Raw genomic sequence first — 115,343 nt, 5'->3', positions numbered from 1 at the left:
GCGGCAATTTCGCATCGAAAAAATTTTGCCTGCGAAAAAAGCGGACCACCCGGTTTGCGAACCCCTTCTTGTTGAGAGCAGTGACTGGTTTGGGCATACGTTATCATTCTTGAAAACATGGGGAGGTTGTATGGCGGAAGAAAAGAAAGCGGCGAGCCCGGGAGGGACCGGTCCTCAAGCGGCGCAGAAAAAAGGCGGTCAGAACCTGAAGTTGAACTGGGACGATTCAAAAATGCAGACCACCTATGCCAATGTGGTCAACGCATCCAGCACGCGCGAGGAAGTGTCCATCTTCTTCGGCACCAACCAGACCTGGAATGTGCCGCAGGACAATGAAGTGACGATTCAACTCAGCGACCGCATGGTGCTCAACCCGTTTGCCGCCAAACGTCTCCTGGTTCTGTTGAACAAAATCATCGCGGAATACGAAGAGCGGTTCGGCCGCCTGCCCCTGGACGGTGAAACCCGCTGAAGCACGGTTTTTGTTTCAATCAAGGGGAACACCTAAGGGTGCCGGATCGAAGACCCAACCAAAAAACCCCCGCTTTAAAAAGCGGGGGTTTTGTTTTTTTGATAGCGGCTGACGGTCCGGGGGGCTCAATCCGGTCTCACCTGCCTCGCGACAGGCTTTGAAGGAAACCTAACGGTGAGCCATCACCCAGGGGGGACTCTTCTCTGCCATGACATTGGTGCGTGCCTCAATGCGTGCCAGGTAATGCACTTGCAGGTCGCCTGCAGTGTTGTCCACGACCAGGTAGTAATCGCCGCTCTTCGGGGTGATCACCGAAAACTTGATTTCATGGGATGCCACCGACTGGAACAGTGCCCGGTCGATTTGCGGGTATTTCTGGAACCCTTCCTTGTCGAGCAACAGCACCCGGATTTCTTCATCGCTGGTCAGTTCAAAATTCAGGGTCGATCCCTGGTAAACATTCTGGAGACGGGTGGAGTTCCATTCGTGGGCCGGAATGGAGGCGGTCAACTCAACGGATTTCTTCCCGGCCCAGGCCGGTGTGCAGACCAGCATTCCCAGTAATATGGTGGCAAGCAAACGCATCATAAGTTCCCCCTTTTGGGTTGGGATTACCACGAAACAGGGCGTAATTGCGAATTTCTCCTATTTATTATCAGAAAATTCCTACAAGAATTCAACGGGAATCCTGATTATTTCTGCATCGGGGTGGTGTCCGGTAAAGGGGAAAGGTTGTTTGTTGCTTTTGTTTCAATATGTTCAATATAATATCCGTCCTTCTAAGTTCGTAACTCCTTAATTTATAATGTTTCCAACGCCCTTTTTCAAATTCATGAGGGAACGGGTTTCGGTTGACTTTAAAGGAAAATGGGAGTTTAATTCGCATACTCACGAAGACTTGTTCCCACGATTTTTCGTCTGTGAATGGGAACAGGCTGGCAGGGTGGGGGGTGGTGAAGGCCACCTGACGCAATGCCGGGGACGAGTCGGGCGGAGTTTTCAGAGGAGCAAAGCCTAAGGGGGACAGGGGCAGCAAATCACTCCCACACGGCCTGCGCCAGAGTATCAATCTAAGGTTCGCTTTGGAGTTTTGTGGGAGGGACTCATGGCTTATCCGTTTGGGCCGGTGACGTGTGACCCGTCGTCTGTAGAAGAATACAACCCATCCTCAAGGCTTGGTCGCAAGCGCTGGGGCCGGCGCCACACCCGGGTGCCGACGTCGCTTCGCCGTTCCAGTCGTGAACGCCCCGTTTTTGAAACTCTGGAACCCCGCCTGCTGCTTTCTGCCGATCTCACCTACGGCGCATTCAACGATCTCACTCTTAAATTCGATGCCGGCCTGAACCAGTATCAACTGGTTGACGACACGGATACGGTTGTGTCCTTCGACACGGCCGATCCCACCAACACCATCAATATCACGGGTACCGCCGGTGCGGATTCGTTGGGTCTCGACCTGGGTACGCTGGGCAGCGGCAAGACCATCAACTTCCTGGGGACCGGCGACGACACGCTGAAGTCCACCAAGAATTCCAACCAGACCCTCACCAACACCAGCCTCGATGCAGGCGGGCAAACGTTCACCCTGTCCGGGTTCGAAAAAGCCGAATTGACCGGCGGCGCAGGCGAGAACACGCTGGATGCGTCCGCGTTCACCGGCGACGTCACGCTGAGTGGTTTGGGCGGTGCTGATCGTCTGATCGGCGGCACCGGCAACGACACGCTCATCGGCGGCCTCGGCGACGATGTCTATGAATTCGCAGACAACTGGGGCGTAGATTCCCTGAATGAAGCGGCGGGCGAGGGCACGGACCGCCTCGACTTCACCGCCACCACCGGCACCCTTCAGGTCAACGAGGCCCTGAACAAACGAATTTCCAGCGGCGCGCACACCCTGACGAATCTCGACACCGCCGCCGAAGAACTCGACATCGCCATCACCAGCGACATCCAGGATTCACTGGAAATCGGCATCAACGCCGCCAAGGACCTGGTCACGCGACTCACCTCATCGGTTTCGGAGTTGAGTTCCGCCCTGCCCATGCTGAATCCGGATACGGGGTCGTTCTCGGCCCTGTTCGGTCTGGCCGACATGTTCCAGGAATTGCGCGAACAGATCGACGGGCTGGGCGCGGGCGTCAACCTGTCGGATGTCACCGACGCCATCACCAACCTGCCGGGTGTGGGCAGCGCCGTGGACCTGTCTCCGGGATACCAGGGCGATGCGTCCAACAATCTCGAGATCGTGGTGGACGCGGGCATTTCCAAATCCATCCTGAACCAGTTGATCGACATCGACCTCGGCACCGAAGGCGCGTTCCTGAATTTCAACATCGACGCCCAGCTGTCCGTCGACGCCACGTTCGCCGGCAGTGTCGGCATCGGCGTCACCACCGTCGGCACGCCCACGGCATTCCTGGCCGGGGCCGAACTCGACTTCACGGTCGACGTGGACGGCAACCTCGACAGCGCCGCCCTCGACCTGGGTTTCCTCGATGTCACCGTCGATGGAGGGGCGGGGAATGAAATTTCCTATTCCGGCGGCCTGCTGGTTACGGTCAGCGACCCGGTGGACAACAAGATCGCGCTCTCGGAGGTCACCGATCTCGGCTTCGACCTGGCGTCCCTGGTTTCGGTCACGCCCACAGGCACCGGCTTCACCACCGGGGATTTGAACGTCACCGTCCAGTCCGGCATCAATCTGCCGGGAGACATCCCGCTGACCAGCGGCATTTTGAACATTGTGTTCCCGACGTTCACCGATTTTTACAACGGTGTCCTGCCGAGCATCAGCCTGACCAGCGGCTCCATCGACCTGTTCGATTTCAGCAACATCACCCCGTCGGATGTGGCGGGCATGCTGAGCGACCTGGTGGACACGCTGTCGGCGTTGTCCAACAGCGACCTGCTGGACATCACGATACCCCTGACCGGCGTCAAGGTGGGGGATCTCCTGGATTTCGGCGAAGCGTTCAAGCAGGACATTCTCGATCCCCTGTTTGTCAGCGGCGACGCCACCATTCCGGATTTCGACGACGACGGCATCCCGGATTTCGATTTCGACAGCATCCAGGACCTGGTCGATCAACTGGCCCCGGTGCTGGGTCTGCCCGTGGGTGCGCTTTTGGCGCGGTTCAATCCGACCAGCCGTGAGTTGTCGTTCAACCTGAATTTCAGCTCCCTGCTGAACATCGGCACCTCCCCCATTTCCTTCGGGGCGAGCCTCGGGGACCTTGCGGGCATCAGCACCACCAGCCAATTCGACCTCAGCACCAGTTTCGATTTCAACCTGGACTTCGGCATCGGGCTGGCGCCGAGTGAAGACATCGAACTCCTGCCCTCGCCGTTCTCTCCGGACAACGTGGCGGAACTCAGTATTTCTCCGCAGGACGGGGCGTCGGCGTCGGACTTCTCGGTGCAGGTGGTGCGCGTGGACAACGCGACCCTGGGCAGTTACAAGCTGGCCGACCCGACAGGCGCGTTTGAGACCGGGACTATTCAGTACAACGACTCTGACACTTTGGTGGCCTCGGCACTCAACAGTATGGCTATCGCCAACGCGCTTGACTGGCGGGTTGAAGTGACCAGGACGGTCGAGGGCAACGACAGCGTGTACACGGTGGTGTTCAAGGATGCCACCAACACCGACAAGTCGTTCAATCCCAGCGGACTCCTTCTGCCACCTCTGGACGATGGGGACAACACGCTGAAAGGCGCCGCCGACGGTGTGCTGTCTTCTACCGCCACGTTCGACATCACCCTGTTCAGCAAGGCCGTCACCCTGCTTGCGGGCACGCCTTCGGAATTCACGGTGCCGGAGACGGAGCTGGGCTCCATCACCGTCACCGTCAACCGCGACACGGCCAACGCCAGCATCGACGATCTCAAGGTCGATGTGCAGACGGAGGTCAACACCCAGCTGGTCAACCAGGGGCTGACTCTTGGTTTCCTGAGCGGTGGCGAACTGTCGACGGGAGCTTTGGGCAACGGCGGTATGGTCACCGCCTCGGGCACGCCCTTCCAGACCCTGCACGAGGATGTCGAGTTCACGGTCATCATCAACGGCACCGACGAGTACAGCGGCAGTCTGCGCGCCGTCGATGTGCTCGACGGACTCAACGGCGGCGCCAACGACGACGTGCTGGAGTTGGACGAATTGAACGCCACGCTGACTAACAGCCATCTGGACACGCCTCTGGAAGCGGCCATCTTCGATGTATTGGACTCCGCGGGTCTCAGTGGTTCTTACAACGTGGCGGTCACCACCGCTCCCGGCAACAAACTGAAAGTGGATGTCACCGCTCCGGGCGGGGACACGGTGGAGGTGGTCTTCAAATCGCCGATCACGGTGGACGCCGGCGGCGGACGCATTGCCCTGTCCACGCTCACCGGCAACCTGTCGGCGGAGGTGTTCAACCCGAGTGTCGGCACCACCAGCCGCATCGAAGTCAATGCCGATTACAACGACCCGGCGTTCCAGGAAATGGGACTCCTCAGTTCGCCGACGCCCTTTGACGGGGTGCTCGACGACGATATCGAATTTTCACTGGATGTGGACGGCACCACGGTGGATGTTTTCCTGTCCGCCGCCAGCACCGCAGGCAACACCAGCATCGACGACCTGCTCACCCAACTCAACACCGCGGTCGATACCGGTTTGACCAATGCCGGCCTGGGTACGGGACTGGTCGATGCGTTCCGCGTCGATCCGGAGGGCAACCGGCTGGGTATCACCGGCGATCACACGAATGTGGACCGTCTGTCGATCGACGTGCCGGATTCGTTGACCACCGGGCCCAATGCGGGCAATGCCAACGGCGCTATCACCGAACTGGGATTCGAGTCGGGTGAAGGCGATCCGTTCGCGGGCGCGTCCGCCGAGTTTTTCATCGACAATGTCTCTCTGGACGCAATGGCCAGCATCGACGCCACCACGCTCAACCTCGTGGCCAACGTCGGGTTCCTGGAAGTGGAAGCGGACGGCAGCGGCAGCATTAGCGCCAACGCCAACCTGAGTGTCATCAATCCGCTCGACGGCGGCACGCGGGTCAACGGCGAGACGCTCATCGCCGCTGTTTCGCAGGGCAAGTTTTTGTATGTGGATCCGCCCGCTTTCGGCGGCACGCTGGACAACCTGAACACCGGATTCCTGGACGTTGCCATCGGCGGCGGCCTCACGTTCAGCCTCGACATCGACCCGACCGCGGGGCTGTTCGACGGCGCCAACAACCCGATCAGCAATTTCGACGCGACGTTGTCCATCGACGGCACCAGCCCGAACTGGCTCACCAGCCTGCCGGAAGTGAACCTCAGTTTCACCGGGCCGGACTTCGACGCCATCATCAGCGAGTTCAAGGACCTCAGTTTTCAGGACATCATCGACGGCCTGAGTTTCTTCGTCGAGTTCCTGCAGGGCCTGGACGGCACCAGCCCCGGCGGTTCCGCCATCGCCGATGCCCTGGACTACGACCTGCCGCTCGTCAACCGCAGTGTGGCGGACCTCGTGCAGATCGCCGACGAACTGGCCGACCGGCTGGATGCGCTCTCCGCCGATCCTTCCGGTTCCGTGCAGGCGTTGAACGATCTTTTGGTGGATATTTTCGATCTGCCCGCCGCGGCGAGCAACATCCTTTCGTTCAACCCGACCACGTCCGTGCTCGGTATCAACCTGGGATTCGATGCGGCGGCTTCGTTGACGCGGCCGTTCTCGCTGAACCTGGCGGACGTGCTGGCCTCGGCCGGCGCGCCAGAGTTTCTGACCGACCTTGTCAGCCTGGAAGCGGGCGGCAACCTGGGTGTGAGTGCGGGCGTCGATGTGGAACTGGCTCTCGGTCTCGATCTCACGGGCGCGGACAAGGGCCTCTTCCTGTTTACAGGAGCCAACGGGACGCGGTTGGCCGCCAACGCTTCGGCCACCGGCAACAACCTGTCGTTCCGCGCGGGACTCGGTCCCTTCCAGGTACTGGTGGATGGCGGAAGCGGCAGTCTGGGTGCGGGCATCGACGTCACGCTCAATGACGATGGCGACGGGCGCCTCGACCTGATCACGCTGGGAAGTGGCGGCGGCATCAGCCTGCCTTCTCTGGGCGACCTCAATATCGATATCACCGGTACGGCCGACGCCACCCTGCCTTTGTTCGTGGGCAGTGTGGACAACCCGATTCCCATCGGGACCGACAATGAAATCATACTGAGCGCCGATCTGGACGACCTCATCGGCGGCGTGCCGGGGGCGTTCAACGTCACCCTGCCTAACCTCGACCTGTTCTCCAACCCGCCCGGCATTTTTGAACTGCTCGCCGACCCGTCGGTGGTGGTCGATGGTCTGGATGCCGTCCTGCTTCAGATTCAGGAAGCGCTGGAAGGTCAGATCTTCGGTTTCGAACTGCCGTTTGTCGCCGACGCGCTCAAGGACAACCCGGTTTCCAATTTCATCGAGGACTTCCGCGACGATTTTCTCAACCCACTGGCCAACACGCTGCGCGCCAACAACGTCAATCTTGACGGACTCATCAGTCTCATCCAGGACTCGATCTTCAACACGTTCAACGGTCTGGGTATTTTGAAGGACAGCGACGGCGTCGGCGGCCTCAGTGCGGACGACATCGTGCATTCCGGCGCCAGCCTGTCGAACCTGAGCGAGGACTTCATCCAGTTCGATTTCAAGCTCGGCGACTCCTTCACCCAGGCTCTGGACATCGCGTTTGATTTCGGCATTCCCGGGCTGGGACTGGAAGCGGACTTCACGCCGACCATCACTCTCGACTGGAACCTGGATTTCGGGTTCGGCCTGGATGAAACCAAGGGATTCTATTTCGTCAGCAGCGATCCGGATGAACTGACCCTCAGCATCGACCTGGATCTGGGCTCCACGCAGGGCATGCCCGCGTTTGCCCGCGGCCAGTTGTTGTTCCTGGCGCTGGGCATCACCGACGGCATCGACCTCGATGACGACGGCGACCTGGAGTTCTCCGGCCTGAACCTGACTGGCGCGATCAATGTGGCCGACCCCAACGACGACGGGCGGTTGACCATCGGCGAATTGATCTCCGGAAGCATCGGCGACATCTTTCAGCCGTCGCTCACCGGCTCAGCCGATATCCTGATGCAGGCGGAAGTGGACTTCACCACGCTGGGAAGCGCCGACCTGGCGCGCGTTCTCCCGTCGATCAGCACCGGGATCATCGTTCACTGGGGCCTGTCGGCCACTCCCAACACGGGTCTCGTGGTGGACGATCCGTCCATCGTGCTGGCGGACGTCAGCCTCGACCTCGGTTCGTTCATATCGGATTTCGCAGGACCCGTCCTCGGCAACATCGCGGATATCATCGAGCCTCTCGATTTCCTGATCGGTCCAGACGGGTTCCTGAACAAACGCATTCCGCTATTGTCGGATCTGGCGGGCAAGACCATCACCGGCCGCGACCTGATCGAGACGTTCGACCCCACGGCGAAGATCGGTCCGTTCCTCGATGCCATCGCGGAGCTGTTCTTCCTGGTCGACCTGATCGGCGATGCCGAGGCGGCGTTGGCCACCACGGGATCGCTCAATTTCAATTTCGGCGACCTGGTGCTCACCGATCCGACCAGTTTCTTCGATGTCGGTGCGGTGAGTGGATACCTCACCGGCGACCGCATCGACCTGAGTCTGCCGAACCTCAACAAGAATTCGTTCAAAAACGTCAACTTCAAGAACATGTCGCTCAACTCGCCGAGCCAGGAGGGAAGCGGTGGTGGCCAGGCGGTCACGCGCTTCCAGTCGGGTGTCACGAGCGGCGGTTCGTTCCAGTTCAACCTGTTCGATCCGGCAACCATCTTCTCCCTCATCATGGGGCAGGATGACGTCACCCTGTTCACCGCGGAGTTGCCGGAATTCGGGTTCAATTTCTTCTACAAGCAGAAGTTTCCGATCTTCGGTCCTCTGGTGGCCAGTCTGGGTGGCGGTATCGGCGGCACCATCGACCTTGGCTTCGGTTACGACACCCGTGGCCTGCAGCAGTTCATCGGTTCGTTCAACCCGGCGACGCTCATCAACGGGTTCTTCCTGAACGACCTGGATCCGATCACCGGCGAGGACCGGCCGGAAGCGACGCTCACCGCGACCATCGTCGCCAGCGCGCAGTTGGATTTCCTCATCGCCTCGGCGGGCGTCGAGGGCGGCGTCGACATCAATATTTTCTTCAACCTGGCCGACCTCGACCACGACGGCAAGATCCGCTTCGACGAGATGGCCGCGAACCTCGCCGCCAACAGCTTCAATCCGCTGTCGGTGTTCGACACCAGCGGCGTGGCGGAATTCTTCATGCGCGCCTTCATCGAAATCAACCTGCTGGTCACGAAGATCCGCAAAACCTTCGAGTTCGTGCGCGTCGAGCTGTTTTCGTTCGACATCCCGTTCAACCGGCCGGGTATTCTGGCCACGCAGGACGGCGACGTGCTGACCCTGTCCATCGGCTCCAACTCCGAGAACCGGCTGAACGGAAACGTCAGCGACATTTCCGAGAAGATTCATGTGAAATCCGACGGCGGTGACGTGCTGGTGTGGTCGGATCAGTTCTTCGTCGGCGAAGGCCTGGCGCAGAGGTTCTCCGGCGTCAACACCATCATCGCCGACGGCGGTCAGGGGAATGACGAAATCGACCTGAGCGGGCTCAACTCCGGTTACGAGGTCATCGTTCACGGCGGCGTCGGCAACGACGTGATCGTCGGCAGCAAGGGCGACGACGATTTGTACGGCGATGAGGGCAACGACACGATCCTCGGCATGGGCGGAAAGGACCTCGTCGATGGCGGCGCGGGCAATGACAATCTCTACGGCGATTTCCAGGCGATCGGCCTCACCATCGAAGGCCGTTCCATCAATTCCATCTTCGGCGGTACGGAAGATGAGGACACGCTGAAAGGCGGCGCGGGCAACGACAACCTGTTCGGCAACGGCGGCAACGACACGCTGGACGCGGGCACGGGTACGGACAGCCTGGACGGCGGTGCCGACGACGATGTGTACCTGGGTCTGCTGGTGGGCGGCGCGAACACCATCGCCACCGGCACTGGATTCAACACTCTCGACTTCAGCGACGTGCGCGACCGGGTCAACTTCACCCTTCGCAACGGTCAGGTGGTGGCCTCGTGGGAAGGCAACACCATGACCGCCAGCCTGGATGAAATCTCCACCATCCTCGGCGGCCGCAGTGACGACACGTTCCATGTTTACGAAACCCGCGATGACGGAGTCACCACACTCCTGGATGGTCAGCAGAAAAACGACAAGTACATTTTTTACGCCGAGGACGGGGATCCCATCGACGCGCTGGTCAACGACCAGGGCAATGCGTGGGACAACGGCAACATCATCGAGGCGCGCGGCACCACCGGCGACGACACGATTTCGCTGACAAACGCTACCATCTCGCTCGGGGTCGACCAGCTTATCACCTACGTTGCGCCTCCAGCCACCGAAAACATTTTGCAGATCAAGCTGAAGAGCCGCGCCGGACGCGACAGCATCAACGTCAAGAGTACCGCAGACACGGTGCCCGTCACTGTGTTCTCCGGCGAAGGCGACGACACCGTCACCGTCGGCGACAGCGGCACGCTGGACAACATCGGCGCGCTCCTGCGGCCGGGTCTCAACGTGCCCTTCGGACTGGGGCCGCTCACGCTGGTGGGTGAGGGCGGACACGATACGGTGGTGTTCGACGACTCCAATGACGCCGACAACGAATTCGGCAACCTGACATCCTTCATCGAAAACCGCGCCGGCAACCAGCAGGTGGAAGTGGGCGTGCTCTCCGGGCTTGGCATGACGCTGGATTCGGATGCGGGCGGCCTGACCGGACGCGTCGAGTTCGAGGGATTCGAGGCGGTGGATGTGCAGTTGGGCGGCGGTGCGGACGATTTCCGCGTCGGCGGCGACGAGGTGTTAGACGAGTTGACACTCATTCGCCAGGGCAACGTGGGCGAGTTCACGAATCTGATCGACGGCATCGTCAGCATCTCCGGCAACTCCGGCGGCGACAAGTTCCGTATCGAGGCGACCAACGACATCGACCGCGATGCGTTGAACGCGGCGCTCGGCATCATCAGCGCCACGACCACCACCCCGGGCGGTGCGTCCAACGAGGTTCAGCGGATCAACGTCGGTGCCAGTATCGGTTACTTCACCCTGAAGTTCCGCTTCATGGAAACCGCGCCGATCGCCCTCAATGCCACGGCGGCGGAAGTGCAGGAAGCGCTGGAGGACCTGTTCATCATCGGCACCGGAAACGTCGATGTGACCAAGGATGGAAGCGATTTCGTCGTTGAGTTTGTCAACGACCTGGCCAACACCGACGTGGACCAGTTGGAAGCGAAGGTGATTCCCTTCACCGTGTTCGGCAACGGCAACGGCGACCAGTTGTTCGTGCAGTCGCTCACCGAGCGCATGTACTTTCAGGGCGGCACCGGCGACGACCTGGTGAAGCTGAACGTGGACGCCACCACGCTGGCTCCGCTTGCTTCCAATGGGGTCCAGTCCGAGATCACGCTGGACGGCGGCGAGAACAGCGATACGTATCAGCTCGGACTCATTGGCGGCGCGACCGATTCGTTGATCCACGTGTTCGATTCCGGTCTCGCGGGTACCGACGTGCTCGAGGTGACGGGCACGGAGAACCCGGACCGGTTCCTGCTCCGTGCGGCGGCGGCGGAAAGCGGTCTGGCCTTCATCGCACTGATGAACACCGATCCGAATGTCGAGCGTATCAATTACAACACCAACCTGGAAGTCATTACCATCGACAGCCTCGCGGGCGAGGACGAGTTTTACATCGACGACACCCGCGCCGCCATCACCATCAATTCCGGCGCGGACAACGACTTCTTCCAGGTGGGACAGCTTTACAAGTCCCGACGCACGCCGGAACTCGCGGGTGTGGCGCAGGAGGACGTGTTCGCCACCATCGAGACGACGCGCGGTTTCCTCAGCAACGGTATCAGCAATGACATGACGATCAACGCCGGGGACAACGAGGACGAGATCATCGTGTTCCACAACCTGGCGGTGCTCACCGTCAACGGCGATGCGGGCGACGACACCATCCTCGTGCAGGCCTTTGCGCTGGTGGGTTCGCAGGAAGACAAGCGCGAGCGCACCGATGTCAGCGGCGGCGCGGATGCCGACTTCATTGCCTACGCGGTGAACGCGCCGGTCAATATCGACGGCGGCGACGGCTTCGACACGGTCATCGTGGTGGGTACGGAGTTCGGCGACGATTTCGTCATCACCGAAAACGGTGTGTTTGGCGCGGGTCTCAACGTCAACTTCACCAACGTGGAAAAACTGGAAGTCAACGGCGCCGAAGGCGACGACCGTTTCTTCGTGCAGAGCACGGGCGAAAACTTCACCACCAGCATCGTCGGCGACCGCGGCAGCGACACGTTTTTTATCAACGGCGAGACCCCGGCCAACGGCGTCATCAGCAACGATCTCAAGGGGCACAGCGGCATCATCACCCACAGCGTGGAAAGCACCCTGCCTGGCTCGGATTACGACGGCGCCAAGGTGGTGGGCGTGTCCTCGAATGTGGCCGACAACGACGAACCCGCGATCATCATCAACCAGTCGGACGGTCAGTCGCAGGTGGTGGAAGGCGGTGGAGCCGATACCTATACCGTCATCCTGTCACGGCCGCCGCGTCCGGCAACCAAGATCAAGGTTACGGCCCTGCCGCCGGAAGGCCTGGTGTTCGTGGACGAGTTTGGCACCGAACTGCGCAACGAGACCACCGGTGCGCCCATCGGCGCGGAGTTGATCTTCGACGAGACCAACTGGAACGTCGAGCAGGAAGTGCGCTTCAAGGCCATCGCCGACGGTAATGCAGAAGGCAATCACACCGCCGCCATCCAGCACAAGGTTTCCACCATTGGGGTCAGTACCGGTCCGGTGTTCGAGGAACAGGAAATTTTCGTGCCGGTGCCGGTGTTCGTTGATGTGCCCATCTTCAAGCAAATCCACCTGCCGTTCATCGGCACGATTAATTTCTTCGTTGGATTCGAGACCCAGTTCTCTCATTTTAACAACGTCTCCGTCGGCACCGAGCTGGTGCAGGTGGGTACGGAGAACGTCGAGACGGCAGAGAGCGACGCCTTCACCGGCGTCATCGAAGGGGCGACCGGACTCAAGTCCGATCCGGTTCCGGCGACGCCGACTTTGACCGATCTCGAAGGCGGGTTCCCGACGGCGGCCGATCCCACGCGGCCGGACGGCCTGCGCGGCGCATTTGTGACCATCATCGACGATCCGGCCAACCCGGATGCGGTCGGCCAGACGCGGCTCATTCTGTCCAACACCACCACCGAGCTGACCCTCGACCAGGCGTGGGATTCCCTGCCGTCCAACCAGGCGCGGTATGAAATCGGCCAGTTCAGCGGGCTCGTCATCCCGACGGTGGAAGTGGCCATATCGGATTCGGATGTGGCGAGCCTCGTGATCACGGAAACGCAACGCGAGACGATCGTCTCCGAAGGCGCATCCAGCGGATGGGACATCATTCAGGTGGCGCTCAGCCAGTCGTTGGCGGTAGGCGAAATCGTCACGGTCAGCCTCGACGGCCACGGTCAGTTGGAGTTCCGCGACGCGGTGACCGATGCGGTCATCACCTCGCTCACGTTCAACAGCGGCGGGCCGGCAACGGTGAAGGAGTTCAAGGTACTGGCGGTCGATGACGGTGTGACGGAAGGCTTCCACCGCTCCGACCTCACGCTGACGGCGGCCAGCAATCAGGCCGGCTCCGATTTCAACGGCATTGAACACACGCTGGTGGCCGACATCGGCGACAACGAATTCGCAGGCGTGCTGGTCAAGCAGACCAACGGTTCCACCGATGTGGTGGAAGGCGGCGACGACGCGGCGTTCGACGGCCGGGGCACCGACAGCTACACTGTCGTACTGACCAAGGAATTGGCCGTAGGCGAGGTGGTCACGGTGGCGGTCACGGCCCAGCCCACGCGCACCTCGCGCACCGGCACCACACCCCACCCGGACAGCGTCCGCGCGTTTGAAGTCGAGGTCGAAGTGTCGCTCGACGGCATCACCTGGGCGGAAAGCGTGGACGTGGTATTCGACGACGACAATCCCTGGGATGTGGAACAAACCGTATTCGTCCGTGCGGTGGACGACAGCCGCGTGGATGGCGGCGACTCCAAGGTGTTCGCACCGATCCTCGATCTCGCCAACAACATCAAGGGACCGCTGTTCATTGTCGGCGGATTCGGGGAAGACCGCTCCGGCCTGTTCGAGCGCGAGCCGATCATGCTCCCGGGCGAGACCAACTTCAAGGAATCGATGGGCGATGTCCTCGCCGCGACGGAAGCCGACGAGTTCAACCCGGCGACGCTGACGATCGACCCGACCGATCCGGAGGTGCTCGATTTCCTCGGCCGCACGGCGGAAACGGTGACGGCGGATGATTTCCTCGAACTGACGGTGGAGATCACGCGCGGCGAAGGCAAGAACAAGATCCGCATTATCGAGGCCGCGGAGTTCGACCTCGACGGAAATGTGGTGCTCACGCTCAACAAGGCTTGGGACATTCCGTTCTCGGAGCCGGGTGTGCCGACCCCGGCCAGTGAGTTCACCATCTCCGACACCAACCCGAATTTCCTGGTGGACGAAGCGACGCAGACCGACCTGTTGTTCTTCAAGGACACCGACAACCCGACGAACTTCCAGGAATCGGCGTTCGCCAGTGGCCAGTTGTTCTTCGACGACAGCTTCGATTTCGTCGGCCACCGCATCACCGGCCTCGGCATGGGCGGCGACCGCAACATCGGTGGCGCCCTGCAGCCGGGCGGCGTCACCTTCCAGCAGCTGGAAGAAGTGGAGATCGTCCTTGGTTCCGGCAACAACCAGTTCACCATCGAGGACACGCACGCAGGCGCGACGACGCTCAAGACCGGCGACGGAGCGGACGTGGTGAATGTCAAGAGCATCAACGGCCACACCTTCGTCAACACCGGCGAGGACAGCGACACGGTCAACGTCACCAACGACGGCCAGACTCTGGAAGACCTCCTGGGTCTGCTCACCCTGAGCGGCGACATCCCGCAGGCGGAAACGGTGCACTTCGCCAACGGTTCTCCGGCTCAGGGATCGGTCCCGGCAGTGGATGCAATTCAGCATCTGAACATCGACGCCACGGGCGGCACCTTCACGCTGTCCCTGGGCGGTGAGACAACCGTGGCCCTGGCGCACGACGCCAGCGAGGTGGATGTGCAGACCGCACTGGAAAGCCTGTCCACCATCGGCGCGGGCAACGTGGCGGTCACGAAAGCGGGCAGCTTCTACCGCATCGCCTTCCAGAATGCGATGGGCGGCCAGGCGGTGGACCTGCTGGCGGTCAACGATTTCAACCTGACCAACGGCCTCGGCACGCACGACATCCTGAACATCGACGACAGCGGTTACGCCGATCCGAGCGTGGCGGTCCTCACGCAGACCACGTTGACGGGTCTCAGCATCGCGCAGACCAACGAAATCCAGACGCTGGTGGTCGATGCGACGGCGGGTACCTTCCGCCTGAGTTATGAAGGAGCCGAAACGGAGGACCTCGCGCACACGATCAGTGCTGCTGATCTGGAACAGGCTCTGGAGGACCTGGCGGGCATCGGCGACGGCAACGTTGCCGTCACGCAGAACGACGATGTGTACGTCATCCGTTTCCAGGGCGACCTGACCAACACGAATGTTTCCGATATCATTGTCAGTCTGAACAATCTGGAGATCACCACCGAAACCTATCCGGACACGTTCGAAACCGTTGCGGGCGACGCCTCGGTGCACACGCGGGTGGACGGCGACGCGGCGAACGCGGTCAACGACATGCAGCAACTCACGGTCAACGCCACCGGCGGCACCTACACGCTGTCGCTCCTCGGCCGCACAACCGATCCCATTGCCTACGACGCCAGCGCGGAAGTGGTGCGCAAGGCACTGCAGGTTCTGGTCGCCGATGACGATACTGAAGAATTCAAAACCGACGTCACTGTGGACAAGTTCGGTCGTACCTACCTCATCGGGTTCCAGGGCAAGCTGAACGAATTGAACGGTCGGCCGGGCGTGGAACTGCTGGTTGTGAACGGTTCCGGCCTGACCGGCGGCGAGGCCGATGTGGCCACGCGCATGGACGGTATCAATTATTACGGTTTCGAGACGCTGAATCTCAGCCTCGGTTCCAACAACGACATCCTGAACGTGCAAGGCACCAGCCCCGGCAGCAACGGCTTCGCCGCGGCGGGCGGCATCGCGGTGACCAACATCGATCTCGGTCAAGGCAACGAGCAGATCTTCGTTGCCTCCAACGCCGACCTCGATTTCGGTTCCGCCGATGCCTTCCAGTTCCTCACGGGTGACCTGGATGACATCGAAGGCGCGCTCAATCTTGACACCGGTGACGGCCGCCACCGCCTGATGGTCTCCGACGAGGGCGCGACCGTGGGCGACGGCGATGTGAGCATCACCGACACGTTGCCTGCGGTGTTGAATGGTCTGGCTGCCACCGCGGACATCTGGATTCAGGGCCTGGCCCCGGCGGGCATCGCTTACGGCACCGACGGCAGCTTCTACGATGGGATCACTTACTGGACCGGGTCCGGCGCGGACACCATCTCCATCGACGGCTCGCACTTCGTCAATGGCGAACGCACCACGACCACGCTCAACACGGGTCTCGGCAACGACAATGTCACCGTGGACCTGGACGACGGCGAGGACGGGTTCTTCGTGCTCAACACCATGGGCGGTGCGGAGTCGGCCAACCCCGATCTGCTGGATGGAACGGAAACGGATGACGACGAGGTCGATGCCTCCAACTCGACCCTGCCGCTGACCATCTTCGGCGGTATCGGCAACGACACGATATTAAGCGGCAGTGCCGACGACATCATCTTCGGCGACTTCGGTCGCGTCATCTACACCAACGCCCTGGGCGGCGTGGTGGCGGTTCACGGCTTCGGCGGGCGCGGCGACCGCGTCTCCAGCGACATCCTGCCGCCCAGCCTGATGTTCAGCCTGCACCGGGATCTCGGCGGATCGGACACCATATCCGGACGCGCGGGCGGCGATGAAATCTTCGGCGGCAACAGCGGCGACACGCTGTACGGCGACGACGCGACAGAATCCTCCGGCACCGATGACACGATCGATGTCATCTTCGGCGACAACGGCGTCATCGAACTTGAAGACGGCATGTACGCCAAAATCAAAACCACGGACACGACCGACGCCACCGGCGGCGCGGATACTATTTTCGGCAACGCGGACGACGACATCGTTCTCGCCGGCGTCAACGGCAGTGTCGATGTGATCCACGGTAACGACAGCAAGGACGTGATCCTGGGCGACAACGGTGAACTGGACTTCACCGTGGACGGCGACCTGACCACGCTCGACACTGTCAGGACCACCGACACCCATCTGGGCGGCGAGGACCACATCTTCGGTTTTGGCGACGACGACCTGATCTTCGGCGGCACCGGCGACGACCAGATCCACGGCGGCACCGAGAACGACATTATTTTCGGCGACTTCGGTTACGCGGAGTTGATCAATAACATCGTGCGCTACGTGGTCACCATCGACCGCACCGAAGGCGGCGCGGACACGATCTGGGGCGACGAGCACGAGGACGTGGTGGTCGGCGGTGCCAACTCCGACCGGCTGGACGGCGGCGAAGGCCGCGACCTGCTGTTCGGCGACAACGTCGAACTCGACCGGCTGGGCGTGCTGTTCACCGATTACACCAACCCGCGCTTCCGCACTCTGACCGGCGACCGCATGTACGGCGAGACGCCTGGCGTGGACGACGGCGAGGTGCTGGTGGCTTCCACGCATTATGTGGACCCGACGGGTTCGGCGGTGTGGGCGGACTTCGACATCACCCTGCTCGACCATTCGGCCACGGATGAAGCGCTGGCTCTCAACAACTTCGGCGACGATTACATGGCGGGCGGCGCGGACGACGACCAGATGTTCGGCATGCTGGGCGACGACACCATGCAGGGCGACGGAAGCATCGATCTTGCCACCGACGTCACCGCTTACCGCACGACCCTCAACATGCTGATGGGCAACCCGTCGGTCGAAAACGCGCTCACCGACGGCGACGACTACATCGAAGGCAACGGCGGCACCGACGTCATCTTCGGAAACCTGGGCCAGGACGACATCATCGGCGGCAGTTCCAACCTGTTCAGCTTGATCACGCCGGAACAGCGGCCGGACGGCATGGACCTCCTGTTCGGCGGCGCGGGCACGGACCTGGCGCGCAACGACATGGGCGACGATACTCTCGCGGAAGGTCATGCGCTGGATTCGGACGCCATCGCCGGTGACAACGCGAACATCTTCCGGCTGTTGCAGTCGGCCGATCCGACGCAGTTCGAATCGTTCAACTACGACATTTATTCGGCGACCCTGCGCATCGTCCCGCGGCCGGTTGAGTTCCTCGATTACACGCAGGGCGGCCCGGACATCATGGGCGTGGACGCGGCGACCCTGGGCGATATCGGCGACAACGATGAGATCCACGGCGAGTCCGGCGACGACTTCATCTACGGCATGGTCGGCAACGATGTGCTGTACGGCGAAGGCCAGGACGATGACATCGTCGGCGGCTGGGGCCACGACTGGATTTCCGGCGGCACGGGCAGTGACGGCGTGCTGGGCGACGACGGCCGCATCTACACCAGCCGGAACACCTCCACCACCGAAGGCCAGTATGCGGAACCGCTGTACGGCATCGAGACGGTGGAAACGGACCAGCAAATCTCTTCCAGCAGCCCATGGTTCAACGCGACCATTCATGCTGAAGGCGAGCTCAAGAAAACGGTCAACCTGACGCCGTTCAACGTGGACCCGAACACCGCTGCACAGAGCCCGCATTACCGGGCTCTTTATGCCGACGACATCATCTACGGCGGTTTGGGCGACGACTTCCTGCACGGCGGTTCCGGCGACGATGCCATCTCCGGCGCGGAAGCGCTGGCCACCTCGGCCGCGACGGTGTACCCGGACACCGGGACCACCGACCCGAACCGCACCGACGGCGTCAGCATCGTCACCGGTTACTTCACCCCGTTCAATCCGGGCAACGTGTTGAGTTTTGAGGCGCTGGTGGCGGAGGAATTCGCGTCTTACGATGAAAACGATCCGCGACGCAAGATCATGATCAACGGCTGGGAGTTCTTCCTCAACTTCGACGAGACGGAAGGCCCGATCGCGGAAGGCAGCACCCTGCCGACGGATGGCAACGACCGCATCTTCGGCGACCTGGGCAACGACTGGATCGTCGGTGGCACCGGCCGCGACCACACTTACGGCGGGTACGGCAACGACCTGCTGAACAACGACGACAACCACAACTCGACCGCGGGCACCGCCGATCCGGAAGCCAACGACGAAGTCGATGGTCCGGAGTACAGTTATGAAGACATTTCCCTGGGTGGCGCGGGACGCGATGTGCTGATCGCCAACACGGCGGGAGACCGGCAGGTTGATTCCACCGGCGAGTTCAACAGCTTTATCGTCCCTCAATCGCCGTTTGGCCCGGGTTCCGCCACGCGCGGTATGGAGCCGGGAATGATCCAGTTCTTTTACGATCTGTCGGAAGCCGATGGTGCCGACCCGACCCGTGCGGCGGATACGGGAAGCGATCCGGAACGGAACGGGGAGCCGCATGGGGAACTGGGCCTCGTCACTCAACAGGATCCGGATTGGGGCGACCAGCATGGTGCGCCGGATGACCCACAGGCAGGTAACGGCAAGAAAAAAACGGATCACAACGGACCGCGCACGGCGGAGCCGAACAACACGACGGCTTCCAGCAATGAAATGCAGAATGGCAAGAAAAACGGTCAGGACAATAATGTCGAAACCACCGCCTCTACGGAACCCGAACCGGCGACTACCGAAAGCCAGACGCTGGTGTTCGACGACGGATCCGGATCCTTCCAGGAGATGGCCACCACGGATGAGGGCTGGGTTCTGGATGGCTCGACCATCACCAACCCGGAGGGGGCCACCTATAATGTGTTCGACATGACCGAGGAGGAATACCTGCTGTTCATTTCGACCGTCGGCGCAATCGATGACGATGGCGACCACACCCAGGTGTTGATCGACTGGAACGCTCTTTAATTCCCGACCCGGTATCGGAACAATCGAGATGACCGGGTGCCGTTTTTACGTTACACTGTTTCAGACCACAACCGACAAGGAATCAATGGGATTGCCCTGTTTCCCTTGAGCGCACGAAGCTTGAGGTGCGTGCAGGTGTGTTTGGAAAACCTTGTCTTCCTGTGTAAGGATTTCTGCAATGCGTCCAGAAACCGGGTCTGAAACCAGAGGCGATCCGCGCCGCGCTTTCGTCGATCCCGCTCAATGGAAGCGGTTGATCGACGCCGCCACTCCCCAGGAATTTGCGGATGCCTGGCTCTCCCTGCAATGCGGTCATATTCCCGGAATCACCCGCGGAGTGATGGTTCTGGGCGATCCCAAGACACGCGAATACGCTCCTGCCGCATTCTGGCCTGAAAAAAAAGGCATCAATCTCCATCTGACCGGCGCTGTAGAAATGGCAATGCAACAGCGCAAGGGAGTGATGCGCAATCCCGGGCAGACCAACGGAAAAAAGGATTCATCCCAATTATCTTACCTGGCCCATCCGTTTCTTATAGGTGACGATCTGTATGGAACGGTTGCGGTGGAAGTCGCGACCAGCAACCCAAACACACTGCGAACCCTCATGCGGCAGTTGCAATGGGGCGGTGCGTGGGTGGAGCGGTTTTACCGCCGAGACAAAGACAAAACCCCTTCCGGTAACAAACACCTCGCCACCATTCTGGAATTGGTGGCGAGCGGCCTGGAAAAGGAACGATTTCACGACGCAGCCAACGCAGTGGTGACAGACATGGCGGTGAAGCTGGGGTGCGAACGGGTGAGCCTCGGATTCGTTAAAGGTACTGGTATGAAGGTGGTGGCGTTGTCCCACAGCGCCAAGTTCAACAAGAAGACCAATCTCATCCGCAATATTTGCCGGGCCATGGAGGAATGCCTGGATCAGGCCGCGACCATTCTTTACCCTTCGCCTGATGTTTCTTATCCTTTCATCAACCGGGTGCATGGCGAGTTTTCCAAACAACACGGTAAATGCGGGATCTGTACGGTTCCTTTGGTCATGCATGACCGTATTATTGGTGCGTTGATGTATGAGTTGTCCGGTGGCAAACAGTTCACCCCGGAACAGACAGAAGTATGCGAGGCTATCGGCCAGATGGTCGGGCCCATTCTGTACACCAAACGACGCGATGACCGTAATATTGTCGCCAAGGTCGCAATTTCTTTCTGGAGTGGGTTGACGGGCCTGTTTGGTCCGCGAAATCTGGGATGGAAGCTGTTTTCAATCCTGCTTGCTGGCGCGATTCTGTTTTTCACTTTCGCTACCACGCAGTTCCGCGTTTCGGCCGATGCGACCCTGCAGGGAGCGGTTCAGCGGGTCATGGTATCCCCCCTGGATGGGTATGTTTCGGAAGCGTTTGTCCGTCCGGGGGACATTGTGGAAGAAGGGCAGTTGCTGTTCACGCTGGACGACAAGGACCTGGTCTTGGAACGTCTTAAATGGAAAAGTGAGCTTGAAAAATACCGGCGTCAGTACCGTGATGTTCTGGCGAAGTTCGACCGCAGTAAAATCCGCATCCTCAAAGCCCAGATCGAGCAGGCCCAGGCCAAGCTGGATCTGGCTGAAAAACAATTGGCCCGGACAAAAGTCAAGTCTCCCTTTCATGGCGTGGTGGTGTCCGGCGATCTGAGCCAGTCGCTGGGTGCTCCGGTGGAGCGCGGCGAGGTGATGTTCGAACTGGCGCCTCTGGATGCCTACCGCGTTCTGCTGCATGTGGATGAACGCAACATCAACCACATCAAGCTTGGGCAGAAGGGCAGGATCGTGTTGTCAGGCGCCGTGGAACAGCAGCTTCCGTTTGAAGTGAATAAAATCACGCCTGTAACAGAAACGAAAGAAGGTGGTAATTTTTTCCGTGTCGAGGCGAGTTTGGGTGCCACTCCGGCATTTTTACGTCCCGGAATGGAGGGTGTGGGTAAAATCGAAATTGGAGAACGCAAACTCATCTGGGTGCTCACGCGTGAGATGATGGACTGGATGCGTCTTCAAATCTGGACGTGGTGGCCTTAAGCCCTTTCCCTGAATCAGGAAACCTTTATGTCCCTGGATTCGATGTACAGCCCGGTGTGGTACCGTGTGGCGCACCTGAAACCACGCCTGCGGAACCATGCGGAAGTCCACCGGCATCATTATCGCGGACGCCTCTGGTACGTTTTGCAGGACCATTCTTCAGGGCGCTACCACCGCCTGAGTCCTTCCGCGTATTACCTCGTCGCACAAATGGACGGCAAGCGCACGTTTCAGGAAATCTGGGATCGAGCGGTGGATTTCCTCGGTGATGATGCGCCGACCCAGGATGAAATGATCCGTCTGGCGGGGCAGCTTCACACCAGCGACACCCTGCTGTGCGATGTTCCCCCGGATACATTGGAACTGTTCGGTCGTCACCGGCTCCACGAGAAAATGAAAATAAAGCAATGGTTCTGGAGTCCCCTTTCCATTCGCTTCCCCCTCCTCAATCCAGAACGGTTTCTCGCCCGCTGGCAATCAACTGTGCGTTATGTTTTCAACTGGTTTGGTTTCACCCTGTGGCTTGCGGTCGTGGGCTATGCGGTATTCCTTGCGGGGGTGCATTGGGGCGGATTGACACAAAACATGGCTGACCGTGTGATGACCCCGGAAAACCTGTTTGTGCTGTGGCTGGTTTACCCTCTGGTGAAGTTGGTCCATGAGTTCGGCCATGCGTTTGCAACGAAAGTATGGGGTGGCGAGGTGCATGAAATGGGAATCATGCTTCTTGTGTTCATTCCCGTGCCTTATGTAGAGGCGTCCAGTGCGTCGGCTTTCAGTGAGAAGTCCAAGCGAATGATCGTAGATGCGGCGGGAATCATGGTGGAACTGTTTCTTGCCGCGCTGGCCATGTTCGTTTGGGTCAACGTGGAACACGGTCTGGTCCACACCATCGCTTACAACGTGATTCTGATCGGCAGTGTGTCCACCCTTTTGTTTAATGGAAATCCCCTGTTGCGGTTTGACGGTTATTATTTTCTTTCCGACGCAATTGAAATTCCAAATCTGGGGACACGGTCCACGCAATATTTGGGTTACCTGTTCCAGCGCTACCTGTTTGGGGCAAAACATGTGAAGTCACCCGCAAACAGTTGGGGCGAACGGTCCTGGCTATTGTTTTACGGTATTGCGTCGTTTTTTTACCGGCTGTTTATCATGGGCGTGATCGTGCTGTTCGTGGCCGGAAAGTTTTTCATCGTTGGTGTGGTCCTGGCCATGTGGGCCCTCATGACCATGCTCGTTATTCCAATTTACAAAAAACTGGATTTTCTCACCCGGAGTCCGGTGATCTCCGGAAAACGCGTACGAGCCGTGGTCATGAGTGCGGTGCTGGTTGTGTCGCTTGGCTGGTTTATATTTAAAGTTCCCTTTCCTTATGCAACCCGGGCGGAGGGTGTGATTTGGCCTCCGGAAAAATCGATCCTGCGGGCACAAACACATGGTTTTATCCAGGAGGTTAAGATCAATTCAAACCAGTTTGTCAATCGGGACGATGCGATCATGATCAGTGAAGATCCCCTGCTGATCGCGGAGAAAAAGGTCCTGCAAAAGGAATTGAAGGAACTGGAAGTACGGTATATGGCACTGCGTTTTGAGAACAGGACGCAGGCGGAAATCAAGAAGGAGGAAATGCTCGCCGTGCGGGCCCAGTTGGAACGCATGGAGGAGAAAGAATCCCATCTGGTGATTCGCAGTCCGCTGGATGGTACCCTCATACTTCCGAATTCAGATGACTTGAAAGATCGTTTTGTAAAGAAAGGCCAGCTTTTAGGTTATGTTGTTGACTACCCGTTGAGAACCGTGAGGGTGGTTGTACCTCAAGATCGCATAGGGTTGGTGAAAGAACAAACCCGTGCCGTCCAGGTTCGCATGGCCGAACGTATCTCTGAAGTGTATACGGCCATGGTGAAACGCGAGGTTCCTGCGGCGACTGAAAAATTGCCCAGCATGGCCCTGGGTTTGCCGGGAGGGGGTGAGGTGGCGGTGGATCCCAGCGACGAGGCGGGCACGAAAGCATTCAAATCGGTTTTTCAACTCGATCTGGAATTGCCGCCTCAGGCGGGATTGAAAAGTATAGGAGAGAGGGTCTTCGTCCGGTTTGACCACGGGAAGGTCCCGTTGGCGGAGCAGTGGTACCGCATGGTTCGTCAGCTTTTGCTAAAGAGGTTCGGTGTTTAAATGTTTATTGGAAACTGGGCCAGACCCGGCGTTGCCTCGGGCCTCTATCCGGAAAAACAAAAGGAACAACCGGGGTGGCTGGATACAGCATGGCGCCGCCTAACGCAGTTACGTGGTCCGGAGGCCATTGCTCCCCCGCCGGAAGCACACAATTTTCTGGTTCAGGTGAACCGCCTTGCAAATGAATTCCGGGAGCTTTCAGATAAAGAAATACGAAATGAAGCCCTGGCGATCCGGTCCTCCCTGCATCGTCAAGGATTCCAGCCTTATTTCGTAGCCAGAAGTTTTGCACTGGTGACGGAGTGGTTCGTGCGCAATGAAAATGTGCGCCCGGGTTCGGGTGAAATTTTAGCGGGTTGGGGCATCCTTCACCAGCGGGCTGTTGAGTCCTGTGAAACTGATGACAACGCCGTTTCAGTTGCACTGTCCTCCCTCACCGCGGCGCTTGCAGGCTTTCCGGTACATGTCATCACCGCAACGGACCATCTGGTTCGGCGCTTATCCTCACGTCTTTCCCGGATCTGCAAAGAATTGGGCGTTTCAACTGGTGAAGTGGTGGCGGGAATGGACATTCCCTCCCGTCAGGAGCAGTACCGTGCGGACATCGCATTCACAACCCACAAGCAGGTTGCATTCGATTACCTGCGGGATCACCTGGCTTCTGAGGGGCGGCGAGGCCGGCTGCAGTTGCACCTCGATCGTCTGAGTGAAAAAGAGGGACGCGGGCAAACACTGGTTCTCCGCGGATTGTGTTTTGCCATTATTGATGAACTGGACACAGTGTTGATTGATGATGCCCGGGCTCCGTTGCTGATTTCCAGAAATACGGATCTACCTGGAGTAGGAAAGGTTTACGAAAAGGCCCTGGAGCTCTCAGCATTGCTTCACATCGGGATGGATTTCGACATTGACGAAGTCCAGCCTCGTGTGCACCTGAACGCAAATGGACGCATTCGTATCGCGCAAGTCACGGAGCATCTTGGAGGAATGTGGTCGGGGATAGAGCGAAGCCAGGATTTAATAACACAGGCCCTCACTGCAACTCACCTGCTTATTCGGGACCGACATTACCGAGTGGATAATGAAAAGATTCATATGGAAGAACGTGTATTGCGTGCATTGCGTATGGAGACTTCCTGGCAGAGAGGCCTTTTGCAGTTGCTGGAATTGAAGGAAGGTCTTCCCAGTACCGGAGACCGGGAAACGCTGGCCAAAATTTCTTACCAGGAATTATTCCAGCGCTACCTGCATTTGGGCGGGGTCTCCCACACTCTGATGGAATCCCGAAGGGAACTCGAATCATTGTATCCATTTAAAGTAATGCGGGTTCCGATGGGAAACGGTTTTAAAAGAAAAGCGGCATCTTTTCACTTTTACCCCGACGCCGAAAGGAAATGGGAAGCTGTTGCGGAGCGTGCCGAAGCATTGCACCGCTCTGGAAAGTCTGTTTTCATTGCAGTACGATCCCTTCCCATGGGTGAGTTGCTGGCATCCATACTTGCCAAACGCGGTCTTTCCTGCCATGTTCTCACGGACAATCACAATGAAAATGAGGCATTTCGATTGAATGAGAAGGCGCGTCCGGGTTCCATCACCATTTTGTTGTATTCGGTGGCCAAGGGAATGGGCGGGACGGCCTTTGGTCAACAAGGAACTTTTGCCGGGCCACATGGCATTCTTGCCGAATGTAGCGAATCCCGCCGGCATGACCGGCAACTGATCCAGCGTTGTGGAGCGGGGAATGAACAAGGCGGACCCGATTACTTTATTTCCCTGGAGGACGATTTGGTTCAGGTGTTTGCACCTAAATGGGTTGTCCATGTTGCAAGGCGACTAGGTTTTTTGGGGAATTGGATTGCCCGTTCATTATGGATTTTGACGCAATGGGGGGTAGGCCGGCATCATGCGGCGGCGCGCGCAAAATTGAAGGATATGGATAAACAAACCAGCAAAATGCTGGCTTTTTCAGGTCGTTCGGAATAAATGAAAAAATTTTTATCTGTTTTTGTTTGGGCAGCATTATGGTTCTGGATCCTTCCTGGAGGCACTGGGTTGGCTCAAAAGGGAATGAGTGACTTCGACTGTGTCATCGAACCTTTCATGACCGTGGAGTTGAGCACCTCCATTCGTGGAACTTTGGAAGATGTGTCGGTCAAACGTGGAGACTTGGTGAAAAAAGGCCAGGTTGTTGCGCGTTTGCGATCCGGAGTCGAAAAAGCGGGAGTGGAACTGGCAAAGGCACAGGCGCAATCGAAAACGCAAATACAGATCAGCAAAGAGCGTTTTGCATTGAGCCAGAGGAAACTCAAGCGGGTTAATGAGCTTTATGAGAAAAACATGGTTCCCAAGAATGAACAGGATGAGGCGGAAACGGAAAAAATCCTCGCGGAATTGGAAGTCCTGCGTGCAGAGGAGGGACACAAGATTGCAGGGCTGGAGTTGGAACGCGCGGAGGAGGTGCTGGATCTGCGTAGCATCTTGAGCCCCATCAACGGTGTCGTTGTGGAACGTTTGAAATCGCCGGGTGAGTTTGTGGAAGAACAACCCGTGGTGAAATTGGCGCAGATCGATCCGTTGAACGTAGAGGTTATCGCGCCGATTGCCTACCTTGGAAAAATCAAAACAGGGATGAAGGCGACGGTGTTTCCGGAAAAGCCTGTAGGAGGAAAATACAAGGCGGAGGTGAAGATCGTGGATTCGGTGGTCGATGCCGCCAGCGGCACGTTCGGCATCCGTCTAGAGTTACCCAACCCCAAGCATAAGGTTGTTGCAGGTCTCAAATGCGGCGTTAAATTTCCTTTAAAGTGATCGGCGGTGTTTGCTTGCCGGATTCAGATGCCCATCAAAAAAGCAACGAAAAACCATTTCTCCAATGGTTTGAAAACCTGACAAAATCAAAAAAAGGATGTCTGAATAGTAAAGGAAAGTCTGGTGCGTTCCAAATTTCAGAAAATTCCCTTTCGAATATTGTCAGTAAGTTCAAAAAAAACAATTTAATAGGGATGTTCTTTTGGGTGGGGGAAATAAATAGCTTCTCAATTGGGATGGGTGTGACATTAACGACTATAATGAAGGGGTGGTTACAATGTAAATAGCCATTTAAAGGTTTAACCAAAAAATTTCAATTTCAAGGGGTCGTGCTTTGAAGTGATTAACTTTGAATCATAACAATAACCAGTCCCCCAATTAGCATTTTAAGTTAATTATAGGTCGCATGCGTTCAAAACCATAAACTTATAATTTGACTATGGCCTCCCTTCCAAATGATCCCGCAGCCAACCCCCCTCCAAATGAAATAACGGAAGAATACCGAATCCTCCATAGAGTCGCCCAGGTTTTAGAAGAAAACAGGGACCTAAAAAGCCTGTTGAATCAAGTTCTCCAGGAAATCACGGGGTTCAAAAAACTAAAAGTAAAGCCAAAGTCTGGAATTTTTCTGGCGGATGAAGCTAAAAAGGTATTGCGGTTATTCACAACACAGGGCGATTTTTCGGAGGAATTTCTGCAGAAGGAAAAGGAAGTTCCATTTGGAAAATGTTTATGCGGTCGGGCTGCAGAATCAAAAGAACTTTTGATGAGCGAAAGTTGTTTCACAGATCCGCGTCACGAACGGACTTACACCGATATGACAGCCCACGGTCATTACATAATTCCTTTAAAAACCAGCGAAGGCCGGCTTGTGGGTATTATGTTTCTTTATACTGAAATACAACCCCGATGGTATCAACACAGTCAGGCCGTTTTATTATCCATAGGTGGTTTGGTTGCACATACTATTGAGAGAAAGAAAATTGAAAATGAATTAATTACACTTAAAGAAAAATTGGAAGTCCAAATTGAAGAACGAACGCATGACCTGATGGAAAGTCGTCGGATCTTAAATACATTAATTTCTAACCTGCCAGGAATGGTTTACCGGTCCCTGAACGATAGTCAGCGTACAATGTTATTTATAAGTGATGGATGCTCGGCTATTACAGGTGAAAATGCTTCAGAATTTTTGGGAAAAAAAATAAAATTTCAGGAACTGATACATCCAGTTGACCAGTTAAGGGTTAATCAAACTATCAAAAAGGCTATAAAAGATAAAGAGCCTTATACTTTAATTTATAGAATCAATACTTTGTCAGGAAATGAAAAAATTGTGCGGGATCAGGGAAGAGGAATTTATTCCGAAGCGGGGGAGTTAACAGCTTTGGAAGGGTTTATTACAGATGAAACCAAGCGTTATATGATGGAAGAAGAATTGAATTTATCCCATCAGAGATTACGAAATTTGGGTAATAAATTACAGTCCATAAGGGAAGAAGAGAAAACCCGTATATCAAGAGAAGTCCATGATGAATTGGGGCAATCGCTGACCGCCCTAAAAATGAACGTCTTATATCTTAAAGAGAATAACCCATTAGATAGAATGGAGATATTGGAACGTTATGAAGCGATGACAAATATGATCGATTCTACCATCAGATCCGTACAAAAAATTGCAACAGAACTGCGGCCTCCTATATTGGACGCGTTTGGACTATCTGAAGCTATAGCATGGCAGGCAGATGAATATAGTAGTAAATTTGGACTGCATTTTGACCTAAAGGGCATGGATAGAGAAATAAAAATAGAAGAAAGTCTTCAAACTACATTGTTTCGTATATTTCAAGAGACTTTAACAAATATTGTCCGTCATGCGAATGCAAGTCGTGTTCAAGTTGCCCTGAAGAGGGAAGGAAATAATCTTGTTTTGGAGGTAGCTGATAACGGGAAGGGAATTAAGAAGGAAAATTTGGAAAACATAAATTCACTTGGATTGGTGGGTATCCAGGAGCGGGTTCATTTGTGGAACGGAAACGTGATATTTAAAGGAAAACCCGGAAAAGGCACAAAGGTAAGAGTGGAGATTCCAATAAATAATTAGGGAAATGTCCAATGAATGGTTTAATAAAGGTTCTGGTTGCCGATGACCATGAAGTGGTCCGTCAGGGAATAAAAACCATTCTCGCAACAACTCCAGACCTCCGTGTGGTAGGAGAGGCCAGAGACGGGGTGGAGGTATTAAAAAAAATCAAGGAAATGGAAATTGATGTTGTGCTTCTTGATTTCGATATGCCAAGAAAAAGTGGTTTGGAAATTTTAATTGAAATTAAAGCCATTAAACCCCAAATACCCATCCTGATCCTGAGTATTTTTCCGGAAAAACATTATGGCCTCAGATTTTTAAAGGCAGGAGCTTCAGGTTACCTTGGGAAAGCCAGCGTATCGGTACAACTGGTTGAAGCCGTAAGAAAAGTAGCACAAGGTGGTAAATTTGTGTCACCGGAAATGACGGATAGATTGATTGGCGAACTCAATAAAAGCAATAAAGAAGCCCCTCATGAAAAACTGACTGACCGGGAATTCCAGGTTTTTCATTTGATAGCTTTGGGCAGGAAAATAAAGGAAATAGCCGATGAATTGAACCTAAGTATTAATACAATAAGTACATATCGAGCCCGAATCCTTGAAAAAATGGGAATGGATAGCAATTCGGAAATTGTGAGGTATGCAATTGATAATTCATTGATTAAATAAGCTCAATTTCATTGGTTTCTTTATCCCCCCTCCTGGGCTCCCGCCCAATTGTAGTGATAACACTACAGCCCTTTTCGGAAACAACCTCAACAAAAACACAAGTCCTGCGCTTTAATTAAAAACACCCCAGAGTTACTTTGATAAATGAGGGGAAAAATAATCGCTGAAAAACGGTGAAAAAATTGCGATTTGTTTTTTCAAAATTAACGGCAGGGCAAAATCCGGGTTGGAAAAACACAAGAGCAGAACAAAAATTAAGAAAAAAGGAGAACTGTTATGCCTAAAGGAAAAGTCTTGATTGTAGATGATGAAAAAGATGTCCGGGATGTTTTGAAGTTTCACCTGAGTGAAGGACATTACCAGGTTATTGAAGCGGAAAATGGCCAGGAGGGAATTGACCTGCTTAATTCCGAGGACAACATGAGCAATGTGGGTGTGATCTTGTGCGATATACGGATGCCTAAGGTTAACGGAATTGAATGCATTCACTATATTCGTGAAAATGCACCGGGAATTCCCATTGTTGTCATAACAGGATTTCCTGATACAAAAATGGCCGTGGATTTGCTGAAAGAAGGAGTTAAGGATTATCTGGTAAAACCGGTGGAACAGGAAAAGTTGGTAGCTACGGTGGATAAATGGGTATCAGTTGGTAAAGAGATTGAACTTTAATTTAAAAACCCGGGAGGTGTTCTTAAAACCTCCCGGGTTTTTAAATTAAAAGAATAAATTAAGCCACTCGAAAACGAATGCAATGGAATGGTCCAAACCCATATGCTGGAAAATACGGAAAAAGACATTTTATGGAAAATTCCAGATCCAATTCTGGGGATTGATTCTGAATATAATGTGGCATACATGAATCAAGCATGTGAAACGATGTTGGACGTTTCATTTGAAAAAATAAAAGGTATGAAAATTCAAGAAAAACATTTTGAAATTAAACAGGAAGCAACTGTCCTTATGTCGATTTTCAAGATGCAAGCAAGTCCAATAATAAAGGACAGAAATAAAGAGAAGGTAAAAGAAGAAATTAGGGAGAGAATTAGGGATCCTTTAATACCGAAAAAGCCACTTGGAGTTATCCGCAATTCACGAACAATTACAATTAAAAGACGGAATTATATTTATGACCGGTTTGAAGTTAATGGAAAAGAAAATAAAAAGAATATTTCATTAGTGCGGTTTTGTGAAGTCAGTCCGGAATCTGTATTTAATGAGCAATTCATTCTGGCCGAGAGAATGTCAGGGCTGGGAACGTTGGGTGCGGGAATAGCTCATGAATTCAACAATCCTCTTTACAGCATGATAGGGTTTTCGGAAATGATTTTGAAAGAAAATGAAAAAGAAGCAATTGATATTCATGCAAAGAGGATAAAAGAAAAGGCACAGGCTCTGGTTAAAATAATTGAAAAGCTGAACAGTTATATATCATCCCCCACTTCGGAAGGACATCCAGTAATTAATTTAAACGAACGAATGGATGCTGCATTGGAAGTTGCCCTTTTAACCCATGAAAGCGAATACGTACAAGTCGAAAAGGACTATTGTTCCCTTCCCTTAATAAAGTCAAGGGGTGATGATATACAACAAATATTTTTTAATATTATCTCCAATTCCTTAGAAGCTATGAGAGGCGGAGGTAAGCTTAAAATAAAATCAGAGTGTAGGGACAAAACAATTTTGGTATCAATTCAAGATACAGGCGAAGGTATGCCAGAAGAATTTATTAATAGGGTATTTGACCCCTTTTTTACTACAAAGGCGCCAGGGAAAGGGACGGGGTTGGGTTTGACAGCGGTTTATCAATTAGTAAAAAAAACAGAAGGAAATATCAGTATCGCTTCCCAGAAAAACAAAGGGACCACGGTACAAATTATTTGGCCCATTGAAAAGGGTGAAGAGTCTTTTGATTAGACAAATAGTTTTAAAAATGACCTTAAGGGTATATTGAAAAAGTGAATGAAACCCCGAACAATAAAGTAAAACATTAATAAATGAGGCCCTAATATGGAGACGGGCAAAAGGAATCTAGAAAATAAAAATCAGAACTCTGCAGAAAATGAAATTAGACAAAGGACCCAGGAGTACCGGGTCCTCCATGAAGTGGCTAAAACTCTTCATTCCTCAACGGATATGAAGAGCATGCTTATTGATACAATTACAGTTCTAACGCGTTTTGAAGAGTTGGAGGTTGAGAATAAGGCGGGAATCTTTCTTGTAAATGAAGAAGAACAAAAAATGGAGTTATATTGCACTATAGGAACCTTTTCTGAGGAATTTTTAAACAAGGAAAAAGAGATTCCCCTTGGTCAATGTCTGTGTGGCAGGGTTGCCGAGTCAGGTGAGATGATCGTTAGTGATAGTTGTTTTACGGATTCAAGGCATGAAAACAAATTTCAGGATATGACCGATCATGGGCACTACATTGTTCCGTTGAAAAATAAGGGGCGGATCATAGGTGTACTTTTTTTATACACAGATCCCAATCCGCCCTGGTACGTTCGGAGCAAAGAGATTCTTATGTCAATCGGCGGGCTTATAGCCGATGCCATTGTTTCCTGCAGGAGGGAAGAAGAAATTGTTGAAAGTAATCAAAAACTAAAAAGGCTAAATGAACTGAAAAATCAATTCCTCGGCATTGCCTCCCATGATCTTAGGAATCCGATTTACGTAATTCAAACCTTTAGTGAGGTTTTAAAAAACGGTACGGTTGGAACCATTAACCCCAAGCAAAAGGAGCTTTTGGAGAAAATTTATAAATCAAGCAATTTCATGCGAGGTCTTCTGGATAATTTGTTGGACATTTCAAAAATTGAAAGCGGGCAGATTAAATTGAATAAGAAGAGCCATGATTTAAATTTAGTTGTTAAGCAACAAGTAGAAATGGCTCAAATGCTGGCAGATAAGAAAAATATTGCGATCATTAGTAACTTAGAAAGTAATGATCCCTTCCTGTTTGATGAAAATGCAATTACCCAAGCCATAATGAATTTTATTGGCAATGCGATTAAATTCTCCCCTGTCAATTCCATAATTACGGTTTCCACAAAGAGCAAAGACCAAAATATTGAGTTTTCCGTTAAGGATGAAGGGCCTGGTCTATCTGAGGAAGATCAAAAATTATTATTTAAGGAATTCCAAACCCTGAGCGCCAAGCCTACTGGAGGTGAAAAAACCACCGGGTTGGGCCTGGCCATAACAAAAAAACTGGTAAGTCTTCATTCAGGGAAAGTCGGCGTTAATAGTGAGTTAGGTAAGGGGGCATGCTTTTTCTTCGTTATACCCTTTTTAAAAAATGAATAAAATAATCTTAGGGTTTATCTTAAAAAAGGAAAAAACCATGAAAATATACCAAAAAGTCTTAAAAATCCCAATTTTGACAATATTGTTTTTATTTGGCCTCAATACGGGTGTTTCTTATTCTGCTGACATGATTGCTGAAGCGGAAATTAGTGGTTGCGCAGACAATGAGATTTCGGGAACGGGTGTTCTTATTGAAAGAGAATCCGAAGAGGGTATCAAGTCAGTTGATGTGTCCCTGATTATCAAGGGGTTGAAAGATGGGAAGCACGCGGTGCATATTCATGAATCCGGTTCCTGCAAGCCCTGTAGCGCCGCTAAGGGCCATCATGATCCTGGTCCTAACAGCAATACGAAACCGGACGCACCTGATTTCAATCATCCCTTTCATATGGGGGATCTCGTTAATATGGAGGTAAAGGATGGCGTCGGGGTTATGCAGACAACCACAAATCGGGTCACTCTTTCTGAAGGGCGCCTGAGTATTTTCGATTCAGATGGCGCTGCCTTTATTATTCATACGTACGAAGATAAATATTGTGATGATGAATCAGAGATGAGTAAAGGATGTGCGGGTGGATCACGTGATGCTTGTGGGATTATTAAAATGCGATAGGAAAACTATGGAAATGTGATGAAAAGTTATAATGATGGGTTCCGGTTATTCCTCGTTCAAGGTTTTAAATTCTTGCGCTCCGTCATTTAAAAATTCATCCAGGGTTTGGGGCTGGAACAGGGGCCCCATTCCAGGAGCCAGCTTATTGTGATAAATGGGATCGTTTTGAAACCCCATTTGGCGGGAGCTTTCTCCGTAACCCGCAATGAAAACCAGGATCAAGGGCACCCAAATCAGTCCAAACGTCTCCCCCCACGTGAGGGAATCCTTTGCCAGCCGAACGCTCGCCCAAAACATGCCGAGGGTGATTATAAAGTTTATTGCGTAATCAATAACGTAAACCCATGTTTCATTCAGTACCCAGAAATAGATGAACGGATCGATTCCTTCCAGGATAAGGCCCAGAAACAGTCCGATGTCCGCGATCACAAGGTTTCTAATAAAATAAGATCTCCGGTATTTAAAAAAGGTGTAAAGGCTGAGGATGCCCGCGAAGCTTAGAATACTGGCTGCGAATCCGATAACGATGCTGTAAAACTCCTTCTTCCAAAAGGAGTCGCTGGGGTCTACCATTCTTCCCATCCAGGCGCCCACCCCGATGACTGCAAGGGAAAACACAAAGGGCACCCAGGGACGATCGATGAAATCCCGGAAAGCCATGAAACGGTCCATCTTTTTTGTGCTTTCCACAGGGTGGTCCGGGAGCAAAAGCCGAAAGCGCGTACGCCCGATGCCGATAACATCTCCGGAGTTTACGGAAACAATTTTATCCTGGAAATTAGGAGTGCCGTTCACCTGCGTTCCGTTTTTGCTGGCAAGGTCTTTCAGGTAAACTTTCCCCTCTTTCAACTGAACCAGCAGGTGTTCCGGGGAAACAAACAAATCGTCGACGATGACATCGCTGGAGTAGGCACGCCCGATATGGATTCGATCGCGGTTGAACACATGGCGCGACTCCACCGCCTGACCCTGAGGTGCCAGCATTTCGATGATTATTCGGTCCATTGGATGTTTCCCATGAACTTCTGTAAGAAATTTCGGGCCAGCGGTTCAGTCAGGCCGGCCATCCCTACCTGAATGATGTATTTGCGGGGTGAGTCCCCCAGTATGGCAAAACTCACAAACACGTCATGTAGTTTGGGATACTTGATGTAACGCCGCACGCAATACGCCGCCTTCCAGTTTCGGGAAGCAAGCTCGACAAAACTGTTGTGGCAGGAGAATTTGGTGACTTCGCCGCTCGTCGCATAAGGGTAAAAGTTTCCCTGTGCGTATTGGGCGGAAAAGCGTTTGTAGAATTCGAGAGAACTCAGGCTCTGGCTTTCCAGCCAGAAAAAGGAATAGCCAATGGTGCCGGTCGAAAGATTGGAAGAAAGAAAAATATTGCGATCGCTCCGGCACCGCTTGTCGCCGTAAAAGACGAACGCGTTTTGGGAAGGATCCTCCGATCGGCTTCGACCCCAGCACTTAACCACACCAGGCAGGATGCTTTGTGGGACCTTCAATGCTCCCAGGTTTTCGAACAGCCAATCGGATTTCACCGCCTTGTCGATAATGTGCTCGTAGCGCGCGAGAACCTGTTCCTGGATGACCTCCGGCCAGTTTTTGGAGCCGCGTCCGGTCTTGACGCTTTCCTTCAATTCGATCAGGTATTCCACTGGGACCAGGTAACTGAGATCGTTGCCCTCGATGGCGACGTTCACGCCCACCACCTTGCCCGAGGCATCGAAAGCGGGACCGCCGCTCATGCCCGGGTTCAGCGGCGCGGACAACAGGATGTGCTGATAGGGATGGTCGCCAACGAGTCCGTTGTACGTCCCCTCCAGGACCACCATGCCGACATCCAGCGGGTTGCCCATCGGGTACACACCCGTCCCCTGTTTTTGTTTGGACGAGCCCAGGCGGACCGGCTTTTTACGCGACGGTTCGCCGCGAAGGATGGCCAGGTCGTGCGCCACGTCGATGGCCTCCACTTTCAGGCTGCCCACCTTGCGTCCTTTGCGGAAGTACTCGATGCGGTACTGGTCCGGTTTATCGACCACGTCCGAGATGACGTGGAAGTTGGAAGCGAACAGGCCGTCTCTGGAAATGCGGAAGCCGGAGCCGATGACGTACTTTTCGAGCGAGTGGATGTCGATGACGCGGATCTGGTACACCGCCCGGCTGTTGCGCTGGAACACTTTCTGCGCCGTTCCGGTGAGCGCGCGGACCGGTTCCGTGAACGACCAGCTGAACCCAATCGATAAAAAAAATGTGAAGAGAAAAAAAGAAAGGCGCGAGGATTTAAAGAAGTGGATCATTTTCGAACCGGCCCTTATAAAAGGTTGACGGTAAAAAATGATTTTATTTTCGGAATACACCCTTATATTAAAGGTAAGGGAAGGCCACCGGAGAGGCAATGAAATAAAGCCGGAAAGTACTGCAATAAGTGCAAAACGAGTTGGACCAAATGGCCGAAATAAACCTCTTCATAGATCTCATCCTCAGGGCCAGGTAAATCGTTACCCCACCCGTTACCCCAAAAAAAAGGACCTGCAGGTGATTTCCCGCAAGTCCTAAAGTTTTTTGGTGAGCCGTGAAGGAATCGAACCTTCAACCTACTGATTAAGAGTCAGTTGCTCTGCCAGTTGAGCTAACGGCCCACCTTTATATACAATGTATAGATATCCGTATCGAATCCGCGTGCGGGTAAATTAGCACGGTTGCTGTCAAATAACAAGATTTGCACGCGCACCGGTTTTTGCGGTTCTGAAATATCCGGAAGAAACCGGCGTGCGGGCCCTGGACCGTTTCCTCGGTGGCCGGTATTCCTTGTAGCCTTCATCTTTTTGCCGCGCGGTTTCCGCTTGTTGATCCTGCGGGAATCTCCCTCACCCCAATATGAAGTTGAACACTTTGAACTGTGTTGCGCCGACCAGGGTGGACAGGCCGCCCAGAAGAAGCGACGCGAACAGGTACATGAACGCCTTGTCACGGTCAATGCGCGTCTGCACGATGTCGGTCAAAAGCCCCAGCCCCAGCAGGCCGAAGTAGAGCACCCGCTGGATGTTCCACAGGTTCTCCTCGCCTTTCAGCGGTTCCTCGCGGAAACCCGGGAACCGGAATTCGTTGTAGATGCAGGCCGCGTAGAGCGCGATGAGGAACACCACCCAGATCTTCTTGAGCAGGGTCAGGGTCTCGTCGATTTTCTGGATGCTGGGTTCGTTGTCGGCCATGGTTTCCTGGTTCCGGGGGGACGATTTCAATAAAACCTTTCGCGGGAATCCGGCATCGAATCGATAAACAGGCTGGAACCGCCGCCCGTCCTCCCGGCCCCTTCAGGAGGTCCGAACGGGACGCCGTTTTTCTTGAAATATATGGTATAATCCGGCCATTCCAACGACAAATTTTTCTTGCCCACGGGATAAGACGGATTGGTTGGCCCTGCTCAAGGTTTCAGGTAAACCCTTATTTTGAAAGGATTTGTTATGGCTATTCGACTGGGAGACACTGCGCCGGATTTCTCGGCGGAAACCACAGAAGGCAATATCAATTTTCACGAGTGGCTGGGGGATAGCTGGGGCATCTTTTTTTCGCATCCCAAGGACTACACCCCGGTCTGCACAACGGAATTGGGACGGGTGGCCAACTTGAAGAAGGAATTCGAGAAGCGCAACGTGAAGGTCATCGCGCTCAGCGTCGATCCTCTCGACAGCCACAAGGGCTGGATCAACGACATCAACGAAACGCAGAACTGCTCGATGAACTACCCGATTGTCGCTGACCCGGACCGCAAGGTCGCGCAGATGTACGACATGATCCATCCCAACGCGCTGGACAACATGACAGTCCGTTCCGTGTTCATCATCGGCCCGGACAAGAAAGTGAAACTGACTCTCACGTACCCGGCGTCCACAGGCCGCAATTTCGATGAGCTGTTGCGCGTCATCGATTCCCTGCAATTGACCGCCAACTACAGCGTGGCCACCCCCGCCGACTGGAAGAACGGCGAGGACTGCGTGGTGGTTCCGGCCATCAAAACGGAAGACATTCCCGCAAAGTTTCCGAAAGGCTTCAAGGAAATCAAACCGTACCTGCGGATGACCCCGCAACCGAACCTGTAATACCAAAGCACAACCCGGCCTGGATGGAGCGCAACCTCCATCCAGGCCGGGATTTCTCTCACCCTCTAATGAAAGTGTTATGAAGAATTCCCCCTCGTCGAACAACCCCAAAACCGCGCCCGAATCCGGTAACGCGGAAATCGATTCCCTCATCCGCCTGCTGGACGACCGCGACGCCTTTGTCCGCGAGCGCGTGCAGGCACGGCTGATAGAATTGGGCGGGGAGGCCCTCCCGTTTCTTGAAAAGGCGCGGAGCGTGGAGGACCTGGCCTTGCGTGCGGAAATCGCCCAGGTTCTAAAGCGCATCGAACCGCGTCTGATCGAACAGGAGTTTCAAGCCCTTGCCCAAATACCCGTCAGCGAGGATCTCGACCTGGAGCGGGGGGTGTGCCTCATCATGCGCTACGGTCACCCGGATGCGGACCCAATGCAGGTGGAAGAAACGCTGGACAACCTGGCTGCGGACCTGGCGCCTCGCATCCGTGTCCAGGCGCGTGCGTCGGAACTGGTGCGGGCCCTCACCGACTTTCTCTTCCACGAAAAAGGGTTTCACGGCAACAAGACCGATTACTTCAACCCCAGCAACAGCTACTTCGACACCGTGCTCTCGGCGAAGACGGGTATCCCCATCACCCTCTCCGTCCTTTGCATTCTGATCGGGCAACGGCTGGACCTGCCGATCTCCGGCGTCGGGCTGCCGGGCCATTTTGTCGTCCGCTGCGATTCGGACAAGGACCCGGTGTTCTTCGATCCCTTCAACGAGGGCCGGATCGTCACCCCTGCGGGCTGTGAAGAGATGGTGAGGGGTTTTGGCATCCAGTTTGAAGAAAATTTCCTTTTGCCCGTCACCAGCCGCGAGATCCTGATCCGGATGCTCCACAACCTGATCATGATTTACAACCGGACCAACGACACCGACAAAGCGGAACAGCTCACCGAATACAGCCGCATCCTCATGCAGAGGAAATGACCCCGTAATTTTCGAGCCCGGCACCCACCCGGGGAGGAAATCATTCGGTTTTCTGAAAACTAATGGTAGGGGATAATTTAAAGGAATACGCGGTTTTTCAAGGTAATTCAAGTCTCTAGGGCCTGATGCCGGGCCAATCCGGGGTGCGGGCCGGTTAACGTATTGTATTTACAGATTTTAGTTTTATGTTACAATTGTATCACCATTCAATCCCATCCAAAGAGGGCCCAGGCTTGGGAACAGCCTGGTTTCAGAGGGGCGATAAACGATGAGGGTAGTCGGAAATCCACCAAGGAATATGCAGGGTTTTTACCCAGGCTCGGATGCGTTTTTGAATCTCTATTTTAAGATACGCATCGCCAAACTGGGGAGGGCTGAGGCATGATTCCGCGTTCTATTTCCTGGAAGGCCAAGGTCGCACTGGTTTTGGCTTTGCTGTGGTCGTTCCCACACTTTGCGTTTTCCAGCATCCGCAATCACGACAAACCGGTGCACGTTTCGCCTGCATCCTTGAGTACGTCGAAAGAACTGTCCAGCATTCTGGTGAGCGGTTTCGCGTTTTCCCAGCCCGCCCGCACGTTGAAGGAAACCATCCACCGTGTGTTGGAGGTGGTGACGGAAGAAGGTTTGAAGAAGGATGCGGAACAACGCCGCGTGGTATTGCGCCAGGTCATTCACGATCGGCTGAATTTCAATCGGTTTGCGCAATCCACTCTTCAGGGACACTGGAAGGCCCGCACATTTGCAGAGAAGCAGCGTTTTGTAGGCCTGTTGCAGAAACTCCTTGAGCAGTCCTTTCTGCAATTCATTGAGAACTATCAGGAAGGCACCCTGCATTACCTGCAGGAAAGCGTGAAAGGCGATTTTGCGCTGGTGAAGACCCGCGTCATCACCCCCGCCGACACGGTTTCCATCGATTACCGCATGATTCTGGAAAACGGCGAATGGCGGGTGTTCGATTTTTATATCGACGGTGTCAGCATCGCCCGCAACTACCGGGCGCAGTTCCAGAAAATTTTGAAACGCGAATCCTTCCAGAACCTCCTCGACCGCCTCGAAGACCAGACCGCCTGACAAATTACGCCAGCCCTCAATAGTCCCAACTCGTTTTTAAGGTCCCCCTTGTAACCTTTTCGCAAGGTTTCTTTATCTTAGGTCGAGGGTGTAACGGAACCCTAGGAATACCTGGTGTGATTTGAGTTCTGTCCCGCCCCCGAATCCTGAAAATTGATGATCCGGCCCGTCCACAACAAAATAACGGTACTCAAGAATCAATGCGGATTTCCTGTTTCCGGATTTCAACTCCAAACCCGCAATGCCCTGGGCTGCAGGTTCGAGGTCGTAATCATCGTCGTCCGGCTCGTTTGATTTTTCCAGAGACATTTCGACCAGGCTCAATCCGACCCCGGCCCCAATGTAGGGATTCAAAGTCCCTTTTCCATTCAAGTCGAAAAGGACGTTTCCCATCGAATTGAACGCCTTGTAGGATCCGTCCAAATAGGTATTACCTGGGGAACGTCTTTCAAAATTGAAATTATGGTGCATGTAGCTGAATTCAGCTTCAAAACGTATCGGCAGATCGAATTGGACGCCGAATCCGCCCAGGAGAGTGTAGCCGGGAAAGATATCGATCCGCTCAGTGCCAATTTGGGTGTTTGGCGTATGATTGAATCCCACTTTGGCAACGAAATAGTTTTGAGGAGCCCCGATCGCCGGCGAGGAAAGAAAAAAAACGGAGACCAAAGCCAATGAAACAATTCGTTTCATCACACCTCCTTTTTAAAGACACGGTATCTCAAAAAACGTTTCCGGTGGCGTTGAGAACCCTCTTTTATTGGAGTCCCTACCCCCGGTTTCATCTTCCAGCCGGAAGGGATGATCGGATTGGTAATACAGGATGCCAAGCAAACTGATACCCGGCGAAGGATCGATGTCTGCCGCTCCCAAATGTGTGTCCGGGGCAAGATGCAAACCGGTTTTACCGGAAATGTAAAATTTTTCGGCGAGGACTGTGGAGGGAACAAGGAAAATTTGAAGGAACAAAATAACAGGAATTATCTGTTTCATTCGCAACCTCCCCTTGAAGAATTTTGAAAATTTCCTCTCTGTGTGTTGGGTGAGTTGTTGTGGAAGCAGGATGAGACTTTTCCTCTTGCCAGTTATGTGGCCCATTTTAGCAGGCGGAATATCCTTTGCCTATGGTGAAGGAAAAAGGGACACATTTCCACCGGATAATTGGGTGGCGGGGCAATCAAGTGAACCCTGAAAGGGGTGTTTTCAAATGGGGGGAATCCCACACCTTTTTAAGTGTTCGAAGAATTGAAAAGGAATCGAAAGAGGAGTGCCGGTTTCAAAACCGGTAGCGCACACCGAAGAGGACCTGCTGTGTTTCATAGGAGGTGTCGAGGTCGCGGCCGCCCAGGGTCAGGTTGGGGTCCTGCAGGTATTGCAGGCGGAACTCCCCGGTCAAAACCCACTGCGGATTGAGGTCGGTTTGAAAGCCCAGCATCAATTGCCAGGCACCGACCATGTCGCTGGCGGAATCGGGAAGGTTGCCGACAAAGTTTGCCGATTTGGTTTGCACCCGGACGACGCCCAGACCGACACCCGCTCCAATGTAAGGGGCCATTGGCAGTTTGTGGTCGCCGATCCTCAGGGGGACGTCGAAATACCCGTTGACCATTGTGGTGAACGCGGAGAAGCTTCCGGTGGACGAGACGCTGGTCTGGGGGTTCATGCCATCGAAGGCGTTGTAGTTGTAACCCAGTTCGAGTTCCACGCGGTACGGTTTGTCAAACCGGTAACCGGCCGCGCCCAGAAAACTGATTCCCGTATCGAATTGAAGCGTGGCCGCGCCCAGCGTGTTGTCGAATTTGCCGGTGCCGCCGAGCTTGGCAGAAACATAAGGATTTCCCGCCCACGCTGCATTGGCTCCGAAAACCAGTAACCATACTGCCGCCCAACCTGCAAGTCGCTTCATGACTCTCCCCAAACGAGCAAAAAGATTTAAATCATAGCCGAAGGCGCACGATTGTCAATAGCCGTTGGGGAGAGTCGTAATACCTGGGCGAACCTTACTCAAAATCGAAACGGACGCCCAGAACCAGGTCGTGGCTGTCAAGATCCGTTTGCGCACGCACCCCGCCGAACTGGAAATCCGGGTCGGTGGTCGCAAAATAGCGGTAGGAGGTGAAGAAGGAAAGACGGTTGTTGTGGCGGTACTGCAAACCGCCGATAAACTGGTATGCGAACACCGCATCGGTATCCGTGTCGGAAAAACCGAAGTTGTCTTCCAGTGAAGACGTTGCCAGGCCGAGACCCATCCCGAGGCCGACGAACGGCTGAATCTGGTGCCGGACGGGGATGTCGTAATACCCGTTGACCATCAGTGTGGCTGCGCCCACGTTCCAGTCACGAAATGCAGGCAGGGGTTCGTCCACTCCATTGTTGCGGAAAGCGACTTCACCCTCGACGCGAAAGTTGTCCGGCAGGTACATTCCCGCGGCCGCACCGCCCACTCCGCCCAGGTCCACATCCTGTTCGCCGCGCGGGTTGCCCGCAACCCGTGAGCCGGAGAAGGAGGAATCCGCATCGGTGCGGAAAGAAGGCCCGATCATCAGGCTGAAATATTTCTTATTCGCCGCGTCCACCGGGCCGGGGATGGCGAAGATGAGAGCAGTCAGGGTCACAATCAAAAAACGTTGCATGGGGTTGCGTTCTCCTTTTCAAAAGTAACGGTTTCATATAGACCGTCGGCGGCAGGTGACACCGCACGACAGCGTTCTGTCAAGTAGCTCACAACTGGCGCACCAGTTTTTCCATGTGCTCAATCTGGTGTTTGGAGGCGAATCCTTTCCCGAACCGGTGTTGCTCGTAAAACCCGGTGATCTTGCGGACACAATCCAGTTTCTCCTCGGGAAGACCGGACAGGTGTTCCATGAACTCCAGGTGAGTGGAGGAAGCGGGTTTGTGGATGCCCCGTTTCTCCAGTTTGCGAAGCATTTTCTGGTACAGTTGGGCCGCATAGGGTGGGGTGGGTATCCAGAACCATCCTTTCCAGAACCGGGTTCGCGGGAACAATAACAGAAGCGCCGTCACCACGGCAATGCCCACCCAGATTTCCGGCCGGTTCCCCAAAGCTTTCAATAGGTCGTCAAACGTCAAGGACCGGATTTTCTTGATCTGGGCGGTGAAATCGTGGGCCCGGCGGTTGAAGAACTCGACCACTCGCACCTGGTCCTTTGCGGAGTATTTGACGATGTATCTCTGCCAGTAAAGGCGCATCATGTCGTAGGTGCGGGTCAGTGCGTTGAGCTGGTTGAAGCCCGCGTTGGGGTCGGGGGGAGTTGGGTCGTACGTTTTCCATCCTTGGCCGGGAATGTAGGCTTCCACCCACGAGTGCGCATTGGCCTGACGAACGATCATGTAATTGCCCATTTCGTTCCACTCCGTTCCCATGAATCCATTCACCATTCGCGCAGGGATGCCGTTGATCCGGAGCAAAAGCACCATGGCCGACGCAAAGTATTCGCAATGACCGGTCTTCCGCACAAATAAAAACTCGTCGATGGCGGAAAGCCTGGTTTCGCGTTTCATGTCCATGGAATAATCGAAGTACTGGAGGTGGTTCATGATTTTCGATGCCTTCAGCTCCGCGGGGTCCGAATCATTTACCAGCGTGGGGGCGAACTGTTTCAGCCGGTCGCTGAGTTGAGGCAGTTGCAGGTGAGGGTGCGTGCCTTTTTGCAAAAAACTCAGGTCAGGTTGGATCGGCAGGCGGAACGCATGGTAGTCCGCTCCCAGATCGGAGATCATGGAAAACCGGCGTGGACCCATGCGGTTGTCCGTGGTTTTGAACACCTGGCCGTTATCCATCTGGATGCGTTCGAATGTGCCGTCGATCTTCATTGGCACCCCGTGGGTGAAAATCACAGGGGAGTCAAACGATTCCATGTAAATTTCCTGCTCCACCACGGTGGTCGGGTTGGGGACGTGGAAAAGGACCGTATTGGTTCCGGGTCGATGGCGGGACCGCCACACCATGGGCATGGTGGACCTCCACGTTTGGCCGTCATAGTGGTCCAGCGCCACCCCTCTCCAGAGCACTTTCAACTTCGGCCGGTAGGGTTTGCCGTCGCGTGTGAATTCGACGCGCATGACCACGCTCTGGTTTTTCTTGATCTCACCCACCTCTCCCAGCCGCACCTGGTCGGAAAATCCGGTGACCGGGGAACTGCTGGTGGCCAGTTCCAGAAATCCCAGCCCAAAACGCGGAAAACTGAAAAAGATGGTGGCGGTGATCACCAGGCTGACCAGGATCATCAACGAAGACAGCCCGAACAGGGAGCCGCGGGCGGTGTCGGCTTCCCCGATAAACCGGAAAGCCTGCGGGGCCGCGCGGCTTCCGACCTTTTCTACCATCATGTGATAAAACATCAAAGCCCAGCTGAGGATCAGGTAAAACGCAAGAAACATGAAAGCGAATACCAGGTCCTGGGTGAAAATGGCGCCGATCAAAAGACAGACGATGGATACCAGATATCCATACAGGTAGTCGTTCAACTCGGTTTTAAACAAAAATCGCGAGAGAAGAACGAACAGGAGGAAACCCGTTACCAGGTCGAGCATTTTCGGCTGGAACAGTACATAAATGGCGGGCAGGGCAATGAGTCCGATTTTCCACAGGGAAAACAGGCGATGTGGCATCACGGGGATCTTCTTGCTCCATTCCAGTATCCAAAACGTTCCCAGCATGGTGAGAACCAGGATGCCGAAAGAAAGCGGAATCACTTCTCCCAGAAGAAGGCAGGAAACGGCAAGAAAGGCCAGGAGGTAATTCAAGGAAATGAAACAGGTTCTCACGCGCATGGACAAGACCCTAGCAAATTGACAATTTCCAACCCGTTTGGCTACAATGGCGGGCGTTCCAACCAAAACGCATACCCGTACCGGTGGCGTCCCGCTTTCCGGACAATGCGGTTTTCCCCTATAGTTTAATTGAAAATCCGGGAGACAAAATGCATAACTTGATAAGAGTTGTTTTTATAACCATTTTCATGGCGTGGGGGATCAACGCCACGGCCTGGGCGGGAGAGGTTGCGGTCATTCAAACCAAATTCGGCAATATGAAAATCGAATTTTTTGAAGACCAGGCCCCGGGCCATGTAAAGAATTTCAAGGATCTCGCCAAAAAAGGATTTTATGACGGGACCCTGTTCCACCGGGTGATTCCCGGTTTCATGATCCAGGGCGGCGATCCCAATACCAGGAACCAGTCACGCGAGATGCACGGTATGGGCGGTCCCGGTTATACCATCGATGCGGAGTTCAGCGACATCCCGCACGACCGCGGCATCGTGTCCATGGCACGTGCCCAGGACCCCGACAGTGCGGGCTCGCAGTTTTTCATCGTGGTCAAGGACGCGCATTTTCTGGATAGAAAATACACGGTGTTCGGCCGGGTGACCGAAGGAATGGAGGTCGCGGACAAGATTGTCAGTCAGCGCCGTGACCACAACGACAACCCGTTCGACCCCATTGCGATGAAAGTCATCATTAAGGACAAATAACCCAAACTGAAACGGAAGACACGTCTTTCATATAAAGGAAGGAAATTATCATGGCAAACGCAACCGCGGTGATTGAAACCGTTCACGGGACCATAGAGCTGGAATTTTTCGAGGACAAGGCTCCCGGGCACGTCAAGAACTTCAAGGACCTCGCTCAAAAGGGGTTTTACGACGGCACGACCTTTCACCGGGTGATTCCCGGTTTCATGATCCAGGGCGGCGACCCCAACAGCCGTGATGAAAACCGGTCCAAGCACGGCACCGGCGGACCGGGTTACACCATCGATGCCGAATTCAACGACGTCAGCCACAAGCGGGGCACCCTTTCCATGGCACGTTCCCAGGATCCCAACAGCGCCGGCTCGCAGTTTTTCATCGTGGTCAATGACTCCACCTTTCTGGACCGTCAATACACCGCATTCGGCCGCGTCACTTCCGGCATGGACGTGGCGGATAAAATTGTCAACGAGGCACGCGACCAGAATGACAATCCACACAACCGTATGGAGATCAAATCCATCACCATCAAGGAAGGTTGAAGGTTTTCATGGAAGATGAACTGTTTATAAACATGTACCAGTTTATTGGGGAGGACATGCTTGTGGGGCGAACCACGCCGGATGGGTCCCCATCGGCTGAATCCCTCCGTCATTACATCCTTGAAAACTGGGATAAATACGAGAAAATTTCCATTTCTCTGGAGTCCATCGTCAAGATCACCCGCACGTTTTATGACGAGGCGTTCGCCAAGCTTCTGGAAGACAAAACCCTCGAGGAGTTCAACGAGAAAATTTATTTTCCAGATGCGAAGGAGGCATTTGTGAAGGAAATGAACCAGGCCTTCAAATTACGCCTGAAGATCATTGCTTCCAAGAAGGAAAGAGAATCGGGGGACGGGCTGGGGTTTTAAAAGGAAGGGCAGTGGGTTTTCAGGAGGACCGGGCCGTCTCCCCCCTTTGCGGGGTGAGGGGTTGCGTGCCTTTACTTGATTTTCGTTTTTTCAATCAGGTCGATCATGGCGTAGGCAAACTCTTCCGCCACGTCACCATCGGCGGCGGTGACGATGCGGTCGTTTACGGTGAGCTTTTCTTCCGCAACCATCGCGCCTACGCGGTCCAGTTCCGGCAGGGTGTGTTTGTCCTGTGCCGCGGCCAGTTCCAGATTGTTGATCAACTGCGCCTCCGCCAGGCAGGGAACCGCGTTGCCCAGGGCCCCCACAACCATATTGCTTTTATATCGATCGATCAGCAGAATTCGGAGCAAATTGTCTTTCCACAAATATTTGCGCGCACCTTTTCCTCCCACCACCACGACGCCGTGAAACACTCCCTTGATCTGGCGCGTTCCCTTGCCGTCGGTGACGTAACTGTCGCCGGTGATGCCTTCAATGGAATCCACGATCAGCACATCGGGCATGACGCGGCCGCCGTTGTCACCCACGGCTTCCTTGAATTTGCATGAGGCCACGCGAACGTCCGCGCCTTCTTTCAGAAATATCTCGCGCGGAATTTCCAACTGTTTCTCGTTGTAGTAATCCTTGGGAATGATCATCAGGATGTTTTTCTTCAGACCTTCGAGACGTCCCATGATCTTTCGCTCCTTCCTCCCGGCCGGGGTATGCTTCCGGCGGTCACTGGTCAATGAGGATGCTCAGTTTATCACAATGCGGTGCAGGTAATAATGGCTCTGCCGGGCCACTTGCCTCGTCCGGTTCAACAGGAACCGGTGAAACCGCTCCTGATGCTCGCGGGGGAATGCGGAATCCTGACCCCAAACATAATTTGAGTCGAACATGATATGGGTTGCGCCCAACGATTGCAACCGCTGAAAAACCTCTTTTTCGCTTTCTGTGGACTGAAGAATTTTTTGCACAGTGTGCGCCTCGAACACGCTGTCACTGATGAAATCGCGGTGCGCCAGGTACCCCAGGTTGCGCATGTAAACGAACAACACGCGCCCGTCCGGCGGCACCCGTGTGTTCATCGCCTGGTATATGGGAAACACGCTTACGTTTCGCGACAGGTACGCTTCCCTTGACTCTTCACCCGCAAGGTACGCGAGCGGATCCTTCTTGTTCCATGCCTCAAGCGCAAGCAGGACGTTGAAAACCAGCCCAAGCGCGATCAGTCCCGTCCACGCGCGGTGAAGCCAAAATCCAAAATCTTCCCGCGGTGTTTGTGCTTGCCACGCTTCCAGTCCGTACACCAAAAGAAGCGACAGGAAAACCAGGGCGGGGGCAAGAAAGCGGATGTACTGAAAGTAAACAAACCAGAACAGAATGAGGACTGCAAAGGCCACGACCAGCGGGCCCAGCCGTGGCCGTCGATACCACCACATCCCGATCACCGCCGGCAGAATGATCAGGTAAGCGATACCCAGGCGGCCGTCGAACCGCAGCGAGTGGGGTTCGCTGTGGAACGTGAGGTTGTAGGGCAGCATCAAAAAATCAACAAATCCCCGCCCCATGCCGAACATCCGGACGTACTGGTCCATCATGAGCGCGCGGGTGGGGTCCCAGTTGATCCGGTCCTGTCCACCCAGAACCTGCATGAACAGCGGCACAAACGGATTGCCCGAATAAATAAAATTGCGGCCCCACCAGGGGGCCATGCAAAGAAAGACCACCCCCGCAAAGACGAACAGTTTCCCCAGGACTCGCACGCCGGAGGCATTATTGCGCCGGGCCCACACAATCCCCAACGCCGCCAGCGGCAGGACGATGAATCCTGTCAGCTTGGTGGCGAAGGCGGAGCCGGCAAACAGGCACAGGAGCCCGAACCAGAATCCGTGCCCCGTCTCTCGCCAGCGTTCCCAGGAATAAAACGCGAAGAAAACAAAGCCCGCCAGAGGCAGATCCACATAGGCGGAACCGGCGATTTCCGTGAAGGTCGGCACCGAAAAGAAGACGGCGGGCACAAGCCAGCCGTAGCGGCTCCCCAGGTAGCGGCGGTAATAAGCCACCAGTCCCACCGCCAGCGCCGCCGCCTGCCCCACACCCAGAAGCGCGGGCAGTCCTTCCACCCCGAACGTCAGCCCGAACAGGTACACCATCTCGAACAGCAGAGGAAAGAAGGAATACATGTTGTTGGGCAGGTTCACCACCCCGTAGTGTTCCAGGTAGGCCTGGGGAATGGCGAGGTGGTAGACCAGCGCGTCGGTGCGGACGGGCGGGGCCCAGGCCAGGGTGACAGCAAATGCGGCCAGTCCTCCCAGCACCAAAATGGCAAAGGTTTCCATCCAGGGCCGGTTTCTCCAGAACGGCCACATGGAAGGGTTCCGCAAAATTTTCCACAAGACGGCGAGTAAAGGAAGAACCCGGCTCCGTGCCAGGAGAAGAAGGAAAACCAGCATCGCCCAGCCGGTGACCGGATGGAGAGCCCTGAGAAAGGCAAGGGCCATCATCAACCAGGCGGTGAGGGTCATCCCGACCGTAACGGAGACGGCCGCCGCTTCTTGCGGGGACGCCCATCGAACGCCAAAAATGGTAGCGATCCGGGTGCCGGCCAGGCCCCAGGCAATAACCGTCAGGATGGTGAGAATGAGGGCCATGCAACCACCAGTGCAGAACCGGAAACCGTAGAACGCCCCCGGTTCACTTTAAAGCCTGCTATTTTAAGTTTTTGATTGTAAAACGGTTTACTGGGTTTACCGAGCCCCGGGCGGGAAAACGGTGGCCACACAGGGCGCTCCCCGAAAGGGTAATTTTTTATTGACACTGAACCAAGATGGAATATAATTTGGTCCTCATTTTTGCCAATGATCAAGATACCCGTGGGGCCGCCAAGCATTGGTACTATAACAGATTTTTCCCGGTAACTTGTTTGCCGTCTTATTATTCATTTGGATGCCTGTTAAATTCCCTTCAGAAAGGATCATTTCAATGAAAAAATCACTGATTGCATTGGTCGTAGCCGTATTGACCATGTTTGTGGCAAATGCGGCTTTCGCAGGTGGTGACTGCCCGCAGAAACGCAAAACCAAAAAAGCGCCGGGTTCGGTTTATTCCAAAGATAAGACCGCAAAAGCGGATGCAAAAAAAGGCAAAGACCTTTACACCAAGAAAGCCAAGCCGATGGCCTGCCAGATGTGCCATGGCGCCAAGGGCGCTGGTGACGGTCAGCTGGGTAAAGCGTTGAAACCCGCTCCGCGCAACTTCACCTGTGCCAAGACCATGGCAGACGTGACCCCCGGTCAGATGTTCCATATCATCAAGAACGGTTCTCCGGGAACCGGCATGGCTCCGTTTGGAAAAACGCTGAGCGACAAGGACATCTGGAACGTCGTCAAGTACATCCGCGAAGAACTGATGAAGTAAACCGGTTCTTTCGGTTACAGCTGTAAGAGGGCAGGGCGCTACCGGCGCCCTGCCCTTTTTTTATTTCCCAAACCGCCTTTTCACCCCGGTATGGTATGGTTATTTGACTTTCGAGGAAAGGCCCGACCATGCTCCGAGCGGTTTCCATTTTGATCCTCAGTTCTTTTTTTGGGGCCGGTGTCGCCCAGGCAGGGGAGTTGGGAAGTGCCGACCGACCCCTCACCATGATGTTCGTCCCCTCCGGTGAAGCGCAGGTGATCCTGAAAGGCGGTGAGGAGATCGCACGCCGCCTCACGGCCGTCACCGGCCTTCACTTCAAAGCGTCCATCGCCACCAGCTACGCCGCCGTGGTCGAGGCCATGGGCGCGGGCAAGGTGGACATCGGCTGGCTCACTCCCTTCGCCTATGTGCTTGCGAAAGAGCGTTACGGGGTGGAGCTCCTGCTCATCGTCCAGCGTTTCGGCAGTCCCTTTTACCGGGGCCAGATCGTCACCCGCACCGACAGCGGCATCCGAGCGCTCGAAGATCTGAAAGGGAAACGCTTCGCCTTCGTCGATCCCGCCAGCACCTCGGGTCACCTTTTCATCAAGACGTTGCTCAAGTCCCGCGGTCTTTCCCCGGAAAACCATTTGGGAAAAACGGTGTTTGCCGGGTCGCACAATGCCGTGGTCCTGTCCGTACTCAAAGGCGAGGTGGACGCCGGGGCCACGTACGACGACGCCCGCGCCGAACTGGTCAAATCGTTCCCCGACATATTCGAGAAAATCCGCGTCATTGCCCACACCAAGGATATTCCCAACGACACCGTCTCCGTGCGCAGGGAACTCCCAGCTGAAATCAGGGAGCGCATCAAGGAAGGGTTGATCCACCTCACCAAAACGCCGGAAGGCTCGAAGGTTCTGAAGCGCACGTATGCCATCAGCGGGTTCCTGGATTTCGACGGGTTGTACGATCCGGTGCGCGAAGCCGGGCGCCTGCTCAATATCGATCCCACCCGGCTGGAAGGGAAGTGAGACGTCGCCATGCTGGTCCTCGACCGCGTATCGAAAACCTATGCAGACGGCACCGAGGCGGTGAGGGAGGTTTCGTTCGAGCTTCAGGCCGGAGAGTTTGCGGTGGTGCTGGGCCAGAGCGGGGCGGGCAAATCGACGCTTCTCCGTTGCATCAACCGGCTGGTGGAGCCGACGGCGGGACACATCGCACTGGACGGCGAAGACATCACCGGCGCGCCGCCGGACCGGTTGCGGACCCTTCGCCGCCGGATCGGCATGATTTTCCAGAATTACAACCTGGTGGGAAGAAACAGTGTGCTGACCAACGTACTGGCGGGACGGCTGGGTTACACACCGCCGTCCTACGCCCTTCTCAATCACTTTTCCCCGCAGGATGTGGAGGAGGCGCACACCACACTTTCGCGGCTGGGCATTGCTGACAAGGCGCATCGCCGGGCCGACAGCCTGAGCGGCGGCCAACAGCAGCGCGTCGGCATCGCCCGGGCCCTCATGCAGCGGCCCAGAGTCATTCTGGCCGATGAGCCGGTGGCCAGTCTCGACCCCGCCACCGTGGAATCCATCCTGGAAACCCTGCTGGATATCAACCGGAAAGACGGCGTCACCATTTTGTGCAATCTGCACGTCCCGGAACTGGCGCGACGTTTCGGCAGACGGATTCTCGGGATGAAGGCCGGCGACCTGGTGTTCGACACACCACCGGACGCCCTCGAAGCGGCCCAGATCGACGTGCTTTACGACTTGTCTGTTTCCTCGTAGAATTTTCTTGTTTCTACTCCGGTTCAGTAATACATAATAAGAGTCGGCCAACCTTTTCGAGTTGAAGCGAATCTCTCCGATGTATTTTCACTCAAGGAATTCATGAACAGTTACCTGCGCGGCGGCATCGACACCGAACCCACCATCGCTTACTTCAGCATGGAAATCGGCATCGCCTCGGACATCCCGACCTACAGTGGAGGACTGGGTGTTCTGGCGGGCGACACGCTGAAGTCGTGCGCCGACCTGGGTCTGCCGGTGGTCGGCATCACCCTCCTGTACCGCAAGGGCTACTTTCGGCAGGAAATCACCGGGCAGGGTGAGCAGAAGGAGCACCCCGTCGACTGGCGGCCGGAAGACCACCTGCAAAAATTGCCCGGCAAGATCATACTGGATGAGATTGAAGGCCGGTCGATCCTGGCGCAGGCGTGGCTGTATATTTACACCGGCACCACCGGCAAACCGGTTCCCATTTTGTTTCTCGACACGGACCTGGAGGAGAATGAGGAACCCGACCGCCGGCTGACCGATTCCCTTTATGCCGGCGACTCGGAGTTTCGCCTCAAGCAGGAGATCCTGCTCGGCATCGGCGGCGTCAAGTACCTGCGGGAACTCGGGTTCAGCCGCATCCACACCTACCACATGAACGAGGGGCACTCGTCCCTGCTCACCCTGGAACTGTTGCGTGAGCACCAGCGCACCGTGTTCGAAACGTGGGACGAGGAAACCGTGTGGGACGTGGAAAAGGTGAAGAGTCTGTGCGTGTTCACCACGCACACCCCCGTGTCGGCGGGGCACGACCGTTTCGGCTTCGACCTCGTCGAGCGCGTGCTCAAGACCGGTATTTCGATGAACGTGATCCGCAGGCTCAGTGGAGAGGACTGCCTCAACATGACGACGCTTGGACTCAACCTGAGCCGCTTCGCCAACGGCGTTGCGTACCAGCACGGCGACGTGTCCAGCGGCATGTTCCCCCATCACCAGATTGATTTCATCACCAACGGCATTCACACCTACACCTGGGTGCACGAATCGTTTCGCAAACTGTTCAACCGTCACGCCCGATTGTGGAAGAACGATCCCAAGTACCTGCGGGAAGCGATGTCCATTCCACGCGACGAAGTGTGGCAGGCGCATCTGGAATGCAAGAACGAACTGTTCGACCGCGTCTCCAAAATGATGGGCGAAACCTTCGATCCAAATATCCTGACCCTGGGATTCGCCCGCCGCGCGGCGGCCTACAAACGGGCGTCGCTGATGTTTCGTCACCTCGACCGGCTGATCGAGATTGCCGAGAACAGTCCCGGTTTGCAGATCATCTATGCCGGCAAGTCGCACCCGAAAGACGAAGCGGGCAAGCGCCTGATCCGGGAAATTCACGAGTTTCAGAAGAAAATCGAACAACGCACCAAAAGACTCAAGCTGGTGTACATACCCAACTACAACATGGACTTGGGATACTACATCACCGGCGGGGTGGACGTGTGGGTGAACACCCCGATCCGCCCCCACGAGGCCTCCGGCACCAGCGGCATGAAGGCGGCACTCAACGGAGTGCTCAACCTGAGCATCCTTGACGGCTGGTGGGTGGAGGGTTGCATCGAAGGCGTCACCGGCTGGGCGATCGGCGACCTCGACCCCCGTCTCGACCTGTCTCCCGACGACCGCGACGACCTCGACTGCAAAAACCTTCACGACACGCTGGAGTCGAAGGTGATCCCGAAATACTATGAAGACCGCACAGGCTGGGCCAATATGCAGTGCCAGGCCATCGCCATCAACGGATCTTTGTTCAACACCCACCGGCAGATGGAGCAGTACGTCACCAAGGCCTATTTTTCCTGCCGCTGAGTCCCCATTCGCGCCCAATCAGGCGGTTCCTGACCCGTCTATCCTTGAGTTTCATTGGTTAGGGAATTGTGATACCTTAATTTGGAATTAAATTTCCAATGGTGCAGGGTGCAAGACAGGCAAGGGGGCTCCTGCAAAGGAGTGTGCATGTGGCATCGAGCCAAAATCTGGATGGCGGGAGTGGCCCTGATCCCTGTATTGCTGGTGGTCACCTCGTCGGCACGGGCGCAAACGTTTGAGAATCCGGGATTCCGCCCCACGGTGGACAATCCCATCCCGGTAGAACCGGGGTGGAAGGACCCAACGTACCGTGGTTGGGAACTGCTCAGCGTGCCCGGTCTCATCGCCACTTATTACGACCTGGACCTGGATGGCACGCTGGACTACCAGGTCATCCGGAAAATCATTCGCAAAGCGGCGAGTGAAGAATTAACCATTAAAGAAGCCATCCAGAACGCCCGGATCGATAATTTGAGCGTTTATGTTTCCTACCCGGTCATTTACTTCACCTCGAAGTATCCCCTGTTTTACTGCCTGGGCGTGGACTTCCGCAAAAATTGTCTCAACATCTGGGTCGATATCGCCGAGGACGGTTTGAACGGCAATGAAACCAAATACACGTTATCCGATCCCAAACCCCTGTTCCGCTAGTAAATCCATCTTCGCGCTGGGTCTGATTCTCGCGGTGACGCTTCTCGGCTGGCACGGCGAACCCACCTTCGTCCTCGCCCACGGCGGCGAAACGCACAATGAAAAACCGAAGGCGATGCCCAAGGAGATGAAGCAGGGCCAGTCCGGGCATTCCCATTCCGGCTCCGCTGAAAGCGGTCATTCCCATTCGCATGGCCCGGGGCGCAGTGTGACCGTCGGCGCGACGGTATACAAGCACATGTGCATTTTCTGTCACGGTGAAGACGGCAACGGCGGCGGCAAAGCGATGGCGTACCTTTACCCGTGGCCGCGCGATTTCCGAAAGGGCGTGTTCAAACACCGTTCCACGCCCACCGGGTCGTTGCCTCTCGACAAGGACATCTTCGATACCATCACCAAGGGCATTCCGGGTACGGCCATGCCGGCCTGGGAAAACGCATTGACGGAAGATGAAACCTGGTCGGTGGTGGAATACCTCAAAACCTTTTCAAACCGGTTCAAAAACGAAACCCCGCAAAAACCTGTCATACCGGGGCCGGTACCGCCCTCCACCAGGGAGAGTATCGAAGCAGGCCACCAGATTTTTCAGGAAATGCGATGTGCACGTTGTCACGGGACGGATCTCAAGGGAGACGGGCCCATCGCCGACAGCCTGTATGACATATGGGACCACCGTGTGTTCGTTTATGACCTGACCAATCCCAACACGTTCAAGTTCGGTTTCGATAAAGAAGACATATTCATGACTCTCAGCACGGGGATCGACGGCACCCCCATGAAGGCCTACAACCACCTCACTTCGAAAGAGCGGTGGGACCTGGCGTCGTTCGTGCATTCCCGGATCCAGGAAGACCGCTACCGCAAAGCCAAATATGAGGTCACGCTGAAATCCGAAAAGGTGGAAGGCGACATCGGCATCGACCCGTTCAGCGAATTATGGGACCCGGTCCCTGCCACCAACGTGCATTTGATCGTGCTGAATGCACGCCGCGATCCCATTACCCGCGTGCAGTTCCAGTCCGTGACCAACGGCAAGCAGATAGCCTTCCGCGTGCAGTGGGAAGACCCGGTTCCGAACCGGTCATCCAGCCGCCACCAGGATTTCAAGGACGCGGTGGCGCTGGAGTTTGCGCTGGGCGATGTGCTCCTGCACACGCACGGGCACAACGAACCCTTTTTTGGAATGGGCAACCGTGAAAAGCCGGTGAATATCTGGCAATGGCGCGCTGACTGGCAGAAAGAGATCGAGACCAAGGAAGAACTCGAACAGGCCACAGAAGGTCAGGGCATGGATATGGACGTGATGATCTTCGGTGGCGAGGTCAACCCCGTGGAATCGCTGAACCCGTTTCGTGAGGTTCCCATAGAAGAGATGAATGCAGAGGGCTTCGGCACGCTCACACCCCAGCCGAAAACCAAGCAGAATATCCGTGGCAAGGGGTTGTGGAAAGACGGCAAATGGACCGTGGTGTTTATTCGGGATATCGAATCCCTCAACAAATGGGATATCCAGTTCAATAAAAAACAACCCATTCTCATTGGTTTTGCGGTGTGGGACGGCCTGCACAAGGACCGCAACGGCCGTAAAACGGTTTCCATGTGGCAGAGGTTGGTTTTGCCTTGAACAATGGGTTGGTATAGGATATGTATTTAAGAAAAAGCCTGATAATTGAACCGTTTGAGATGCGCTGCCGGAGGGCAATCCGGCGCCGGGGATCCTACGGAGATCGTTTGAATTTTGGGAGGTGGTTCCATGTCTGACGACCAGACCAGAAAAGAGGAAGAAGCCCGGGAGAAAGAAGAATCTCTGGAGGTGGCGGAATCCGATGTCGATGAGATTGAAGAAGAGGAAATCGATGAAGACGTCCTGACCGAAGACGAACTGGACGAGGTGGATGAGGTCGAGGAGGTCGATACAGGCCAGAAGGAAGTCGGCGCGATCATGGTCCTGGGCCAGAGCGGGTTTGAAGAAGGTCAATCCAACCGGGGCGCGGACGACCCCAGCGACAACACCCTGTCCGAACCGCAATTCGTCATGAAGTTTGGCGAGATGCTTTTCGTGGCGGACCGTGGCAATCATCGCGTGCTGGGCTGGAACACGTTTCCGGAAGAAAACGGCGAGCCTGCCAGCTTCGTGCTGGGGCAGGAAGACTTTTCCGACTGCCTTGAAAACCGCGGTATCACCACCACCCTGGACGAAATGACCTCCGGGCTGGGCGATGAAAGCCTGGACGGATTCACCATCAGCAAACCGGAAGAAGATACGCTGTCCCAGCCTGCGGGCATGGAAGTGATCGACGGCAAGCTGTACGTTGCCGACAGCGGCAACCATCGCGTCCTGCGCTGGAATGGGCTGCCCTCGGATGATGGTGAGGCGCCGGGCCTGGTGCTGGGGCAGGACAACCTGGAATGCGGAGAGGCCAACCGGCGCGGTCTGGTCGGTTCCGGTTCGTTGTTTTTTCCGTTCGGGGTGCGTTCGGGCGACGATCAGCATGTGTTCGTGGCCGACAAGGACAACCACCGCGTCCTTATCTGGAAAAAGATTCCCTTCAACAACGGCTGGAACGCGGATATCTGCCTCGGCCAGTCGGATATGGACGAACGCGAACCCAATCGAGGCGATTTCGATAACGTCACCCCGGATTCGATGAGCTTCCCCACCGGCGTGTTTTACCACGCGGAAACGGGAATGATTTTTGTTGTGGACCAGGGCAACAACCGTGTCCTGATCTGGAACAAAATGCCGTCGCACAATGGCGTTCCGGCAGACTTGGTGCTGGGGCAGCCGAATTTTTACAGCCGCGATGTGAACGCGGGGCAGGGCGGTTACCGCTGTGACGCGGTGGGCATGTATTTCCCCACCGACGTGGTGTACGGACGAAAAGGCCTGTTCGTCTCCGATTCCGGCAATAACCGTGTGCTGGGCTGGAAGGAACTGCCCACGGAAAACGGCCAGCCTGCCGACTTTGTTATCGGGCAGAAATCGTTTTACGAAAACAAGTTCAACCGGAACAGTGATCCCTCGCACTGCACCCTGAACGATCCCTACGGCCTGTTCCTGGAAGAGGATCCCGAGGACGAGGACGATTCGGGCCGCCTTTACATCTGCGATCGCGGCAATGCGCGGGTGGTGATCTGGGAAGAGTTGCCGATTCCCGAAGTGGAAATTCCCGAAGAGGACGAGGACCAATTGCACGCCGAGGTCGAGGACCCGGAACTGCTCATGGGTGAGGACGAGGACTTCTTCGAGGAAGACGAAATGCCGCCGGAAGAACTGGAAGAAGAGACGGCATAACGGTATCGTTCCAGACACGCAATCCAAAAACCCCCTTGCCCGTCCGGGCGAGGGGGTTTTTTCGTTGAGCGGGATACGGGTGCGGCGGTCTCAGCGCAGGGTCAGGCGGCAGAACTGAATGGGTGCATCGTTCAGGGAAAAACTCCGCTGAATGTCTTTTTCCCGGTAGCCCAGTTTGCGCAGGGGTTTTTCCACGGCGCGCACCTCGCTTTCCGTCACGTACGCTACCGTATCCGGCACGCCACGCGCACTCAGGTTTTTCACCAGTTGGGCGATGAGCTTGCGCTGTTTCTTGGGCGTACCGGGAAGCGTCGGGTAATCCATCTTGCTGGTATGAGGGCTGCGGTAGTGCGTGTTGAGCGCCTGAAGGGTCTCCAGCATCAGCACATCCACGTCCCAGGGAGCCATCTCCGCCACTTTCGGATGGTTCTGCACCAGTTCCAGCAGACTGATCAGCGGTTCTTCCAGGCTGCGGCTCACGTATGCATGCTGCGGTTCCAGTTCGATGTGCGAAAAGCCCGCGGCCTGGCCGACCTCGGCGAGCAGGGGGAAGTTGACCATCGACGTGTACTGCCCGCCGTAAAGCTTGAAGTACGGCCGCCCGACCCGGTTGAGATGCGCTGTGGACAGCATGCCGTAATCGAACCCGGTGTAGCCCGCCGAATGCTGGGGATGCAGAAGCCGGCGCGCTTTCTCCAGCGTGCCGAACGCACCCACGTTGACGGGAGTCGGGATGTCGTCGTCGATGGCTTTCATGTGTTTGTCGACCACTTCACCGAACGGCCAGTCGCTGACGTCCGTGCGCTGGAAGGCACGTTCCCAGACGATCTGGTCGAGAAACGGCGGATGGGATTTCAGCGCGTCGAGGTCCGCGTTCTGGAATTGCTGGACGAAGGCGTCGAAGTCGCCTTCGATGACAGCGGGGTCGATCAACGGTTGCAGGTATTCCTCGAACAGCGTGCCCTGGCTTTTGACCAGAACGCGCGTGGCGAGGTCGTCCCAGATTTCATTCGACAGCACCCAGGTGAGCGAGCCCGGTTCCGCGCCCTCCGGATCGCGCGCGTCGATGAGCGCGGTGGCATAGCGCCCTGCATGCGCCTGCAAATCCGGGTTGGCCTCGACCCCGTTTAAAATTTCCTGTGAATAGTCACAGAGTGTGTACGAAAGTCGCGGGTACACGCGGCCTTCCGGGTCGATGTCCTTCAACCGGTCGAGCAGGCGGGCCGCGAGGTTGCCGTTGCCGACGCCCCATTCCTGCACGAGCAGAGGCACCTCTGTGGGAAGGGTTTTGCAGTGTTTAAAGAAATGGTCGGCCAGGGCGTAGGCCAGACGATGATCCCGGCTGACGTAGGTCTGGAAATGGTGGTGGATTCCGGGACCTTTGGTCCCGTAGAAGATATGGTTGACGTGCACCTGCCACACATCGGCGGGCTGGAAATCGCCGAGTGAGGCCAGCTCGGAATGGCCGGAATTCATCCTCAGTCAGACCCGGTGAAAGGCTATTGTTTTTCCGCGGCGGTTTTCCCTGTGGTGGCCACACCACCGGGAATACCGGACATTTCGGTGCCACCGGAGCCCTGCGGCCGGATGAGTTCCTGGTACTTGTCGTGCGCTTTCGTGGCCTCTTCGTGACGGCCGATTTCCTTGAAGCACTGGTAAAGGTTGAGCCATGCGGTGGCGTCGCCTTCGTTCAGGCTGACGGCTGTCTTGAATTCCTTGATGGCGCTTTCGACACGGTTGACCGAAGCATAGAGGCTTCCCAGGTTGGTGTGCGGCAGGGAAAACTCCGGGTCCAGCTCCATCGCTGTTTTGAACGCATCGATGGCTTCATCCACCATGTTTTTGGCGGAGAAGGCGCTGCCAAGGTTGCACCAGGCCTGCGGATCTTTTTCATCGAGATCCACGACACACTGGTGGGTGGTGAGCGATTCGTCGAAGTCGCCGTTGGCAAAGTACGCATTGCCCAGCGCCGCGCGCAGCTCCTTGTTTTCCGGGTCGAACATCAATACCTTTTTGAGCGTACGGATTTCGTTCAGGTGGTCCTTCAGCATGTTCAAACCCGCAGCCAGGTTGGCGTAGGAGGTGGTATCCGTCGGGTCCAGCTCGATGCAACGCTGGAAAGCGCGTACCGCGTTTTCGAAATAGTCCTTCAACATGTAGGCGCCGCCCAGATTGAAGAACACTTCCGGATCGTCGGGTTCCAGCTCCGCGGCGCGGTTCAATTCGCGGATGGCTTCATCTTCCTGCTCGGACAGGGCGTAGGCGGTACCCAGTACCTTGTAGGCCCGGCCGAACTTCGGGTCCTTGTTGATGACCGCCCTCAGTTCCTTGATCGCTTCTTCGTAGTTGCCGCCGTCGATGAACAGTGTGGCCAGCTCCGTCTTTTTTTCGAGGTTGTCCGGGTCGTTGCGCAGTTCCTTCTTGATTTGCCGGGTTTTCTTCATGATGGCGGTTTCCAGCTTGATCTGCTCCGGATCGCGCACCCCCAGCTCTTCAAAAATCTCCGGGTGGATTTTCATGGTCATCCAGTTGGACTCTTTTTTGTCCTGCTGGCGCTTGCGAAACTCTTCAACATCAAAGTCTTCGTTGACATCTATGTCTGCCATGAATGGAACCTCTATGCGAACGGTTGCTGTTGACCCCACCGCCATAGGCGGCACTGCCTGAAAGCTGATTTAATTGAATTTTAGGTTATCTGGCGTGGGGGTGTCAAACCCTAAACCCGGGGGGCGGGCGTGGAAGGCGTTGTGGAGTCAGGCCTCCACTGCTTCTGTCAGGGCCTCGTCCTGCGCCATGCGCAGGATTTCCTCGCGGCCGAAACGGTCGAGATAAAGCAGAAAGTGCTCGCGCGAGAGGTATTTCCAGATTTTGCGGGATGGGAAGCAATCATCGAGGACGGCGTCAAACTGTTCGTACACGTCCATGACCTCGTCACGGGTCATGCCTTTCTGGATCTCGAAGTCGAAGACGATCGCCATGTCGCGTTCCGGGTCCTGGACAATGCGGTCGATGGAGAACTTCTTCGGGTTGTGGAAGATGGCGGAATCTTTTTCCAGCGAAAAGGTGGACTGGCCGACGGAATGAACGATCCCGCTGCCGCGCTCGCTGTTTTCCACGGTGAAGCGGATGGTCTCCTCCGCTTCTTCCAGTTCTTCCGTGGGAAAGCCGAAGAACAGGTAGAGGTGGTTCCAGATACCCGCGCGGGCGCTGTTGGTGAGAACGCGGTGCTCGGTTTTCTGGTCGCATCCCTTGTCGATGATCGACAACACGCGGTCGTTGGCGCTCTCGAGACCATAGAACAGCATGATGAACCCCGCCCGGCAGATTTCCCGGAACAGGTCTTCGGTTTCCACCGTGTCCGCCTCGAACTTCAGCATGCCGAGAGCGCGCATGTCCACGTTGTTTTTGAGGATGGCGGCGGCCATGCGCTTGAAGGCGTTGGGCGAGATGGCTTCGTCCGAGAACGTGAAGTATTTCGTGTTGTGCCGTTTTCCGAGGTAGTCGATGTCCTCGGCCACGCGGGCTTCGTTTTCCTTGCGGTAAAAAGAATCATAGATGTGGCTGTGGGTGCAGAACGTGCACTTGCCCCAGTAACAGCCGCGGCTGGCCATGTAGGGCAGGACGGGATACGGCATCAGGTATTTATCCAGCGGCATGTCGTCGAAATCCGGGCGCGCCAGCTGGTCGTAGGGCAACGACTCCGCTTTGGGATTGTGAACCACTTTGCCGTCCTGCAGGTGGATCAGGTTCGGCACTTCGCTGAGCGATCCTCCGGATTGCAATTGCTCCAGCAGGCGGCGGAGCGGGAGTTCCCCTTCAAACAGAATGATGCTGTGAAAAAACTCATCGAACAGGATCTGCTTGTCGTCGAGGATGTCGATGTGCCGGGTGAACACGCTTCCGCCGATGACGATGTGCAGGTGCGGGTGTTGTTTTCGCAGCAAACGGGCCAGACTGAGCCCGGCGATCACCTGCCCGACGTGGATGATGGAAATGCCCACCACGCCGTATTCGTTCCAGTCCACCCTCGGCATAAGGTGGTCTTCGAACAGCCGCAGGTAGGGGTTGGCTACAGGGTCGGCGGTGGCCCCCACGATGCCTTTCAGGTTTTCTTCCGGGTTGCCCGGCATGAAGAACGATTCCAGGTCCACCTGGCTCGGAAAGTGCGCGAACGAGATCAGTTTCATCGCGATCTTCAGCGTGGTGTAGGCCCGCTTGTACACCGGGAACTGGAAGAACAATTCCTCCGTTCGCAGGACCTCTTTCGCTTCTTCCACGCCGGAGTAAATCGATTCCAGGTAATCCGGATCGGACAGGATGTCACGGTACACGTTTTTGACCTGGTTTTCTTCCGGCGTGTAGGCCGGCCGGGACAGGCGCTCGCGGATGATTTCGACGCACTCTTCCAGGTACGGACGTGACAGGAAAGTTTCGTACCCCTCGATATTGAAGTCGTACTGGTCCACTTCGTGGCCGTGCGACTTCAGATACCCGGCGAGCGTGGGCAATGCCAGGTAGGGCTGACTCGGAAACCACTGCGGTGGGAATATGAGGGCCGTCTTCATATAAATTCCTAATTCCATTAGGATAGTTACGATCATCATAGAGAACCGAAGAACCTGCTGTCAATGCGGGATGAGCATTTTCAGTCAACTGGCTGAAGAGCATGAAACGGGAGGTTGGGGAAGGCGGGTAATGCGGATACAAGTGCCCATTTGACCGGGTTTTTAGGAGAGGCAATTGTCTTGACACCCTTTTTCCTATGTATATATAATGCGTAAAACCCAGAAAGGCCGTAAACTTTTATATTTTTGATGGTTACGACCATTTCCCGATTTGAACCGTTTGTTTTGAAGGAGATCAGGTTTTGAGCGAACACGATACCCAAACCAATCCTGAAGATACCGAGGCCCCGGAAGATGGTCAGGAGATGAGCCAACGGACAGACGACCCCATGTCCGATCTTTCGGAACTTGAAAAGATAAAAAAAGAACTCGAGGCGGAAAAGGCAAAGGCTGCCAAGGAGCTGGAAGAAGGCGAGGAGGAGGACGAGGATTTACGCGAGGTCGATTACCTGCAGAAGGTCATCGATCTGGCCGTGAAGTTCGACCACCACGTCGGCGTGTTCCTCATGGCGGGATACATTGATTGCGGCCTGAAATACAATCACCAGTTGGCCGACAGTTACATGAAACACCTGGCGACGATTCAAGGCTTCCTGCGTCTTCTGGAAAAAGTGGACGGCGTCACCCGCGAAATGGTGACCAAGGATTGCATCGTACGCATGCGCAATGTCATTCAGGAGATCCACAAGCACCTGGTCAAGCCGGTTTACAAGGAAGTGTCCCTGATGAAAAAGAAGCCGAACATGGAAAACCTGGACAACTTCCAGCGCGAATGGAACGAACGGTTGAACGAACTCCAGAATGCCTGCGATTTCGAGTACCAGATTCTGGACGTCAAAAAGTTTATGGTGAACTGACACCGGTCTGGCCGGTTCCGGCTGACCGGTACGCCGAACGGGTTTTTTCTTGCCGGGGTGCGTCCCGCCCCAGAGTCCGAATGCCTGATGGAAGCCCACCCGATGTGGGCGTCCGCTCTTGCCCGGTCCTCCAAAGGAATCCACACCCAGTTGTCCCGCAGCCGACCCCCGACCGAATTGAAATCACGATACTGTCACCGTTTAGAACGCTGACTGATTGAGGATGTGGCATGGCACAAGACAATGAAGCGGTAGAAGAAGTCGAGACCGAGGAGGTCGTCGGCGAATCGACCGCCATCGAGGTTCAGGATCCCGCGACGCTTCCGGAGGAGAGGCCGAAATGGGCGGACGTCGATCACACACAGTTGTACGTGTGGGTGGCGGATGCGGGCAACGACCGCATCCAGAAGTTTGACGGCAACGGCAGGTTCCTGTTCGAATTTGGAAAGCCCGCCGGCACCCGTCCTCCCTACCGGCCGGGGTTGTTCAAAGGGCCGTTTGGCGTGGCGGTGGACAAGGAAGGCAACATCTGGGTGGCGGACACGGGGTGCCACCGCATCCAGAAATTCGATCCCGACGGCGATTTCATTCTGGAGTTCGGCGGTGAGGGTTACGGACAGAGCAAGTTTTACTGGCCGGAGGCGATCTGTGTCGAGCCCATGGGCACGGTCCTGGTGGCGGACACGCACAACCACTGCCTGAAACGATATGATGAAGACGGGGAGTTCCTGCTCGGGTTCGGTTTCGCCGGCAACTTCGACGGGTTCATGAAATTCCCCACCGGCCTCGCCACCGACGCCGAGGGAAATATCTACGTCGCCGACCGCGACAACCAGCGTGTTCAGATTTTCAACGAAGAGGGCCAGTTCCTCACCAAGTTTGGCGAGTATGGGTTCGAGGAAGGGCGGTTCAACTTTCCCTCCGACCTCACCGTGCGCACCGACGGCACCCTGCTGGTTGCGGAAAAGAGCCAGAACCGGCTGCAGCAGTTTGACCGCGATGGCAATTTCATCGCCTCCTTTTGTGAATACGGGAAACGCGACGGGCAGTTCAACTGCCCCATGGCCATCGCCGAGGACCCATACGGATTCGTCTTCGTGGTGGATACGTTGAACAACCGCATTCAGAAATTCGACCCGGAAATGAATTTCGTCAGCAAGTGGGGCACCATCGGGCGCGAGGAAAAGCAGTTTCAGAATCCCAGCGGCATCTGGCTTTCCTGGGAGCCCGATTGGGAGCCGAAAGATGAGTGAGTGGCGGGTGCGTACCGTGGGTGGGGTGGGGCCGTGGGTGGTGACCACCCTCCTGTTTCTCCTTCCCGCCATGGCATGGGCCGTAGATGAAAAACCGCAGGCGTCCGACCCGGAGTTTGGGGGCCAGATCCTCACCCTCACGGAGCCGCCCAAGGCGGAATTCAAAACCGACGACCCGCGGTTCCGGGACAATCAAAACGGCACCGTGACCGACATTCAGGAAAAACTCGTGTGGGAGCAGATGGATTCCTACCAGTCGCTCAAAAAGTGGCTGAACTGGAACGACGCCCAGCACTACATCCGCAAGATGAACGAAACCGAATTCGGCGGGGCGTCCAACTGGCGCCTTCCCACCCGGGAGGAACTGAAAAGCCTTTATGATGAGTCGAAGTCGGTTTCGTGGAATTATTACTGGACGAAAAACGAAGTGCACATCGACCCCATTTTCGGCAACAGCAACTGCTGTTACTGGTCTGTGGAAGAGGTGAGCGAGGAAATGGCGTGGGGGTTCAATTTCATCCGCGGCAAAGCCTACCCCAGCATGAAGGGCGGCATCCAGAAATCCCTCACCGTCATCCGCGCAGTCCGCGACCTCAAGGAAAACGAAAAAGTCAGCTTGAAGTGATTCCCTCAAGGCCTTTTTTTGGCGGAATCGAATTTAGGCGGGTACGAGTCTGCTAAAATAAATCTGGGTTTATTTTGGAAGGATAACGGGGTATGAATTCCGAAGAAGAAAAGAATCCGGACGAATTGGAAGAAGAGGGCGCCCAGGGCGGGGATGTGCCGGAGGGGGAGGATGACCTGAGCAGTAACTTCCGGGTGCGGGAAGATGACCCTTACGAACGCGCTCAGAAAGAGGGCGGTGAAGAAGCAGAGTTCGATCTGGAATCGCAGATCGAGGAGTTTCGTGCCCAGATTGAGGAAGAGCCCGACAACTGCATCCACCACTACAATCTGGCTGAAGCTCTGGAGGAACTGGGTCAGCACAAGGAGGCGCGCGAGGAATACGAACTGGCGCTGGAACTGGACAAGGAAAATGACTTTCACTCGATCATCCATTTCGGCCTGGCCAACATGCAGTTTCAGATGTTGTTGTCCGGAATCCAGTCGGTGGTGGTGAAAAGCTCCATCGGCCTGCACTCGGCGCACAAGGCCGGCGACTCCATCACCCAGGTGAACGACGACGACTATAAGGACCCCATCTACAATTTTGAAAAGGCCATGGAGTTTCTGCCGCATTTGAAAGCGGATGAAGACCTGGTGGATTACATTGCGAAAGAAGCCCCCTCCCAGCTGGCCAATCTGTATTACAAGTGGGCGTCCGACCTGATCGACAAAAGCCGGCAGATCGATCTGTACGGTGAGGAAATTCAGGACGTGGAAAAAGCCCTCAAGCTTTTGAAAAAATCGATGGATATCGATCCCAATCATGCCCAGGCCAAGATGATGATCACCTACGCCAAGAAGATGCTGGCCGAGGGATGGAAGACCTATGATGAATACGGGTTCGAGGCCAAGACCATCGAAGGCCGGGGGTGACGGGACCGGGCCCTCGTTATTGCGCCTGACTTTAAAAGTGAATGGAGAGAAAAGGAATCAATGGCAGACATTCGACGGTTGATCAAGGATGGGTTGAGCAAGGACGGGCAGATACTGAACCTGAAAGCGAAATTCATCCGTGAAGTGGGAGCGAAGGAGCTCGCCAAATGCGAAGAGTTGTCGGGGGTGCGGGCCATGGACCTGTCGCAGAACGATATCGGTGACGAAGGGGTGAAAGCCATCGCGGAGTCGCCTATATTCTCGAATCTCAGAAGCATCAATTTGAAGTCCAACCGCATCGGTGACGAAGGAGCCCGGGCGCTGGCCAATTCGACCACGCTCATCAACCTGCGGAGTCTGCAGCTGGTTGTCAACGACATCAGTGAGGAAGGGGAGCGGGCCCTCATGAATTCGGTGCATCTGGTGAACCTGACCACCCTCCGGTTCCGGGTGTGAACCGGGTGACCCGGGGCGCAGTCGGGAGTTCGTTAAATTATCGAATTTAAAGGGATTTCTTGGGTTCTGACGGCGTAGAAGATAAAAGCTTGACTTAGTTTGAGGGTTCTGATATTTTTGCCACATCCTGAAGTAGCCTTAGTCTGCGCAAGACAAGGCTTTAGGAAGAATCTCCCTCTACCAGAGGGACGCCCGTAAGGGCTGATGTGAAACCGAATTTTCAAGTCGAAACGGCTTTGTCAGTTTAATAGTTTTATCCACATCACCTTCATTGAAAGGGGGAGCAAATGGTAAGAAAAATGGTTGCCATCGCGGCTACGGTTCTGGCTTTCGTTGCCGTCTCCACCATGGCGAGTGCCAACGAAACCGTTCTGCAAAAAGGCGAGAGCTCTGTTTGTGAAAACGCTTCCTGGATTGTTTACAATACCAGCGAAACGCAAGAGACCACTCTCGAGTTCGACATTGGTCCCCACGCTTATGCATGGGAAAAAGTATTTACGGTAGAAATCGCGCCGGGCGGATATGAAACCAACGCCATCGCATCGCGCAGCACTTTCACCAACAAGGGCCCGGGCTCTGTTATGGTGAACTGTCAGCGCCAGCGCTTTGATCGGCATGACTGGAAAATCGATGCCGGCGCCGGTAAAACCTATCAGACTGACTACCATCTGGACCATGTCCGCCCGATGACTTACATCGAGCCGGGTCTGGGTATGCCGCAGGGTACGGAACGCGGTATCACGGGTGTTACCGGTCACAAATCCGAAGCATATCGTTAAGCTATACAGTTGTCTGGAAAAGCCGGAAGGTTTCGACCTTCCGGCTTTTTCTGTTTTCTCCTTCCCGCACCAGGCCGGGAGTCACCCCCTTGTGATCAATCCCCCTTTGTCAGGAGTGTGATGCATGGTTGAAGGACGTTTCGTGGACAATGGCGATGGTACCGTCACCGACACGCATTCCAGATTGATGTGGATGCAAAAGGATTCCTATCTGGAATTCAAAGACAATATCACCTACGCCAAAGCCAAAAAATACCTCAAAAGGAGAAACGAAGAGGCTTTCGCGGGCCATTCCGACTGGCGCCTGCCGAGCAAGGACGAAGCTCACAGTCTGTATTTGAGGGAAAAGGAGGCCTCCATTCTGGACCGGTATGAGATGCAGATCTACATCGACCCGGTATTCACCGAAGGATGCGGCTTCAATACCTGGACCTCAAATACGATGGGAAGCATCAACGCCTATGTGTTCTCCTTTGCCAGTGGCACCGGGGGGCATACCGACGTGGACGACATCCTTCATACCAGTGTCCGACTGGTTCGTGGGACCATGGACCCGGAGTTCAAAAAGAAACTGGGGAAAATCCCACCCCGAAAAGGACTCTACACTTCCGAGCAACGCTGAAGTCCAAAAAGGCCGAAAACCTTTATATATACTGGATTTATGCTGGGGCGATTGATATTGAAAAATAGCGGTTACAGTGATATTTTAAGCGTATATTCGATTTAAATTTCTGAAATTAAACGTCTAGCAACCCCTCGCCCCGGAAAATGGGCCTGGAGACTTTGAATTCAAAGGGGGTGGCTTTTGAAAGTTGGCTCGATTATGTCGGATTGGAAGGAACAGTTTAAGGAAAACAACGACAACACGATTTCTCAATTGGATGAAGACTTGGTCTGGGCGAAGAAAGACTCCCGCCAGGAACTGGGCAAATGGCTCAACTGGGACGAAGCGGTTGCCTACCGGGATGCCTGCAACGAGCAGAATTACCTGGGCTACAACGATTGGCGGATCCCGACCAAAAGCGAGTTGCGCAATCTGCTCAAGCAAACGGATGCCTATTGGGAGCTCTTCATGAATTTGCCCTCCAAGAAAAAAAGAAATGTGTCCAATTACCAGGCGGGAGGAGAATGGAGCTTCTGGACCTCGGACACGCGTTACGATACCTATGCATGGAAATGTTATTTCCCCTCCTGTAAGGAGGTGTGTGTGGACCAGCAGGTGTCCACCACAGGGACCTCGGTACGCCTGGTCCGTGATGAATGAAAAGATTAGATATTGAACCGGGGTTCTGCCAAGCCCGCTGGGAGGAAATGAGCTGTGTCTGACGAAGATATGAAAAAACAAATCGAGGAAGACGAAGACACTGAAAACCTTTCCGACGATTTCCTTGAGGATCTCCAGGACGAAGACTTCGACGTCGATTGGATTGGCGAAGAAGACTGGGATGAAATTGAGAGCGAGGAAGATGACGAGGAAATTCCGCTCGGTCCCCAGTTTGTGGACAACGGAGACGAGACCGTCAGTGATGCCCACAACAATCTCATGTGGAAGAAAAGCGATTCTTTCGCGGAATACGGTTACGGGATCAACTGGTTTGAAGCCAACGACTACATTGAAGAATTGAACGAGAAAAAATTCGCCGGCTTCGATGACTGGCGTCTCTGCAGTTTTGAGGAGGCCAAGCGAATGTTTTCCTTCACCGTTTCCAATTCCGACAAAGACGGTGCGGAAATCCATATTGACCCTCTGTTTGCACAAGGGGGTGGCCACAACACATGGACCTACGAGGAAAAACCGGATTACCAGCAGTACGCCATGAACTTCAGCTACGTGACCGGAAATGAAAAATGGGAACGCAAGGACAATGAATATTGCCACGTGCGTGCGGTTCGCGATGAAGTCAAGGAGGAGTGGGAGCCCACCTGGCGAAAGGATACCAAGAAATTCGATGGCTGAGGTTGGGGAGCGACCGGCCATCCTGATTCAGGTGCTTTGATGAGCAGTCATTACATGATTTTCGGCAAGGACGATTGTCCTTATACCCAGAAGGCCCGGACGGATTTCAAGAAACAATGCAAGCCGTTCATTTATGTCAATGTGGACAACAATCCGCACGGCCTGGAAAAGATGCTTGAGTATTCGGAAGGGCAGTACATCGTTCCGGTGATAGTGGATGTGGATAAAGGCGACGTGGTCATCGGGTACACCGATTGATTCATACAGGAGACGACATGGCAGAAGAGGAAGCGAGCAAAAAAGCGGAAGACGAAGAGGAATTGAAGCCCGCTCTCCGTGAAGACGGCGAGGAACAGCTCGAGGTTTCTGAGGACGAGGGCCCCAAACGGTTTGTGTCCATAGGGCCGCATGTGGTGCAGGATACGGTGACGGGCCTCTATTGGATGAAAAAAGATTCCTGGCAGGACCGTGGCAAGTATTACAACTGGCATGAAAGCCGGGAGTACGCGGACCTCAAGAACATCCGCAAGATCGGAGGGTTCACCGACTGGCGCCTTCCCACCATGGACGAGGTGGCCACTCTGTACGACCCCGAACTCTCCAATACCGCCAAAGGGGGAGCCACCATCCACATCGATCCCGTGTTTCCGGAGGGGTCTTTCAAACTCCACTGGACCACGTCGGACACGTCCACGCGCCGCCCGCGCTTTGATTACACGGAAGGCAAGATTTTCCAAGTGGATGAATATGCGTTCGGTGCGGTGCGGCTGGTTCGCAAGGAACCGATCAATCGGGGCGACAGCCGTCGTGCCCGGCCCAACAACCCGAGGCGTTAACCGGGAGCTAGCCGATGGCCGAAACCAAAACCAAATTGAGATTCGTGGACAACGGCGACGGCACTGTCACCGACACCCGCAAAAACCGCATGTGGATCAAGGACGATTCCTGGGTTGAAAAAGGACACCTCATTTCCTGGTGGCAGAGCCAGGAATTCCTGAAAGAAAAAAACGAACAGAAATTCGCAGGCTACAATGACTGGCGCATTCCCAACGGCCACGAAGCGAAAGAGTTGTTTGACCCGGAGCTCAGCAACACGGATATGGAAGGGTGCGAAGTGCACATCGACCCGGTCTTCACCTCAGGCTGTGGTTACACCACCTGGACAGCGGAAACGCGCGGGGCCAAAGCGGCAATGGGCTACGACTTCCGGGCCGATTATGAGTACTGGCTGGCAAAGGAAAACATCGGGTTTCCCAGTGCGGTCCGGCTGGTGCGTCTGGTTGGGGATCCCAATCAGATGTCGGACGAGGACCGTTTTGTGGACAACGGCAACGGCACCGTCACCGATCTGGAAATGAAAGTCATCTGGAAAAAGGACGACTCGTATCTGGACCTGGACAAATGGGTCAGCTGGGACGAGGCCAAGACCTTCGTTCTGGAATTGAACAAGGATGAGTTTGCCGGCCATACCCACTGGCGCCTGCCCACACGAAAGGAAGCCCAAAGCATACACAGGCCGAATAACCCGGTCACGGACACCTACGGCGATATCATCTACATTCCATCCGTTTTTTCTCCCGGGGCGGGCCAGACCACTTGGACCAAGACCCTGCACAAAACGGATCCTTCGGTGGCCATCCGTTTCAATTATTTCAGCGGGGACTACAAGTTCCATAAAAAAGGATTGCGCAGTCACGGTGTCCGCCCGGTCTGTGACCTGATAGAGGAAGACCAGTAAAGCATGAGCGAAGCATCCGCCGTCCCCCAGAACACGCAGGACAATTCTCGATTCGTCGAAAACGACGAGGATACCATCATTGACATGAAACGCAGGTTGATCTGGTGCCGCCAGGACAGTTGGCAGTTGACGGACAAGTGGTTGAGCTGGGTGCAGGCAAGGGATTACGCCCAGGAGTTGAACAGGAAGGCTCACGGGGGGTACAAAGACTGGCGCATGCCGACTACCGACGAGGTCCGCAGCCTGTTCGACAAGTCGCAGGAAAACACGGACCACATGGGGCAAAAAGCGTTTCTGGTAAAATTGTTTCCCTCGGGCTTCGGTTTTTTGTGCTGGACCAAGGAAACACGGACTAAAACCCAGGCCGTGCGATTCAATTTCCGCAAGGGCGGCATCACGTTTGACGATGTGTACCGCACTTCCCGCGGCGCTACGCGTTATTGCAGGGACATCCCCAAATCCGAACTGTGACGGCGAGTGAAATTGTGAACCCTGTTTTGGGCAAGGAGAAGCAGTATAAAAATGGGCAAGCGCTTTAAGGACAACGGTGACGGCACCGTCACCGATACCGAAACGAATCTGATGTGGAAACAAACCGATGCCTTTCAGGACGAAAGCCAGTTTCACGACTGGTTTCAGGCGGAAACCTACATCCGGAAACTCAACGACGGCAAGTTTGCAGGCTTTCGCGACTGGCGCATGCCGACCCATCAGGAAGCGGAAAGTATTTTCACCGAAGACACCTCCATTCGCGACCGGGATCGGTTTGAATTGTTCATCGATCCCGCGTTTTCTCCGGGGGGTGCCTACTCCACGTGGACTTCCACGCTCAAGCCGCACAACGGTGCGGTGATTTTCTATTACCGGTACGGCCACGCCAACGTCAACAATCGGGACGATCCCTGCAAGGATTCCGTTCGCGCCGTACGAAATATTACCGATAACGATAAGAAGTGACAGGAGGCGTACCATCGAAGCGTACAACGTCATCAATTATCAGGAAAGCACGAATGCGGTTCTCACTTTCCGGTTTGAAGCGGAGGACTTCCGGAACCTGTACGTTCTGGAAGACTACTACTGCACCAACCCGTTCTGCGATTGCAACCACGTTACCGTGGGTCTGAACGACAAGGAAAACGACGCCAACCGGTTTTCCTTCATCGTGCATTTCAATAAAACCACGGCGCTGTTGCCCAATCATCCCGCTCTCACGGAAAAACAGAAAAAAATTCTGGAGGAATTCAAAGGAGAGCTGACGGATGAGATGATCCTTCATTTCAAACAGCGTTACATGGAAGCAAAGGCGTACGGGGAAAAGAACCCCATGTCCTATCTGGTGTTCGAACCCGGGCAGTATGTCAATTACATGGAGCTGTTTCCGCGATCCAGCAAACTTCTGGATTTTTCATACAAGGATCAGAAACATTTCGCCGAAGACTCGTATGAACTCGATCCGAGGAACGATAACAAAAGCGTCCGTTTGACGTTTTTCAAGTTCGAGGAGGGCCAGCAGGACAAGGTGCCTCCGCTCTTCAATTACACGTATTATTTCAATGAGACCCTGCGTGAGGAAGAAGACGGAAAGCTGGACCCCAAGAATGCCGCTCTGTTGCTGGGGTTTCATCAGTTCATTCCCAATCTCCACGAAATCCTGAAGGAACGCTACAAGGAAGCGAAAAAGATCGGTGAGGAACTGTTGAAAACGACGCCGGACGTGAACCTTCAGAGTCACAAGCCCCAGCGGAACGACCTGTGCCCGTGCGGGTCCGGCAAGAAATACAAAAAATGTTGTGCTCTCAAGGTGAATTGAGATAATGAAGGGAGTTTCCCCGTTTTTCACCTAACTGGACGGGAAACCCTGCGCAGGGCCCAAGGGCCGGCGCTGTGACTGCATAAACCACATCCAAGGGTGATACGATATGAGTGCCAAGGAAAAGAAGGTCAAAAAGGTTCAGGCGCGGCATATCCTGGTGGCCACAAAGGAAGAGGCCGAGGATCTGAAAAAACGAATCGACGAGGGTGAGGAATTTGTCAAGCTTGCGGAGCAGCACAGCCAGTGCCCGTCCAAAAAACGTGGCGGCGACCTGGGCTGGTTTGGCAAGGGCGCCATGGTCCGCCCCTTCGAGGTGGCCGCGTTCAGCGCGGAAGAAGGCGACATTGTCGGCCCCGTCAAAACCGAGTTCGGCTGGCATTTGATTTATGTGTACGAGATCAAGGACGACGTCAACCCGGACGACGGTCCTCCCACCGGCGACGAAGACGCGGACGACAAAACTCTGCGCCTGGTGGCGGAAAACTATGCGCACGAGTTCATGATGCTGGGCTACTCCAGCAAGAAAGTGCTCAGCCTGTTCACCAGCCCGCATTTCAAGTCCGCCAACGCGGTGTACAACATTCTGGGCGAGGAAGAAATCCTGAAGGTGATCGCCAACGTGTACGGACAGAAATACGAACCACCGGAGAAGAAAGAGGCAGCGCCTTCCGGTGAGGACAATACCGACGGAGAAAAAAAGGAATAAGTCGCCCCACGATTCAGGAATAAAAAAAACCCGAATCCGGAAAGCCGGATTCGGGTTTTTGTTTTTGCGGAAGGGTTTGCTAGATGATCACTGAATACACTTCCAGCACGTTGGAGGTTTCCCGCAATTCACGCAGGGCCTCGCTGGTCGGCGGACTGTCAATGTTGATCACGGAGACCGCATTGCTGCCCTCGCCGATGCGGCCGAGGTGGAACCCGGCGATGTTGATGTTGTGCTTGCCGAGCGCGTTGCCCAGATTGCCGATGACCCCTGGAACGTCTTTGTTGCTCAGGATCAACATGTGCTTGGAAATCACCGCCTCGAAATAGTAATCGTCGATCTTGACGATGCGCGGATCGCCCTTGCCGAAAATACTTCCCGTGATTTCGCGTGTGCCTTCCTTGGTGGTGACGTGCACCTGGATCGTGCTGGTGTAGTCCTTGATCTCGTTGGTTTTCATTTCCTGCACTTCGATGTTCCGCTCTTTCGCCAGGAAAGGGGCGTTGACCATGTTGATGCCGTCGATCGCACGTTCCAGCAGGCCTTTCAGCACCGAGATGGTGATCGGTTTGACGTCCGTTTCCGCGACCTCGCCGTTGTACTGGACCTTGACCTGCGTGACGGGGCCTGCAGCCAGCTGCGACGCGATCTTGCCCAGGTCCTCGCCCAGTTCCAGAAACGGTTTGATCTTGCGGAGAGTCTCTTCATCGATGGAAGGCATATTGACCGCATTGCGGATGCTTCCGTATTTCAGGTAGTCGATGATCTGGTCGCAGATGGCGATGGCGACCTTGTCCTGCGCCTCTTCGGTCGAAGCCCCCAGGTGCGGCGTGCAGATGATTTCGTTCACCTCCAAAAGGGGGCTGTCCGCCGGCAGGGGTTCCTGGGAGTACACATCAAGCGCCGCCTGCGCCACCTTGCCGTCCTTGATGGCCTGCACCAGCGCGGCCTCGTCGATCAACCCGCCGCGCGCGCAGTTGATGATGCGGAGGCCCGGTTTGACGATGTCGAACTCTTCCTTGCCCAGCAGGTACTTGCCGTCGATCTTCGGGGTGTGCAGGCTGAGGAAGTCCGCGCGTTGCAGAAGCTCCTTGAGCTCCACCAGCTCGACTCCGATTTTCTCCGCATGTTCCTTGTTTACGAACGGATCGTAGGCGATGACCTTCATGGCAAAGCCCTTGGCGCGTTCCGCCACCACGGAGCCGATGCGGCCCATACCGACGATGCCCAGCGTTTTGCCATACAGCTCGACGCCCATGAACGTTTTGGGCGACCATTTCTTTTCCTGCTTGAGCGAATTGGCCGCCTGCGGAATATTGCGGGACATGCTCATCATCAGAGCCATGGCGTGCTCGGCGGTGGTGATCATGTTGCCGTCCGGCGCGTTCATGACGATGATGCCTTTTTTGCCTGCGGCGTCCAGGTCGATGTTGTCGACGCCGACCCCGGCGCGGCCGATGACCCGCAGGTTGCTTGCGGCTTCAATAACGTCCGCGGTCACCTTGGTGGCGCTCCGCACCACCAGGCCGTCGTAGTTCGGGATGATTTTGATCAGCTCTTCCTTGGACAGTCCCGTATTGACATCCACTTCAAAGCCGTCTTCTTTTTTTAGAATATCAACCCCCAGTGAAGAGAGGTTGTCACTGACAAGAATTTTCATAATTCAAACTCCGAGGAAAACCGGTGTTTCCAGAGAAGGATTCAGATCAAGAGCCGGTACCGGGCCGCAGCGCGGCCCGGCACTCGATTGGTTATTTACAGTAGGCTTCCAGCAGGATTTCCTGTGCGGCGGCCACGCCTTTGCCCATCTGCACGTTGGCGCCGAATTTTTTGAGCGCCATCTCGAGGGCGGAAATCGCCACGACAGTGTCGAAAGTGTCGACGTAACCCAAGTGGGCGATGCGGACGACCTTGCCTTTCCATTTGTCCTGACCCCCGGCGAGGGTGACGCCAAACTCATCGCGCAGGCTTTTCACCAGCTTGCCGCCGTCCACTCCCTCCGGAACGAACATGCCGGTGGCGCTGTCCGCCGGGGAGTCCGGTGCGACCGGCTGCATGCCGAGCGCGCTCACTGCGGCGCGGGTGGCGCGGGCCAGGCGGTTGTGCCGTTTGTGCACGTTCTCCAGGCCTTCCTCCTTAATGTTTTTCAGCACTTCGCGGAGGCCAATGACCAGCGACACTGCAGGAGTGTAGGCAGTGGTCTTGTCGGCAAGGTTCTTGCGTTCTTTGGCCAGATCGAAGTAGAAATGCGGGCACTTGGCTTTCTCCGCCTGCTTCCAGGCTTTTTCACTGAGGGAAACCAGTGCGAGGCCGGGCGGCAACTGGAGGGCCTTCTGCGAACCCGTGATCACCGCGTCGATGCCCCAGTCGTCCATCGGCAGGGGATACACGCCGACGGCGGTGATGCCGTCCACCACCAGCAAAAGGTCGTCGCGCTGGCGCGTGAGTTTGGAAATTTCCTCGATCGGATGGGAGACGGTGGTCGAGGTTTCACTGGCCTGCACCAGCACGCCGCGGATATCCGGATTCTTATCCAGCTCCGCTTTCACGTCCGCCACTTTCACGGCCTGGCCCCATTCCACGTTGATCCAGATGGGCTCCAGCCCGTAGGTCTGGGAAATCTTGCCCCAGCGTTCGCCGAATTTACCGCCATTGACCACCAGCACCTTGTCCCCCGGGGAGAACAGGTTGGTGATACACGCTTCCATGCCACCGGTGCCGGTGGAGGCCAGGATCATGACATCCTGTTTGGTTTGAAACAGGTACTTGGCATCTTCCGCCGCTTCCCCGAAGATTTTGCTGAACTGCGGAGTGCGATGATGGATCATCGGTGCCGCCATTTCCAGATTCACTTTTTCCGGAACTGGGGTCGGTCCGGGTGCGAGCAAATACGTCTTATTCATAATCCTCTTTTCCTGTTATCGATATCCGTTGCAGTTAGGGTTTCATCAAACAATAAAGACCCGCGTTTCCGCAATCTTGTCATGCAGAGCCTGTTGACGCGGGTCCGTCAGGGCCAGCAGAAATCCAAGCCCCAAAGTGACGGTGGACAGCAGGTAGCCGGGAATGGAACGGATTGCCGCCGCCCGCAGGCTTGCGGGCTGCCCGTTTTCCATCCGGACCTGTATCTTCATCAACTTTTTTCCGGGGGTTTGACCGGAAACGCCGGTAAACACCACGAAGTAGGCACAAACCAAAATCATTTGCAGGAAACCACCGACGACCAGCAGCGGTAACGTGTTCCCCTCGTGGACCCGGCCCATTGCCACTTTTATGAGCATCGACCCCATATCCATTCCAGCCTGATTGAGAAAGGTCCGGCTCAGCAATAAACCTAGAATTTCCAAAACGGTGATATCCAGCAGTAATGCGATGTAACGCCGGCGGAAACCGGCTGGCTTCATGGAGGATATCAAAGGATATGGCAAAGAGGGAAAACGCGGTATGGGTCTGGAAAACAGCCTGCCAGTCTCCACCCGGCTCCCGGGTAGAGCGGGTGCTTCCCACAAATTGAATTTGTATCACAATTTATAATGGAAAACGGGCTGAAAATCCAATTTTTTTAGGGCAATGCGGACAAACGGAAAGAAAAGAGGAGGTTGGTCGTTTGGGGAACCATTCCAGCTAGTTGAAGCTTAACTTGAAGGGATGCTGTGAAGGGAATGAAGCAGAGAAAGGGTTACTTGTCGTCGTCGGGGTCAGTATCCAGATCGAGCTCCAAGCCATCGAGGTCGAGATCGTCCAAGCCCAGATCGGAATCCGAAGGGGGGGTGGATTCGGAATCATCGTCCAGATCGACCATCGGTTCAGAGGAAACATCATCCAAATCGAGGTCCAGCCCGATGCCGCTGTCGTCTTCATCGAACGTGGCGGTATCGCCATCGTCATCCAGGCCTTCAACCTGGGGTTCATCGCCGAGGTCGAGGTCCAGCCCGGTGTCCGAGTCCGTGTCCTCTCCCAGATCCAGTTGAACATCCGGTTCGTCGTCACCCAGATCCAGCTGGACATCCGGCTCGTCCCCGCCGAGATCCAGGTCCAGGTCGGTGTCCGTATCCGAGTCGGCCCCCAAGTCGAGATCCAGGTCCAGGTCAGTGTCCGTATCCGAGTCGGCCCCCAAGTCGAGATCCAGGTCCAGGTCAGTGTCCGTATCCGAGTCGTCCCCCAAGTCGAGATCCAACCCGGTGTCTGCCTCCAAATCGTCGCCCAGGTCCAGGTCCAATTCTGTATCGGTGTCCGAATCGTCGTCACCCAAATCCAGATCGGCTGTTTCACCGAGATCGAGATCGTCCGTGTCCAAATCGACCCCGGCATCGTTCTCTTCATCCAGTCCAAAGCCCACGCCCTCGATTTCCGAATCGTCGAATCCTTCCGGATCATCGAGGTCGAAGTTCACATCTGGTTCGGTTGCCGTGTCGAAGTCTTCCATGGGAGGGGGTTCGTATGCCCCGGGCTCGATGGAGTCGGTGGCGTAGTCGGCCGCTCCGGCCATACCCGCACCTGCCATGCCGGCAGCGGCGACTTCTCCGAAGCCGGTGCCTTCTCCTGCATAACCGGCTTCAATGGCTTCGGCCAAATCCAGTTCAAAATCGTCCGGACCGATATCCGTGAACACACCGTCGGCAGAGACGGCCATGGCCTCTTCACCCTCGGTGTACATGGATTCGTCTTCACCCAGATCGGCAGCGCCGTAGTCGTCATATGTGTCAGCGGAACCGACTTCGGCCGGGGCGTACCCCTCGCCCTCGAAAATGGCGAACATTTTCTCCTGGGCCAGTTCCAGATGCGTCTTGGTCTGCCGCACATTGGTTCCGCAACTGGGACAGCGCTTCGATTTGGTGAAGTATGTGTACCCACAATCTGGACAATGCATGAAATTATTATAGCCAATAAAAGAATAACGTCAAGAAAAATAATACATTACAGGAGGGTGGGCGGTTTTGGGGGATTTGCCCGGTTTTGCCCTGGTTCCCGGGCCGGCTGGCTGGACGGGGATAATGCGCATTTTTGGGGGGAGGTGGGAGCCTGGTTTTACTGCTGGAAACGGTGGGAAGACTTATTAAATTGGCTGTCATTGGATTCGGGGGTGTCTTTGACCTGCCAGCGGAATTCCGGGTGGTAATTCTTCTTGTGGTGTGTGGGGGGTGTGAATTGCAAAAGCGAATGAATCCGTTACAATGCCAACGCGGCCGGTTTCGTTGCAAAGACGGAAGAGAGGCCGCCGTTTTATTTTTTGGAAGGCCACCGTGCTCAAGCGACAGGACATTGAAAAACTGGAAGAACAGTATCTCGCTCCCTATGCGGTGAAAAGCGGTGCCAGCCTGGGCCGCCGCATCCGGGAGAAGGAACACGCTTACCGCACGCGCTTTCAGCGCGACCGCGACCGGGTGATCCATTCCTCTGCGTTCCGCAAGCTCGAGTATAAGACGCAGGTGTTCGTCTATCATGAAGGCGACTACTACCGCACACGGCTCACCCACTCTTTGGAAGTGGCACAGATTACGCGCTCCATCTGCAAGTCGCTTCGCCTGAACGAGGACTTGGCCGAGGCCATCGCGCTGGCCCACGACCTGGGGCACCCTCCGTTCGGCCATACGGGTCAGCGCGTGCTCAACCAGTTGATGAAGGACCATGGCGGCTTCGAACACAACCGGCAGAGCCTGCGCATCGTCACTGTCCTGGAAAAGCGCTATCCGGACTTTGAAGGGCTGAACCTGACGTGGGAGGTGCAGGAGGGCATCAGCAAACACAGCCGCGACGGGGACAACCCGATCCTCAAGAACAAGCAGTTCAAGTACCCGACGCTGGAGGGTCAGGTGGCGGATTTCTCGGACGGCATCGCCTACAACGCGCACGATCTGGACGACGGCATCACTTCCAACCTGCTGGACCCCGGCGAACTTGGTAGTGTGGCGCTGTGGAAGGAAAATGAAAAAGTGTTGGACCAGCGATACGCCAACCTCGACCTGGAATTGAAGAAATACCAGATCGTTCGCGCCATCATCAACGACCTGGTGACCGATTTCCGCAAGACCACACTCAGGAACGTGCGCAAGTATGGGATCGAGACGGTGGATGATGTGCGGTCGTGTACGGCACGGGTGGCCGGTTTCAGCAAGGAGTGCAACGAGAAGAATCTGGAGTTGAAACGGTTCCTTTTCAAAAACATGTACCACCACCGCAAGGTGCGGCGCATGGAGTTCAAGGCGGAGTTGTATCTGACCAAACTGTTTGAGGCGTTTTCGCGCTATCCCGAACTGCTGCCGGAACCGGCACACAAAGAGGGGGCGAAGGATTCGATGGAGCGGAGAATCTGTGACAGCATTTCCGGAATGACCGACCGATCTTCCATCGACGAATACAAAAAGCTGTACAGTCCCGATGAGGGATTGGGTACCTTGATTTGAATCGGGTTCCGAAAGCAGAAAGGGCCATCCCTCAGGGATGACCCTTTGCCCGTATCTTTGGAAAGCGCCGCAATGTTTATTCGAGGTTTTTCCCAAACAGGTACATGAACGCGATCGCAGCCAGAATCGCCACGCCGGCGATCAGAAACCTTCCGCTCTCACCGATTTCAATCCATTCCATGGTCCACTCCTCCTTGGAGGGGGTTTGGGTTGGGCCCCTTGGCTCCAACCAGGTAATTACCTTTATGCGATTAAATATGGGCAGGAGGCTAAAATCTGTCAAGACACCTAAATCCTTGATAATCAAGGGTAATGATTTTTATTTTGTTGGCCTGCCGAAAGGCGGGCTGCTTTCCCACTCAGAAGGCCCGAGTGCATGGCCCACGGAGCGGCATGGGGCAGGTACCTGGAAAGGCGGTTTGCCACGATGAACGCGATCCGGTCGATTTGTGTGTTCTGCGCATCGAGCACCCGCGTGGATCCGGTTTACCTGGACGCGGCGGACGACCTGGGCCGGCGTATGGGACATGCCGGGGTGGAGTTGATCTACGGGGGTGCGTCCATCGGTCTCATGGGTGCGGTCGCGCGCGGCGTTCACAAGGAAGGCGGCAAGGTAGTGGGTGTTCTCCCGAAGTTCTTCATGAAAAAAGGAATCAAGTACGACGAGGCGGACGAGTTGATCGTCACCCGCGACATGCGTGAACGCAAAGCGACGATGGACGAACGGGCCGATGCGTTTGTGGTGCTGCCGGGGGGTGTGGGCACCCTGGAGGAGGCCATGGAAATTTTTTCCATGGTGCAGTTGGGGCTCACCCACAAGCCGCTGGTGTTCATCAATACCGGCGGGTTTTACGATGGCTTATTCGATCATTTCCAAAAAATGGTGGAGTTGAACTTCGCCAAGAAGGAGACGATGGAGATGCTTGAACTGGTTCAAACACCGGAACAGGCGATGTCGTATCTGGAGTCGTTTTCGCCGCCGGAATTGCCCAGCAAGTGGTTTTGAATCAGACGAGGGAGGCGTTGTCGGCTTCCACCTTGAGGTCCTGGCTCAGCGTGTTCTGCAGAAAGTTCTCGATGTACTGAAGCGTGCCGGTGGTGGAACTGGGGCAACTGCCGCATGCGCCCTGGTAGTGCACATGGACCACCTTGCCTTTGACGTCCAGCAGGGTGATGCCACCGCCATCGTTCGCCAGGGCGGGGCGGATCGCGTGGTCGAGCAAGGCGTCGATGACTTCCTTTTTTTTCTTGTCGGGCAGGTTCGGAAAATCCTCGACTTCCACTTCTTCCAAAATGTTTTTGGCGGCGGATTCGGGTTTCTGATCCTCGTCGCTGGTCTCATAGAAGGTCATGTTCTTTTCCAGCGTGTTCTGCACCGGTTCCATCAGGGTGGTCCACCCCACCACAGGGGATTTGGTGATGGTGACGAAGTTTTCCTTGATGAACACGTTTTCCACACCGTAGATGTTGAACAACGCTTCGGCCAGGGCGTCACCCCGCGCACTGTCGGGTGAGCTGAAGGTGCGTGTGCCCCGGGCGATGACGTCGCCGCTCATGATGAACTGCGCCGCCTCCGGATTGGGTGTGTGGTGAAAGGTCATGACTTTGAATCCAGATTTCATGGCCGGTCTCCCCAGTGAAAGAAAAGGTGTGAGGATCAAATCGCCCCATTATACGGGGAAATCATGAACTTTCCTAAAAAATCAGCCCTCTGTCATCGAAGAAAGTTGTTTTTCAAAGATTTCAAGGCTCTTGGCGTCAAACAGCACAAACCGCACCCGGTGCAAACCGGTTTTGCCGGACAGGTAGCCTTCCACGGCGGAAAGCATTATTCTGGCACAATCCTCGATGGGAAAGCCGAACACACCGGTGCTGATGGCGGGAAAAGAGATCGAGGTGAGCAGGTGGTCATCCGCCAGACGTAAACTGCTCAACGTGGCGTTGCGCAGTTTCTCGTCTTCCTCCCCCTCGCCGTATCGGGGGCCGACGGCATGGATCACATAGTCGGCCTTCAGGTTGCCGCCGGAGGTGATGACCGCCTCTCCCACCGGGCAATGGCCGATGAGTTTGCACTCCTCGTGAATGAGCGGACCCCCTTTGGTCCGGATGGCTCCGGCCACGCCCGCACCGAGAGTCAGGCTGGAGTTGGCGGCATTGACGATGGCGTCGGTTTCGCTTTCGGTGATGTCGCCTTTTTGCAGTTCGATTTCAGATTGATTGATCTTGAGCTTCATACCAACCAAACAGAAAATCAGGGTCGGAAATCAGCCGCTGGAACCAAAACCGTTGGCCCCACGGGCCGTCTCATCCAATTCTTCAACCGGGACAAAATCCACCCGTTCCACCTTTTGTACCAGAAGTTGAGCGATGCGGTCGCCTTTTTTTACGGCCACATCCTCGTCGGAATGATTGAACAGGAGGACCCGAACCTCGCCGCGGTACTGGGAGTCGATGACCCCGGCGCCGCAGTCGATTCCTTTTTTGACAGCCAGCCCGCTCCGGGGCCAGATCAATCCGGCGTGCCCGGCGGGCAGGGCAATGCGAATGCCGGTGCCTATCAGCTTCCGGCTGCGCGCGGGAATGACATCATCCGCCGCCGCGAACAAATCCGCCCCGGCGTCTCCCGGGTGGGTGTAAACGGGCAAAGGCTCGCCTTGAACCCGGCATGTGGCCGCCAAGTCTGTCATCGTGTCCTCCCTGGAGCGAATATGAAAACCCCACCGGCACGGCAACCCGAAGTCAGCATAACAGAGGTGTTTTGTCTGTCCTTGGCAAAACCCGCAAATCCGAATTGGAACCCAAATCAGGGCCAACGTGCCGGTGGGGTGAAAAAGCGAGGTGGTGGCGGGTTACTTTTGGATTCTGAATCCCGAAGGACCCGAATCCCAAAAAACGATTCCAATCGACGCCGTTTGGATAGGGCTTCGTAACCGAATGAATACTCATGAGATTCCGGCCGGCGCTCAATACATTTGAGGAAGTGGGAAGGGCCTTTTCGCGAATTCCGGGCAAGCCGGAATCCACTGGATAATTGGAAAACGCCTTTAAAGTAACCCGCCTATCAGGGCAGGGAATTGGGTGACTCGCGTCTTGGTCTTTAAAACTGTGTTTTTTCATACCGAACCGTGGTTCCGGTTTGTCTTGATGCAACCCAGTTTCCGCGTGTACAACATCCTTTATCTTGTATTGGTTCCGGAGGATACCACTATATATTGTAGGCAGTCAAGAGATTTATCTGGAAAGTAAGGGTCTATTTTATAACTCATTGTATTTCATATGGTTAGTGCTCATTAAATTTCTGGATACAGTATCTTTGAGAGTTTTTACCACCAGATATTGGGTCCAAAATTAGACAATTTTCCATATAAAGTGGTTGGTGCGGTGGATTGGGAAGAAGGATATAGCCAGCCGGTAAGGGCATGGGGTCAGGCCGAAACCGTTTAAAAGGCTTCCCTGGTTCGAGGGGGGTTGGGTCAGGGTGTTTTGCCCCGGAAGCGATCCATGTTTCCCGGGATCTCCTCCAGAAACCGGCTTTTGATGGTGTACCAGCCGGGGGTCCCCTCCACCCGTGCGTAACGCCTGTTTTCCCCGGTTAGCGGGGCGCCGATGGTCAGACGGGCCAGCGGTTTTTCTTCGGCGGATTCCACTGTGACCCGGAGAGAAGGGGATTCCCATCCCATTTTACTACTTGCCTTCTCAGGCGTATTTGTGGATTCGTATTCGAGGTTGTTGAGAGTCCACACAATCCCCCGGCCAATGTGATTGGGAACGGACTCGGTTTTCTCCGGCTGGGTGAGGGACCACTTCTCACCGTTTCGGACCAGTTCAAACGTCCGGTCCGGATACTCGAGGACGATGCGCCCGACCTTTTCGGCATCGATGGAAAACAGTTTGCGGTCGCGCAGGTCGTGCAGGCTGCGGAAAATTTTTCCCACATCCTCCGCATTCAAAGCGAACACGGCGTTGTCAGAAGTTCGTTGAGCAAAATAGAGATTCTTTTGCATGTTTGAGTTGCCGAGGCGGATCGAAACGGTTTGCCCGCCCTCCGCCTGCACCGTCAGGACCTGCGCCGGATTTTTCAGGCCGAACAGGTCGAGGCGGTTGGCCTCGACAAACTCCTTCACCCGCACGTCTTTCAGGTCGAACAGAAGGCTGTTGATGGCGGCGGGGTTCACCGCTTCATTTTCCGGTTGAATCAACACCCATGCGCTTCCCCCTCCGTCCTTTTTTCCATCCTGACGTTGCAGGATGACCGTTTCTCCATTGTTCTTCAGGGTGATGGAGGCGATTTCCTTTTCCTCGAAGGTCAGCAGTTTTTTATCGAGGAAGGTGACCGCATTGCGTGAAAGGGTGGTGACCAGGGGCTGGCCGAGGGTGAACACGTTACCGGTTTCACTCAACTGTGCGTAGTGCTGGCCTTTTTTATGTTCGTTGCCCACGCGCAGGGTGAGAGTCCGTTCTTCTTCCCCCCCCAGCAGCACGGTGAACACGATGCGTGGCGATTCCAGGCCGTAAATGTCTAGTGCGTCCGGCTCCTCGTCGATGAACTCCACGGCGTCCGCCGACTGCACGGAACTCAGGAAATTCAGGACTTCGTCGGAGTCCGCGAGCCCGTTGACCTTTCCCGAAAGCCGCCAAACATCATTTTCTTTCGTGACCGTTTGCGTTTCCTGCTGGTAGTGCAGGGTGTAGCCCTGTACGTCTGCGGTCTGGAACTCGAACAGGCTGCGGTCACGCAGGTCGTTGGCGGACTTGTCGATGACGCGGGCATCCAGTCCGGACAGGTACACCGTGCTGGTTCCTCCCACTTTCACATAGTGCGCATGCCCGATGGGGCTGGCGTGGCCAAGTTGAAGGGATAATTTCTCTCCGCTTTTCAAAAGAACCGTGGCGACGAGAGGGGGGGTGTCCAGCCCAAAGGGTGCGAGGTTGGTGGGGTTGTCCTCGACGATGCGGCTGTGCCGTGCGGTTTCCAGCTCGTAGAGCAGTTGGTCGATGGCGCTCCGACTGGCTTTGGCCTGGACCGGTTCTTCAATCTGCCAGGCGTTTTGGTCCAGGCGCCGGATCCGGGTGACGGCATCACCGCGTTGCAGGGTCAGTTTTTCGACGTCGCTTTCCTCGAACAGCAGGAGTTTTTCGCTGCGGGCCTTTTCTTCCTGCTCCTTTTTACCGGAAGGCAGTTCGACCAGTCCGACGTAAGCCGCGAGGGCGGCGAAGACGGCGACCCAGATGAGTGTGCCACGGAACTTCATAGCGAACGACGTTTCCACCAGATGCGAACCCCCAGCACCGCGGTCAGCATAGGCAGAACCACCATTCCCGTTACCAGCACGAGGTTCCGTTGCGGACGGGTGAGGGTCAGGGGACTGTACTTTCTTTCATGAGGCCGGATGGAGATGAGTTCCTCTTCCTCCATCAGCCACGATGCCGTATTCAGGAAAAAGTCGCTGTTTCCGTAAGTGGAGAACGTGGTGTTGGCGACAAAATCCGAATCGCCCACCACCACCAGTCTGGATTCCCTGGAGGAGTCCTTTTCCGGCGGGGTGGAATCGGATTCGCTTTCCATGGCGGATAGCACCGGTTGGGTCACCACCATGGCTACCGGAACATTGCCTTTCAGGTCTTCACCGGGATCGTATTCCACGTTCCCGCCTTCATATTTCACCTCGCTCCAGCTGTTGTCGGAGGCGAAAGCGAGTTGCGTCACCGTCAATCCCTCGGTTTCGATGGGAGAGATGGACCGCACCAGGGGAAAGATGACCGGCATGGTGAAGTCCTGTGTGATGGCGTGCTTGACGAAGCGTTTTACGATGGGGATGGCGAGGTTCAGCGAATTTGGATCGACCACGATATCGTCTTTCAATGCAATGCCCCATCGGCCCAGGAAATCCTTGAGGCCCGCATCGTATTGGGGATCGAGCAAAAGAAACACCGATCCGCCCCGTTTGAGGTACGCATCCAGAGCCTGCAATTCTTTTTCCTGAAGTTTCTTTTTAGGGCCGGGAAGGACCACGAGGTCGGCGTCCCCCGGAATGGATCCGGTTTGAAGCAGGAACAGACTCGCCACCTTGAAATTGTTTTTCTCCAGCCCTTCGCGCACTTTGGAGAAGCCTGCTTTATCCTGGTCCTCAATGTCTTTCTCGCCGTGGCCGCCGATGAAATAAACTTTTTTCTGCCCGTCGCGGGTGACACTCAGGATGCCGTTCAGCAAACTCTCTTCAGTGACGTTTTCGATTTTATCCTGTTGCGGTCCGCTTTGCAGAACCACCGTGCGGTCGGTCTTCAAGCCATATTGGTTGGAAAGCGTCGGGCTTTGGATGGGGTCGATGTATTCGATTTCGATTTGATCCGAAAATTGTTGGAATCCGTCCATGAGTTGCACGAATTCTTTCTTTCCGGGATCGTCCACCTGGTAGAAGGCCATGATCTTGACGGGACGGTTGAGGCCGGACAAAACTTTTTCGGTTTGCGGGGCCAGCGTGTAGTATCCCGTCTCCGTCAAGTCCACCCGTGCCTTGTGTCGGTGTGCGAGGATGTTGAGGAAAATGAGGATTCCGGTGAACACCAGGATCAACACCGCCGCGTTCATGCCGTACATGGCCTGCCGCGTGTTCATGGCCCGCCGGATGTTTTTTCGGTCCAGGATGGCGAAGGTGGCGAGATTGAGCGCCGACAGGATGAAAAACGTCATCGGCCATACGGGAAACTGCGGGATCACGATGTAGAGAAGAAGTGCGAGGAACCCGAAAGTAATTCCGATCCATACCAGATATGGCGTCGTTCGTTTCATAATTTCAGCTCCACCTCCGCGATTCCACAACCCGGTACGTCAGGAACAGGCCGAACGCGATGAACGACAGGTAATAGGCCACGTCGCTGGAATCGATAACACCCTGCAGAAACGACTCCATGTGGCTGACCAGCGAAATGTAGTTGAGCAGTTCCCCCAGTTCCGGGCCCGCCGACTGCGCCGCCCAGCCGATGATCCACATGAACAGGATGAAACCGAAGCTGATCACCGCGGCGATGATCTGGTTGTCGGTCAGCGATGAAGCGAAAATGCCGAGCGATATGTAACACGCCGCCATCAAAAGGATGCCCAGGTAGCCGGATAGGATCGGGCCGATCTCCGGTGAGCCCAGAAACAAAATGAAGATCACCGAGTAGGAGGACAGCAGCAACATCACCGCCACGACGCACAGGCATCCCAGGAATTTGCCCGCGATGATCTCGCGCATGTGAACGGGAGAGGACAACAGAAGGGGAAAGGTTTTATTCTTTTTTTCCTCGGCAAAAGCGCGCATGGTGATGAGTGGAATGATGAAAAGCAGAATCACCGACATGTTGGCCAGCGACGGCTCGATGACGAACTGGTTGACGTTGAGGATCTGGCCCATCTGCTGGAATTGCGGTGCCTGGAAACTCTGGGCCCCGAACAGGGCAAGGAGGCTGTAAAACATCCAGCTGTACAACGCGAGGAACACCGTGGTCACCACATAGAATATGGGTGACTGGAAAAAAGCGTTCAGTTCCCGTTTAGCGATCCACAGCGATTGCTTCATGATGCTGTATCCAGTTTTTCTTCCGTGGTCAGTTTCAGGAAAATGTCTTCCAGCGTCATCGACACCGGTTTCAATTCTTCAAGCCCCCATCCCTGTTCCAGCACCATCCGCGCCACGTCATCCTGCGCCGGTTCGTCCGATGCGCTGTCGATGAAATACCGGTTGGCTCCGTCGGGGTGCACGGCGGAGACCTTGTCCAGAGCTTCCAGTTTGGAAGGAATTCCGCTGTCGACCTTCCGCACCCTCAACTCCAGCCGGTTGCTGTGGCGGAGCGACGCGTTCAGGCCATCGAGGGTGTCCATCGCTGCAATGCGGCCTTCGTGGATGATGATGACGCGCTGGCAGATCTGCGTCACCTCCGGAAGGATGTGCGAGCTCAAAAGGATCGTGTGGGACTTGCCCAGTTCCTGAATGAGCTTGCGGATTTCGATGATCTGAATGGGATCGAGCCCGATGGTCGGTTCGTCGAGGATGAGGATTTCCGGGTCGTGGATCATCGCCTGTGCCAGGCCGATGCGTTGCTGGTAGCCTTTTGACAGGCGGCCGATGATGCGGTCCTTAACGTCCCGAATATGGCATTGGCCCAGAACCCGGTCCACCGCGGAGGCGATCTGTTTTTTCGCAACGCCGCGCAGGCCGGCGGCGAACGCGAGGTATTTCGACACCACCATGTCCTGGTACAGGGGAGGCGTTTCTGGCAGATAACCGATGCGTTTGCGGATTTCGTAGGACTGCTCGAAGATGTCAAAACCGCACACCCGCGCCGTGCCGCTGGAGGCGGGAAGAATACAGCAGAGAATATTCATCGTGGTGGTTTTGCCGGCGCCGTTGGGTCCCAGAAAACCGACCACTTCTCCCTGGTTGACTTGAAATGTGAGGCCGTGAATGGCTGACCGGGGACCGTACGATTTGGCCAGATTTTCAACCTCTATCATGAAATCCTCGGATACGTACCAACAGGTGGGATGGTTTGCGTAAAGAAATTAAATTTTATTTTCCAATAACTTCCCTCCGCAGGGGTCACTCAAAAAAATTATCACAGGGTCCCACAGGAATCCATTAAAAATTTTTAATCTTCAGGAAGGGAACAACAACAGGCAGGAATGATGACGGAAGGGGGAGACAAGGAAGGGGAGAAGGGATTTTCTGGGTAAAAAAAATGCTCCCGTAAAGCGGGAGCATGAAACAAAGTGGCCCCGCAAAAGCGGGGCCGTATTTTAAGGAATTACTGGAGCAACTGCAGGATCGACTGGGGAATGAGATTGGCCTGGCCGACCATTGCCGTGGATGCCTGTACCAGGATCTGGTTTCGCGTCAGGTTGGCGATTTCCTGCGCGATGTCCGCGTCGCGGATCTGCGACTCGGCGGCCTGCACGTTCTCGATGGAGATGGACAGGTTGTTGATGGTCCGCACCAGCCGGTTCTGCACTGCGCCGACTTTGCCGCGTGCCGTGGATACAGTTTCAATTGCGGTGGTGATCGCTTCCAGCACAGTCAGGGCCTCCGCTGCGGCGGTGATGCTCAGGCCGTCCAGTCCCAGCACGCTGGTGTTCATGGCGGTGAGATCGACTTCCTCATTCAAGTTGAAGCGGCTGTCCGATGTGGAATCGATGCCGATCTGGATAACGATCGGGCTTGCCGCTCCGGAAGCCATGGAGCCGTCGAGAAGCTTCTGTCCGTTGAAGTTGGTGGCGCTGGAGATGCGGGTGATTTCGGAGCGCAGCTGGTCGAACTCGATCTGCAGGGTGGCGCGCTCGCTGTCACCCAGGGTGCCTGTTGCCGCCTGCGCCGCCAGTTCCTTGATGCGGATCAGCATGTCCGCGGTTTCACCCAGTCCCGCCTCGGCGACGTTGATCATGGAAACGCCGTCGTTGGCGTTGCGCAGTGCCTGGGTCAGCGCGCGGATGTCACCGCGCAGTTTTTCCGAGAGGGCGAGTCCTGCCGGATCGTCGGCGCCGCGGTTGATGCGCAGGCCCGAGGAGATCCGCTCGATGGACTGCGCCAGCCGGCTGTTATTGACTCCCAGCAGACGCTGTGCCGTCATGGACGGAATGTTGTTGAATATTCGAATTGCCATTTCGATCCTCCTTGACCGAGGGGAGCCTTTCCGTTGCATCCGTGCAACTTCGAGTGAATGGCTCCGTTATGGTTTTATTCGCCAATCGTTCCAGCGAATCATTGATGATTTTAATCCCTTAATAGGGAGAATCTTTCGCTGCGGTTACTGGAGCAGCTGCAGGACCGACTGCGGAATCAGGTTTGCCTGACCGACCATTGCCGTGGAGGCCTCTACCAAAATCTGGTTTCGCGTCAGGTTGGCGATTTCCTGTGCGATGTCCGCGTCGCGAATCTGAGACTCGGCGGCCTGCACGTTCTCGATGGTGACGGACAGGTTGTTGATGGTCCGCACCAGCCGGTTCTGCACCGCTCCGATCTTGCCGCGCGCCGTAGATACGGTTTCGATCGCGGTGGTGATCGCCTCCAGCGTGGTCAAAGCATTGGCCACCGACGTGATGGACAAAGCCGTTCCTGAAAGAGCGCTGATTCCCAGGGTCGAGGTGTTGATGGCGTCCAGGTCCACTTCGGCGTTCAAATCGAAACGGCTGTCGGATGAGGAGTCGATGCCGATCTGAATGACAATGGGATTGGCGCCGCCCGCACTCATCGAACCGTCGAGCAGTTTTTGCCCGTTGAAGTTGGTGGCGCTTGAGATGCGGTTGATCTCGGAGCGGAGCTGGTCGAACTCGATTTGCAGGGTGGCGCGCTCGCTGTCGCCCAGGGTGCCCGTGGCCGCCTGTGCCGCCAGTTCCTTGATGCGGATCAGCATGTCCGCGGTTTCACCCAGTCCGGCCTCGGCGACGTTGATCATGGAAACGCCATCGTTGGCATTGCGCAGTGCCTGGGTGAGGGCGCGGATGTCACCGCGCAGTTTTTCCGAGAGGGCGAGTCCCGCCGGGTCGTCGGCGCCGCGGTTGATGCGCAGGCCCGAGGAGATCCGCTCGATGGACTGCGTCAGCCGGCTGTTGTTGACTCCCAGCAGACGCTGTGCCGTCAGGGACGGAATGTTGTTGAAAATCCGAATTGCCATTGTTCAATCCTCCTTGACCGTTTGTCTTCCCGGGACCGGCTTCCGTGCCAACCCGTTATTTGTTGCGGTGTCATTCCCATAAATGGAATGGGATCTGTTCTGGATATGAGGTTCAGTCGAACCTTCATCCGTGCTCACTGAATCTATCGGGATATTCCGACATTACTTTATAAACAAAATGTATTTTTGGCCGGAATTCACGCAGGGCACGGTTTGACGGCGATTTTGGTTGGGGAGGAAAATAAAGGCAGGAGGGAGATCTTGAATGGGTAACAACATGCCCTATACAACTTAACGGCAGACCATCTTGAAAACTTGAATGACTCTTTGCGAAATTGTGACTCAGGTCAGGTTGTACCCGGCGATGCCCGGGTTCTGGCTGAGGAAATAGATGACCTCGTCCAGCGCCACGATACCGGAGTCGTTCAAGTATTTTCCGTACAACATACCCAGCAGTTCATGGTCTTTTGGCGTTTCAACCACCAGTCGAACGTTGACGTTGCGCAGGTACCAGGGGGCACGGGTGGTGGCGGCCTGCAGTCCGTGGGCGGGATCCTCCAAAGCGGCCATTAGAGACGCGGGGTCGGCGATGGACCTGTTTGTTTCCGATAACGTGCGACACACCTCCAGCCGGATCACCGGGGCGGTGGTGCCGGGAGGAACGTAATCGGAAGTGGTGGTATAATCGGCCCGGGATTTCTGGTGCTCTTTTAAGAGGGCATCGAGGAGTTCGGCATCGAACAATGGCAGGTTGGCGCCGACGGGAACAACCTGATCCGCACCCAGTTCTTCCGCCGCCTGGATCCAGGAACGGGGTGAGGATGGAGATGCGGTCATGGTGAACCCCACTCCCATAGCTTCCGCCACCTGTGCCAAACGTTCGGTGGGCGCGTCTTCATCAGCTAACAGGACGATGCGGTCGACGCGACTGGAATTTCTCAGGCGTTGAAGCACATGCTGAACCATGGGTATTCCCTCCAGCGGATTGAGGGCATGGCCGGGATCGGTCTCCGGTCTGTTGGGGGCGTAAACGATAGCGGCAGGGGTCATGTTCCTGTTCTCGAAATAAAGGTTCCTTAATTAAGGCGCAACCGTACTTTAATTCCCGTAACGCTCATCCGGAGTCCTGAATGGCCAAATCCCGATTGACGCGCCCGAAGAAACTGAAGCAGGGGGATGCCGTCGGCATCGTTGCTCCGGCGGGTCCGGTGGACCCCGAACAACTGGAAAAGGGATTGCGCGTGATCCGGGGCATGGGATTTCAACCGGTCCTGGGTGAAAACATTGCCGCCCGCAACGGGTTCCTTGCCGGGAATGATGCGGACCGCGCGCAGGACCTGATGGCGATGTTCGAGAACCCCGAGATAAAAGGCATATTCTGTGCGCGGGGAGGGTACGGGGTCAACCGCATTTTGCCGTTGCTCAAGCCAAAGGTTATCCAGGCGAACCCGAAAGTGGTGGTGGGGTCCAGCGACATCACGCTGTTGCTGTTGTATCTCCTGCAAAAATGCTCGCTGATCGGGTTTCATGGTCCGATGGTGTCCGGGAGTTTTGGGTGCCGGCCGATGACCCTGTCCAAAACGCAGTTCCGCAAAACGCTCACCGCCACTCCCGGTGCCGGAAAACTGGCCGCACCGCACGCGCGGGTCCTTCGGCCGGGCAAGGCACGGGGACGCCTCACCGGCGGGTGCCTCACTCTCCTGTGCCGGTCTCTCCGCACTCCGTATGAAATCCAGACCGACGGCCACCTGCTGGTCATCGAGGATGTCAACGAACCCGCCTACCGGATTGACGGCATGCTGTGGCAATTGAAAACCGCGGGGAAGTTCAAAAACATCAAGGGCCTGGTTGTGGGGGAGATGGTCCAGTGCAGTAACGGGGCCCACGGAGGGGCCAGGCTGGACGACGTGTTTCTGGACGCCCTGAGCGACACCTCGTTTCCCATTCTTGCTAACTGTCCCGTGGGCCATGGAAACGAAATGTGGACCCTGCCCTGGGGTGTGGAGGCTGCAATGACTGCCGAATCACGCCTGCTGGAAATCAAGGGAACCCCATTGAGCTGACCGGTGCTCACCGGAAACCACAATCCTTCCCGTTTTCTCTCACCGAAACCCTGCGATGCCCTTATTTTTCCCTGGTTCAGATTTTTTTCAAAAATTAGATAATCCGAACTTGACGAATTCATGCCCAGCCTTTCAAATAAAAAAAGATAAGCCGATTACAGGGGGGGGCAATCCATGGCGGTGGAATGCATTCATTGCGGAAATTTCGTGGAGGAGGGGGCGGGGGTCTGTGCCGTGTGTGGCGGTGCGCTTTCAGGACGCAGGAGGACCCCGTCATTTGAGGATTCCGGGTCCCTTATGAAGTGGAGCTGGAATAATCTTCGACACAACTGGCAGGAATGGTTTGCTTTCCACCCTGCAGAGGCGTTGATCTTCAAGGCTCTCCTCGCTCTTCTTGGGGTCATGTTTGCGGTTACCGTGTACCTTTCAATTTCAGGTTGAGAACCGCAACACTTTTTCTTTAAGGACGTCCATCGATAATGGTTGTGAACTGGATGGGTCTGATCTTCGCGGTGGCCGGACTGGGCGCCGTGGCGTACGCCTGGCGAATCCGGAATAAAGCCGAGGCCGCCCGTTTCTGGCCCGTGGCAACGGGTAAGGTCCAGCGTTCCTCCATCAAGCTGAAGAGTGGAGGGGGCTACCAGTCTCCCAACAGCACCTACCGCGCCGACGTGCGTTACCGTTACCGCGTCGGCGGTCGTTCCTACTCGAACAACAAGATCCTCATCGGCGGGCAGTTGCAAATGGGGTTTCGAAACCGTGCCGAAGAACACTGCCGCCGCTATCCTGCAGGTAGCGAAGTGGAAGTTTTGTACAACCCCGACAATCCGCAGGAAGCCTGCCTGGAAGCTCGTGAGGAAACCTCCGGCTTCCTGCAACTCATCGGTGGGGGTTTCGCCGTGTTTGGAGCCCTGCTCTACCTGGGCCTCTTGCCGTTCTGATCAACCCCCGAACTCGTATTGAAGGGAAAAGATGAAGGTCTGGTCGGTTTTCTTGATGCCGGGGGAGGGCTTCGAGTTCTGATCGAGGATGTGGGTCAGCTTGAACGACCAGCTTTCGGTGAACTTGGTGTTCAGCGAGGCCTCGTTGCGCAAACGGTATTCGGCGGGCTGGGCGATTTTCGGGTACACCAGCAGGAAGTTGGTGAACTTGAGGCTGTCATTGAACAGGTACATGAGGTTCGAGGCAATACGCGCCGTCGTGAACCGCTCGTCCTCACCCACTCTCAAGTCTTCAGAAAAATAGGTGACGCCCAGTTCGAACTCCAGGTTTTTGGTGTCGTTGTCCCAAAATTTGTAACCCACACCGCCACCGATGATGGCGCGCAGGTTGAGGTTCTTGAACTCGTCTTTCAGAAGTTCGGTGCTGATCAGCCCGTAAAATCGGTTCGTGAAAAAGTGATCGAACTTGAACGCGCCGAAGGTGTTTCTGCTGTTGATCTCGCCATCCTGTTCGACGTAGTTGTGGAAGGCGCGGAGGGACAGACGGTCCCGTTCCCATTTCCGTTCGGCTTCGGCGCCGGCGCTGATGCTGGTCACCTGCACGTTTCCGGATTGCAGGGACCCGCCGACAAACACATTGCCCGTCCACCTCCGCGGGGTTCTGTTGATGTATTTGATCTCGTCCCAGCGAAGGGACACCACTTCCTCCATGGGAATGAGTTCGATCCCCATGCTGCCATCTTCCCTTGTCACCAGCCGGCCCTTTAAAATCCCTCCCGTTTTCAGCTCGACGGTAACGACTTCCTCGGTGGTGATGGTCTGGATCTCCTCCACCGGAATCTTGATTTTCTTTGCATAATCGGTTGAGAAGGTCAGCTTGCCTTCCTTGAACGAATGGATGGTTCCCTTCAGCACATTGCCGTCGCCGAAATGCACTTCCCCTGCCCATGAAGTGGGGGGAACGCACACAAGGGTCAAAAGCGTGAAGAAAAAAAATAATTTGCGAACGGCTGTAGAAGAAACCATGGAAGCCGGGCACGGGTGAGAAGGTGGTTTTAAAATCCGCCCGAATGGGACAAGTCTCCATCCGGTTTTGAGCCTACCAAGATAGAAATGAAAGCGGTAAAAATCAACCCGGAATCACGATTTGGCGGGAAAAACAAACGTATCGTAACAGGGAAAAAACTTCAAATGCGGATGGCGATGCCACGTTGTTTGAGGTACCGCTTGCTTTCGGGAATGGTCAGTTCCTTGAAATGGAAGATGGAAGCGGCCAGAACCGCGTCCGCCTTACCCTCCACAATGCCAGCGTGAAGGTGTTCCAGCGTTCCTGCCCCTCCGGATGCGACGAGCGGAATGGTGATGGCCTCGGCCACGGTGCGGTTGAGCGGCAGGTCGTATCCCGCTTTCGTACCGTCACGATCCATGCTCGTCAACAGAATCTCGCCGGCTCCATAGGATTCCATCAGCCGCGCCCACAAAACGGCATTGATGCCCATCGGGTTGCGTCCTCCGTGCGTGTACACCTCCCACGCGGGTTCGGGCGCTTCCGGCATGACGAACAGGGTGGGGTGCTGGTTCTTCCATTCCACCGCAGGCGGGTTTGGCGGCTGGTTGCGGTTCACCTGCTTGGCGTCGATGGCGACGACGATGCACTGGCTTCCGAATTTCTCCGCCGCCTGCTTGACGAACTCCGGATTGTGCACGGCCGCCGTGTTGATGGCGACTTTGTCCGCGCCCGCTTTCAACAGGTTGCGGATGTCGTCCAGCGTGCGCACGCCGCCACCCACGGTGAGCGGCATGAATACGTTTTCCGCAGTGCGTTGCACGACGTCCAGAATGATGCCGCGCTTTTCGTGCGAGGCGGTGATGTCCAGAAACGTCAACTCATCCGCTCCTTCTTTTTCGTAAGCGGCGGCGATCTCAACGGGATCGCCTGCATCGCGCAGGTTGACGAACTGCACACCTTTCACCACGCGCCCGTCTTTGACGTCCAGGCAGGGAATGATGCGTTTAGCCAGCATGCGCCTGCACCTGCGAAAGCACGTCTCGGTAGTCGATGCTCTTGTCGTAAAGCGCCTTGCCGATGATCATGCCATCGACGCCGCAGTCCTTCAGTTGCACGAGGTTGAGGGCGTCCTCAACGCGGCTCACCCCGCCCGAAGCGATGACGGGAAGCGACGTCGCCTGCGCAAAGGCACGGATGCTTTCCAGGTTCGGACCCTGCATCATGCCGTCGCGGCTGATGTCTGTGAAGATGAACCCGGCGACGCCCATCGGTTCCATCTGCTTTGCCAGATCGGTGGCCTTCTGGTCGGATACCTCCACCCAGCCTTTCACGGCAACCATTCCGTCGCGGGCGTCGATGCCGACCATGATCTTTCCGGGAAAGCGTTTGCAGGCTTCGGCGACGAACTCCGGTTCCTGCTGTGCGATGGTGCCGAGGATCACGCGGTACACACCCGCGTTGACGTAAGCTTCGATGGTTTCCAGGTTCCGAATGCCGCCCCCGACCTGGATGTCCACGGTGCTGCTGTAGATGATGTTTTTGATGAGGTCCTGGTTCACCGGGCGTCCGTCGAATGCACCGTCCAGATCGACCACGTGGATCAACTGGGCGCCCTGTTCGTCCCAGTGGGCGGCCATGTCCGCAGGATCGTCGGAATACACGGTTTCCTGGTCCGCCTTGCCCTGGGTGAGGCGGACGCACCGACCCCCCTTGATGTCAACTGCCGGAATGACGCGCACGAATGGGATCTCCTGAGTTCGGGGTTTGGAAGAAAACGGATGGATTATAAGGAGAAGAACGGGGACTGTCAACGTGACCGCCGGGTCGCTCACCCGGGTCCATTTTAGCAGGGTTCACCGTGGATCCCGGCAAGCCCTTTCGAAAGCGGCCCGGAGGGCGGTGGAAAGCGTTCCTCCTTTACGGTACAATTCCGCCACGTACGCCCTGCGGGCGGCGAAAGGACAATTCATGAAATTCATTCCCACCGAACTGGACGGCGTGATTCTTATAGAACCCGTTGTGCATGAAGACCCGCGCGGGTTTTTCCTGGAAACCTACGTCCGTTCCCATTTCAAAAGTCACGGCATCGACGTGGAGTTCGTTCAGGACAATCACGCGAAGTCGAGCCAGGGCGTCCTGAGAGGCATGCATTACCAGGTTCGGCACGGTCAGGCCAAGCTGGTTCGTGTGGTGCAGGGCGAGGTGTACGACGTGGCGGTGGACGTGCGTCCGGATTCCCCTTCATTTGGTCGCTGGGTGGGCCGCACCCTGTCCGCCGACAACAAGCGTCAGTTGTTCCTTCCCTCTGGATTCGCACACGGTTATTGTGTGCTCAGCAAAACGGCGGAGGTGATTTACAAGTGTTCTGAGTATTACCATCCGGAAGACGAGGGAGGACTGATCTGGAACGATCCGGAAGTGGGCATCGACTGGCCGGTGAAAAATCCGGTGCTTTCGGAGAAAGACCGGCATCACCCGCGATTGAAAAACATTCTACCGCCCCAGGTCAAGTGCTAGGGGTTCCCCCGGTGGGTTGAGGCATCGTGTCCGGTTGGACGAGGATCAGGAGTTGATTTCAAGCGAGTGCATGAACTTGTCGAAAATCAACTGCACGTTCTTGTCGATGTTGACCACCTTTTCCGGGTTTTTGGACTGGTACGTGCCCAGTGCGTCGTCGATCTGACTTTTCAACTGTTCCTGGAATTTCGGGAAACTTTTCATCTCCTTCAAATATTCCCCGATGATCTCTTCCATGATCTCATACGCGGGTTGGGAGTCCATCGATTCGTTGTATGACATGCCCTGCTGACCCATTTCCTGTAAAAACGCCTTGATGCGCCCTGTGTAAATGTCGTACTTCTCTTCACCGAGCAGGGATTTGACGGAGTCGGCGAGTAAGGGGAAAAGGCATTCCTTGAACAGCGGTCCCTTCAACTGGTCTTCGAGCTTGTGCAGAAAGAATCTGCCCACGTGGTTGCGCCGCTGGCCCTCTTTTTCCGTGAGGAAGTACTGTTCGATGAGCGGACGCGACCCTTCTTCGAACGAAGATTCCACGCAGAGGTCGCAAATCTGCACCGCTTCATTTTCCGCCATGGTCTGGATTTCCTCGTCGGAAGCCTTGGGGTACTGGCGCATCAGTTGAATGGTTTTGCGTACGATCACACGGCGGAACTGCTTGGTCCGTTGCGATTCTTCAATGAATAAAGGTGTGTATTCTTCCATCGTTAAAGACCCGTTTAGGATTGGGGCAATGCCGGATAACACGGCGTTTCACAATCATTTTGCTTTCGGCTACACCTGGGGGTTCAAAAACAGGCGGCCCAGCCTTAAGTATTTCACAGTGCCTGCCGTTAATTATAAAGGAAAAGGTTTCAATTGGAAATGTAGTTATTGCAAATTAAATCAAATATGTAGCGGTTATCATGGAAATTCGTCCCATTTCCGAAAATTCAGCGATTTTGGCCCATCAAGGCGTGAAGGTGAATGCGGGCGTCTCTTTGTCCGGTGACCTGAACCTGACCACCCAGGAAGGCGATAAGGTCCAGATTTCTTTTGGCTCCGATCGCGCGGTCTCCGGCTCGCGAAGCCAGACACGAACGGCCGACGGATCCGTCGTGGAACGGTTTTCCCTGACTGCTATCGCCGCGTCCCGGTATTCGGTTACGGTGCAGGGCGACCTCAACGAAGACGAGTTGGCTTCCATCCGGCGTCTCGTGGATTTGGTCGATCCGCTGGCCGCGGATTTTTTCGCGGGACGGGACATCGATCTCGCCGGTTCTGCAACCACTCTGGCGGACAACCTGGGCGTCATTCAGGAATTGTCGTTGGAGCTGGAGAAAACCACCTTCGCGTCGGTTCAGGGAACCCGTTTCTCCCGTGCACCGCAAGGCGGCCCTGCGGGTAATCCTTCTCTGCAACACGGCTTGCCCGATCCAAGCAACGTTCGCGACTTCCCTGCGTTGGTGGAATCGGTGCTGGATGCGGTGTTCTCCAAACTCGCCGCCGGAAAAATGGATGAGGCAAACATCGTGCACCAGTTCGGCGATTTCCTGGAGTTTCTGAAAGACCGGTTGCAATTTCCAAAGGAAGACGGAGGCGATACCGTTGAGACCTCTACACCTGAGCCTGCTCCGACAGAGTCGGCTCCCTCTGCCTCCTCCAATCCTGTCGAATCCCCCGACTCCGACGATTAAGCCTTCAAGTCAGCCCCGCTTTTCAAACCCCTGTCCTGCAAGGGGGGATCTGTGCCTTGGTCCCCGTTCAAACTCTGGTATGATGGCGCTTCGTTTGTGTTCTGGAGCGTATTGTCATGCCCACAGCCCATCCCATCATCACTCTTGAAAACGTTTCACGGTTCTACCAGGCGGGATCGGTGCGCGTCACTGCGCTCTCCGGCATCGACATGCAGTTGATCCAGGGCGATTTCGTAACCATCATGGGGCCGAGCGGTGGAGGGAAAACAACCCTCCTCAACCTCATGGGCGGACTCGACCGGCCGGACGAAGGCGACATCCACATCAACGGGAATCATGTTTCGGAAATGAACGACCGCCAGCTCACGGAACTGCGGCGGAAAGAGATCGGTTTTGTGTTCCAGTTCTTCAACCTGCTTCCCACCTTGACCGTTTGGGAGAACGTGGAACTGCCTCTCTTGCTGAGCGGCGCCCCAGGCCGCACCCGGCAATCCATCGAAACGCTCCTCGATTACGTCGGCCTGCTTGCACGCAAGGACTCGTTTCCGGCGGAGATGTCCGGCGGCGAGATGCAGCGGGTCGCCATCGCCCGCGCATTGGTTCACCAGCCGTCGATCGTGCTTGCGGACGAACCCACCGGCAACCTCGATTCCGAAAACGGGCACAAGATTCTCGACATTCTCAAAAAAGCATCGGACGATTTTGCAACCACGGTTGTGGTGGTGACGCACAATCCCACCGCCGCCGAGTACGGCAACCGTCATTTCCGCATTCAGGACGGTCGCCTGCAAACCGTCAACGGCAACACGGGCGGGTGACGTCATGAGGGAAGCGGTGTATTTCAAAAACCTGTTCGGCCCGCTCATCGTGCGTCCCCTGTGGCGCGACCCGTTCCGGTTTTTCATCACCACCGTCGGCGTGGCGCTGGGCGTCGCAGTGTTTTTGAGCATCCAGCTCGCCAACCGGCAGACGCTGAGCTCCTTCACTGAAACCGTGGACCTGGTGCTCGGCCGCGCCAACGCGGTAGTGCATGCCGACGGTGTTCCTTTCGACGAAGCGGTTTTCAAAAAACTGCTGCCACTACGCGATACCATCAAAGCGTACCCGGTGATCGAGGGGTATGGGGTGGAAACAAAAAGCGAGGAAGTGGTGGAAATCCTCGGCACGGACCTGTTGCAGGACAGCGGCATCCGCGATTTTTCATTGAAGACCGCCGACGACACCCTGCAGGGCCTCCTTCCCCTCATCCTCGATCCGCGCGGCATCGTCATCCCGGAGACGTTCATTCCCGATCAGAATTTTCAGCCGGGGGATGCCATCGAATTTATCATCAACGGTCAACCCGTCACCTTGCGCGTCACGGGGGTCCTGGAGAACAAGGGCATCGCCAAAGCGTTCAAGGGTAACGTGGCGTTGATGGACATCGCCGCGGCACAGTCCGTGTTCGGCAAAATCGGACAGCTCGACCGCATCGATATCCAGTTTCTCAAAGACAAAAATTTCGACCGCATGCAGGCGGAGATGAAACAGGTGCTCCCTGATTTTCTGCGCGTGGACCGGCCGCAACACCGGGGCAGGCAGGTGGAGAAAATGTTGCGCGCGTTCCAGTACAACCTGACCGCGCTCAGTTTCGTCGCCCTGCTGGTCGGGCTGTACCTCATTTACAACATGATCTCGCTATCGGTGGTGCGCCGCCGGACGGAGATCGGCACCCTGCGCGCGCTGGGTGCGTCGCCTTACTGGATCGCCGCCATCTTCATCCTGGAGGCAGGGGTGATCGGCGCCATCGGTTCGGCTTTCGGCGTCGCCATCGGCTATTTTCTGGCGAAGTTTTCATTGCAGGCCATCACCCTCACCGTGCAGAACCTGTACGTGTCCGCCAACGTGGCGGACTTCGATTTTCACTGGAGCGAGGGCATTCCCTATTTCTTGCTGGGGGTGGTCTTGTCGTTGTGCTCGGCATTGCTTCCCGCATACGATGCGGCGACCACTCACCCGACGCAGGTGATGCGCCGCGGCAGTTACGATCTGAAAGTTTTCCGTGGCAACCGCAGGCTGACTTACCTGGGGCTGGCGTGCCTGGCCTGGGCGGTGGCGTGCGTGCCTTTGCCCGCCATCGGAGGCTTCCCCTGGCTGGGGTTCGCTGCGGTGTTCTTCGTCATCCTCGGCATGTCGTTTCTGTCGCCCGGCGCGCTGGTGGTCCTGCGCGACCTGTCGCACAACCTGTGCAAACGCTGGTTCGGCGGGGAGGGTCTGCTCGCCAGCCGCAACCTCACACAGAACGTGGGACGCAACGCCATTGCCGTGTCATCTCTTGCCATCGCCTTCATGATGGTCATCAGCATGTCGATCATGGTGCACAGTTTCCGCCAGACGGTGACGGTGTGGATCGACCAGACTTTAAAAGCCGACCTGTTCGTGCGTGCGGCCGGGGGCAAACACATCGACTACCAGTACACGTTGCCGCTGGAACCGGTGGCCGAACTCAAACAACTCGACGGTGTGAAGGCGGTGGACGCCTTCCGTGCGTTGCACATCACGTATGAAAACCAACCGGCGATTCTGGGGTCCGGAGATTTTTCCGTACTGTCGCGCCACGGCAACCTCGTTATCAAGGACGGCCCACCTGCAAGGAAACTTGCCGATTTCATGATCGGGGCCGACCGCGCCATCGTCTCCGAACCGTTTGCCTACAAGCACAAGGTGGACGTGGGTGACCGGGTCAGGATCGAAACACCCAACGGCGTGATGAACCTGGAGATCGTCGCGGTCTATTACGATTATTCGCAGGAGCGCGGTTACGTCATCGTGGACCGCCGTACGTTTTTGAAATATTACAACGACCCGACCGTAAACAGCTTCGTCGTGTACCTGGAAGACAGGGCCCACCTGCCCACGGTGCGGAAAGCGATCCTCAACACCATCGGTTCGTCGCACCAGGTCATCGTGCGTTCCTACGGTGAACTGAAAGAAGAAGTGCTCAACATTTTCGACAAGACTTTCGCAATCACCTACTCGCTGGAGATCATCGGCATCGGCGTGGCGCTCCTCGGCCTGTTCAACACGCTGGTGTCGCTCATCATTGAGCGTCGCCGGGAACTGGCGGTATTGCGGTTCATCGGGGCGTTTCCGGAACAACTGCGCAAGATGGTGTTGATCGAGGCGGGACTGCTGGGCTGGATCGGGTCGCTGATGGGGCTGGCCGCGGGAATCGTGGTGTCTTACATCCTGATATTCGTCATCAACAAGCAGTCGTTCGGCTGGACCATCCAGGTGTTTCATCCGGTGGCGTTCATGGCGGCGGCGACGTTGTTCTTCGGTGTGGTGGCGGCAGTGGCGGGACTCTACCCGGCCAGGATGGCGATGCGGCAGGACCCGCGGGAGTCCATCCGCGTCGAATGAGGGTTCAGTCTGCCAGGTCGGAGGGCCTCACATCCAGCAGCTTCAATTCAACTTTCTCGCGCCCGTTCCACGTGTTCAGCTGCAGTTCGTAGGCAATGTCGATCAACGTGTCGGGGTCGAGGTAGCGGAACGTCTCCGCCAGGCGGAAGCCGACGACATTCACGGTTGTTTTGCCCTGAGTGGCGCGGAAGCGTACGTGCGTGCGGTCGCGGCCGATCTCGCGGAAGTCGCGGATGCGGATTCTTCTTGAACAGAACACCGGAAGGGTGTTCACCTGGCCGAAAGGTCCCAGTTTCTGCATTTCCCTGTATGCACCCATGCCAATGTCCCGAAGGTCCAGCGTGCTGTCGATCTTGAGTTCCGACACCATGCGGTCGTCGGTGAGGTAGGGCGCTCCAACCTCATTAATCGCACGGCGGAAATCGTCGATGCGTTCGGCCTCGATATTGAGCCCGGCTGCGTACGCGTGCCCGCCGTATTGCGTGAGGTGATCCGAGCATTGCGCAAGCGCCTTGTACAGGTTGAACGTCGGAATGCTACGGGCCGAGCCCTTGCCCATGCCGTCCCGGATGGCGATCAGGAACGTCGGCCGGTAGTACTTGTCCGCCAGTTTGGAAGCGACGATGCCGATGACACCCTGGTGGAAATTTTCGGACGCCAGCACCAATACCTTGTCCTTTTCCAGATCGACCTCGCGTTCGATCAGGTATTCCGCTTCCTCCTGCACGCCGTGTTGTGTGTGCTTGCGTTGCTCGTTGATCTGGTCGAGCTGTTCTGCGATGCGCCGCGCCTCCCCCTGGTCATGCGTGACCAGAAGGTCGAGACCCGAATCGGCACGCCCCAGCCGTCCCGCCGCGTTCAGCCGTGGCGCAAGACCGAATCCGATGGAAAAGGAATCGACTTTGCCGTCGACCCCGGCAACGTGTTTCAGCGCGACGAGCCCCGGTTTTTCCGTGGTGCGAAGGGCTTCCAGGCCGTTGTGCGTGAGCACGTGGTTCTCTCCGGTGAGCGGCGCCATGTCGGCGATGGTGCCCAGCGTGAACAGATCGAGGTGTTTTTTCAGGTTCGGCAGGCGGTCGGCGCTCCACCCGGCATCGCGAAGCGCACGGCGAATGGCGACGGCGAGTTTGAACACGATGCCGACGCCGCTTAAAAATTTAAACGGGTAAGGACAATCCGGTTGAAACGGATTGAGCACCGCCACCGCGGCGGGCAGTCCTTCTTCCGGGACCTGGTGGTGGTCGGTGACGATGACGTCCAGCCCGATGGTCCGTGCGTAGGCGACCTGTTTGACGGCGGTGATGCCACAGTCGGCGGTGATCACCAGCTTGTTGCCGCGTGCCTTGATTTCGTCGAGCGCGTTTTCGTTGACACCGTAACCTTCCTCCATGCGTTCCGGCAGGTAGTGATCGAAGCGGATGCCGAGCTCGTGAAAGAAATGATGCATGAGCGCGGTGGAGGTGACGCCATCCACGTCGTAGTCGCCGAAAATGGTGATGCCCTCGTCGTTCTCGATGGCAGTGAGAATGCGTTTCACCGCCTTGTCCATGTCGCGCATGAGGTACGGGTCGTGGGTGCCTTCCAGGTCGGCGTCCAGGAACACGCGGCCTTCTTCCGCATCGGTGATGGAGCGGTTGACCAGCAGCGTCGCGGTGAGCGGCGAGATGCGCAGGCGGTCCGCAAGGTGTTGCACCGCATCCGGTTCCGGCTCGGCGAACACCCATCGTTTTTTCAGGAGCGACAGTACAGTCATGGTGAAGACGTTCTTGTTACAAAACGGCGTTGCAGGTAAAACGCCGGAGTTTATGAATGGTTCAGGCGCTGGCAAGGGGGTCTGCGGTCGCGGGAACGTGCAGGTGTTCCTTCACACCCTTGAAGGTTTGGCGGTGAATGGGGCAGGGCCCCCACTCGCGAATGCGGTCGCGGTGAAACCGGGTGCCGTAACCTTTGTGCCGGTCGAACCCGTAATGCGGGTACTCGGCATGATAGGCGTCCATGAGACGGTCACGGTGCACTTTGGCCAGCACGGATGCGGCGGCGATCGAAAGGCTTTTGCCGTCTCCGCCCACGATCGTCCGTTGATCGGCGGAAATTTCGATCGCCTGGTTCCCGTCGATGAGCACGAAGTCCGTCTGCAGGGTGAGTTGTTCCACCGCCTGCTTCATGGCAAGGCGTGAAGCCTGCAAAATGTTGATGGCGTCAATCGTTGCCGCATCGACCACTGCAATCGCCTGCGCGCGGCACACATCGAGAATCACGGAATACAAACGTTCCCTTTGCGACGGGGTCAGTTTTTTCGAATCGTCGAGTCCGGGTATCGAAAGCCCGGCAGGCAGGATCACCGCCGCGGCGACCACGGGACCGGCCAGCGGTCCGCGTCCGGCTTCATCCACACCGGCGATGCATTGATACCCGTTAGACTCCGCTTCCCGTTCGAAATCGAGCATGACCCCCCAGCGTTTTGTCCGATCATAGGGTATTCCCATCATGCAGGCAACTCAAAAAACCCGCCGTTGCAATCGCTTCCTGCCGAACCGTATAATCGAAACCATGTTGAAAAAATGGTTTGCCGCAATATTTGTGTTGTGTGCATTGGTTTACGGATGCATTACCACCCCCGTGTCGGAAAAATCCGCGCTGATCCTCATTCCCTTCTCGCAGGAAGTGTCTCTGGGCGAGCAGGCGTTCGGTGAAATTCTCCAGAAGGAAACACTTTCCACCAATGCGCGTTTACAGACAGTGATCGAACGCGTCGGGCGCAGGCTCGTCATCGAGACGTCGATGGCGGACCTGGACTGGGAATTCAAGTTGTTCGCCTCCAACCAGATGAACGCGTTCGCGCTTCCCGGCGGGAAGGTGGGCGTGTACGAAGGGATACTTCCCGTGTGTTCGAACGAGGCGGGACTGGCGGCGGTGCTGGGTCATGAGATCGCACACGCCGTGGCGCGGCACGGCGCCCAACGCATGTCGCAACAACTGCTCATAACGGGAGCGCTGGCCGCGTCGTCGGTCACCCTGTCGGACAACAAGAACCGCGGCATGATCCTGGGTGCGCTGGGTGTTGGCGCGCAGTACGGCGTGACGCTGCCGTTCAGCCGCGGCAACGAGACGGAAGCCGACGAGATCGGCGTCATATACATGGCGAAAGCGGGGTACGACCCGAGGGAGGCGATGCGGTTCTGGCAGAGGTTTTCCAGCATGAAGGGGGGCGGACAACCGCCAGAGTTTTTATCGACGCATCCGGCCGACGAGCGGCGCGTGAACGACATCGAACAACTGTTGCCTGAAGCCATGCGGATCTACAATGCGCACCCCAACAAGCAGGGACTGGGTGAATCGTTCCTTTATATTATGAACGAAGAGCGCTTGAATAACCCGGGTGGGATGAGGAAAGAGCAACTGGGGGATGATCCCCGCAACCCTGCGCGCTGACCGGGTTTTTTAAGGATTGGAAAATAAAAAAGCCGGGCCATGTGGCCCGGCTTGATTTTTTTCTGCAGGAAATGAAAACTCAGCCCTGGGCGGCCGCTTTCTTGGCGGCGGCTTTGGCCCGCTTCTTGCGCACGCGTCCTGTTTTCTTGGTGGACTGCACCTTGATTTCTTTCAAACGCGCCGCCTTGCCACGCAGCTCGCGCAGGTAATACAGCTTGGCGCGGCGAACGCGGGCGTGCTTGACGACCTCGACTTTTTCCAGCCGCGGTGAATGCAGGGGGAAAATCCTCTCGACCCCGACGCCAAAGGATACCTTGCGCACGGTGATGGTCTTGCGGTTGGCGGAACCGCGCATCTTGATGACCACGCCTTCCACCACCTGAACGCGTTCCTTGTTGCCCTCGACAATGCGGATGTGTGCGCGTACGGTGTCGCCGATGCGGATCTGGGGCGCATCCTCCTTCATTTCCTGTTTTTCGATCTGTTGCACCAGATTCATTATTTTGGACTCCTGTGAATGGAATTGGGAATAATACCAAATTCCCCCGCCCCGGCACAAATAAATTTTTTAAAATCAGGACTTCCGGGCCAGAAGCCGGTCCAGGATGACCGCGACGGCGGCGCGCACGGGCAGGTGATTGTAGCCGCTCAGGCCCTCAATGGGGGCCAGCACGAAATCCGCCCGTTTTACCAGTCCGTGCTCCAGCCCCCAGCCGGTGCCGAACACCAGCAGGTACTGTTCGTCCTTGTTTTTCAACTCCTCGCCGATCGCGGGGTAGTCCCGGCTCTGCGGAAACGACTTGGCGTCCGGGATCACCGTTTTCGGCCGCTTTCCGGTGCGTTGGGCGATGTCGGCGACGGCATCCTCCAGCACGTTTGTGACCCGGGTGACCAGCAGCGCCTCCTTGCGGGTTGGGTTGTAGGTGGCGCCGTGGCCTTCCAGCCAGTGTTTCATCATGCGCTCCACCAGCACCTGCTGGGTTGACAGGGGGGTGACCACGTAGAAGGTGGCGATGCCATAGGTGCGCGAGATGCGCGAGATGTCGTGCACGTCGAGCGTGGTGACGGATGAGGTCACGATGTCGCCCACCTTGTTGTACACCGGAAAATGCACCAGCGCGATGTGGATGTTGGAGGCGGTCGGGTCGGTCACGAAACGGGTTCCTGGAAGAGTCGGGTTATTCGGATACACCTTCCGGAGCGTCGTCCAGAAGATCGGGGCGGTTCAGCCGGGTTTTTTTGCGGGCCTCGTCTTTCTGCCAGTCGCGGATTTTCTTGTGGTCTCCGGAGGTCAGCACGTCCGGCACGGTCCACCCTTTGTAGTCGCGCGGCCGCGTGTATTGCGGGTATTCGAGCAGACCCTGGCTGAACGATTCCTCATCGAGGCAGGTTTCATCACCGATGACGCCGGGCACCAGGCGCGACACCGCCTCCACCAGCACCATTGCCGGAATCTCTCCGCCGGAGAGCACGTAGTCGCCGACCGACAGGTCTTCATCGACAACGCATTCACGCACGCGTTCGTCCACGCCTTCGTAACGGCCGCAAATGAGGATGAGGGATTCTTTTCTGGACAGCTCCCACGCCTTGGCCTGGTCGAACGGGCGGCCCGAAGGGGAGAGCAGAATGGTGTGGGCGTTCGGCGACTGTTGCTTGACGGACTGCACCGCGCGGTCGATCGGCTCCACGCCCATCACCATGCCCGCGCCGCCGCCGAAGGGGTAGTCGTCCACGCGGTTGTGCTTGTCGAGGGTGTGTTCGCGCAGGTCGTGCACGCCAATCCGCACCAGCCCCTGTTCCTGCGCGCGCTTGAGGATGCTTTCGTTGAACGGGGAGGCGAACATCCCCGGAAAGATGGTGATGATGTCAAACCGGATGGTCTTCAACGAGTCCTTCGACCTTGTGAAAAATGAGGGTGCGTTCGTCGAGATCGATTTTTTTGACGACGGAATCGATCATCGGCAGGAGGAGTTCCTTTTCGCCGTCTTTCACGACGTACACGTCGTTGCTACCGGTTTCGATGATTTCGTCAACGATGCCGTAGAAGCGGCCGTCTTCGTCGAACACGCGGAGATCGAGGATCTGGAACCAGTAGTATTCGCCTTCGGCCAGGCCGGGAAAATCCGTGTCCGGCACTTCCAGCGTATTTCCGGCCAGTTCCCGCGCCTGCTCCGGGGTGTCGCAGTGCTGAAATTTGATGATGAGGGGGATGCCTGCGCCGCGAACCGACTCAATGACCCATTCGCGGGGACCGCCGTCCATCTCCATCCGGCCGTGCCGTATGGTTTTCAGGAGAGAGGTGTCGGACACGAAAGGGTGGAGCTTGAGTTCCCCTTTCAGCCCGTGGGGTTTGGTGACCCGTCCGACCGCAATCCATTCCATGCGTCACTCAATGATCTCCAGCACGGCGCGCTTTTTGAGTTTGGTGGCGTTGGCGTTGAGGATGGTGCGCATGGCGCGGGCGGTTTTGCCCTGCTTGCCGATCACCTTTCCGAGATCGTCCTTGGCGACTCTCAACTCGAGCACCGTGGTCTTCTCCCCTTCAACTTCCCGAATATTGACTTCTTCCGGATGGTCCACCAACGCTTTCGCGATAATTTCAATTAGATCTTTCATGCCCGATCCCTCCACGAAGCCAACGGTTGATAAGTCACGCTGAATCAGGTTCATGTTACGTTCAGAGACAGATATGGACCGATTGACGAAAAACGGGATCAAAAAAACGGAAACCGGAGCTTGAACGGTATTACTGGCCGACACCAGCCTGCTTGAGCAGGGTGGCCACCGTACGCGAAGGTTTGGCGCCTTTCTGAATCCAGCTCTGCGCTTTCTCGGCGTCGATCTTCACAGCGTCCTCGGTCTTCAGCGGATCGTAAGTTCCGATGATCTCCAGAAACTTACCGTCACGCGGCGACCGGGAATCGGTAGCGACCACCCGGTAAAACGGCTTCTTTTTTGCTCCTCGTCGGGTTAAGCGAATGACTACTGCCAAAATTTCCTCCTGAATGTTTCGATAAAAGGTTGTTGCGGGGTGCCTCCACGGCCGCCGCTTGCGGGGCGCGTGAGGGAACCGGATTTAACCAAAGGGGCTCATCCCCCGGCCGCCAAGAAAACTGCCGGGATTGAAGCGTCCCATTTTTCCCGATGATACTTTCTTCATCATCTTTTTCATCTGCGCGAACTGCTTGAGCAGTTTGTTGACCTCGTTGACCGTGGTGCCGCTGCCGGTGGCGATGCGCCGCTTGCGGCTGCCGTTGATCACGTTGTGGTTCGCGCGTTCGCGCGGCGTCATGGAATTGATGATCGCTTCCACGCGCACGAATGCCTTGTCGTCGATCTGCACGCCTTTCAGCATCTTGCCCGCGCCGGGGATCATGCCCAGCAACTCCTGCATGGACCCCATCTTGCGGAACTGCTGAAGCTGATCGCGGAAATCTTCCAGATCGAATGAATTCTTTTTGACCTTGCGGCCCAGCTCTTCGCGCTGTTCCTGGTCGTACGCCTGTTCCGCCTTGTCGATGAGCGACATCACGTCGCCCATACCGAGGATGCGCGACACGATGCGGTCCGGGTGGAACGGTTCCAGCGCGTCGAGTTTCTCTCCGGTACCGATGAACTTGATCGGTTTGCCGGTGACGGTCTTGATGGAGAGCGCCGCGCCGCCACGGGCGTCGCCGTCCATCTTCGTCAGGATGACGCCGTCGATGCCGACTGCGTCCTGAAACGATTTCGCGATGTCCGCCGCCTGCTGGCCCATCATCGAGTCGGCAACGAACAGCACCTCGTGCGGCTCGATTTTTTCCTTGATGCGCCGGACCTCGTCCATCAGCGCCTCGTCCACCTGCTGGCGGCCGGCGGTGTCGAGGATCACGGCGTAACGCAATTCCTTCTTCGCCTGCTGTACGGCCTTTTCACAGATGGCGACGGGATCGCTCTCGCCCTGTGCGTCGTACACGTCGATGCCGAGTTCGCGCCCCAGAATGTTCAACTGTTCGATGGCCGCCGGACGGTACACGTCCGCCGGAACGAGCAGGACGTTCTTGCCGTTCTTTTTCCACTGTTTGGCCAGTTTGCCGACGGTGGTGGTTTTACCCGAACCCTGCAGGCCGACCATCAGGACGATGGTGGGCGGCTGGTCGGTAAACCGGATGGGGCTGACTTCATCGCCGAGCAGGTGTTCCAGCTCGTCGTTGACGATCTTGACCATCTGGTGGCCGGGTGTCAGGCTGTTCAGGATCTCCTGGCCGATGGATTTTTCCCGCACCTGCGCGAGGAAATCCTTGATGACGGGGAGGCTGACATCGGCTTCAATGAGGGCCACGCGGATTTCGCGGAGGGCCTCATCGACATCGCTTTCTTTTAATTTGCCGCGACCCTTGAGCTTTTTATAGACGGCTTCCAGGCGCTCGGACAGGTTTTGGAACATGCGCTTCAAATACCAGAATTTACGGGAATTGGTTACCTTATTGGGCTACCATATACTACCAGCGAAACCGGGTAAAGGGGATAAAAAAATACCATGAAACGGGCAATTGTACTACTCAGCGGGGGGTTGGACTCCACGACCGTGCTGGCCATCGCGCGGAATGAAGGATTTCAACCGTTTACCCTCAGCTTCGACTACGGGCAGAGGCACCGGATCGAGCTCGAGCGGGCGGCGGTGGTGGCGGAGGTGTTTGGCGCAAAAGACCACCGCGTGGTTTCGGTGGACCTCGCCCAGTTCGGCGGCTCCGCCCTCACGGCCGACATTGCCGTGCCGACGGGTCGAAGCGCGGCGGAGATGGCGGGGGAGATCCCAATCACCTACGTCCCGGCCAGGAACACGGTGTTTCTCTCCTACGCGCTGGCGTACGCGGAGGTGACCGGGTCGCACGACCTCTTTCTCGGCGTCAACGCGCTCGATTACTCCGGCTACCCGGACTGCCGCCCGGAATACATTCGAGCGTTCGAGACGATGGCCAACCTGGCCACCAAGGCCGGGGTGGAAGGGACGGAACGGCTCACCATCCACACGCCGTTGATCGAGATGACCAAGGCCCAGATCATCAAGAAGGGACTGGAGCTGGGCGTCGATTACGGCCTCACCCACAGTTGTTACGATCCCAGACCCGGCGGCGTGCCCTGCGGCGGGTGCGACAGCTGCCTGCTGCGCAAAAAAGGCTTCGATGAAGCCGGGGTGGAGGATCCCCTCCTGCAACGCGGCGCCTGACTTAACGCCGTTCAAACCAAATCCGCCACAATAGGCATTGGAATTTTTGCCCGCTGTCATTACAATTCTTCTCAGTTCGGGAAACCTGATTCATCGGGATGCGGAAGGAGGGGGACGATGCGAAGCGAATGGCAAGCGGCGGCGCTGGGTCTGGTACTCATGACCGTGGCCTGCGCGGGACCGGAGACGAAACCGGACGCGGTGGAGCCGGATTCGCAGGCGGTGACGGGTCCTGAGAAAAAAACGGCGGTCACCCAGCCGAAGAAAAAAGCCACGCCTCCACCCAAAATGAAATCCGCGGCAACGAAAAAACAAATCCGTCCGTCGGACGCGCATCATCTTGAAATCGACACCAGGGTCGAGAGCGTGCAGGTACTGGTGGATCGCGCCATGGTGCTGACCTTCGGTTTCAATCACGCCGAGGCCAACAAGCTGTTCAAGCAGGCGGCGGAAAAGGATCCCAACTGCGCCGCCTGTTACTGGGGCGCGGCGTATGTGCTCGGACCCAACATCAACGCGCCGATGGAGCAGTCGTCCGTCGATGAAGCCTTCAGCCTGGCGCGCAAGGCGTACCAGCTGCGCCACAAGGCGCGTCCGCGCAACCGGGCGCTCATCGAAGCGCTGGTGCACCGCTACGGTCCCGACCCCATTCCCGACCGAGCGCATCTAGACACAGCCTACGCGCAGGCCATGCGCGGCGTGGCGCGGAAGTACCCCGACGACGCGCTGGTGCAGGGGCTTTTGGCCGAGGCGTTGATGGATTTGCATCCGTGGCAGTACTGGCAGGAGGACGGTTCGCCACAACCCTACACGCCCGAGATCCTGGCCGCGCTCGATGACGCCCTGCGCCTCAACCCCGATCACCTCCTGGCGAATCACCTGCACATCCACGCGGTGGAAGCGTCGCCGCATCCCGAACGCGCCGAAAAAAGCGCCGACCGTCTGCGTCGCCTCGCGCCGTCTGCGGGGCATCTGCTCCACATGCCGGCGCACATCTACATGCGCATCGGCCGCTACGCGGATGCGGCGGAGGTCAACCGCACCGCCATCGGCCACGACGAGGCGTATAAAGCGCACGCGCATCCGGAAGGCCTCTACCCGCTTGCCTACATGCCGCACAACCGGCACTTTCTGGTGATCGCGCTGGCGGAGTCCGGGCAGAGCCGTGTCGCCGTCAAGCAGGCTTTCGAGCTGGCGCAGAGTGTGGATGCCGAAAAGATGCGTGAGCCGGGATACGGCACCCTCCAGCATTTCTGGATCATGCCGCTGTACCTCATGGTGCGCTTCGGGCAGTGGGATGAAATCCTGACCCAGCCGTCGCCGGATTCAGAACTCAAATACCCGAAAGGCGTGTGGCACTACGCGCGCGGGCGGGCGCTGGCGGCGCTGGGGCGTCTTGTCGAGGCCGAGCAGGAACTGCGCATGCTGGAGCGGCAGGCCAAACACCCGTTCCTGCTGGATGTGACCATCTGGGACGTAAACACCACGGCCCACCTGTTGCAAATAGCGGCCAAAGTTCTGGCCGGGGAACTGGCTTACAAGCACGGCGACATGTCTGCGGCTGTCCAGCATCTGGAGGAAGCGGTGGAGTTGGAAGACGCACTCACGTATGAAGAACCTCCGTCGTGGTATTACCCGGCGCGGCAGTCGCTGGGCTGGGTTCTGCTGGAGGCAGGCCGTTTTGAAGAGGCCGAGTGGGTGTACCGGGAAGACCTCGACCGGCACCGCGAAAACGGCTGGTCGTTGAAGGGGCTCCAGCAGAGCCTGGAAGGGCAGGGCCGCACCGCCGATGCCAAGCAGGTGCAGAAAAGGTTCGACAAGGCGTGGAAAGACGCCGACGTGCCCATCGCCCGGTCGCGGATATAACCGTGTTGCACCCGGTTCATTCCTCCAGTTTTTCCAGCAGGGCGGCTTCGGTGTTGGGTCCCCACAGCCCGTCGGCGGCGAGGCCGCATTCCTTTTGAAACGCGATCAACGCGGCGCGCGAGCCGGGCCCCCAAAGCCCGTCCACCTTCGCTTTATAAAACCCGCAATCCTTGAGTCCCTGCTGGCGCTGGCGCACGGTGGTGAATTTCCGTTTTCGCTTTTTGGGCGCGTTGAAGCGCACCGCTTCGACCACGGTCTGCAACGTGTCACCGGGGCAGGCGGGTTTGCCGAACAGGAAATGGCCATAGAGGTCGCCCGCCTTCCACTTCCACAGGTCCTGGCAGATTCTCCATAAAATGAGGCCGGAGAGCAGTTGCCGGTCGTTGGGGTGCCCGGCGCTGGGATCGTCCACCCCCGTTCCCTGAAAGAAGCCTTCGAACATCACCGACAGAAACTCCGCGTTCTCGTCGCCTTTCCTTCCGGCGTAGCCCTGCGACCAGGGCGCGCGGTCGAGATCGTTGCACAGCACCACCTGTCCGTTCTTGCGGATGGCGAAGGTGTAGGCGATGGACTCCACCCCACCCGCGTGCAGGTGGCTGTCGCGTCCGGTATGGTAACGCGCCACCGCTTCGATCGACCCCCAGCCCAGTTCCTGGTGCCACACCATGCCCTGCAGGGCTTCCGGATCGCGGCGTTTCCATTTCTTTCCCTGCTTGTTGTTGGGGAGGGTGGTGCGTCCGTCGAACGGTTTCTGGATTTTGAGTGCCAGCGCCGCCGCTTCCAGACGTTCCAGCAGTTGTTCTTCCATGGTTCCGGTCCTTTCGCAAAAAAGGGGAAGGGGGGGGTTACTGCGGACTGCGCCGCGCTTTCGATTCGCCGCCGTCGATGAACAGCACCTCGCCGTTGACGAACCGGCTGGTGAGCAGGTAATCGAGGCCGTGCATGATGTCCTCTACCTTGCCGTGGGTTTTGGTCGGCACGTAGGGCGCGTTGCGTGTGAGGTACTCGTCGCCGTGGCCGGGCGGCGGCAGGATGAGTCCGGGAGCGATGCCGTTCACCCGCACCGTGTCGCCCCATTCCACCGCGGCGAGGTGCGTGGCGTGGGCGAGGGCCACCTTGGCCACGGAATAGGCGGCGAAGGTGGGGATGTTCTTGTTGATGCGTTCGTCGAGGATGTTGACGATGAGGCCCCGGTTCACGCGCCGCCTGTATTCGCGCATCAGAAGATACGGCGTCATCAGGTTCAGGTGCAGGGTGTCGTGAAGCGTTTCGTTGGTGGTGGCCTCGATGTTCTGCTGGATGAAGTTGGCGGCGGAGTTGATCAGCACCTCGACGTCGGGAAAATCGTTCAGCACATCGGGGATGAGTTTTTCCGCGGCGGCGAGGTCGGTGAGGTCCACCGAATACGCTTTCGCCTTCACTCCTTTCGACTTCGCGTAGGCGAGCACGTCTTCCGGTTGGGAATGGTAGTGGTGCACGGCGAGGTCGTAACCCCGGTCCGCGAGGCGGAAGGCCAGGGCTTTGCCGATGCGCACGGCGGCTCCGGTGACGATGGCTGTGGGCATGCGTTCTCCCCTGTTTAGAAAGGTTCGTTATACCATACCGCACAAAGGAATTGAAAGCGCACGCACCGGGTTGGTACTATTCCCTCAACATCGAACCAAGGAGATACTTAAATGGATGCACCCGCGGGTAAAGTAGTGAACATCGCCATCATGACCGTTTCCGACACGCGCACCGAAGCCGACGACAAGTCCGGCAACACGCTGGCCGAGCGCGCCGAGAAAGCGGGCCACAAGGTGGTGGACCGGAAGATCGTGAAGGACGAGATCGACCTCATCCAGAAACAGCTGAAGGAATGGATTGCGTCGCCGGACGTGGACGTGGTGATCTCCACCGGCGGCACCGGCGTGACCGGACGCGATGTGACGCCGGAAGCGTTCGAGGCGCTGTACGATAAATCGATACCCGGTTTCGGCGAACTGTTCCGCTGGCTGAGTTACCAGAACATCAAGACCTCGACCATCCAGTCACGCGCCACCGGAGGGGTTGCCAACGGCACGTTCCTGTTCGCGCTTCCGGGCTCGACAGGGGCCTGCAAAGACGCGTGGGACGGCATCCTCGTGTACCAGCTCAACAGCAACAACCCGCCGTGCAACCTGGTGGAGCTGATGCCGCGCCTTCTGGAGAAATAGCCGGAAAGAGTCGGCGGGTCAGGGCAGGGCGATGTTTTTGAGATCGAACGGCACCCGCTGGATGGAATCCGGGGAGGCCAGGTACAGCACCATGCGCGTGGCCGGCGACGGTTGCTCCTTGAAACTGTAAGCGCGCACTTCACCGAAGTGACTGCGCGAGGCGGTGTCCATCTCCTTGCCCGCGGCATCCAGAAACTTCATGTCGACCACCCGCTGCAGCGGATCCTCCACGATAAAGTTCAGGCTGTTTTTGTAATCCTTCATCATGCCGCCGAACAGGCCCTCGATCATCTTGAGCATGGCGTCGCCCAACTGCTGGCCGAACTTCTCCATTTCGTCGCTTTCCATCATTTTCTTTTTCTGCTCGGCTTTCCGTTTTTCCAGTGTTTCTTTGGTGATGTACATGATGCGGATGTCGGAGGCGTCGAGGGCGGGATCCTGAATCCACTCACCCGGTTTCTGCATGAATCCCCGGACCTCTACCTGCCCTCCATTGGAGGCCGAGGGCCGGAAAAGAAGCACATGGCCGCGAAGGATCTGTATAAACCGGGCGGAGCGGTTCGGGTTTTTCAACTGAACGTCGTGAGTGAGTTTCGACTCCCGATCCTTGTTGTGCTTGAAAAAACCGCCCCGGGTGTTTTGGTCTGAGATCAGGATGCGGCCCGTGTCGTCCACGGCGTAGCCCACCTTCACGTCGTAAATGCCGGCGGAATCCGAAACCGCCGGTCCCATGACCGTGAGCTCCACCTCACAGCGGCCGAAATGGTCTCCGGTCGTGCGCGTGTCCTCGACCTGGGTGACAAACACCCGGTTGGCATCGGCGGCAATGCCAGTTTGGATTGCAAACAGGCCGGCGCACAGAAAGGCCGCCGCCAGGGTCGCGATAATGGAGAACCGCATCTTCTGCCTCCTGTTCCGTGTACAATGATAAGACCCGTTCACCCTATGTCCCTCTCACAAGGGCCGAAATGGCGCGGTGAACCGCTATGACAGGAATCTGCCGTGGAACACTTTGAATACGACATCGACTCTCCCTGCGCTTCGAAACGACTGGATGTGTTTTTGACGGAAGTGCAGGCAGACATCAGCCGATCCTACATAAAAAAACTGATCGACTCTCACAGGGTAAGGGTCAACGGCTCCATTGCCAAGTCCAATTATAAAGTCAAAACGGGCGACTGCGTGGAATTGACGGTTCCCGACCCGGAACCGCTGGACGTGCGCCCGGAAGCCATTCCGCTGGACATCGTGTACGAGGACGCGAGCCTGATCGTGGTGAACAAGCCGGCGGGTATGGTGGTCCATCCCGCTCCCGGTCATTCCACCGGCACGCTGGTCCATGCGTTGTTGCATCATTGCAAGGACCTTTCCGGCA

97 protein-coding genes and 1 tRNA gene (1 of these 98 only partly in view) are annotated in these 115,343 nt (G+C 56.1%); 54 read left to right on the top strand and 44 right to left on the bottom strand.

What is annotated here, in order from left to right:
- Nucleotides 1-130 precede the first annotated feature (130 nt).
- Complete coding sequence (locus ACTRW9_RS01260; protein WP_005008434.1) at nt 131-472, top strand: DUF3467 domain-containing protein; 342 nt, start codon at nt 131-133, stop codon at nt 470-472.
- 168 nt (nt 473-640) lie between these two features.
- Here the strand turns inward: ACTRW9_RS01260 and ACTRW9_RS01255 are convergent, their stop codons facing one another.
- Nucleotides 641-1,060 carry a hypothetical protein gene (locus ACTRW9_RS01255; RefSeq protein ID WP_442426581.1) on the bottom strand — a complete coding sequence of 140 codons (420 nt, stop codon included), beginning with the start codon at nt 1,058-1,060 and terminating at the stop codon, nt 641-643.
- A 517-nt stretch (nt 1,061-1,577) separates the two neighbouring features.
- On the opposite strand from ACTRW9_RS01255, the gene ACTRW9_RS01250 reads away from it, so the two are divergent.
- The 11 genes from ACTRW9_RS01250 to ACTRW9_RS01200 all read left to right on the top strand — a co-directional run bounded on the left by ACTRW9_RS01250 (nt 1,578) and on the right by ACTRW9_RS01200 (nt 33,358).
- The gene (locus tag ACTRW9_RS01250) at nt 1,578-19,646 is read left to right on the top strand and encodes an LEPR-XLL domain-containing protein (protein WP_442427995.1); all 18,069 of its coding nucleotides are present in this window, start codon (nt 1,578-1,580) and stop codon (nt 19,644-19,646) included.
- Nucleotides 19,647-19,824: 178 nt separating this feature from the next.
- Nucleotides 19,825-21,696: an efflux RND transporter periplasmic adaptor subunit gene (locus ACTRW9_RS01245; RefSeq protein ID WP_442427994.1), complete on the top strand. Its 1,872-nt coding sequence runs from the start codon at nt 19,825-19,827 to the stop codon at nt 21,694-21,696.
- A 27-nt stretch (nt 21,697-21,723) separates the two neighbouring features.
- Nucleotides 21,724-23,874: a hypothetical protein gene (locus ACTRW9_RS01240; protein ID WP_442427993.1), complete on the top strand. Its 2,151-nt coding sequence runs from the start codon at nt 21,724-21,726 to the stop codon at nt 23,872-23,874.
- Nucleotides 23,875-25,857 carry a preprotein translocase subunit SecA gene (locus ACTRW9_RS01235; protein WP_442427992.1) on the top strand — a complete coding sequence of 661 codons (1,983 nt, stop codon included), beginning with the start codon at nt 23,875-23,877 and terminating at the stop codon, nt 25,855-25,857.
- On the top strand, nt 25,858-26,682 hold the full coding sequence (locus ACTRW9_RS01230) for an efflux RND transporter periplasmic adaptor subunit (protein ID WP_442427991.1): 825 nt from the start codon (nt 25,858-25,860) through the stop codon (nt 26,680-26,682).
- Between the two features lie 439 nt (nt 26,683-27,121).
- Nucleotides 27,122-28,786 carry an ATP-binding protein gene (locus ACTRW9_RS01225; protein WP_442427990.1) on the top strand — a complete coding sequence of 555 codons (1,665 nt, stop codon included), beginning with the start codon at nt 27,122-27,124 and terminating at the stop codon, nt 28,784-28,786.
- An 11-nt stretch (nt 28,787-28,797) separates the two neighbouring features.
- The gene (locus ACTRW9_RS01220; protein WP_442427989.1) at nt 28,798-29,439 is read left to right on the top strand and encodes a response regulator; all 642 of its coding nucleotides are present in this window, start codon (nt 28,798-28,800) and stop codon (nt 29,437-29,439) included.
- 276 nt (nt 29,440-29,715) lie between these two features.
- Nucleotides 29,716-30,111 carry a response regulator gene (locus tag ACTRW9_RS01215; RefSeq protein ID WP_442426573.1) on the top strand — a complete coding sequence of 132 codons (396 nt, stop codon included), beginning with the start codon at nt 29,716-29,718 and terminating at the stop codon, nt 30,109-30,111.
- A 102-nt stretch (nt 30,112-30,213) separates the two neighbouring features.
- On the top strand, nt 30,214-31,356 hold the full coding sequence (locus ACTRW9_RS01210; protein ID WP_442427988.1) for an ATP-binding protein: 1,143 nt from the start codon (nt 30,214-30,216) through the stop codon (nt 31,354-31,356).
- A gap of 93 nt (nt 31,357-31,449) precedes the next feature.
- Nucleotides 31,450-32,745 carry a GAF domain-containing sensor histidine kinase gene (locus tag ACTRW9_RS01205; RefSeq protein WP_442427987.1) on the top strand — a complete coding sequence of 432 codons (1,296 nt, stop codon included), beginning with the start codon at nt 31,450-31,452 and terminating at the stop codon, nt 32,743-32,745.
- 37 nt (nt 32,746-32,782) lie between these two features.
- Nucleotides 32,783-33,358 (top strand): superoxide dismutase family protein, encoded by a 576-nt coding sequence (locus tag ACTRW9_RS01200; protein WP_442427986.1) that lies wholly within the window; start codon nt 32,783-32,785, stop codon nt 33,356-33,358.
- Nucleotides 33,359-33,403: 45 nt separating this feature from the next.
- On the opposite strand, the gene ACTRW9_RS01195 is transcribed toward ACTRW9_RS01200, so the two are convergent.
- From ACTRW9_RS01195 to ACTRW9_RS01180, 4 genes are all read right to left on the bottom strand, one after another.
- Entirely contained in the window at nt 33,404-34,363 is a 960-nt protein-coding gene (locus ACTRW9_RS01195) for an FHA domain-containing protein (RefSeq protein ID WP_442427985.1), read from the bottom strand.
- Complete coding sequence (locus ACTRW9_RS01190; RefSeq protein WP_442427984.1) at nt 34,351-35,658, bottom strand: S1 family peptidase; 1,308 nt, start codon at nt 35,656-35,658, stop codon at nt 34,351-34,353. The genes ACTRW9_RS01195 and ACTRW9_RS01190 overlap by 13 nt, the downstream gene beginning before the upstream one ends.
- Nucleotides 35,659-35,924: 266 nt before the next feature.
- Nucleotides 35,925-36,000, bottom strand: a tRNA-Lys gene (locus tag ACTRW9_RS01185).
- 228 nt (nt 36,001-36,228) lie between these two features.
- Nucleotides 36,229-36,573: a hypothetical protein gene (locus ACTRW9_RS01180; RefSeq protein WP_442426567.1), complete on the bottom strand. Its 345-nt coding sequence runs from the start codon at nt 36,571-36,573 to the stop codon at nt 36,229-36,231.
- A gap of 252 nt (nt 36,574-36,825) precedes the next feature.
- Between ACTRW9_RS01180 and ACTRW9_RS01175 the strand changes: the two genes are divergently transcribed.
- From ACTRW9_RS01175 to ACTRW9_RS01165, 3 genes are all read left to right on the top strand, one after another.
- A complete protein-coding gene (locus ACTRW9_RS01175) occupies nt 36,826-37,461 on the top strand; it encodes a peroxiredoxin (RefSeq protein WP_442426566.1) in 636 nt (211 codons plus the stop codon).
- 79 nt (nt 37,462-37,540) lie between these two features.
- Nucleotides 37,541-38,431, top strand: a complete 891-nt coding sequence (locus tag ACTRW9_RS01170; protein ID WP_442427983.1) for a transglutaminase family protein — start codon at nt 37,541-37,543, stop codon at nt 38,429-38,431.
- Between the two features lie 381 nt (nt 38,432-38,812).
- On the top strand, nt 38,813-39,505 hold the full coding sequence (locus tag ACTRW9_RS01165) for an MlaC/ttg2D family ABC transporter substrate-binding protein (RefSeq protein WP_442426564.1): 693 nt from the start codon (nt 38,813-38,815) through the stop codon (nt 39,503-39,505).
- A 72-nt stretch (nt 39,506-39,577) separates the two neighbouring features.
- On the opposite strand, the gene ACTRW9_RS01160 is transcribed toward ACTRW9_RS01165, so the two are convergent.
- The 4 genes from ACTRW9_RS01160 to ACTRW9_RS01145 form a co-directional block, all read right to left on the bottom strand.
- Complete coding sequence (locus tag ACTRW9_RS01160; RefSeq protein ID WP_442427982.1) at nt 39,578-40,198, bottom strand: outer membrane protein; 621 nt, start codon at nt 40,196-40,198, stop codon at nt 39,578-39,580.
- 583 nt (nt 40,199-40,781) lie between these two features.
- The gene (locus ACTRW9_RS01155; RefSeq protein WP_442427981.1) at nt 40,782-41,411 is read right to left on the bottom strand and encodes an outer membrane protein; all 630 of its coding nucleotides are present in this window, start codon (nt 41,409-41,411) and stop codon (nt 40,782-40,784) included.
- Between the two features lie 94 nt (nt 41,412-41,505).
- The gene (locus ACTRW9_RS01150; RefSeq protein WP_442426560.1) at nt 41,506-42,138 is read right to left on the bottom strand and encodes an outer membrane protein; all 633 of its coding nucleotides are present in this window, start codon (nt 42,136-42,138) and stop codon (nt 41,506-41,508) included.
- 88 nt (nt 42,139-42,226) lie between these two features.
- The gene (locus ACTRW9_RS01145; protein WP_442427980.1) at nt 42,227-44,299 is read right to left on the bottom strand and encodes a transglutaminase TgpA family protein; all 2,073 of its coding nucleotides are present in this window, start codon (nt 44,297-44,299) and stop codon (nt 42,227-42,229) included.
- Between the two features lie 188 nt (nt 44,300-44,487).
- On the opposite strand from ACTRW9_RS01145, the gene ACTRW9_RS01140 reads away from it, so the two are divergent.
- The 3 genes from ACTRW9_RS01140 to ACTRW9_RS01130 are packed head-to-tail and all read left to right on the top strand — an operon-like array spanning nt 44,488 to nt 45,910.
- Complete coding sequence (locus ACTRW9_RS01140) at nt 44,488-45,000, top strand: peptidylprolyl isomerase (protein WP_442428485.1); 513 nt, start codon at nt 44,488-44,490, stop codon at nt 44,998-45,000.
- A gap of 50 nt (nt 45,001-45,050) precedes the next feature.
- Nucleotides 45,051-45,539, top strand: coding sequence for a peptidylprolyl isomerase (locus ACTRW9_RS01135; RefSeq protein WP_442426558.1), 489 nt, complete (start codon nt 45,051-45,053; stop codon nt 45,537-45,539).
- 8 nt (nt 45,540-45,547) lie between these two features.
- On the top strand, nt 45,548-45,910 hold the full coding sequence (locus tag ACTRW9_RS01130) for an STAS-like domain-containing protein (RefSeq protein ID WP_442426557.1): 363 nt from the start codon (nt 45,548-45,550) through the stop codon (nt 45,908-45,910).
- A 71-nt stretch (nt 45,911-45,981) separates the two neighbouring features.
- Here ACTRW9_RS01130 and ACTRW9_RS01125 read toward each other — a convergent pair whose 3' ends face one another.
- Both ACTRW9_RS01125 and ACTRW9_RS01120 read right to left on the bottom strand, forming a co-directional pair.
- On the bottom strand, nt 45,982-46,587 hold the full coding sequence (locus ACTRW9_RS01125; RefSeq protein ID WP_442426556.1) for a DJ-1/PfpI family protein: 606 nt from the start codon (nt 46,585-46,587) through the stop codon (nt 45,982-45,984).
- A gap of 63 nt (nt 46,588-46,650) precedes the next feature.
- Nucleotides 46,651-48,549: an ArnT family glycosyltransferase gene (locus tag ACTRW9_RS01120; protein WP_442427979.1), complete on the bottom strand. Its 1,899-nt coding sequence runs from the start codon at nt 48,547-48,549 to the stop codon at nt 46,651-46,653.
- A 331-nt stretch (nt 48,550-48,880) separates the two neighbouring features.
- Here ACTRW9_RS01120 and ACTRW9_RS01115 point away from each other — a divergent pair, with 331 nt between their 5' ends.
- From ACTRW9_RS01115 to ACTRW9_RS01085, 7 genes are all read left to right on the top strand, one after another.
- Nucleotides 48,881-49,315 carry a c-type cytochrome gene (locus tag ACTRW9_RS01115; protein WP_442427978.1) on the top strand — a complete coding sequence of 145 codons (435 nt, stop codon included), beginning with the start codon at nt 48,881-48,883 and terminating at the stop codon, nt 49,313-49,315.
- A 128-nt stretch (nt 49,316-49,443) separates the two neighbouring features.
- Nucleotides 49,444-50,328: a phosphate/phosphite/phosphonate ABC transporter substrate-binding protein gene (locus ACTRW9_RS01110; protein ID WP_442427977.1), complete on the top strand. Its 885-nt coding sequence runs from the start codon at nt 49,444-49,446 to the stop codon at nt 50,326-50,328.
- Nucleotides 50,329-50,337: 9 nt separating this feature from the next.
- On the top strand, nt 50,338-51,084 hold the full coding sequence (phnC, locus tag ACTRW9_RS01105; RefSeq protein ID WP_442427976.1) for a phosphonate ABC transporter ATP-binding protein: 747 nt from the start codon (nt 50,338-50,340) through the stop codon (nt 51,082-51,084).
- Between the two features lie 102 nt (nt 51,085-51,186).
- Nucleotides 51,187-52,935: an alpha-glucan family phosphorylase gene (glgP, locus tag ACTRW9_RS01100; RefSeq protein WP_442427975.1), complete on the top strand. Its 1,749-nt coding sequence runs from the start codon at nt 51,187-51,189 to the stop codon at nt 52,933-52,935.
- Between the two features lie 147 nt (nt 52,936-53,082).
- Complete coding sequence (locus ACTRW9_RS01095) at nt 53,083-53,586, top strand: hypothetical protein (protein WP_442427974.1); 504 nt, start codon at nt 53,083-53,085, stop codon at nt 53,584-53,586.
- Nucleotides 53,540-55,210, top strand: coding sequence for an ethylbenzene dehydrogenase-related protein (locus ACTRW9_RS01090; RefSeq protein WP_442427973.1), 1,671 nt, complete (start codon nt 53,540-53,542; stop codon nt 55,208-55,210). Before ACTRW9_RS01095 ends, ACTRW9_RS01090 begins: the two co-directional genes overlap by 47 nt.
- A gap of 129 nt (nt 55,211-55,339) precedes the next feature.
- On the top strand, nt 55,340-56,881 hold the full coding sequence (locus ACTRW9_RS01085) for an NHL repeat-containing protein (protein WP_442427972.1): 1,542 nt from the start codon (nt 55,340-55,342) through the stop codon (nt 56,879-56,881).
- Nucleotides 56,882-56,971: 90 nt separating this feature from the next.
- On the opposite strand, the gene ACTRW9_RS01080 is transcribed toward ACTRW9_RS01085, so the two are convergent.
- The 3 genes from ACTRW9_RS01080 to ACTRW9_RS01070 all read right to left on the bottom strand — a co-directional run bounded on the left by ACTRW9_RS01080 (nt 56,972) and on the right by ACTRW9_RS01070 (nt 61,446).
- A complete protein-coding gene (locus ACTRW9_RS01080) occupies nt 56,972-58,357 on the bottom strand; it encodes a hypothetical protein (RefSeq protein WP_442427971.1) in 1,386 nt (461 codons plus the stop codon).
- 23 nt (nt 58,358-58,380) lie between these two features.
- Complete coding sequence (locus tag ACTRW9_RS01075; protein WP_442426546.1) at nt 58,381-59,487, bottom strand: tetratricopeptide repeat protein; 1,107 nt, start codon at nt 59,485-59,487, stop codon at nt 58,381-58,383.
- A 147-nt stretch (nt 59,488-59,634) separates the two neighbouring features.
- Nucleotides 59,635-61,446: a B12-binding domain-containing radical SAM protein gene (locus ACTRW9_RS01070; protein ID WP_442427970.1), complete on the bottom strand. Its 1,812-nt coding sequence runs from the start codon at nt 61,444-61,446 to the stop codon at nt 59,635-59,637.
- A 302-nt stretch (nt 61,447-61,748) separates the two neighbouring features.
- Between ACTRW9_RS01070 and ACTRW9_RS01065 the strand changes: the two genes are divergently transcribed.
- The 16 genes from ACTRW9_RS01065 (at nt 61,749) to ACTRW9_RS00990 (ending at nt 72,604) form a co-directional block, all read left to right on the top strand.
- Nucleotides 61,749-62,363: a hypothetical protein gene (locus ACTRW9_RS01065; protein ID WP_442427969.1), complete on the top strand. Its 615-nt coding sequence runs from the start codon at nt 61,749-61,751 to the stop codon at nt 62,361-62,363.
- 230 nt (nt 62,364-62,593) lie between these two features.
- Nucleotides 62,594-63,616, top strand: coding sequence for an NHL repeat-containing protein (locus tag ACTRW9_RS01060; RefSeq protein WP_442426543.1), 1,023 nt, complete (start codon nt 62,594-62,596; stop codon nt 63,614-63,616).
- A complete protein-coding gene (locus ACTRW9_RS01055) occupies nt 63,609-64,241 on the top strand; it encodes a DUF1566 domain-containing protein (protein WP_442427968.1) in 633 nt (210 codons plus the stop codon). The genes ACTRW9_RS01060 and ACTRW9_RS01055 overlap by 8 nt, the downstream gene beginning before the upstream one ends.
- A gap of 92 nt (nt 64,242-64,333) precedes the next feature.
- Entirely contained in the window at nt 64,334-65,155 is an 822-nt protein-coding gene (locus tag ACTRW9_RS01050) for a tetratricopeptide repeat protein (RefSeq protein ID WP_442427967.1), read from the top strand.
- A 60-nt stretch (nt 65,156-65,215) separates the two neighbouring features.
- A complete protein-coding gene (locus ACTRW9_RS01045; protein ID WP_442426540.1) occupies nt 65,216-65,611 on the top strand; it encodes a hypothetical protein in 396 nt (131 codons plus the stop codon).
- A 299-nt stretch (nt 65,612-65,910) separates the two neighbouring features.
- Entirely contained in the window at nt 65,911-66,390 is a 480-nt protein-coding gene (locus tag ACTRW9_RS01040) for a hypothetical protein (RefSeq protein WP_442427966.1), read from the top strand.
- 124 nt (nt 66,391-66,514) lie between these two features.
- Nucleotides 66,515-67,012: a DUF1566 domain-containing protein gene (locus ACTRW9_RS01035; protein ID WP_442427965.1), complete on the top strand. Its 498-nt coding sequence runs from the start codon at nt 66,515-66,517 to the stop codon at nt 67,010-67,012.
- Between the two features lie 201 nt (nt 67,013-67,213).
- Nucleotides 67,214-67,654: a DUF1566 domain-containing protein gene (locus ACTRW9_RS01030; RefSeq protein ID WP_442426537.1), complete on the top strand. Its 441-nt coding sequence runs from the start codon at nt 67,214-67,216 to the stop codon at nt 67,652-67,654.
- A 54-nt stretch (nt 67,655-67,708) separates the two neighbouring features.
- Nucleotides 67,709-68,347, top strand: a complete 639-nt coding sequence (locus ACTRW9_RS01025; RefSeq protein WP_442427964.1) for a DUF1566 domain-containing protein — start codon at nt 67,709-67,711, stop codon at nt 68,345-68,347.
- A 39-nt stretch (nt 68,348-68,386) separates the two neighbouring features.
- Nucleotides 68,387-68,605 carry a UXX-star selenoprotein family 1 gene (gene uxx1 / locus ACTRW9_RS01020; protein WP_005008622.1) on the top strand — a complete coding sequence of 73 codons (219 nt, stop codon included), beginning with the start codon at nt 68,387-68,389 and terminating at the stop codon, nt 68,603-68,605.
- A 17-nt stretch (nt 68,606-68,622) separates the two neighbouring features.
- The gene (locus ACTRW9_RS01015) at nt 68,623-69,183 is read left to right on the top strand and encodes a DUF1566 domain-containing protein (RefSeq protein WP_442426535.1); all 561 of its coding nucleotides are present in this window, start codon (nt 68,623-68,625) and stop codon (nt 69,181-69,183) included.
- 14 nt (nt 69,184-69,197) lie between these two features.
- Nucleotides 69,198-70,085, top strand: coding sequence for a DUF1566 domain-containing protein (locus ACTRW9_RS01010; protein ID WP_442426534.1), 888 nt, complete (start codon nt 69,198-69,200; stop codon nt 70,083-70,085).
- A 3-nt stretch (nt 70,086-70,088) separates the two neighbouring features.
- Nucleotides 70,089-70,556, top strand: a complete 468-nt coding sequence (locus tag ACTRW9_RS01005; RefSeq protein WP_442426533.1) for a DUF1566 domain-containing protein — start codon at nt 70,089-70,091, stop codon at nt 70,554-70,556.
- Between the two features lie 51 nt (nt 70,557-70,607).
- The gene (locus ACTRW9_RS01000; protein ID WP_442426532.1) at nt 70,608-71,042 is read left to right on the top strand and encodes a DUF1566 domain-containing protein; all 435 of its coding nucleotides are present in this window, start codon (nt 70,608-70,610) and stop codon (nt 71,040-71,042) included.
- Nucleotides 71,043-71,199: 157 nt separating this feature from the next.
- Nucleotides 71,200-71,895, top strand: a complete 696-nt coding sequence (locus tag ACTRW9_RS00995) for a YecA family protein (protein WP_442426531.1) — start codon at nt 71,200-71,202, stop codon at nt 71,893-71,895.
- 109 nt (nt 71,896-72,004) lie between these two features.
- The gene (locus tag ACTRW9_RS00990; protein WP_442427963.1) at nt 72,005-72,604 is read left to right on the top strand and encodes a peptidylprolyl isomerase; all 600 of its coding nucleotides are present in this window, start codon (nt 72,005-72,007) and stop codon (nt 72,602-72,604) included.
- A gap of 79 nt (nt 72,605-72,683) precedes the next feature.
- Here ACTRW9_RS00990 and serA read toward each other — a convergent pair whose 3' ends face one another.
- The 4 genes from serA to ACTRW9_RS00970 form a co-directional block, all read right to left on the bottom strand.
- Nucleotides 72,684-74,264, bottom strand: coding sequence for a phosphoglycerate dehydrogenase (gene serA / locus ACTRW9_RS00985; protein WP_442426529.1), 1,581 nt, complete (start codon nt 74,262-74,264; stop codon nt 72,684-72,686).
- 91 nt (nt 74,265-74,355) lie between these two features.
- Nucleotides 74,356-75,507 carry a pyridoxal-phosphate-dependent aminotransferase family protein gene (locus ACTRW9_RS00980; RefSeq protein WP_442426528.1) on the bottom strand — a complete coding sequence of 384 codons (1,152 nt, stop codon included), beginning with the start codon at nt 75,505-75,507 and terminating at the stop codon, nt 74,356-74,358.
- 45 nt (nt 75,508-75,552) lie between these two features.
- Complete coding sequence (locus tag ACTRW9_RS00975) at nt 75,553-76,008, bottom strand: RDD family protein (RefSeq protein ID WP_442427962.1); 456 nt, start codon at nt 76,006-76,008, stop codon at nt 75,553-75,555.
- Nucleotides 76,009-76,283: 275 nt separating this feature from the next.
- Entirely contained in the window at nt 76,284-77,405 is a 1,122-nt protein-coding gene (locus ACTRW9_RS00970) for a hypothetical protein (protein ID WP_442427961.1), read from the bottom strand.
- Nucleotides 77,406-77,847: 442 nt separating this feature from the next.
- Here ACTRW9_RS00970 and ACTRW9_RS00965 point away from each other — a divergent pair, with 442 nt between their 5' ends.
- Both ACTRW9_RS00965 and ACTRW9_RS00960 read left to right on the top strand, forming a co-directional pair.
- Nucleotides 77,848-79,008, top strand: a complete 1,161-nt coding sequence (locus ACTRW9_RS00965) for a deoxyguanosinetriphosphate triphosphohydrolase (protein ID WP_442426525.1) — start codon at nt 77,848-77,850, stop codon at nt 79,006-79,008.
- A 376-nt stretch (nt 79,009-79,384) separates the two neighbouring features.
- Entirely contained in the window at nt 79,385-80,014 is a 630-nt protein-coding gene (locus ACTRW9_RS00960) for a TIGR00730 family Rossman fold protein (RefSeq protein ID WP_442427960.1), read from the top strand.
- A gap of 1 nt (nt 80,015) precedes the next feature.
- Here the strand turns inward: ACTRW9_RS00960 and ACTRW9_RS00955 are convergent, their stop codons facing one another.
- The 10 genes from ACTRW9_RS00955 to ACTRW9_RS00910 all read right to left on the bottom strand — a co-directional run bounded on the left by ACTRW9_RS00955 (nt 80,016) and on the right by ACTRW9_RS00910 (nt 90,708).
- On the bottom strand, nt 80,016-80,630 hold the full coding sequence (locus ACTRW9_RS00955; protein WP_005008655.1) for a NifU family protein: 615 nt from the start codon (nt 80,628-80,630) through the stop codon (nt 80,016-80,018).
- Nucleotides 80,631-80,711: 81 nt separating this feature from the next.
- The gene (locus ACTRW9_RS00950) at nt 80,712-81,242 is read right to left on the bottom strand and encodes a macro domain-containing protein (protein WP_442427959.1); all 531 of its coding nucleotides are present in this window, start codon (nt 81,240-81,242) and stop codon (nt 80,712-80,714) included.
- A 30-nt stretch (nt 81,243-81,272) separates the two neighbouring features.
- Entirely contained in the window at nt 81,273-81,695 is a 423-nt protein-coding gene (dut, locus tag ACTRW9_RS00945; protein WP_442426522.1) for a dUTP diphosphatase, read from the bottom strand.
- A 786-nt stretch (nt 81,696-82,481) separates the two neighbouring features.
- Nucleotides 82,482-84,260 carry a DUF4340 domain-containing protein gene (locus ACTRW9_RS00940; protein ID WP_442427958.1) on the bottom strand — a complete coding sequence of 593 codons (1,779 nt, stop codon included), beginning with the start codon at nt 84,258-84,260 and terminating at the stop codon, nt 82,482-82,484.
- A complete protein-coding gene (locus ACTRW9_RS00935; protein WP_442427957.1) occupies nt 84,257-85,798 on the bottom strand; it encodes a GldG family protein in 1,542 nt (513 codons plus the stop codon). The genes ACTRW9_RS00940 and ACTRW9_RS00935 overlap by 4 nt, the downstream gene beginning before the upstream one ends.
- A 4-nt stretch (nt 85,799-85,802) precedes the next feature.
- The gene (locus ACTRW9_RS00930) at nt 85,803-86,570 is read right to left on the bottom strand and encodes an ABC transporter permease (RefSeq protein WP_442426519.1); all 768 of its coding nucleotides are present in this window, start codon (nt 86,568-86,570) and stop codon (nt 85,803-85,805) included.
- Nucleotides 86,567-87,505 (bottom strand): ABC transporter ATP-binding protein, encoded by a 939-nt coding sequence (locus ACTRW9_RS00925; RefSeq protein WP_442427956.1) that lies wholly within the window; start codon nt 87,503-87,505, stop codon nt 86,567-86,569. The genes ACTRW9_RS00930 and ACTRW9_RS00925 overlap by 4 nt, the downstream gene beginning before the upstream one ends.
- Nucleotides 87,506-87,795: 290 nt before the next feature.
- Complete coding sequence (locus ACTRW9_RS00920; RefSeq protein WP_442427955.1) at nt 87,796-88,647, bottom strand: flagellin N-terminal helical domain-containing protein; 852 nt, start codon at nt 88,645-88,647, stop codon at nt 87,796-87,798.
- A 144-nt stretch (nt 88,648-88,791) separates the two neighbouring features.
- Nucleotides 88,792-89,658 (bottom strand): flagellin N-terminal helical domain-containing protein, encoded by an 867-nt coding sequence (locus ACTRW9_RS00915; protein ID WP_442427954.1) that lies wholly within the window; start codon nt 89,656-89,658, stop codon nt 88,792-88,794.
- A 342-nt stretch (nt 89,659-90,000) separates the two neighbouring features.
- The gene (locus tag ACTRW9_RS00910; RefSeq protein WP_442427953.1) at nt 90,001-90,708 is read right to left on the bottom strand and encodes a cytidylyltransferase domain-containing protein; all 708 of its coding nucleotides are present in this window, start codon (nt 90,706-90,708) and stop codon (nt 90,001-90,003) included.
- Nucleotides 90,709-90,788: 80 nt separating this feature from the next.
- On the opposite strand from ACTRW9_RS00910, the gene ACTRW9_RS00905 reads away from it, so the two are divergent.
- Both ACTRW9_RS00905 and ACTRW9_RS00900 read left to right on the top strand, forming a co-directional pair.
- Nucleotides 90,789-91,721: a S66 peptidase family protein gene (locus ACTRW9_RS00905; protein ID WP_442426514.1), complete on the top strand. Its 933-nt coding sequence runs from the start codon at nt 90,789-90,791 to the stop codon at nt 91,719-91,721.
- 479 nt (nt 91,722-92,200) lie between these two features.
- Complete coding sequence (locus tag ACTRW9_RS00900) at nt 92,201-92,662, top strand: DUF3592 domain-containing protein (protein ID WP_442427952.1); 462 nt, start codon at nt 92,201-92,203, stop codon at nt 92,660-92,662.
- On the opposite strand, the gene ACTRW9_RS00895 is transcribed toward ACTRW9_RS00900, so the two are convergent.
- The 3 genes from ACTRW9_RS00895 to hisA all read right to left on the bottom strand — a co-directional run bounded on the left by ACTRW9_RS00895 (nt 92,663) and on the right by hisA (nt 95,410).
- On the bottom strand, nt 92,663-93,688 hold the full coding sequence (locus ACTRW9_RS00895; RefSeq protein WP_442427951.1) for a DUF481 domain-containing protein: 1,026 nt from the start codon (nt 93,686-93,688) through the stop codon (nt 92,663-92,665).
- Nucleotides 93,689-93,849: 161 nt separating this feature from the next.
- Nucleotides 93,850-94,686: an imidazole glycerol phosphate synthase subunit HisF gene (gene hisF, locus ACTRW9_RS00890; RefSeq protein ID WP_442426510.1), complete on the bottom strand. Its 837-nt coding sequence runs from the start codon at nt 94,684-94,686 to the stop codon at nt 93,850-93,852.
- Nucleotides 94,676-95,410 carry a 1-(5-phosphoribosyl)-5-[(5-phosphoribosylamino)methylideneamino]imidazole-4-carboxamide isomerase gene (gene hisA, locus ACTRW9_RS00885; protein ID WP_442427950.1) on the bottom strand — a complete coding sequence of 245 codons (735 nt, stop codon included), beginning with the start codon at nt 95,408-95,410 and terminating at the stop codon, nt 94,676-94,678. The genes hisF and hisA overlap by 11 nt, the downstream gene beginning before the upstream one ends.
- Nucleotides 95,411-95,639: 229 nt before the next feature.
- Here hisA and rfbC point away from each other — a divergent pair, with 229 nt between their 5' ends.
- Entirely contained in the window at nt 95,640-96,188 is a 549-nt protein-coding gene (rfbC, locus tag ACTRW9_RS00880; RefSeq protein ID WP_442427949.1) for a dTDP-4-dehydrorhamnose 3,5-epimerase, read from the top strand.
- A 45-nt stretch (nt 96,189-96,233) separates the two neighbouring features.
- Here rfbC and ACTRW9_RS00875 read toward each other — a convergent pair whose 3' ends face one another.
- On the bottom strand, nt 96,234-96,893 hold the full coding sequence (locus ACTRW9_RS00875; protein WP_442427948.1) for a hypothetical protein: 660 nt from the start codon (nt 96,891-96,893) through the stop codon (nt 96,234-96,236).
- Nucleotides 96,894-97,129: 236 nt separating this feature from the next.
- Here ACTRW9_RS00875 and ACTRW9_RS00870 point away from each other — a divergent pair, with 236 nt between their 5' ends.
- From ACTRW9_RS00870 to ACTRW9_RS00860, 3 genes are all read left to right on the top strand, one after another.
- Nucleotides 97,130-97,864 (top strand): hypothetical protein, encoded by a 735-nt coding sequence (locus ACTRW9_RS00870; RefSeq protein WP_442427947.1) that lies wholly within the window; start codon nt 97,130-97,132, stop codon nt 97,862-97,864.
- Between the two features lie 116 nt (nt 97,865-97,980).
- Nucleotides 97,981-98,682 carry an ABC transporter ATP-binding protein gene (locus ACTRW9_RS00865; RefSeq protein WP_442427946.1) on the top strand — a complete coding sequence of 234 codons (702 nt, stop codon included), beginning with the start codon at nt 97,981-97,983 and terminating at the stop codon, nt 98,680-98,682.
- Between the two features lie 4 nt (nt 98,683-98,686).
- Nucleotides 98,687-101,266, top strand: a complete 2,580-nt coding sequence (locus tag ACTRW9_RS00860) for an ABC transporter permease (RefSeq protein ID WP_442427945.1) — start codon at nt 98,687-98,689, stop codon at nt 101,264-101,266.
- Nucleotides 101,267-101,270: 4 nt separating this feature from the next.
- On the opposite strand, the gene recJ is transcribed toward ACTRW9_RS00860, so the two are convergent.
- Both recJ and ACTRW9_RS00850 read right to left on the bottom strand, forming a co-directional pair.
- Nucleotides 101,271-103,019 (bottom strand): single-stranded-DNA-specific exonuclease RecJ, encoded by a 1,749-nt coding sequence (recJ, locus tag ACTRW9_RS00855; protein ID WP_442427944.1) that lies wholly within the window; start codon nt 103,017-103,019, stop codon nt 101,271-101,273.
- 61 nt (nt 103,020-103,080) lie between these two features.
- Nucleotides 103,081-103,752, bottom strand: a complete 672-nt coding sequence (locus tag ACTRW9_RS00850; protein ID WP_442428484.1) for a ribonuclease HII — start codon at nt 103,750-103,752, stop codon at nt 103,081-103,083.
- A 133-nt stretch (nt 103,753-103,885) separates the two neighbouring features.
- Here ACTRW9_RS00850 and ACTRW9_RS00845 point away from each other — a divergent pair, with 133 nt between their 5' ends.
- Nucleotides 103,886-104,698, top strand: a complete 813-nt coding sequence (locus ACTRW9_RS00845) for a M48 family metallopeptidase (protein ID WP_442427943.1) — start codon at nt 103,886-103,888, stop codon at nt 104,696-104,698.
- Between the two features lie 79 nt (nt 104,699-104,777).
- Here the strand turns inward: ACTRW9_RS00845 and rplS are convergent, their stop codons facing one another.
- The 7 genes from rplS to ffh all read right to left on the bottom strand — a co-directional run bounded on the left by rplS (nt 104,778) and on the right by ffh (nt 109,124).
- Nucleotides 104,778-105,197, bottom strand: coding sequence for a 50S ribosomal protein L19 (gene rplS / locus ACTRW9_RS00840; RefSeq protein WP_442426502.1), 420 nt, complete (start codon nt 105,195-105,197; stop codon nt 104,778-104,780).
- A gap of 75 nt (nt 105,198-105,272) precedes the next feature.
- Nucleotides 105,273-105,851, bottom strand: coding sequence for an RNA methyltransferase (locus ACTRW9_RS00835; protein WP_442427942.1), 579 nt, complete (start codon nt 105,849-105,851; stop codon nt 105,273-105,275).
- A gap of 25 nt (nt 105,852-105,876) precedes the next feature.
- Entirely contained in the window at nt 105,877-106,542 is a 666-nt protein-coding gene (trmD, locus tag ACTRW9_RS00830; RefSeq protein ID WP_442428483.1) for a tRNA (guanosine(37)-N1)-methyltransferase TrmD, read from the bottom strand.
- Nucleotides 106,543-106,564: 22 nt separating this feature from the next.
- Nucleotides 106,565-107,080, bottom strand: coding sequence for a ribosome maturation factor RimM (gene rimM / locus ACTRW9_RS00825; protein ID WP_442426500.1), 516 nt, complete (start codon nt 107,078-107,080; stop codon nt 106,565-106,567).
- Nucleotides 107,081-107,083: 3 nt separating this feature from the next.
- Nucleotides 107,084-107,314 (bottom strand): KH domain-containing protein, encoded by a 231-nt coding sequence (locus ACTRW9_RS00820; RefSeq protein ID WP_042252102.1) that lies wholly within the window; start codon nt 107,312-107,314, stop codon nt 107,084-107,086.
- Between the two features lie 130 nt (nt 107,315-107,444).
- A complete protein-coding gene (gene rpsP, locus ACTRW9_RS00815) occupies nt 107,445-107,690 on the bottom strand; it encodes a 30S ribosomal protein S16 (protein ID WP_005008731.1) in 246 nt (81 codons plus the stop codon).
- Nucleotides 107,691-107,774: 84 nt separating this feature from the next.
- Nucleotides 107,775-109,124, bottom strand: a complete 1,350-nt coding sequence (ffh, locus tag ACTRW9_RS00810) for a signal recognition particle protein (RefSeq protein ID WP_442426499.1) — start codon at nt 109,122-109,124, stop codon at nt 107,775-107,777.
- 93 nt (nt 109,125-109,217) lie between these two features.
- Between ffh and queC the strand changes: the two genes are divergently transcribed.
- Nucleotides 109,218-109,907, top strand: coding sequence for a 7-cyano-7-deazaguanine synthase QueC (gene queC, locus ACTRW9_RS00805; RefSeq protein ID WP_442426498.1), 690 nt, complete (start codon nt 109,218-109,220; stop codon nt 109,905-109,907).
- A gap of 117 nt (nt 109,908-110,024) precedes the next feature.
- Nucleotides 110,025-111,773, top strand: coding sequence for a hypothetical protein (locus ACTRW9_RS00800; protein WP_442427941.1), 1,749 nt, complete (start codon nt 110,025-110,027; stop codon nt 111,771-111,773).
- Nucleotides 111,774-111,789: 16 nt separating this feature from the next.
- On the opposite strand, the gene ACTRW9_RS00795 is transcribed toward ACTRW9_RS00800, so the two are convergent.
- Both ACTRW9_RS00795 and ACTRW9_RS00790 read right to left on the bottom strand, forming a co-directional pair.
- Nucleotides 111,790-112,581 carry a peptidoglycan recognition protein family protein gene (locus ACTRW9_RS00795; RefSeq protein ID WP_442427940.1) on the bottom strand — a complete coding sequence of 264 codons (792 nt, stop codon included), beginning with the start codon at nt 112,579-112,581 and terminating at the stop codon, nt 111,790-111,792.
- A gap of 37 nt (nt 112,582-112,618) precedes the next feature.
- Nucleotides 112,619-113,338 carry an SDR family oxidoreductase gene (locus ACTRW9_RS00790; protein ID WP_442427939.1) on the bottom strand — a complete coding sequence of 240 codons (720 nt, stop codon included), beginning with the start codon at nt 113,336-113,338 and terminating at the stop codon, nt 112,619-112,621.
- Between the two features lie 111 nt (nt 113,339-113,449).
- Between ACTRW9_RS00790 and moaB the strand changes: the two genes are divergently transcribed.
- Nucleotides 113,450-113,968: a molybdenum cofactor biosynthesis protein B gene (gene moaB, locus ACTRW9_RS00785; RefSeq protein ID WP_442427938.1), complete on the top strand. Its 519-nt coding sequence runs from the start codon at nt 113,450-113,452 to the stop codon at nt 113,966-113,968.
- Between the two features lie 18 nt (nt 113,969-113,986).
- Here moaB and ACTRW9_RS00780 read toward each other — a convergent pair whose 3' ends face one another.
- Nucleotides 113,987-114,868, bottom strand: coding sequence for a hypothetical protein (locus ACTRW9_RS00780; RefSeq protein ID WP_442427937.1), 882 nt, complete (start codon nt 114,866-114,868; stop codon nt 113,987-113,989).
- Between the two features lie 102 nt (nt 114,869-114,970).
- On the opposite strand from ACTRW9_RS00780, the gene ACTRW9_RS00775 reads away from it, so the two are divergent.
- Nucleotides 114,971-115,343: the 5' portion of an RluA family pseudouridine synthase gene (locus ACTRW9_RS00775; RefSeq protein ID WP_442427936.1), read on the top strand. It continues 533 nt past the right edge of the window; only the first 373 of its 906 coding nucleotides appear in the window; it begins with the start codon at nt 114,971-114,973; its stop codon lies off the right edge, out of view.

It is taken from the genome of Nitrospina sp. 32_T5 (assembly GCF_052156635.1).
GTDB lineage: Bacteria > Nitrospinota > Nitrospinia > Nitrospinales > Nitrospinaceae > Nitrospina.
The sequence above is the reverse complement of the archived record's forward strand: the minus strand, read 5'-3'. Positions and strand labels throughout refer to the sequence as shown.

What these genes read in the sequence shown, in the direction of transcription:
- ACTRW9_RS01260 (WP_005008434.1), top strand. Translation starts at nt 131, where the DNA reads ATGGCGGAAGAAAAGAAAGCGGCGAGCCCGGGAGGGACCGGTCCTCAA.
- ACTRW9_RS01255 (WP_442426581.1), bottom strand. Translation starts at nt 1,060, where the DNA reads ATGATGCGTTTGCTTGCCACCATATTACTGGGAATGCTGGTCTGCACA.
- ACTRW9_RS01250 (WP_442427995.1), top strand. Translation starts at nt 1,578, where the DNA reads ATGGCTTATCCGTTTGGGCCGGTGACGTGTGACCCGTCGTCTGTAGAA.
- ACTRW9_RS01245 (WP_442427994.1), top strand. Translation starts at nt 19,825, where the DNA reads ATGCGTCCAGAAACCGGGTCTGAAACCAGAGGCGATCCGCGCCGCGCT.
- ACTRW9_RS01240 (WP_442427993.1), top strand. Translation starts at nt 21,724, where the DNA reads ATGTCCCTGGATTCGATGTACAGCCCGGTGTGGTACCGTGTGGCGCAC.
- ACTRW9_RS01235 (WP_442427992.1), top strand. Translation starts at nt 23,875, where the DNA reads ATGTTTATTGGAAACTGGGCCAGACCCGGCGTTGCCTCGGGCCTCTAT.
- ACTRW9_RS01230 (WP_442427991.1), top strand. Translation starts at nt 25,858, where the DNA reads ATGAAAAAATTTTTATCTGTTTTTGTTTGGGCAGCATTATGGTTCTGG.
- ACTRW9_RS01225 (WP_442427990.1), top strand. Translation starts at nt 27,122, where the DNA reads ATGGCCTCCCTTCCAAATGATCCCGCAGCCAACCCCCCTCCAAATGAA.
- ACTRW9_RS01220 (WP_442427989.1), top strand. Translation starts at nt 28,798, where the DNA reads ATGAATGGTTTAATAAAGGTTCTGGTTGCCGATGACCATGAAGTGGTC.
- ACTRW9_RS01215 (WP_442426573.1), top strand. Translation starts at nt 29,716, where the DNA reads ATGCCTAAAGGAAAAGTCTTGATTGTAGATGATGAAAAAGATGTCCGG.
- ACTRW9_RS01210 (WP_442427988.1), top strand. Translation starts at nt 30,214, where the DNA reads ATGCTGGAAAATACGGAAAAAGACATTTTATGGAAAATTCCAGATCCA.
- ACTRW9_RS01205 (WP_442427987.1), top strand. Translation starts at nt 31,450, where the DNA reads ATGGAGACGGGCAAAAGGAATCTAGAAAATAAAAATCAGAACTCTGCA.
- ACTRW9_RS01200 (WP_442427986.1), top strand. Translation starts at nt 32,783, where the DNA reads ATGAAAATATACCAAAAAGTCTTAAAAATCCCAATTTTGACAATATTG.
- ACTRW9_RS01195 (WP_442427985.1), bottom strand. Translation starts at nt 34,363, where the DNA reads ATGGACCGAATAATCATCGAAATGCTGGCACCTCAGGGTCAGGCGGTG.
- ACTRW9_RS01190 (WP_442427984.1), bottom strand. Translation starts at nt 35,658, where the DNA reads ATGATCCACTTCTTTAAATCCTCGCGCCTTTCTTTTTTTCTCTTCACA.
- ACTRW9_RS01180 (WP_442426567.1), bottom strand. Translation starts at nt 36,573, where the DNA reads ATGGCCGACAACGAACCCAGCATCCAGAAAATCGACGAGACCCTGACC.
- ACTRW9_RS01175 (WP_442426566.1), top strand. Translation starts at nt 36,826, where the DNA reads ATGGCTATTCGACTGGGAGACACTGCGCCGGATTTCTCGGCGGAAACC.
- ACTRW9_RS01170 (WP_442427983.1), top strand. Translation starts at nt 37,541, where the DNA reads ATGAAGAATTCCCCCTCGTCGAACAACCCCAAAACCGCGCCCGAATCC.
- ACTRW9_RS01165 (WP_442426564.1), top strand. Translation starts at nt 38,813, where the DNA reads ATGATTCCGCGTTCTATTTCCTGGAAGGCCAAGGTCGCACTGGTTTTG.
- ACTRW9_RS01160 (WP_442427982.1), bottom strand. Translation starts at nt 40,198, where the DNA reads ATGAAACGAATTGTTTCATTGGCTTTGGTCTCCGTTTTTTTTCTTTCC.
- ACTRW9_RS01155 (WP_442427981.1), bottom strand. Translation starts at nt 41,411, where the DNA reads ATGAAGCGACTTGCAGGTTGGGCGGCAGTATGGTTACTGGTTTTCGGA.
- ACTRW9_RS01150 (WP_442426560.1), bottom strand. Translation starts at nt 42,138, where the DNA reads ATGCAACGTTTTTTGATTGTGACCCTGACTGCTCTCATCTTCGCCATC.
- ACTRW9_RS01145 (WP_442427980.1), bottom strand. Translation starts at nt 44,299, where the DNA reads ATGCGCGTGAGAACCTGTTTCATTTCCTTGAATTACCTCCTGGCCTTT.
- ACTRW9_RS01140 (WP_442428485.1), top strand. Translation starts at nt 44,488, where the DNA reads ATGGCGTGGGGGATCAACGCCACGGCCTGGGCGGGAGAGGTTGCGGTC.
- ACTRW9_RS01135 (WP_442426558.1), top strand. Translation starts at nt 45,051, where the DNA reads ATGGCAAACGCAACCGCGGTGATTGAAACCGTTCACGGGACCATAGAG.
- ACTRW9_RS01130 (WP_442426557.1), top strand. Translation starts at nt 45,548, where the DNA reads ATGGAAGATGAACTGTTTATAAACATGTACCAGTTTATTGGGGAGGAC.
- ACTRW9_RS01125 (WP_442426556.1), bottom strand. Translation starts at nt 46,587, where the DNA reads ATGGGACGTCTCGAAGGTCTGAAGAAAAACATCCTGATGATCATTCCC.
- ACTRW9_RS01120 (WP_442427979.1), bottom strand. Translation starts at nt 48,549, where the DNA reads ATGGCCCTCATTCTCACCATCCTGACGGTTATTGCCTGGGGCCTGGCC.
- ACTRW9_RS01115 (WP_442427978.1), top strand. Translation starts at nt 48,881, where the DNA reads ATGAAAAAATCACTGATTGCATTGGTCGTAGCCGTATTGACCATGTTT.
- ACTRW9_RS01110 (WP_442427977.1), top strand. Translation starts at nt 49,444, where the DNA reads ATGCTCCGAGCGGTTTCCATTTTGATCCTCAGTTCTTTTTTTGGGGCC.
- phnC (WP_442427976.1), top strand. Translation starts at nt 50,338, where the DNA reads ATGCTGGTCCTCGACCGCGTATCGAAAACCTATGCAGACGGCACCGAG.
- glgP (WP_442427975.1), top strand. Translation starts at nt 51,187, where the DNA reads ATGAACAGTTACCTGCGCGGCGGCATCGACACCGAACCCACCATCGCT.
- ACTRW9_RS01095 (WP_442427974.1), top strand. Translation starts at nt 53,083, where the DNA reads ATGTGGCATCGAGCCAAAATCTGGATGGCGGGAGTGGCCCTGATCCCT.
- ACTRW9_RS01090 (WP_442427973.1), top strand. Translation starts at nt 53,540, where the DNA reads ATGAAACCAAATACACGTTATCCGATCCCAAACCCCTGTTCCGCTAGT.
- ACTRW9_RS01085 (WP_442427972.1), top strand. Translation starts at nt 55,340, where the DNA reads ATGTCTGACGACCAGACCAGAAAAGAGGAAGAAGCCCGGGAGAAAGAA.
- ACTRW9_RS01080 (WP_442427971.1), bottom strand. Translation starts at nt 58,357, where the DNA reads ATGAATTCCGGCCATTCCGAGCTGGCCTCACTCGGCGATTTCCAGCCC.
- ACTRW9_RS01075 (WP_442426546.1), bottom strand. Translation starts at nt 59,487, where the DNA reads ATGGCAGACATAGATGTCAACGAAGACTTTGATGTTGAAGAGTTTCGC.
- ACTRW9_RS01070 (WP_442427970.1), bottom strand. Translation starts at nt 61,446, where the DNA reads ATGAAGACGGCCCTCATATTCCCACCGCAGTGGTTTCCGAGTCAGCCC.
- ACTRW9_RS01060 (WP_442426543.1), top strand. Translation starts at nt 62,594, where the DNA reads ATGGCACAAGACAATGAAGCGGTAGAAGAAGTCGAGACCGAGGAGGTC.
- ACTRW9_RS01055 (WP_442427968.1), top strand. Translation starts at nt 63,609, where the DNA reads ATGAGTGAGTGGCGGGTGCGTACCGTGGGTGGGGTGGGGCCGTGGGTG.
- ACTRW9_RS01050 (WP_442427967.1), top strand. Translation starts at nt 64,334, where the DNA reads ATGAATTCCGAAGAAGAAAAGAATCCGGACGAATTGGAAGAAGAGGGC.
- ACTRW9_RS01045 (WP_442426540.1), top strand. Translation starts at nt 65,216, where the DNA reads ATGGCAGACATTCGACGGTTGATCAAGGATGGGTTGAGCAAGGACGGG.
- ACTRW9_RS01040 (WP_442427966.1), top strand. Translation starts at nt 65,911, where the DNA reads ATGGTTGCCATCGCGGCTACGGTTCTGGCTTTCGTTGCCGTCTCCACC.
- ACTRW9_RS01035 (WP_442427965.1), top strand. Translation starts at nt 66,515, where the DNA reads ATGGTTGAAGGACGTTTCGTGGACAATGGCGATGGTACCGTCACCGAC.
- ACTRW9_RS01030 (WP_442426537.1), top strand. Translation starts at nt 67,214, where the DNA reads ATGTCGGATTGGAAGGAACAGTTTAAGGAAAACAACGACAACACGATT.
- uxx1 (WP_005008622.1), top strand. Translation starts at nt 68,387, where the DNA reads ATGAGCAGTCATTACATGATTTTCGGCAAGGACGATTGTCCTTATACC.
- ACTRW9_RS01015 (WP_442426535.1), top strand. Translation starts at nt 68,623, where the DNA reads ATGGCAGAAGAGGAAGCGAGCAAAAAAGCGGAAGACGAAGAGGAATTG.
- ACTRW9_RS01010 (WP_442426534.1), top strand. Translation starts at nt 69,198, where the DNA reads ATGGCCGAAACCAAAACCAAATTGAGATTCGTGGACAACGGCGACGGC.
- ACTRW9_RS01005 (WP_442426533.1), top strand. Translation starts at nt 70,089, where the DNA reads ATGAGCGAAGCATCCGCCGTCCCCCAGAACACGCAGGACAATTCTCGA.
- ACTRW9_RS01000 (WP_442426532.1), top strand. Translation starts at nt 70,608, where the DNA reads ATGGGCAAGCGCTTTAAGGACAACGGTGACGGCACCGTCACCGATACC.
- ACTRW9_RS00990 (WP_442427963.1), top strand. Translation starts at nt 72,005, where the DNA reads ATGAGTGCCAAGGAAAAGAAGGTCAAAAAGGTTCAGGCGCGGCATATC.
- serA (WP_442426529.1), bottom strand. Translation starts at nt 74,264, where the DNA reads ATGAAAATTCTTGTCAGTGACAACCTCTCTTCACTGGGGGTTGATATT.
- ACTRW9_RS00980 (WP_442426528.1), bottom strand. Translation starts at nt 75,507, where the DNA reads ATGAATAAGACGTATTTGCTCGCACCCGGACCGACCCCAGTTCCGGAA.
- ACTRW9_RS00975 (WP_442427962.1), bottom strand. Translation starts at nt 76,008, where the DNA reads ATGAAGCCAGCCGGTTTCCGCCGGCGTTACATCGCATTACTGCTGGAT.
- ACTRW9_RS00960 (WP_442427960.1), top strand. Translation starts at nt 79,385, where the DNA reads ATGGCCCACGGAGCGGCATGGGGCAGGTACCTGGAAAGGCGGTTTGCC.
- ACTRW9_RS00955 (WP_005008655.1), bottom strand. Translation starts at nt 80,630, where the DNA reads ATGAAATCTGGATTCAAAGTCATGACCTTTCACCACACACCCAATCCG.
- ACTRW9_RS00950 (WP_442427959.1), bottom strand. Translation starts at nt 81,242, where the DNA reads ATGAAGCTCAAGATCAATCAATCTGAAATCGAACTGCAAAAAGGCGAC.
- dut (WP_442426522.1), bottom strand. Translation starts at nt 81,695, where the DNA reads ATGACAGACTTGGCGGCCACATGCCGGGTTCAAGGCGAGCCTTTGCCC.
- ACTRW9_RS00940 (WP_442427958.1), bottom strand. Translation starts at nt 84,260, where the DNA reads ATGAAGTTCCGTGGCACACTCATCTGGGTCGCCGTCTTCGCCGCCCTC.
- ACTRW9_RS00935 (WP_442427957.1), bottom strand. Translation starts at nt 85,798, where the DNA reads ATGAAACGAACGACGCCATATCTGGTATGGATCGGAATTACTTTCGGG.
- ACTRW9_RS00930 (WP_442426519.1), bottom strand. Translation starts at nt 86,570, where the DNA reads ATGAAGCAATCGCTGTGGATCGCTAAACGGGAACTGAACGCTTTTTTC.
- ACTRW9_RS00925 (WP_442427956.1), bottom strand. Translation starts at nt 87,505, where the DNA reads ATGATAGAGGTTGAAAATCTGGCCAAATCGTACGGTCCCCGGTCAGCC.
- ACTRW9_RS00920 (WP_442427955.1), bottom strand. Translation starts at nt 88,647, where the DNA reads ATGGCAATTCGAATATTCAACAACATTCCGTCCATGACGGCACAGCGT.
- ACTRW9_RS00915 (WP_442427954.1), bottom strand. Translation starts at nt 89,658, where the DNA reads ATGGCAATTCGGATTTTCAACAACATTCCGTCCCTGACGGCACAGCGT.
- ACTRW9_RS00910 (WP_442427953.1), bottom strand. Translation starts at nt 90,708, where the DNA reads ATGACCCCTGCCGCTATCGTTTACGCCCCCAACAGACCGGAGACCGAT.
- ACTRW9_RS00905 (WP_442426514.1), top strand. Translation starts at nt 90,789, where the DNA reads ATGGCCAAATCCCGATTGACGCGCCCGAAGAAACTGAAGCAGGGGGAT.
- ACTRW9_RS00900 (WP_442427952.1), top strand. Translation starts at nt 92,201, where the DNA reads ATGGTTGTGAACTGGATGGGTCTGATCTTCGCGGTGGCCGGACTGGGC.
- ACTRW9_RS00895 (WP_442427951.1), bottom strand. Translation starts at nt 93,688, where the DNA reads ATGGTTTCTTCTACAGCCGTTCGCAAATTATTTTTTTTCTTCACGCTT.
- hisF (WP_442426510.1), bottom strand. Translation starts at nt 94,686, where the DNA reads ATGCTGGCTAAACGCATCATTCCCTGCCTGGACGTCAAAGACGGGCGC.
- rfbC (WP_442427949.1), top strand. Translation starts at nt 95,640, where the DNA reads ATGAAATTCATTCCCACCGAACTGGACGGCGTGATTCTTATAGAACCC.
- ACTRW9_RS00875 (WP_442427948.1), bottom strand. Translation starts at nt 96,893, where the DNA reads ATGGAAGAATACACACCTTTATTCATTGAAGAATCGCAACGGACCAAG.
- ACTRW9_RS00865 (WP_442427946.1), top strand. Translation starts at nt 97,981, where the DNA reads ATGCCCACAGCCCATCCCATCATCACTCTTGAAAACGTTTCACGGTTC.
- ACTRW9_RS00860 (WP_442427945.1), top strand. Translation starts at nt 98,687, where the DNA reads ATGAGGGAAGCGGTGTATTTCAAAAACCTGTTCGGCCCGCTCATCGTG.
- recJ (WP_442427944.1), bottom strand. Translation starts at nt 103,019, where the DNA reads ATGACTGTACTGTCGCTCCTGAAAAAACGATGGGTGTTCGCCGAGCCG.
- ACTRW9_RS00850 (WP_442428484.1), bottom strand. Translation starts at nt 103,752, where the DNA reads ATGGGAATACCCTATGATCGGACAAAACGCTGGGGGGTCATGCTCGAT.
- rplS (WP_442426502.1), bottom strand. Translation starts at nt 105,197, where the DNA reads ATGAATCTGGTGCAACAGATCGAAAAACAGGAAATGAAGGAGGATGCG.
- trmD (WP_442428483.1), bottom strand. Translation starts at nt 106,542, where the DNA reads ATGTTCGCCTCCCCGTTCAACGAAAGCATCCTCAAGCGCGCGCAGGAA.
- rimM (WP_442426500.1), bottom strand. Translation starts at nt 107,080, where the DNA reads ATGGAATGGATTGCGGTCGGACGGGTCACCAAACCCCACGGGCTGAAA.
- ACTRW9_RS00820 (WP_042252102.1), bottom strand. Translation starts at nt 107,314, where the DNA reads ATGAAAGATCTAATTGAAATTATCGCGAAAGCGTTGGTGGACCATCCG.
- ffh (WP_442426499.1), bottom strand. Translation starts at nt 109,124, where the DNA reads ATGTTCCAAAACCTGTCCGAGCGCCTGGAAGCCGTCTATAAAAAGCTC.
- queC (WP_442426498.1), top strand. Translation starts at nt 109,218, where the DNA reads ATGAAACGGGCAATTGTACTACTCAGCGGGGGGTTGGACTCCACGACC.
- ACTRW9_RS00800 (WP_442427941.1), top strand. Translation starts at nt 110,025, where the DNA reads ATGCGAAGCGAATGGCAAGCGGCGGCGCTGGGTCTGGTACTCATGACC.
- ACTRW9_RS00795 (WP_442427940.1), bottom strand. Translation starts at nt 112,581, where the DNA reads ATGGAAGAACAACTGCTGGAACGTCTGGAAGCGGCGGCGCTGGCACTC.
- ACTRW9_RS00790 (WP_442427939.1), bottom strand. Translation starts at nt 113,338, where the DNA reads ATGCCCACAGCCATCGTCACCGGAGCCGCCGTGCGCATCGGCAAAGCC.
- moaB (WP_442427938.1), top strand. Translation starts at nt 113,450, where the DNA reads ATGGATGCACCCGCGGGTAAAGTAGTGAACATCGCCATCATGACCGTT.
- ACTRW9_RS00780 (WP_442427937.1), bottom strand. Translation starts at nt 114,868, where the DNA reads ATGCGGTTCTCCATTATCGCGACCCTGGCGGCGGCCTTTCTGTGCGCC.